General features: G+C 72.2%; 97 protein-coding genes and 1 tRNA gene (2 of these 98 running past the window's edge). 39 read left to right on the forward strand and 59 right to left on the reverse strand.

Going from position 1 to position 115,343, the window contains the following annotated elements:
- The 5 genes from ACRQ4C_RS10020 to ACRQ4C_RS10040 all read right to left on the reverse strand — a co-directional run.
- Positions 1–173, reverse strand: partial view of a purine-cytosine permease family protein gene (locus ACRQ4C_RS10020; RefSeq protein WP_439688555.1) — the beginning only. 1,270 nt of this gene lie to the left of the window's left edge; 173 of the gene's 1,443 nt are visible here — the first part of the coding sequence; the start codon lies at positions 171–173; the stop codon falls past the left edge of the window.
- Positions 174–208: 35 nt separating this feature from the next.
- A complete protein-coding gene (locus ACRQ4C_RS10025; RefSeq protein ID WP_290131591.1) occupies positions 209–1,543 on the reverse strand; it encodes a M50 family metallopeptidase in 1,335 nt (444 codons plus the stop codon).
- Between the two features lie 130 nt (positions 1,544–1,673).
- Positions 1,674–2,807, reverse strand: coding sequence for a 1-deoxy-D-xylulose-5-phosphate reductoisomerase (dxr, locus tag ACRQ4C_RS10030; RefSeq protein ID WP_439688556.1), 1,134 nt, complete (start codon positions 2,805–2,807; stop codon positions 1,674–1,676).
- A 10-nt stretch (positions 2,808–2,817) separates the two neighbouring features.
- Positions 2,818–3,795: an FKBP-type peptidyl-prolyl cis-trans isomerase gene (locus ACRQ4C_RS10035; protein WP_439688557.1), complete on the reverse strand. Its 978-nt coding sequence runs from the start codon at positions 3,793–3,795 to the stop codon at positions 2,818–2,820.
- Between the two features lie 6 nt (positions 3,796–3,801).
- The gene (locus ACRQ4C_RS10040; protein ID WP_439688558.1) at positions 3,802–4,299 is read right to left on the reverse strand and encodes an OsmC family protein; all 498 of its coding nucleotides are present in this window, start codon (positions 4,297–4,299) and stop codon (positions 3,802–3,804) included.
- A 62-nt stretch (positions 4,300–4,361) separates the two neighbouring features.
- On the opposite strand from ACRQ4C_RS10040, the gene ACRQ4C_RS10045 reads away from it, so the two are divergent.
- A complete protein-coding gene (locus tag ACRQ4C_RS10045; RefSeq protein ID WP_439688559.1) occupies positions 4,362–5,333 on the forward strand; it encodes an asparaginase in 972 nt (323 codons plus the stop codon).
- 184 nt (positions 5,334–5,517) lie between these two features.
- On the forward strand, positions 5,518–5,820 hold the full coding sequence (locus ACRQ4C_RS10050) for a hypothetical protein (protein WP_439688560.1): 303 nt from the start codon (positions 5,518–5,520) through the stop codon (positions 5,818–5,820).
- A gap of 336 nt (positions 5,821–6,156) precedes the next feature.
- Here ACRQ4C_RS10050 and ACRQ4C_RS10055 read toward each other — a convergent pair whose 3' ends face one another.
- From ACRQ4C_RS10055 to ACRQ4C_RS10155, 21 genes are all read right to left on the reverse strand, one after another.
- A complete protein-coding gene (locus ACRQ4C_RS10055; protein WP_439688561.1) occupies positions 6,157–8,145 on the reverse strand; it encodes a zinc-ribbon domain-containing protein in 1,989 nt (662 codons plus the stop codon).
- Positions 8,142–10,517: a DUF3488 and transglutaminase-like domain-containing protein gene (locus tag ACRQ4C_RS10060; RefSeq protein WP_439688562.1), complete on the reverse strand. Its 2,376-nt coding sequence runs from the start codon at positions 10,515–10,517 to the stop codon at positions 8,142–8,144. The genes ACRQ4C_RS10055 and ACRQ4C_RS10060 overlap by 4 nt, the downstream gene beginning before the upstream one ends.
- 116 nt (positions 10,518–10,633) lie before the next feature.
- Positions 10,634–12,046, reverse strand: coding sequence for a DUF58 domain-containing protein (locus ACRQ4C_RS10065; RefSeq protein ID WP_439688563.1), 1,413 nt, complete (start codon positions 12,044–12,046; stop codon positions 10,634–10,636).
- On the reverse strand, positions 12,043–13,014 hold the full coding sequence (locus ACRQ4C_RS10070) for an AAA family ATPase (protein ID WP_439688564.1): 972 nt from the start codon (positions 13,012–13,014) through the stop codon (positions 12,043–12,045). Before ACRQ4C_RS10070 ends, ACRQ4C_RS10065 begins: the two co-directional genes overlap by 4 nt.
- 77 nt (positions 13,015–13,091) lie before the next feature.
- Positions 13,092–18,938: an Ig-like domain-containing protein gene (locus tag ACRQ4C_RS10075; RefSeq protein ID WP_439688565.1), complete on the reverse strand. Its 5,847-nt coding sequence runs from the start codon at positions 18,936–18,938 to the stop codon at positions 13,092–13,094.
- Positions 18,935–20,347 carry a serine/threonine-protein kinase gene (locus ACRQ4C_RS10080; protein ID WP_439688566.1) on the reverse strand — a complete coding sequence of 471 codons (1,413 nt, stop codon included), beginning with the start codon at positions 20,345–20,347 and terminating at the stop codon, positions 18,935–18,937. Before ACRQ4C_RS10080 ends, ACRQ4C_RS10075 begins: the two co-directional genes overlap by 4 nt.
- 128 nt (positions 20,348–20,475) lie before the next feature.
- Positions 20,476–21,297 (reverse strand): PP2C family protein-serine/threonine phosphatase, encoded by an 822-nt coding sequence (locus tag ACRQ4C_RS10085; protein WP_439688567.1) that lies wholly within the window; start codon positions 21,295–21,297, stop codon positions 20,476–20,478.
- 52 nt (positions 21,298–21,349) lie between these two features.
- Complete coding sequence (locus ACRQ4C_RS10090) at positions 21,350–22,252, reverse strand: FHA domain-containing protein (RefSeq protein ID WP_439688568.1); 903 nt, start codon at positions 22,250–22,252, stop codon at positions 21,350–21,352.
- A gap of 55 nt (positions 22,253–22,307) precedes the next feature.
- Positions 22,308–22,868: a hypothetical protein gene (locus ACRQ4C_RS10095; RefSeq protein ID WP_439688569.1), complete on the reverse strand. Its 561-nt coding sequence runs from the start codon at positions 22,866–22,868 to the stop codon at positions 22,308–22,310.
- 99 nt (positions 22,869–22,967) lie between these two features.
- On the reverse strand, positions 22,968–23,735 hold the full coding sequence (locus ACRQ4C_RS10100; protein ID WP_439690895.1) for a YaaA family protein: 768 nt from the start codon (positions 23,733–23,735) through the stop codon (positions 22,968–22,970).
- Positions 23,732–23,995, reverse strand: coding sequence for a F0F1 ATP synthase subunit epsilon (locus ACRQ4C_RS10105; RefSeq protein ID WP_022905158.1), 264 nt, complete (start codon positions 23,993–23,995; stop codon positions 23,732–23,734). The genes ACRQ4C_RS10100 and ACRQ4C_RS10105 overlap by 4 nt, the downstream gene beginning before the upstream one ends.
- A gap of 1 nt (position 23,996) precedes the next feature.
- Positions 23,997–25,451 (reverse strand): F0F1 ATP synthase subunit beta, encoded by a 1,455-nt coding sequence (atpD, locus tag ACRQ4C_RS10110; protein WP_290131577.1) that lies wholly within the window; start codon positions 25,449–25,451, stop codon positions 23,997–23,999.
- Positions 25,452–25,498: 47 nt separating this feature from the next.
- Positions 25,499–26,401: a F0F1 ATP synthase subunit gamma gene (locus ACRQ4C_RS10115; protein WP_290131576.1), complete on the reverse strand. Its 903-nt coding sequence runs from the start codon at positions 26,399–26,401 to the stop codon at positions 25,499–25,501.
- Positions 26,402–28,030, reverse strand: a complete 1,629-nt coding sequence (atpA, locus tag ACRQ4C_RS10120) for a F0F1 ATP synthase subunit alpha (protein WP_290131575.1) — start codon at positions 28,028–28,030, stop codon at positions 26,402–26,404.
- Between the two features lie 109 nt (positions 28,031–28,139).
- On the reverse strand, positions 28,140–28,934 hold the full coding sequence (locus ACRQ4C_RS10125) for a F0F1 ATP synthase subunit delta (protein ID WP_439688570.1): 795 nt from the start codon (positions 28,932–28,934) through the stop codon (positions 28,140–28,142).
- A 2-nt stretch (positions 28,935–28,936) separates the two neighbouring features.
- Entirely contained in the window at positions 28,937–29,482 is a 546-nt protein-coding gene (locus tag ACRQ4C_RS10130; protein WP_290131573.1) for a F0F1 ATP synthase subunit B, read from the reverse strand.
- Between the two features lie 9 nt (positions 29,483–29,491).
- Positions 29,492–29,728 (reverse strand): ATP synthase F0 subunit C, encoded by a 237-nt coding sequence (gene atpE / locus ACRQ4C_RS10135; protein ID WP_027465781.1) that lies wholly within the window; start codon positions 29,726–29,728, stop codon positions 29,492–29,494.
- A 59-nt stretch (positions 29,729–29,787) separates the two neighbouring features.
- A complete protein-coding gene (gene atpB / locus ACRQ4C_RS10140) occupies positions 29,788–30,648 on the reverse strand; it encodes a F0F1 ATP synthase subunit A (protein ID WP_439688571.1) in 861 nt (286 codons plus the stop codon).
- A gap of 104 nt (positions 30,649–30,752) precedes the next feature.
- Positions 30,753–31,232 carry a hypothetical protein gene (locus tag ACRQ4C_RS10145; RefSeq protein ID WP_290131572.1) on the reverse strand — a complete coding sequence of 160 codons (480 nt, stop codon included), beginning with the start codon at positions 31,230–31,232 and terminating at the stop codon, positions 30,753–30,755.
- Positions 31,229–32,455 carry an MraY family glycosyltransferase gene (locus ACRQ4C_RS10150; protein WP_290131571.1) on the reverse strand — a complete coding sequence of 409 codons (1,227 nt, stop codon included), beginning with the start codon at positions 32,453–32,455 and terminating at the stop codon, positions 31,229–31,231. Before ACRQ4C_RS10150 ends, ACRQ4C_RS10145 begins: the two co-directional genes overlap by 4 nt.
- A complete protein-coding gene (locus ACRQ4C_RS10155) occupies positions 32,452–33,126 on the reverse strand; it encodes an L-threonylcarbamoyladenylate synthase (RefSeq protein ID WP_290131570.1) in 675 nt (224 codons plus the stop codon). Before ACRQ4C_RS10155 ends, ACRQ4C_RS10150 begins: the two co-directional genes overlap by 4 nt.
- A gap of 38 nt (positions 33,127–33,164) precedes the next feature.
- On the opposite strand from ACRQ4C_RS10155, the gene ACRQ4C_RS10160 reads away from it, so the two are divergent.
- Positions 33,165–33,824: an HAD-IA family hydrolase gene (locus ACRQ4C_RS10160; RefSeq protein ID WP_290131569.1), complete on the forward strand. Its 660-nt coding sequence runs from the start codon at positions 33,165–33,167 to the stop codon at positions 33,822–33,824.
- A 59-nt stretch (positions 33,825–33,883) separates the two neighbouring features.
- Here the strand turns inward: ACRQ4C_RS10160 and prmC are convergent, their stop codons facing one another.
- The 9 genes from prmC to argS all read right to left on the reverse strand — a co-directional run bounded on the left by prmC (position 33,884) and on the right by argS (position 45,810).
- Complete coding sequence (prmC, locus tag ACRQ4C_RS10165; protein ID WP_439690896.1) at positions 33,884–34,759, reverse strand: peptide chain release factor N(5)-glutamine methyltransferase; 876 nt, start codon at positions 34,757–34,759, stop codon at positions 33,884–33,886.
- Positions 34,760–34,782: 23 nt separating this feature from the next.
- A complete protein-coding gene (gene prfA, locus ACRQ4C_RS10170; RefSeq protein WP_290131568.1) occupies positions 34,783–35,865 on the reverse strand; it encodes a peptide chain release factor 1 in 1,083 nt (360 codons plus the stop codon).
- Positions 35,866–35,868: 3 nt separating this feature from the next.
- Positions 35,869–38,067, reverse strand: a complete 2,199-nt coding sequence (rho, locus tag ACRQ4C_RS10175; RefSeq protein ID WP_439688572.1) for a transcription termination factor Rho — start codon at positions 38,065–38,067, stop codon at positions 35,869–35,871.
- 163 nt (positions 38,068–38,230) lie between these two features.
- Positions 38,231–39,142, reverse strand: coding sequence for a homoserine kinase (thrB, locus tag ACRQ4C_RS10180; RefSeq protein WP_290131566.1), 912 nt, complete (start codon positions 39,140–39,142; stop codon positions 38,231–38,233).
- Between the two features lie 80 nt (positions 39,143–39,222).
- Positions 39,223–40,302 (reverse strand): threonine synthase, encoded by a 1,080-nt coding sequence (gene thrC, locus ACRQ4C_RS10185; RefSeq protein WP_439688573.1) that lies wholly within the window; start codon positions 40,300–40,302, stop codon positions 39,223–39,225.
- Between the two features lie 53 nt (positions 40,303–40,355).
- The gene (locus tag ACRQ4C_RS10190) at positions 40,356–41,687 is read right to left on the reverse strand and encodes a homoserine dehydrogenase (RefSeq protein WP_439688574.1); all 1,332 of its coding nucleotides are present in this window, start codon (positions 41,685–41,687) and stop codon (positions 40,356–40,358) included.
- A gap of 29 nt (positions 41,688–41,716) precedes the next feature.
- The gene (lysA, locus tag ACRQ4C_RS10195; protein WP_439688575.1) at positions 41,717–43,141 is read right to left on the reverse strand and encodes a diaminopimelate decarboxylase; all 1,425 of its coding nucleotides are present in this window, start codon (positions 43,139–43,141) and stop codon (positions 41,717–41,719) included.
- Positions 43,142–43,184: 43 nt separating this feature from the next.
- Entirely contained in the window at positions 43,185–43,940 is a 756-nt protein-coding gene (locus ACRQ4C_RS10200; protein WP_290131562.1) for an LmeA family phospholipid-binding protein, read from the reverse strand.
- Positions 43,941–44,139: 199 nt separating this feature from the next.
- Positions 44,140–45,810 carry an arginine--tRNA ligase gene (argS, locus tag ACRQ4C_RS10205; RefSeq protein WP_439688576.1) on the reverse strand — a complete coding sequence of 557 codons (1,671 nt, stop codon included), beginning with the start codon at positions 45,808–45,810 and terminating at the stop codon, positions 44,140–44,142.
- A 58-nt stretch (positions 45,811–45,868) separates the two neighbouring features.
- On the opposite strand from argS, the gene ACRQ4C_RS10210 reads away from it, so the two are divergent.
- Positions 45,869–46,426, forward strand: a complete 558-nt coding sequence (locus ACRQ4C_RS10210; RefSeq protein WP_439688577.1) for a hypothetical protein — start codon at positions 45,869–45,871, stop codon at positions 46,424–46,426.
- A 116-nt stretch (positions 46,427–46,542) separates the two neighbouring features.
- Here the strand turns inward: ACRQ4C_RS10210 and ACRQ4C_RS10215 are convergent.
- Positions 46,543–46,614: transfer RNA gene (locus ACRQ4C_RS10215), tRNA-Arg, on the reverse strand.
- A gap of 149 nt (positions 46,615–46,763) precedes the next feature.
- Here ACRQ4C_RS10215 and ACRQ4C_RS10220 point away from each other — a divergent pair.
- Both ACRQ4C_RS10220 and ACRQ4C_RS10225 read left to right on the forward strand, forming a co-directional pair.
- Positions 46,764–50,798 (forward strand): Pls/PosA family non-ribosomal peptide synthetase, encoded by a 4,035-nt coding sequence (locus ACRQ4C_RS10220; protein ID WP_439688578.1) that lies wholly within the window; start codon positions 46,764–46,766, stop codon positions 50,796–50,798.
- 17 nt (positions 50,799–50,815) lie between these two features.
- The gene (locus ACRQ4C_RS10225; protein ID WP_439688579.1) at positions 50,816–52,126 is read left to right on the forward strand and encodes a M1 family metallopeptidase; all 1,311 of its coding nucleotides are present in this window, start codon (positions 50,816–50,818) and stop codon (positions 52,124–52,126) included.
- A gap of 121 nt (positions 52,127–52,247) precedes the next feature.
- Here ACRQ4C_RS10225 and ACRQ4C_RS10230 read toward each other — a convergent pair whose 3' ends face one another.
- Positions 52,248–52,532 (reverse strand): helix-turn-helix transcriptional regulator, encoded by a 285-nt coding sequence (locus ACRQ4C_RS10230; protein ID WP_439688580.1) that lies wholly within the window; start codon positions 52,530–52,532, stop codon positions 52,248–52,250.
- 31 nt (positions 52,533–52,563) lie between these two features.
- On the opposite strand from ACRQ4C_RS10230, the gene map reads away from it, so the two are divergent.
- Positions 52,564–53,331 (forward strand): type I methionyl aminopeptidase, encoded by a 768-nt coding sequence (gene map / locus ACRQ4C_RS10235; protein WP_439688581.1) that lies wholly within the window; start codon positions 52,564–52,566, stop codon positions 53,329–53,331.
- Here the strand turns inward: map and ACRQ4C_RS10240 are convergent.
- Both ACRQ4C_RS10240 and ACRQ4C_RS10245 read right to left on the reverse strand, forming a co-directional pair.
- Positions 53,315–53,881: a 4'-phosphopantetheinyl transferase family protein gene (locus ACRQ4C_RS10240; RefSeq protein ID WP_439688582.1), complete on the reverse strand. Its 567-nt coding sequence runs from the start codon at positions 53,879–53,881 to the stop codon at positions 53,315–53,317. The two genes, map and ACRQ4C_RS10240, sit on opposite strands and share 17 nt — an antisense overlap.
- Before the next feature lie 74 nt (positions 53,882–53,955).
- A complete protein-coding gene (locus ACRQ4C_RS10245) occupies positions 53,956–54,159 on the reverse strand; it encodes a hypothetical protein (RefSeq protein WP_290131554.1) in 204 nt (67 codons plus the stop codon).
- Positions 54,160–54,466: 307 nt separating this feature from the next.
- Between ACRQ4C_RS10245 and ACRQ4C_RS10250 the strand changes: the two genes are divergently transcribed.
- The 5 genes from ACRQ4C_RS10250 (at position 54,467) to ACRQ4C_RS10270 (ending at position 60,072) form a co-directional block, all read left to right on the forward strand.
- Positions 54,467–56,386, forward strand: coding sequence for a TPM domain-containing protein (locus ACRQ4C_RS10250; protein WP_439688583.1), 1,920 nt, complete (start codon positions 54,467–54,469; stop codon positions 56,384–56,386).
- 85 nt (positions 56,387–56,471) lie between these two features.
- Positions 56,472–57,197, forward strand: a complete 726-nt coding sequence (locus ACRQ4C_RS10255; protein ID WP_290131552.1) for a PspA/IM30 family protein — start codon at positions 56,472–56,474, stop codon at positions 57,195–57,197.
- 80 nt (positions 57,198–57,277) lie between these two features.
- Positions 57,278–58,099, forward strand: coding sequence for an arginase family protein (locus tag ACRQ4C_RS10260; RefSeq protein ID WP_439688584.1), 822 nt, complete (start codon positions 57,278–57,280; stop codon positions 58,097–58,099).
- A gap of 216 nt (positions 58,100–58,315) precedes the next feature.
- Complete coding sequence (locus ACRQ4C_RS10265) at positions 58,316–59,719, forward strand: dihydrolipoyl dehydrogenase family protein (protein WP_290131550.1); 1,404 nt, start codon at positions 58,316–58,318, stop codon at positions 59,717–59,719.
- A complete protein-coding gene (locus tag ACRQ4C_RS10270; RefSeq protein WP_290131549.1) occupies positions 59,716–60,072 on the forward strand; it encodes a Fe-S oxidoreductase in 357 nt (118 codons plus the stop codon). Before ACRQ4C_RS10265 ends, ACRQ4C_RS10270 begins: the two co-directional genes overlap by 4 nt.
- Before the next feature lie 216 nt (positions 60,073–60,288).
- On the opposite strand, the gene ACRQ4C_RS10275 is transcribed toward ACRQ4C_RS10270, so the two are convergent.
- Together ACRQ4C_RS10275 and ACRQ4C_RS10280 are read right to left on the reverse strand one after the other, a co-directional pair.
- Positions 60,289–61,092 (reverse strand): ABC transporter ATP-binding protein, encoded by an 804-nt coding sequence (locus tag ACRQ4C_RS10275; protein WP_439688585.1) that lies wholly within the window; start codon positions 61,090–61,092, stop codon positions 60,289–60,291.
- A gap of 8 nt (positions 61,093–61,100) precedes the next feature.
- Complete coding sequence (locus tag ACRQ4C_RS10280; protein WP_439688586.1) at positions 61,101–62,015, reverse strand: siderophore-interacting protein; 915 nt, start codon at positions 62,013–62,015, stop codon at positions 61,101–61,103.
- Positions 62,016–62,079: 64 nt separating this feature from the next.
- Between ACRQ4C_RS10280 and ACRQ4C_RS10285 the strand changes: the two genes are divergently transcribed.
- The 6 genes from ACRQ4C_RS10285 to ACRQ4C_RS10310 are packed head-to-tail and all read left to right on the forward strand — an operon-like array spanning position 62,080 to position 68,177.
- Positions 62,080–63,033 carry an alpha/beta fold hydrolase gene (locus ACRQ4C_RS10285; protein ID WP_439688587.1) on the forward strand — a complete coding sequence of 318 codons (954 nt, stop codon included), beginning with the start codon at positions 62,080–62,082 and terminating at the stop codon, positions 63,031–63,033.
- 60 nt (positions 63,034–63,093) lie between these two features.
- Positions 63,094–64,623 (forward strand): ABC transporter substrate-binding protein, encoded by a 1,530-nt coding sequence (locus ACRQ4C_RS10290; protein WP_439688588.1) that lies wholly within the window; start codon positions 63,094–63,096, stop codon positions 64,621–64,623.
- 29 nt (positions 64,624–64,652) lie between these two features.
- Positions 64,653–65,606: an ABC transporter permease gene (locus ACRQ4C_RS10295; protein WP_290131544.1), complete on the forward strand. Its 954-nt coding sequence runs from the start codon at positions 64,653–64,655 to the stop codon at positions 65,604–65,606.
- The gene (locus tag ACRQ4C_RS10300) at positions 65,603–66,571 is read left to right on the forward strand and encodes an ABC transporter permease (protein WP_439688589.1); all 969 of its coding nucleotides are present in this window, start codon (positions 65,603–65,605) and stop codon (positions 66,569–66,571) included. The genes ACRQ4C_RS10295 and ACRQ4C_RS10300 overlap by 4 nt, the downstream gene beginning before the upstream one ends.
- Entirely contained in the window at positions 66,568–67,398 is an 831-nt protein-coding gene (locus ACRQ4C_RS10305) for an ABC transporter ATP-binding protein (RefSeq protein ID WP_290131542.1), read from the forward strand. The genes ACRQ4C_RS10300 and ACRQ4C_RS10305 overlap by 4 nt, the downstream gene beginning before the upstream one ends.
- A gap of 23 nt (positions 67,399–67,421) precedes the next feature.
- A complete protein-coding gene (locus ACRQ4C_RS10310; RefSeq protein ID WP_439690897.1) occupies positions 67,422–68,177 on the forward strand; it encodes an ABC transporter ATP-binding protein in 756 nt (251 codons plus the stop codon).
- Positions 68,178–68,595: 418 nt separating this feature from the next.
- Here the strand turns inward: ACRQ4C_RS10310 and ACRQ4C_RS10315 are convergent, their stop codons facing one another.
- Positions 68,596–70,059, reverse strand: coding sequence for an amidase (locus ACRQ4C_RS10315; RefSeq protein WP_439688590.1), 1,464 nt, complete (start codon positions 70,057–70,059; stop codon positions 68,596–68,598).
- 148 nt (positions 70,060–70,207) lie between these two features.
- On the opposite strand from ACRQ4C_RS10315, the gene ACRQ4C_RS10320 reads away from it, so the two are divergent.
- Complete coding sequence (locus ACRQ4C_RS10320) at positions 70,208–70,507, forward strand: putative quinol monooxygenase (RefSeq protein ID WP_439690898.1); 300 nt, start codon at positions 70,208–70,210, stop codon at positions 70,505–70,507.
- A gap of 22 nt (positions 70,508–70,529) precedes the next feature.
- Here the strand turns inward: ACRQ4C_RS10320 and ACRQ4C_RS10325 are convergent, their stop codons facing one another.
- On the reverse strand, positions 70,530–71,153 hold the full coding sequence (locus ACRQ4C_RS10325; RefSeq protein WP_439688591.1) for a dihydrofolate reductase family protein: 624 nt from the start codon (positions 71,151–71,153) through the stop codon (positions 70,530–70,532).
- Between the two features lie 72 nt (positions 71,154–71,225).
- Here ACRQ4C_RS10325 and ACRQ4C_RS10330 point away from each other — a divergent pair, with 72 nt between their 5' ends.
- A complete protein-coding gene (locus ACRQ4C_RS10330) occupies positions 71,226–72,890 on the forward strand; it encodes an ABC-F family ATP-binding cassette domain-containing protein (protein ID WP_439688592.1) in 1,665 nt (554 codons plus the stop codon).
- A 9-nt stretch (positions 72,891–72,899) separates the two neighbouring features.
- Here ACRQ4C_RS10330 and ACRQ4C_RS10335 read toward each other — a convergent pair whose 3' ends face one another.
- On the reverse strand, positions 72,900–73,268 hold the full coding sequence (locus ACRQ4C_RS10335; RefSeq protein WP_439688593.1) for a YciI family protein: 369 nt from the start codon (positions 73,266–73,268) through the stop codon (positions 72,900–72,902).
- Between the two features lie 197 nt (positions 73,269–73,465).
- Between ACRQ4C_RS10335 and ACRQ4C_RS10340 the strand changes: the two genes are divergently transcribed.
- Positions 73,466–75,499 (forward strand): glycoside hydrolase family 43 protein, encoded by a 2,034-nt coding sequence (locus ACRQ4C_RS10340; protein ID WP_439688594.1) that lies wholly within the window; start codon positions 73,466–73,468, stop codon positions 75,497–75,499.
- Positions 75,500–75,577: 78 nt separating this feature from the next.
- On the opposite strand, the gene ACRQ4C_RS10345 is transcribed toward ACRQ4C_RS10340, so the two are convergent.
- Together ACRQ4C_RS10345 and ACRQ4C_RS10350 are read right to left on the reverse strand one after the other, a co-directional pair.
- Positions 75,578–76,060 carry a gluconokinase gene (locus ACRQ4C_RS10345; RefSeq protein ID WP_439690899.1) on the reverse strand — a complete coding sequence of 161 codons (483 nt, stop codon included), beginning with the start codon at positions 76,058–76,060 and terminating at the stop codon, positions 75,578–75,580.
- A 68-nt stretch (positions 76,061–76,128) separates the two neighbouring features.
- Positions 76,129–77,658 (reverse strand): GntP family permease, encoded by a 1,530-nt coding sequence (locus ACRQ4C_RS10350; protein WP_439688595.1) that lies wholly within the window; start codon positions 77,656–77,658, stop codon positions 76,129–76,131.
- Between the two features lie 251 nt (positions 77,659–77,909).
- Here ACRQ4C_RS10350 and ACRQ4C_RS10355 point away from each other — a divergent pair, with 251 nt between their 5' ends.
- Positions 77,910–78,617, forward strand: a complete 708-nt coding sequence (locus ACRQ4C_RS10355) for a FadR/GntR family transcriptional regulator (protein WP_439688596.1) — start codon at positions 77,910–77,912, stop codon at positions 78,615–78,617.
- 339 nt (positions 78,618–78,956) lie between these two features.
- Here the strand turns inward: ACRQ4C_RS10355 and ACRQ4C_RS10360 are convergent, their stop codons facing one another.
- The 5 genes from ACRQ4C_RS10360 to ACRQ4C_RS10380 all read right to left on the reverse strand — a co-directional run bounded on the left by ACRQ4C_RS10360 (position 78,957) and on the right by ACRQ4C_RS10380 (position 82,543).
- On the reverse strand, positions 78,957–79,571 hold the full coding sequence (locus tag ACRQ4C_RS10360; RefSeq protein WP_290131527.1) for a GNAT family N-acetyltransferase: 615 nt from the start codon (positions 79,569–79,571) through the stop codon (positions 78,957–78,959).
- Between the two features lie 152 nt (positions 79,572–79,723).
- Positions 79,724–80,404: a uracil-DNA glycosylase gene (locus ACRQ4C_RS10365; RefSeq protein ID WP_439688597.1), complete on the reverse strand. Its 681-nt coding sequence runs from the start codon at positions 80,402–80,404 to the stop codon at positions 79,724–79,726.
- Between the two features lie 5 nt (positions 80,405–80,409).
- Positions 80,410–81,129, reverse strand: coding sequence for a Type 1 glutamine amidotransferase-like domain-containing protein (locus ACRQ4C_RS10370; protein ID WP_439688598.1), 720 nt, complete (start codon positions 81,127–81,129; stop codon positions 80,410–80,412).
- Entirely contained in the window at positions 81,126–81,659 is a 534-nt protein-coding gene (locus ACRQ4C_RS10375; RefSeq protein WP_193750459.1) for a phosphoribosyltransferase, read from the reverse strand. The genes ACRQ4C_RS10370 and ACRQ4C_RS10375 overlap by 4 nt, the downstream gene beginning before the upstream one ends.
- Positions 81,660–81,766: 107 nt before the next feature.
- Positions 81,767–82,543: an SDR family oxidoreductase gene (locus ACRQ4C_RS10380; RefSeq protein WP_439688599.1), complete on the reverse strand. Its 777-nt coding sequence runs from the start codon at positions 82,541–82,543 to the stop codon at positions 81,767–81,769.
- A gap of 91 nt (positions 82,544–82,634) precedes the next feature.
- On the opposite strand from ACRQ4C_RS10380, the gene ACRQ4C_RS10385 reads away from it, so the two are divergent.
- The 6 genes from ACRQ4C_RS10385 to ACRQ4C_RS10410 all read left to right on the forward strand — a co-directional run bounded on the left by ACRQ4C_RS10385 (position 82,635) and on the right by ACRQ4C_RS10410 (position 90,345).
- The gene (locus tag ACRQ4C_RS10385; protein WP_290131523.1) at positions 82,635–83,717 is read left to right on the forward strand and encodes an acyltransferase family protein; all 1,083 of its coding nucleotides are present in this window, start codon (positions 82,635–82,637) and stop codon (positions 83,715–83,717) included.
- A gap of 190 nt (positions 83,718–83,907) precedes the next feature.
- Positions 83,908–85,236 (forward strand): bifunctional o-acetylhomoserine/o-acetylserine sulfhydrylase, encoded by a 1,329-nt coding sequence (locus ACRQ4C_RS10390; protein WP_290131522.1) that lies wholly within the window; start codon positions 83,908–83,910, stop codon positions 85,234–85,236.
- 306 nt (positions 85,237–85,542) lie between these two features.
- Positions 85,543–86,742 carry a homoserine O-acetyltransferase MetX gene (metX, locus tag ACRQ4C_RS10395; protein ID WP_439688600.1) on the forward strand — a complete coding sequence of 400 codons (1,200 nt, stop codon included), beginning with the start codon at positions 85,543–85,545 and terminating at the stop codon, positions 86,740–86,742.
- Positions 86,743–87,028: 286 nt separating this feature from the next.
- Positions 87,029–88,186 carry a sensor histidine kinase gene (locus ACRQ4C_RS10400; RefSeq protein ID WP_290131520.1) on the forward strand — a complete coding sequence of 386 codons (1,158 nt, stop codon included), beginning with the start codon at positions 87,029–87,031 and terminating at the stop codon, positions 88,184–88,186.
- Positions 88,187–88,235: 49 nt separating this feature from the next.
- Complete coding sequence (locus ACRQ4C_RS10405; protein ID WP_439688601.1) at positions 88,236–89,558, forward strand: hypothetical protein; 1,323 nt, start codon at positions 88,236–88,238, stop codon at positions 89,556–89,558.
- A 115-nt stretch (positions 89,559–89,673) separates the two neighbouring features.
- Positions 89,674–90,345: a response regulator transcription factor gene (locus tag ACRQ4C_RS10410; RefSeq protein WP_290131518.1), complete on the forward strand. Its 672-nt coding sequence runs from the start codon at positions 89,674–89,676 to the stop codon at positions 90,343–90,345.
- A gap of 131 nt (positions 90,346–90,476) precedes the next feature.
- On the opposite strand, the gene ACRQ4C_RS10415 is transcribed toward ACRQ4C_RS10410, so the two are convergent.
- The 4 genes from ACRQ4C_RS10415 to ACRQ4C_RS10430 form a co-directional block, all read right to left on the reverse strand.
- Positions 90,477–91,742 (reverse strand): MFS transporter, encoded by a 1,266-nt coding sequence (locus ACRQ4C_RS10415; RefSeq protein ID WP_439688602.1) that lies wholly within the window; start codon positions 91,740–91,742, stop codon positions 90,477–90,479.
- 629 nt (positions 91,743–92,371) lie between these two features.
- Positions 92,372–92,680 (reverse strand): thiamine-binding protein, encoded by a 309-nt coding sequence (locus ACRQ4C_RS10420; protein WP_400414596.1) that lies wholly within the window; start codon positions 92,678–92,680, stop codon positions 92,372–92,374.
- Complete coding sequence (locus ACRQ4C_RS10425; protein ID WP_439688603.1) at positions 92,677–93,981, reverse strand: glycosyltransferase 87 family protein; 1,305 nt, start codon at positions 93,979–93,981, stop codon at positions 92,677–92,679. Before ACRQ4C_RS10425 ends, ACRQ4C_RS10420 begins: the two co-directional genes overlap by 4 nt.
- 141 nt (positions 93,982–94,122) lie before the next feature.
- On the reverse strand, positions 94,123–94,980 hold the full coding sequence (locus tag ACRQ4C_RS10430) for an ADP-dependent NAD(P)H-hydrate dehydratase (protein WP_439688604.1): 858 nt from the start codon (positions 94,978–94,980) through the stop codon (positions 94,123–94,125).
- Positions 94,981–95,004: 24 nt separating this feature from the next.
- Here ACRQ4C_RS10430 and ACRQ4C_RS10435 point away from each other — a divergent pair, with 24 nt between their 5' ends.
- From ACRQ4C_RS10435 to ACRQ4C_RS10450, 4 genes are all read left to right on the forward strand, one after another.
- Complete coding sequence (locus tag ACRQ4C_RS10435) at positions 95,005–95,643, forward strand: HAD family hydrolase (RefSeq protein WP_439688605.1); 639 nt, start codon at positions 95,005–95,007, stop codon at positions 95,641–95,643.
- Positions 95,640–96,722, forward strand: a complete 1,083-nt coding sequence (locus tag ACRQ4C_RS10440; protein WP_439688606.1) for an NADH:flavin oxidoreductase/NADH oxidase — start codon at positions 95,640–95,642, stop codon at positions 96,720–96,722. The genes ACRQ4C_RS10435 and ACRQ4C_RS10440 overlap by 4 nt, the downstream gene beginning before the upstream one ends.
- A gap of 150 nt (positions 96,723–96,872) precedes the next feature.
- Positions 96,873–98,282, forward strand: coding sequence for a hemolysin family protein (locus ACRQ4C_RS10445; RefSeq protein WP_439688607.1), 1,410 nt, complete (start codon positions 96,873–96,875; stop codon positions 98,280–98,282).
- On the forward strand, positions 98,279–99,361 hold the full coding sequence (locus ACRQ4C_RS10450; protein ID WP_439688608.1) for a hemolysin family protein: 1,083 nt from the start codon (positions 98,279–98,281) through the stop codon (positions 99,359–99,361). The genes ACRQ4C_RS10445 and ACRQ4C_RS10450 overlap by 4 nt, the downstream gene beginning before the upstream one ends.
- A 139-nt stretch (positions 99,362–99,500) precedes the next feature.
- On the opposite strand, the gene ACRQ4C_RS10455 is transcribed toward ACRQ4C_RS10450, so the two are convergent.
- On the reverse strand, positions 99,501–100,940 hold the full coding sequence (locus ACRQ4C_RS10455; RefSeq protein ID WP_290131508.1) for a GuaB1 family IMP dehydrogenase-related protein: 1,440 nt from the start codon (positions 100,938–100,940) through the stop codon (positions 99,501–99,503).
- Between the two features lie 233 nt (positions 100,941–101,173).
- Here ACRQ4C_RS10455 and ACRQ4C_RS10460 point away from each other — a divergent pair, with 233 nt between their 5' ends.
- Positions 101,174–104,929, forward strand: a complete 3,756-nt coding sequence (locus tag ACRQ4C_RS10460; RefSeq protein WP_439688609.1) for a multifunctional oxoglutarate decarboxylase/oxoglutarate dehydrogenase thiamine pyrophosphate-binding subunit/dihydrolipoyllysine-residue succinyltransferase subunit — start codon at positions 101,174–101,176, stop codon at positions 104,927–104,929.
- Positions 104,930–104,995: 66 nt separating this feature from the next.
- On the opposite strand, the gene ACRQ4C_RS10465 is transcribed toward ACRQ4C_RS10460, so the two are convergent.
- From ACRQ4C_RS10465 to ACRQ4C_RS10475, 3 genes are all read right to left on the reverse strand, one after another.
- Positions 104,996–105,436, reverse strand: coding sequence for a GNAT family N-acetyltransferase (locus ACRQ4C_RS10465; protein WP_290131506.1), 441 nt, complete (start codon positions 105,434–105,436; stop codon positions 104,996–104,998).
- A gap of 82 nt (positions 105,437–105,518) precedes the next feature.
- The gene (locus tag ACRQ4C_RS10470; RefSeq protein ID WP_058727081.1) at positions 105,519–105,761 is read right to left on the reverse strand and encodes a zf-HC2 domain-containing protein; all 243 of its coding nucleotides are present in this window, start codon (positions 105,759–105,761) and stop codon (positions 105,519–105,521) included.
- Positions 105,758–106,552, reverse strand: a complete 795-nt coding sequence (locus tag ACRQ4C_RS10475; protein WP_290131505.1) for a sigma-70 family RNA polymerase sigma factor — start codon at positions 106,550–106,552, stop codon at positions 105,758–105,760. Before ACRQ4C_RS10475 ends, ACRQ4C_RS10470 begins: the two co-directional genes overlap by 4 nt.
- Before the next feature lie 114 nt (positions 106,553–106,666).
- Between ACRQ4C_RS10475 and aroA the strand changes: the two genes are divergently transcribed.
- From aroA to glmS, 6 genes are all read left to right on the forward strand, one after another.
- A complete protein-coding gene (gene aroA / locus ACRQ4C_RS10480) occupies positions 106,667–108,079 on the forward strand; it encodes a 3-phosphoshikimate 1-carboxyvinyltransferase (RefSeq protein WP_439688610.1) in 1,413 nt (470 codons plus the stop codon).
- Positions 108,076–109,134, forward strand: coding sequence for a ribosome small subunit-dependent GTPase A (gene rsgA / locus ACRQ4C_RS10485; RefSeq protein ID WP_290131503.1), 1,059 nt, complete (start codon positions 108,076–108,078; stop codon positions 109,132–109,134). Before aroA ends, rsgA begins: the two co-directional genes overlap by 4 nt.
- A gap of 228 nt (positions 109,135–109,362) precedes the next feature.
- A complete protein-coding gene (locus ACRQ4C_RS10490) occupies positions 109,363–110,478 on the forward strand; it encodes a hypothetical protein (RefSeq protein WP_439688611.1) in 1,116 nt (371 codons plus the stop codon).
- A gap of 32 nt (positions 110,479–110,510) precedes the next feature.
- Positions 110,511–111,293, forward strand: coding sequence for an inositol monophosphatase family protein (locus tag ACRQ4C_RS10495; RefSeq protein ID WP_439688612.1), 783 nt, complete (start codon positions 110,511–110,513; stop codon positions 111,291–111,293).
- 608 nt (positions 111,294–111,901) lie between these two features.
- Positions 111,902–114,601 (forward strand): AAA family ATPase, encoded by a 2,700-nt coding sequence (locus ACRQ4C_RS10500; protein WP_439688613.1) that lies wholly within the window; start codon positions 111,902–111,904, stop codon positions 114,599–114,601.
- Positions 114,602–115,031: 430 nt separating this feature from the next.
- On the forward strand, positions 115,032–115,343 hold the 5' end (the start) of the coding sequence (glmS, locus tag ACRQ4C_RS10505) for a glutamine--fructose-6-phosphate transaminase (isomerizing) (protein ID WP_290131499.1). It continues 1,503 nt past the right edge of the window; the window shows 312 of its 1,815 coding nt (coding positions 1–312); its start codon is at positions 115,032–115,034; its stop codon lies off the right edge, out of view.

The raw sequence follows: 115,343 nt of genomic DNA on the forward strand, positions 1-115,343 counted from the left end.
CAGAACGAGATGCCGAACCCGAGCACGAACGAGCCGTAGCTCAGTCCGAGCACCGAGATGTTCGCGGCGAACCACGGCCAGAACAGCCCGCGGGGCGTGCCCTTCCGGTCGGCCTCGGCGATGACGTCGGTCCCCTGGCGCTCGACCGTGCGGACTTCCGGAGCAGTGCTCATGGGTGGAAGCGTAGTGCGCGGCCGCGGCGCCGTCGCTACCCGAAGAGGTTCACGGGGCGCACGATGTCGGCGTAGATGAGCAGGGCGCTCATCCCGGCGAGGAGCACCACGACCACCATCGTGAGCGGCATCGTCTTCGCGAGGTCGATCGGACCCGGGTCCGCCTTGCCGACGAGCTTGAACGACCGGCGCTTCACGGCCTCCCACAGCGCACCCGCGATGTGCCCGCCGTCGAGCGGCAGGAGCGGCACCATGTTGAGGACGAACAGGCCGATGTTCAGCGACGCGAGCAGGCCGAGGATCGTGTACGCCTTGTCGACGACCGGCACGCCGGACATCGACGACACCTCGCCGATCGCACGGCCGACGCCGACGACCGACACCGGGCTGTCCTGCGACCGGGCCTGCGAGCCGAACGCCGCGTTCCACACCGCGACCAAGCGCTGCGGCAGGTCGATGATGAGGTGCGCGGACGCGGAGATCTGCGCGCCCGTCGCCGGGAGGACCGCGGCGGGCGACTGCCGGACGAGCGACTGGCCGATGCTGACGCCGACGACACCGACCTGCTGCGTCTTCGTCGTGCCGTCCTCGTTCTTGGCGACGGTGCCGTCGGACAGGTAGACGTCGCGCGTGGCGCGGACGGGCGTGATCTCGAGGGTCTTCCGCTCGCCGTCCCGCTCGACCACGACCGTGAGCTCCTTGCCGGCGCTCTTCTGGAACGCCGACGACACCTCGGCGATGGTCGGGTCGGACTTCCCGTCGACCGAGAGCACGACGTCACCGGACTCGATGCCCGCCTGCTTCGCCGGGGACACCGCGTCGCCCGAGGTGCACGTCGTCGTCTGGCTGTTCGGCAGCACGCAACCGACGCTCGACGTGAACGTCGTCGTCGGCGCCCCGAAGCCGCAGAGCAGCACGCCGAAGAGCACGATCCCGATGACCAGGTTCATCGCTGGGCCGGCGACCATGACGATGATCCGCTTCCACGGGGTCAGTCGGTAGAACGCCCGCGAGTCGTCCCCGCCGGACTCCGCGATCTGTTCGGCACTGGCCTGCCGGGCGTCCTGCACGAACGCCCCGTACATGCCCGTGTTCGTGATCGCGTTCGGCCTCCCGGACGCCCGCGGCTTGAGCATGCCGACCATCGAGATGTAGCCGCCGAGCAGGATCGGGCGGATGCCGTACTCGGTCTCGCCCCGCTTGAACGACCAGATCGCCTTGCCGAAGCCGAGCGAGTACTGCGTCACCTTCACGTTGAAGAGCTTCGCGAAGGAGAGGTGCCCGAGCTCGTGGAGTCCGATCGAGACCAGCAGGCCGACGATGAAGACGACCACGCCGAGGACGAAGAGCAGGACGGATTCGACGGTCACCGGGAAAGGGTACGGGACGCTTCCCAAGACGGAGCCGAGCGCTCTCTGAGAGGCTCACCGTGCCTCCAGGCAGGGTCGGTCACCTCCGGTGCTGCCCCGCCGACGTCGCAGCCGGGAGGCACGGTGCGGGTCAGCGCGTCAGCGCGCGGTCCGCTGCGGCGCGCGCCCAGCGCTCCGCTGCCAGCACGCCCTCGAGGGAGGACTCCCCCATCGCGTGCTCGTCGACGATCCGCTCGACGGTGTCGACGATGTCGAGGAAGCCGATCGCACCCGCGTGGAAAGCTGCGACGGCCTGCTCGTTCGCGGCGTTGAACACCGCCGGGAAGGTGCCGCCGGCCTCGCCGACGCGCTTCGCGAGCGCCACCGCGCCGAACGCGTCCGCATCGAGGGGCTCGAACGTCCACGTGCTCGCGGTGGTCCAGTCGAGCGGCACGCCGACGCCGGGCACCCGGTCCGGCCAGGCCAGACCGAGCGCGATCGGGAGCCGCATGTCGGGCGGGGAGGCCTGCGCGATCGTCGAGCCATCGACGAACTCGACCATCGAGTGCACGATCGACTGGGCGTGCACGGTGACGTCGATGCGGTCGTAGGGGACGTCGAAGAGCAGGTGGGCCTCGATGACCTCGAGACCCTTGTTCACGAGCGTCGCCGAGTTCGTCGTGACGACGAGCCCCATGTCCCACGTCGGGTGGGCGAGCGCCTGCGCGGGCGTGACGTCACGGAGCTCGGCACGCGAGCGTCCCCGGAACGGGCCGCCGCTCGCGGTGAGGACGAGGCGGCGGACCTCGTCGGCGGAGCCGGAGCGCAGCGCCTGCGCGATCGCGGAGTGCTCGCTGTCCACCGGGACGATCTGCCCGGGGCGCGCGGCCGCCTGCACGAGCGGACCGCCGACGATGAGGCTCTCCTTGTTGGCGAGGGCGAGCGTCGCGCCGGAATCGAGGGCGGCGAGGGTCGGGCCGAGACCGACCGACCCGGTGATCCCGTTGAGGACCACGTCGGCCTCGACGCTGCGGACGAGGCGCTCGGAGTCCTCGGCGCCGAAGGCGGTGTCGCGGACGCCGAAGCGATCCGCCTGCTGCGCCACGATGTCGCGGTTGCTGCCCGCGGTGAGGCCGACGACCTCGAAGCGGTCCGGGTTCCGCTCGACGACGTCGAGGGCCTGGGTGCCGATCGATCCGGTGCTGCCGAGGATGACGATCCGGCGCTTGGCGGGCTGCTCGGTGGCGGGTTGCTCGGTGGCGGGTTGCTCGGTGGCCGGCTGCATGGCGGTCGACTCAGCCGAGGGCGAGGATGTCCACGACGAACACGAGGGGCGCGTTCGCCGGGATGCCCGACCCCTCGGGCGGGTTCGCACCGTAGGCGTCGGCCGCCGTCGTGACGATGAGCACCTGCGAGCCGACCTTCTGGCCGACGAGCCCGGTGACGAAGCCCTTGATGAGCTGGCCCTCGGACACCGTGAACGTGGTCGGCACGCCCTTCGACCACGACGAGTCGAACTCCTTGCCGCCCTGCAGCGTCACGCCCTTGTACTGCACGAGCGCCGTGTCGCCGTCCTTGATGGCCTGGCCGTCGCCCTGCTTGAGGACCTCGACCTCGGTCTTCGACGGAGCCTTCGCACCGGACGGCACCGTGATCTGCGGCTCGCCGTCGGCCTTGTCCTCGACGGTCGGCAGCGCCGGGTCCTGCTGCTGCGGGGTGCCGGTGGCCTTGGTCGGGATCTTCGACACGATGTCCGCGACCACGACGACGTCCCCGCCGGTGTTGAAGCCGATCGCAGAGGACTGCCCGACGGTCACGACGCGATCGCCGACCTTCGAGCAGGCGAGGATCGCGCCGAACCCGCTTCCGCCCACCGAAAGGGCCTGCGGGTTGCCGGTGTCGAAGCCGACGCTGCCGAGCTTGGACGCGTCCTTCGCCTGGTACACGCTGTACGACACCTGTGCGTAGTCGCCCGACTTCAGCGAGGCGCCGTCGCCCTTGACCGCGACCGTCATCTGGGGCTCCGACGCGCTGAGGCCCTTGGCGAACGACACCTTCGGAGCCGTCCCGCCGCCGACCGCACCGGAGACCTTCACCGAGTCGGACGCCTTGCCCGGGTCCGGGCAGGACGTGATCGCGGCGGCGCTCGCACTCGCGCTGGACGTCGCGCTCGGCGACGAGGAGGCGCTCCCCGATCCGGAGCCGGAGCAGGCGGCGAGGCCCAGCACGACGGCGGGGACCAGGGCGATCGGGAGCAGGCGGAGACGCTTCACGGGACCTTAGTCTGCCGCACCCGCCGATGAGTCCCCTGCGAGGACCCGGATCTCGGGCTCGTGGTGGACGGGGAACGCAACGGAGCGCGCGATGAAGCACAGGCGGTTGGCCTCGGCGTGGGCTGCGGCGGCGTCCTCGACCCGGTCTGCCTCGCGGATGGTCACGACCGGGTGCAGCGTCGTCTCCGTGAGCTCCCCGGAGCCGTCGCGGTTGAGGTTGAGGCTCGCGGTCGCGCGGTCCTCGTAGGCCACGACCGTGAAGCCCTGCTGCACGGCGACGTGCAGGTAGCTCAGCATGTGGCACTGCGCGAGGGCGGCGACGACGAGCTCCTCGGGGTTCCAGCGGTCGCGGTCGCCGCGGAAGGTGGGGTCGGCGGAGCCGGCGAGGTCGTGCTTGCCCGTGGCGGAGACGACGTGGTCGCGACCGTAGTCGCGGTAGCCGCTCGTCCCGGAGCCGCGGTCCCCGGTCCAACGGACGGACACGACGTAGGAGTGGTCGGACACGTGTGGCTCCTCGTGGCGGTGGTGGCTCTGGTGACCCTGGCCGCGCGCTCTAGCATTGCGGCATGACTGAGCGCCATCCTCTCACCGCCGACGGATCCGTCGAACTCGCCGTCCTCGACCGCAACGGCTTCGACGAGAGCCGCCACGTCGGCGCGGGGGTGGTCGTCGCGGCCGACGGCACCGTCATCGACTCGGTCGGTGACGTCGCTGCCAGCATCTACCCGCGGTCGACGATGAAGCCGTTCCAGGCACTCGCGGTCCGACGTGCCGGCGCGTCGTTCTCGGACGAGGAACTCGTGCTCTCCACCGCGAGCCACGCCGGCACCGTCGCGCACCAGGCCGTGGCACAGCACATGCTCGAGTCGTTCGACCACGTCGAGGCGGACCTCGGTTGCCCGCCAGACATGCCCTTCGACCGGGCGACCGCCCGCACGATGGACCAGCCACGACGCCTGGCGATGAACTGCTCGGGCAAGCACGCCGCCATGCTCGCTGCCTGCCGCGTCAACGGCTGGGACGAGCAAACCTACCTCGACGTCGACCACCCGATGCAGCGCCTGGTCCGCTCAACCGTCGAGGAGTACACCTCGGAGACCGTCGACCTCGTCGGCACCGACGGGTGCGGCGCCCCGGTCTTCCCGCTCACGCTCACCGGCCTCGCCCGCGGTTTCGCGGCCGTGGTGGCCCGCGCCGACGACGACTCGGCGGCCCTGACCGATGCGGTGCTGGCACACCCGTGGGCGATCGACGGTGTGGGTCGGGCGAACACGGTGACCATCGAGCAGCTGGGGGTCCTCGCGAAGCTCGGCGCCGAGGGGGTCATGGTGATGGGACTGCCCGGCGGGGCGGCCGTCGCGGTGAAGACCCTCGACGGGGCACAGCGTGCGGGGACGCTGGCCGCACTCACGCTGCTCGAGCGCAACGGCCTGGTGAGCACCGAGGGCGTCGCCGGCGTCATGGCGGCGACCGGTGAGCAGGTGCTCGGCGGGGGTGTTCCGGTGGGGGCCGTCCGCGTCGGAGCCGGCCTGCGCTGAGCCGAGCATGCGGGCGCCGTCGGGCGCGCTCGCGCGTGTCCCGGTCCGCTCTGCTCGGCACTGCCGGGGGTTCGACGCTCGGCAGGACCGGGAGGATCCGCACCGCGCGGCCGTCGTCCGTCCGCGCGGTGCAGCCGGTGCACCCCACCGTGACCAGGAGGTCCGCTCGTGAAGGGACGTGACCGTGCTCGGCCACGAGGACGACCGTCCGCCTCGACCCCGTCCGCGCGTCGGTGCAGACGACCACCGCGGTGCCGTCCCCGGGTGCCGTGAGCCCGCCGGGGAGGTCGTCGCTGTCCCGGACCTCGGCCGCGGCGGCGCGGCACTGTACCGCGATGGCGCCGAACACCGCTCGTGCGAGGGCTCCGCGCCCGACGACGACGACGTGCGGCGCATCGGTCCGGACGGCGCGAGCGTCGCCGAGCGCGTGCCCGACGAGCACCGATCGCTCGTGGTCGACGGCGAGTGTTCCGACCGGGTCCGCTGACGCCCGGGGCTCGTCAGGTGTCGGTCCGGCGCTGGTCGACGACACCGCAGCCGACCATCCGGTCACCTCCGGCTTCGGCGCTGCCCGGGCACCGCGGCACAGCGCGCGATCCAACAACGCGAGGACCAGCCCGGCGCCGATCGCCGCCGCGCGAGCGACCCCGGACGTCGCCGCGAGCACGCCGAGGGCGACCAGCCCGAGCGCGCCGACAACGAGCACGGTCCGCGCCACGAGGAGTTCCACTCCCCCATCGCACCAGCGCACCGTCCGTCGTCGAACGCTCCGCGAACGGCTTGTGGAGGCCGGACCGACCGACCGCTCCGGTGCAGGAGGGGCCTACTGGACGAGGAAGAACTGCTCCCCGATGTCGACCCGGGCACCGCGCTCCACCCGGTAGCGGCGTCCGGGCTCACAGCGCCGGATCGACCCGTCGATGTGCCGCACGACGGTGCCGTTGCCGGAGAAACGATCGGACACCCAGAGGTCTCCACCGTCGCGACCGAGCTCGAGGTGCGTCTTGGACACCGACTTGCCCGGGTCGTGGACGGTCAGGAGGTCGTCGAACCGCTCACCCGGCTGCGGGCGGGGCAGGCGGCCGAGGAGTCCGGTGCCGTGGACGCCGAAGCGCTCCCCGGTGCTGAAGTGCAGCACGAAGGGCGCGTGGGTCGGGGTCTTCGACACGATCCGGGTCTCGTCGACGTCCGGCTCCTCGTCGGGTGCACTGGCGTCGTGAGTGGTGTCGTCGGAAGCCGTGCCGTCGGGTAGGCCGTCGTCGGGGGCGTCACCGTCGTCGGGAGCGTCACCGTCGGCGAGTTCGGCACCGGCGCTGGACGGGACCACCGGGCGGCCGAGCGGCGTCGCCGGGAGCTGCGTCGTCGGCGTGGGTTCCGGCAGCCCGGGGATGGGCGGGAGCGGCGCGGCCGTGGGGACGGGCGGCAACGGAGCCGAGGTCGGGGTCTGCCCGTCCGTGGCGACCGGTCCTGCCGTCGCCGACACGTCGGGGGTGTCGCCGTCCGGAGTCGGCGCCGCATGGAGTCCGCGCGGTCGGACGGCGGCGCGGAAGAGCTGGTCGTCGTCGTCCGCAGGTGAACCGCCGAGCGATGGCTCAGCGGCGACGGCCGGGTCGTGAACCACGTCCGCTGAACCGTCCGCTGTGCCGGTCGAGGTGTCCGTTCCGGTCGCGACCTCGTCGTGCTCGGCGACGGTGTCGCCCGCGTCGGCGGGTTCGTCACCGTCTGCGGCCCAGTCCGGGCGAGCGACGGGCAGCGGGACGATCGGGCCGGTGAACGCTGCCGTCACCGCGGGGCGCACGGCGCCGCACTCGCCGCAGAAGATGTCGTCGGGCTCGAGCGTGTGGCCGCACACGTGGCAGGTGGCTCCGGCGCTCCCGGGGCTGACGAGCGGTGTCGGCCGCTGGGTGGCGGGTCGCTGCGGGGCGGGCCGTCGGTCGACCAACGGCTCGACGACGGCAGTGTCCCCGGGCTGCGGCGGGGACGCCACGGGCGCGGGACGCTCAGGTTCTCCCTGCGTACCCCCGCTCCCGTCGTCGGAAAGGGTCGCGCGCTGGCTGTCCGCGGCGGCGTCGGAGTGCTCGGGCGCATCGTCCGTGCCGCCCCCGGGGGCGTGCGCCACGTCGGTCGACGACTCGGTCGGGGTGCTCTGGGCGGCCGAGTTGGACCGTCCGATCCACCACGACGGTGTCGACGGTTGTGCCGGGGCGGCCTCCCGAGCAGCAGGCGGCTGCCACGACGGAGCGTCCTGCTGCACCGGTGACTCCCACACGGGTGCCGTCGGCGGGGCCGTCGGCGCCTGGGGTGCCGTGCCGTCCGCGACCGCGCCGCGCCGCGCGCGCTCAGCGACCCGGGTGACCTCGGGATCGTCGTCGGTGGGGCCGGTCGTCGGCCGGGAGGCGAAGGCGTCCGGGTCGAGCGGGGGCTCGTCGATCGAGGCGCCGCCGGCGGTCGGCGTCCACGGCGTCGGCCCGGAGCCGGCGGCGTACGGATCGGTCGGCACCGAGCGCTGCGCTGGGTCGTCCGGACGGTGGACCGGTGTCGGCGCAGATGCCTGCTCGTCCTCGCGGTGCGAGCCCGTCAGCCACGCCCGGGTCGCCGGGTCGAGGGTCGCCTCGGGCAGCCAGGCGTCCGCAGCAGGGTCCGGGCGACGGCCGTGCACGTCGGGCTGGAGGAGCGGCGGCGGCGGTGCCTGTTCGACCGGTGCGGTGGCTGCCGGGAGTCGGCTCGCCGATGCCGTCACCGCACGTCCGCACTCACCGCAGAAGATCGCTCCGTCCGGGAGCGCCGAGCCGCAGTGTTCGCATCTGATCACGTGGTGCCTCTGTCCTCACTCGGCCGACCACCCTCGCGCTGGCGTCCACGAGGTCCGAACGGCCTCCGGCCATCGTAGTCACGTGACGTTCGACCACCCTTCGAGCCGACGGCTCCGACGATGCCCGTCACCGCGCCCCGACCGGCTGCAGCGACCCGCAGCGACCGGAGGGACACTGCGGACCGGAAGCGCTCTCGCCGGTTCCGTCCCGCGCGGAGGCTCGAGATCGCCTCGTCCGTCGCGGCCCACATCCGGTCGGCGGTCGGCGCGTCGACGTCGCTCGGCCCGAACACCGCGCGGTCCGCGAGTGCGGCGAGTCCGGGTCCGCCCTCCCCCGGCGCTCCCCGGACGCTCTCACGCCTCGTCGCCGACGGTTCGACGTCGTGTCCACGGTCCACCAGGGCATCGCGGTACTCGTCCCACGCGCCGACGACCCTTGCGCGCGGCGACGGGGCACGTCGTCGTCGCCGCCGTCGGAGACGCTTCACCAGGACGATCGCGGCGAAGGGCAGGAGCACGAGCGCGACCAGTCCGAGGACACCGAGTGCCCAGGGCAGCACGGCGAGCAGGATCTGCAACCACAGGGGCTGCACCGACGGTGTGTCGCGGTCGCTCTGCGGGGGCGTTTGCTGGTCCTGGTCTTGCTGGTCCGCGGGAGGCGGCGGCACGACCGTCTCCGGGCGTGTGACCGGCTTCGGCGTCTCCTGCTGCGCGTCCGGGATCTTGCGGACCGTCGGGTTCGGGTTGAGCATCACCCACCCCCACTGCGCCGTGTCGACCTCGATCCGAGCCGTCACGTCCGAACCGCGGAACGTCGTCGTCCCGCTGGTCGAGGACGACCCGGTACCGGAGTCACCGCCCTCGGTGAAGCCGAGCACCACCCGCGCGGGGAACCCGAGCTCCCGCGCCATGAGTGCGGCGGCGACGGCGTACTGCTCCTGGTCGCCGACCATGAGCGGCGACGTGAGGAGCTCGGTGATCCGGTCGGCGCCGTGACCGGATCGGCTCGCGCGGTCGTCGCCCACGCCGTGGCTCACGTAGCCGGTGCGCTTGAGCTCCTGCAGCATCGCGACGAGCTTCGCGCCGTCCGAGCCGGCGGCGTCCGTGTACGCGTCCGCGGTGTCCCGTACCGCGTCGGGCACGCCCTGGAGCGCCGGGACGTCCGCCGAGCCCGGCCGCGCCGACGAGAGCTGCTCTTCCGTCGGTTGATTGGGCAGCACCGCGGTGAGGTCGTAGGTCGTCCCCTCCGTCACCCCGCCCAACACGGCCCCGGTCCCGGTCGAGGCGTTGTAGAAGAACGACGTGCGGTCCCGGTCGGCCTGTCGCCCCGAGAAGTCGACCCGTTCGAGGTCGCCCACTGTCGGCAGCCAGACGCCGCGGTACCCCTCGACCGTCACCCCGACACGGACGGTCGTGCCGCGGACACCGCGCACGTCGACCGAGGTCGGCACGCGTTCGAAGGTCCCGGAGGCCGAGGCTCCGTCCGATCCGCCGACCCTGTACACGACACCGTCGTAGGTGTCGAGCGTCGCGATGCGGACGAAGCCGTCTTCCGGCAGCCCGGTCACCCGTAGCTGCGCAGCATCGGCTTCGTTGGTCTCCTCGTAGGCCCGGAACCCACTGAGCGGGCTCACGTAGTCGCGCGGGTCGAACGGCTTCACCACGTCGGTCCGCGCCACCGTACGACCGACCGAGGGCGGCGCGACGAGGCCCAGACCGGTCGCCACCACGGCGGCCGCCACGATCGTGCCCGTCCCGACGAGCGCCGGACGGAGCACCGACCGAGCGATCGGGACGCGGGCACCGATGGTCGAGGCCACCGCGACGGCCCGACGCGCGTGCCGCGCGGTCAGTGCCCACACCAGCGCGATGCCGGCAAGCGACACCGCCGTCACGACCGAGGTGTCGAGGCGGCTCGGCCCCACCACGATCCCGACGACGAAGAGGACGAGCGGCGCGACCGCGCCGAGTTCCTGCCGGGAGGCACGGGTCGCCACGCTCACGCCGGTCACGGTCACGACGAGTGCCGTGACGAAGTACGGGACGAGCAACGCCTCGTACGAGCCGACCGGCAGGCTGATGGTCACCAGCTGCTTCCAGCCGAGGGCGACGCCGGCGAAGAGGTCGAGCAGCCCCCCACCGGTGGGCAGGACCCCGTTCGCCTCGCCCGGCACCGCGGCGGGGACCCCGGTGAGCGCGAACGCCGCGACCGTCGCGATGCCCATGACCGGGGACGTCAGGCGGTACGCGGCGCCGAGGAGCGCGACCAGCGTGCCGGCCACGATCGCCGTGACCGCGGCGACGACCATGGCACCGTCGCGGTACACGGGCCACCACGACACGCTCGCCACCGCGACGAGCAGCCAGACCACGAGGGTCCCACCGACCAACCGCAGCGCGGAGATCCGGCGAGCACTTCGCCGGGCATCGCGACGCGCTGAGCCTCGAACGCGCACCGCGGGCGGCGCGGGAGCAGGAGCGGTGGCGCTCATGCGGCAGCCGATCGGTGCAGCGCATGGCGCAGGTCGTCCAGGTACCCGATGGTCATGACCGTCAGGCCCGCGACCCGCAGGAAGCGCGGCTGGGCCTCGGGCTCGCAGATGACCGCCACGACCTCGACCCCCACCGGGAACCGCGTCGCCGCGAGTCGGAGCGCTGGCAGCTCGACGGTCGACCCCACCACGAGGAACGCCACCGAGATGCCCGCGGTGTCGGTGCCCACGATGCGGGAGACCTCGGCGATCGGCAGACATGCCTCGGCCAGGCCGACGCGCGCGAAGTCGTCGAGGAGACGGGTGGGGGTCACCGTCGGCAGCGGGTGCACGGCGTACACCGGTCGCTTCGCGAACTCCGGCGTGCGCTCCGACACCACGACCGTGACGTCGCGGCCGTCCCGGATCGCCCGGGTGCCGAGCGACGCCGCGGCGCTCACCGCGAGCTCGAACTCATCGCCGTCCGCGAACTCCGCCCGCGAGACCCCGAGCGCGACGACGAGGTGCGAGCGCCGTGTGTCCTCGAACTGTCGGACCATGAGCGCGCCGGACTTCGCGGTCGACTTCCAGTGGATCGTGCGTGGGTCGTCGCCGGGCAGGTACTCGCGGATGGCGTGGAAGGCGATGTCGGCCGGCGACAGGTCCGTCGTCGCCTGGCCTTCGAGGTCCCTGACCAGACCCGTGCTCGTCGAGGGGATCGCGATCGTCCGGGGGTGCACGATGACCTGCTCCCGCGCCGTCCACACGATCTCCCGACGCACGAGCCCGACCGGGTCGGCGCGCACACCGGTCACGGGCCCCACGTCGAGCACCCCACGGCGGGTGGTCGGTACCGGGACCTCGCGTTCGAACGCCCCCTTCGCCGGAACCGCAGGGATCGCCACGTCGACGAGCCCGGGACCGACCGGGACCTCGACCGTGGTCGGCACGGACGGCAGGCGACCGGGGTTCTCCGCTGTCACGACGACGCCGGCCGGGTCCCCGACCGCGACCCGGTGCTGGGGCAGCCGCATGCGGATGAGGAGCCGCGAACGCCCGATCAGGGCGATCGCCGCGACCACGACGAGCAGCGCTCCGGCGAACCCGACGACGACGACCTCGCGGAGGCCGAGCCGGTACCCCGCGACGAACGCGACGAGCGTGAGCACCGCCACCGTCCAGCCCAAGCCGGTGACCACGGACGAGACCTCGCCCCAGGCGCGCTTGACGAGCCTCCAGGCCGATGCCCAGACCTGGACGAAGCCGACGACCGCGTCCGCTGCCACGCCCTCGCGGTCGCCGACCAGGCGCGTCCGGACGTTGGTCAGGCCGGCGACCGTCCCGGTGCGCTCGTAGGCGCCCGCGCCCCGACGCGACCGCGTCGAGGTTGGGCGACGCGAACGCGTCGAGACGGGCCGGCGTTCGGTCACGAGGAGACCCGGTCCGCGGGTGGCGGCGTCTCGACCAGCAGCTGCGACACGACGGCGTTCGCGCTGACGCCGTCGAACTCGGCCTCGGCGTCGAGCACCAGACGGTGCGCGAGCACCGGCACCGCGAGGGCCTTCACGTCGTCCGGCGTGACGTAGTGCCGACCGTTCAGCGCCGCGAAGACGCGCGAGGCACGCATGAGGCCCATCGCGCCGCGGACGCTGACGCCGAGACGGACCTCGCTGGCCGAGCGCGTCGCGTCGACCAGGCGGGCGACGTAGTCGGCGATCACCGCATCGACGTGGACCGACCGCGCGAGGGCGGCCATCTCCGTGATCGTCGCCGCGGGGACGACGCTCGCGAGCGGCACCGATGCCGAAGGAGCCGACGACGTCTCGAGGATCTTCACCGTGGCGGCGTGGTCGGGGTAGCCGATCGACGCCTTCATGAGGAACCGGTCGAGCTGCGCCTCCGGCAGACGGTACGTGCCGGCCTGCTCGACGGGGTTCTGCGTCGCGATGACCATGAACGGTGCAGCCAGGCGGTGGTTCACCCCGTCGACCGTGACCGCGGACTCCTCCATCGCCTCGAGGAGGGCGGACTGGGTCTTCGGGCTCGCGCGGTTGATCTCGTCAGCGAGCACGATGTTCGAGAACACCGGGCCGCGGTGGAAGTCGAACTCCTGCGTGCGCTGGTCGTAGACGCTGATGCCGGTGATGTCGCCGGGTAACAGGTCCGGCGTGAACTGGATGCGGTTCGTCGACCCCTGGACGCTCTGCGCCATGGCCCGGGCGAGGCTCGTCTTGCCGGTGCCGGGGACGTCCTCGAGCAGGAGGTGGCCCTCACTGAGCATCGCCGTGACCGCGAGGCGGATCACGAAGGTCTTCCCGAGGAGCACCTGCTCGATGTTGGTCACGATGCGGCCGGCGGCGTCGGCGAACCAGGTGGCCTGCTCCGAGGTCATGCTCATGCGGGGTCGTTCCTTCGGTGGTGAGTCGTGGGTCGTGTCGCGCTACTGGGAAGCGTAGGGCGTGATCGGCGCTGGGCTCAGTTGCCGGACTGGTCTTGGTTGTTTGGCGGCGTGACTTGCGCGAGATCGGAGTGGGCGGTCGTGGACAGCGCGTCGTTGCCGATGACCTTTGCCGTCACCTCAATCCGGACAGATTTCGCCCATGCCGGAACGACCGGGCCGGTGGTCCCAGTCCAGGGGTCGCTACGGCCTCCGATCAGCGGGCTGGCCGTCCCGTTGTCGTCGAGGTACCAGATCGCCGTGAACGACACGGCCACAGCACTCCCGTTCGCAGGGCCGTTGACCGTCAGCGCCGTGCCCACTTGTGCGATACCGACGGATGAATCGGTCCTCATTGCGGCTGCTGTCGTGGTCCACGAATTCGCGGCCGTCGCGCAGAAGGAGTCGTCGGGACCACCACATGCACTGAGGGTCACCGTCGAGGCGACTCCGAACTCGCTCCCTGGAGAGCCGACCCACGAAGCACCGGGCTGCAGCGAGACCGTGCCGTCGTCCGTGACGAGGCGATAGTGGTCGGCAGCCTGCGACGGAGCGGTGATCCGCACCAGCCACATGTCCCTCTGCGTCTGTTGGAGCACGACGCTCCCGGGCGGGGTGCTCGAGGGTCGCTGGAAGGTCTGAGCTGTCACGTAGGTTGCGCTGCAGAAGTAGCCGTTCCAGGCGACGACTGCGTACCGAGCACTCGTCCCTTGCACATCGGGATCTGTTGGTGGGTCACCTTGGAGCGGCGTCCGAGTCCGCAACACCGAGCAGTCAGGGTCGTTCGTCGCCGAGTAGGCGGCGAAGGTCGGAGGATTGCCTCCCGCTGCATCAGCGCCAGTCCAGGTGATCTGAACGGAAGCGTTCCCGTCGTTGTTCGCTGTCCTGCTACCGGTCGCGCGCACTCCGGTCGGATTCCCCGGGACACCGACGGCGACGCCCGTGGCGGTTCCCTCGTTCCACTGGACGACCGTGTTGTTCCGGTCCGCCCCGTTCCGCGCCGACACCGTCACGGTGTACTGCGCCCCGCTCTGCGCACCCCCGAACGACGTGCTCGTCGACGTGCCGGTGCTCTTCGTCGTCGAGATGCCCGGACCGCTGATCGTCACGACGTAGTTGTCCACCGCACTCCCGTTGTTGGGAGCGGGCACCGCGTTCCAGTTCACGTCGAGCTGGTTCGGCGTGTCCTGGTTCGGCTTCACGGTGATGCCCGTCGGCGGGGCGGGCACGTAGTCGGCGCTCATCGGCACGGACTGCGTCGACGGCGCACTGTCGCCGACGGCGTTCGTCGCGACCACCGAGAACCGGTAGGAGCCCTTCGGGTCGAGACCCTTGACCTGGCAGACCGTCGCGGTCCCGCAGTCCTTCGAGACGCCGTTCGTCCCGGTGACCCGGTAGCCCGTGATCGGCGAGTTGTTCGCCTGCGGAGTCGACCACGTGAGCGTGACCTGGCCGCCGTCGTAGGACCCCGTCCGGGTCGGGGCACCCGGCGCGTCGGGGACGTCCTGCACGGAGATCGTCACGTCGCCCCACACGTACCGGTCGGGGTCGTTCGTGGCATCGGCGACCTGGTACTGCAGGTGGGCGTCCACCGGCTTCGCAGTGTCCGACACTCGGACCTGGAGCCGCGACTTGTCGGCGCTCGGTGTCACGCTCACTCCGGCGGGCAGACCGCCGCCGAGTCCGCGGATGTCGACGACGCGGAGCCGCTCGCCCGGGAACGGGTTCGTCGGCTGGTCGTTCGCGAGCACGTCGATGGTGGTCGTCGCACCGCGCTTGGCGACGCTCGTGTCCGCGCCGGGTTGCACGAGGGGACGTGTCGACGCGACCACGGCCACGCTGACCGTCCCGGCACGGCCGGCGTTCGCGTCGTCGGCGACCCCGACGCCGATCGACGCGGTGGTGTCCTTCTCCGCGGTGTCGGCGACCTTCACGGTGAGCCGCTGCCCGGAGATCGTCGCTGACACGCCCTCCGCCGGCTGGCTCACGATCGAGTAGCGGAGCTCCGGTAGGTCCTTCGGGTAGGGGTAGTCGGTCAGCTTCGCGAGGTCGATCGTCCGCGACGACCCGGGCTCCATGTCGAGAGCGGACCCGGAGAACGCCGGCGGCTGGTTCGACCGCGGGAGCACCTTGATCGGGAGCACGAGCGTCGCGGTCCGACCCTTGCCCCCGTTGGCGGACGAGCCGTCCGTGACCTCGAACGAGATCGACGCGTTGCCGTAGTAGAGCTTCGCCGAGGTGAACTGCAGCGTCGAGGAGTCGACGACCAGGTCCTGCCCGTTCGCGTGCGTCGCCTTCACGGTGCCGTCGTCGGTGATCGTCGCGGTCCTGCCGTTCGCGGTGACGACGTAGTCCGACAGCGGGATCCGCACGGTCGACTCGCTCTTCACGGTGATGGCCGGTGCCGTGCGGTCGATCTGCGGCAGGGCGTCGTCGAAGCCCGGCACGTTGATGAAGCCGTAGGAGACGATGTCCGGTCGGTCCTTCCGAGCGACCGAGAACGGGATCACCTGGGACTCGTCCGTCAGCCGTACGACGATCCGCTCGTCGTCGGTGAGCCTCGCGGTGTCGCCGTACCCGTCGACGACACCGACGGTGAGGTCGGCTGCGGTGCCCTCGGCGAAGAAGACGTTCTTGAGCACGTCGACCGTGACGCTCTGCCGCCGGATGATGTCCTGCAGGTCGAGCGTCGTGTCGTCGACCTCCGGACGGAGGGGCTGCGCGTCCTTGTCGACCGTGACCGTCAGGAAGGCCGTGCTGGAGCCGCCGCTCTCGTTCGTCGCCGTGTACAGCACCGCGAAGTCGCCGCTCGTCGCGGACTTCGGCGGAGTGACCCGGATCTGCTGCCCGCGGAGGACCTTCGCCCGCACGGTGTCGTCGGTCGGCTCGGCCTTCGTGACCGTGAGCTGACCGCCCTCGGGGTCGGAGTCGTTCTGGAGGACGCGCACGGTCACGGACCCACCGGGCCGGATCGTCACGTGGTCGGCCTCGGCCACCGGGTTCGACGCCTGCTCGGCACGAGGGGCGATGCCGACACGGACGGTCCCCGTGGCACGGGCACCGAGGGCGTCCACCACGGTGTAGGTGAACTCGTCGGTACCCGCCGAGTAGTCGCCGGCCTCGTAGGTCAGCGAATCGGACGACACGTCGCTCACGGAGCCCTTGTCCGGGTTCGAGCCGACCCCGACGAGCTGCACCGAGTCGCCGTCCGGATCGATGCCGTTCAGCGGGATCGAGACCCGCACGGACCCGCCCGCCACCACGCGTGCGGTGACCGTCTGCGGAACCGGCGGGTTGTTCGTCGCCGTGTCCTTGTCACGGACCGAGATCGAGACCGTGGCGTCGGCGTACTGCCCGTCCGGACCGGCGACGCGGTACACCGCCGTGTAGCTGCCGGGGGTCTCCGGTGCGAGGTAGCGCAGGTGGTCGCCGGACACGAACAGCAGGCCGCCGTCGCCCGGGACGTTCTGCACGAGGTCCGGCTGCAGGGTGAGCGGCTCACCCTCGGGCTGCGTGTCGTTGTCGAGCACGGGGATGTTCGCCACGTCGCCGACGCGGACCGTGGCGGTGTCGGGTTGGGCGACCGGCGGCTGGACCCGGTCGGGTTTCGGGATCTCGACGACCGTGATGGTGCCGGTCGCGGAGGCCAGGCCGTTGGTCTCGGTGTACCCGAAGGTCACGGGCCCGCCGAGCGGCGCCGTGAGGGTGATGCGGACCGTGTGCTGGTCGAGGATGCTCGTCTGCACACCCGACGCGCGGTCGGGGGCGTCGAGAGCGGTGACGAGGAGGACGCCGCCCGCCGGGTCGATGTCGGTCGCGGTGACGTCGGTGTCCTTCGTCGAGAGCGTGTTGACGAACACCGTCTTCGGCGTGGTGATCGGCGGCGTCGAGGCGTCCGGCGGCGCCTGGATCGTGACGCGGACCACGCCGCTGGTCGTCTTCGATCCGTCGGTCACGGTGTACTCGAGCTGGTGGTCGCCCGCGCCGGCGCCGACCACGCGGAACGTGCCGGAGTCGTAGCTCGGCGTGATGGTGAGGCCCTTGGACGACGACACGCTCGTGAGCGTCACCGTGCCGTTGCCGCCCCGGACGTGGTCGAGCGGGTCGACGGTGAACGCCTTGCCCGCGTACCCAGCGACGGGGAACGCGTCGGCGTAGAGCGGCACGCTGCCGGCCTTCGCGACCGTGACGGTCAGGGAGCCGCGGCCGTCCGCCTGGCCGTCGCTCACGACGAGCTGCACGGAACGGTCGCCTGTGCGTCCGCTCTTGTTGCGGTAGTCCAGCAGGCCGTCAGGGGTCGTCGAGACGGTGTCGCCGTCGGCTGCGGTCGCGGACTTCAGGTACACCGGGTCGCCGTCGGGGTCGACCCAGTCGCCCAGGACGTTCGAGACGACGTGTCCGTTCTGCACGACGTTCGCGCTGGTGTCCCGGACCTGGCGGGGCGCGTCGTTCTCGGACGGTTGCCGGACCGAGACGGTGACGGTCGCGGTGTCCGATCCGCCATTGCCGTCGGTGATCGTGTAGGGGAACTTCACCGTGCCGCGAGCGCGGGAGGTCAACGTGATCTGGAGGCGCTGACCGTCGGCGACGATCGCGACGCGACCGATCGACTCGTCGATCTTCCCGACCTCCGAGACGATGATCGGGTCGCCGTTCGGGTCGTAGTCGTTGAGCAGGACCGGGAGGCTCGTGGTGCGTCCGGGACGCGCGCCCAGCGCGTCGTCGACCGCCACCGGCGGCTTCTGGTCCTTCTCGACCTCCGGGTCGTCGTCGGAGACCTGCTCCTGCTGCTGGTCGTCGTCCTTCTTGATCAGGTCGGACCAGTTGTCGATGAGCTGACCGCTCCGGTCGATGGCCCAGGACCGCCCGCTGTCGGGGTCGTTCGCGACCACCGTGCTGCCGTTGTGCAGGATCTGCAGGGCACCGCTGCTCGTCGCCTGCTCGAGGCGCTGCACCGCGCGGCCGTCACAGGTGTCGACCGCCTGTCCGCCGGCCCATGCACCGTAGACGCACGCACCGTCGACGTAGGGACGCGCCGCTCGACCCGAGACCGCGAGCGGGGTCGCGTCGACCGCCCCGGACGGCGACACCCGGACGATCCCGGCCGTCCCGGCGACCACCACGCTGTCCCCGTCGGTCGTGGAACGCTGCAACGCGGGCTGGGCACCGACCCGGTCACCCAGCTCGACGCGGTCGCCGTCGATGGCGAGGACCCCGTCGGTCCGGTCGAGCACCGCGACGTTGCGGCCGAACGCCGCGACCTGGAGGTCGTGGTCGGCGTCCATCCGGACGGACCACTTCTGTGCCACCGACACGGTGGTGCCGAGGTCGACGAGGGAGGCGGTCGAGGTCTTCGGGGAGTAGACCGCGACGTGGTCGTCGGAGGCGTCGAACACCGCGTCGGCGCCGAGCGTCAGGTCCGCCTTGCTCGACGCGTCGAAGTCGGCGAGGTCCGCGGCGGGCGTCGTCCAGAGCTCTCCCGTGTCCGCGTTCCCGATGACGGCCGACGACCCCGCGAAGAACACCTGCGGGGACCCGGCCGGCAGCGTCACCGGGTCGCCCACGGTGGCGTCCGTGACGTCCACCTTGGCGACCGTGCCCTTCGTCTGGTCGACGCTGTAGACCGTGGAGCCGCGCTGGAGGACGGCCAACTGGTCGGTGGAGGTCTCGACCGCCGTGTTGAGTTCGAGGACACCGGTGTTGGCTCGTCCGATCGCCCCGTACTGCGACGACGGGACCCACACGGTGCCGTCGCCGAGGTCGACCCGCTGCGTGTGGTACCCGCTCGACGTCACGGCGGCCGTGGCGACCACGGTACCGACCAACACCGACGCTGCGGTGGTGATCGCCGCCGAGCGGTGCTTCGCGAGGAAGCCGCGGATCACCGGCCGCTCCCGATGGTCGCGCAGCGCTGCGCACTCGCGACGCCGGTCTTCCCGTCACGGTTGACCGCGACCGAGATGCACTCCTCGTCGCCACGCTGCCCGGAGACCACGAAGCTCGTCCCGGACTGCTGGCTCGACGCGCCGCTGGACGACACGACGTAGGTGTCCCCGCTGTCGAGACCGGGATCGGACCAGCGGAACGTCACGGACGTGGCGGTCGTGGTGGCGCGGACGTCCGACACGACCGGGATCGCTCCGCTGCCGAGCCGACCCACCACGACGACGGTCGCCACGGCCAGCGCGGCCACGACCACGACGGTCAGGGATCCCGCCCACAGCAGGGTCGAGCGGCTCCGGCGTCGCGCACGGGTCGTCGATCCGGTGCGGTGCACGGTGCCGACGCTCTGCGCGCCGATCGCCGCGACCCCGCCCTGCACCGCGCGGCGCGCTCGACGACGACCGCCCAGGCGGGACGGCGGCTGGAGCCCGCGGATCATCGTGCGGTCGCCCTCGGGCGCCGGAGTGGCGATCGCCCAGGCCTCGACCGCGACGTCGGCCGAGGTCTGCGGGATGCCGAGTTCGGCTTCGACCTGCTGGAACCCGCGGACGAGCTCCAGCACGGTCGCCGGACGCTGCTGGGGCTTGCGGGACATCGCGGCCGCGAGCAGACGCTCGAGCGTCGGTGGGACGTCCGTGCGCCCCGTGGGCTTCACCCCGCCCTTGTCGATCCGGCTCATCAGGTCGCCGGCGCCGTTCTTGCCCCCGCGGACCTCGAAAGGGCTCCGACCGGCCAGGAGCGAGTAGACGGTGGCCGCGAGCGAGTACACCTCGGACTGGATGGTGCCGCGCGACTCGTCGCCCAGGACCTCCGGCGCGGACCACGGGATCGACATGCCGACGGGTTCGTCGGGGTCGGACTCCCCCACCGTCGCGGCGATGCCGAAGTCGGACAGCACCGGGTTGCCGTAGGCGGTGAGGAGGATGTTCGAGGGCTTGATGTCGCGGTGCAGGACACCCTCACGGTGGGCGGTCTCGAGGGCGGCACCGATGCGGATCCCGATCGCGAGCACCTCGGAGACGGGGATCGGCTCGCGCCGGTACCGATCGCTCAGTGACGACGAGCAGAGCTCCATCACGAGGTACGGCCGGCCGTCGGCGGCGACGCTGGCCTGGAACACGGTGAGGATGGACGGGTGGGTGCTCAGCCGGGCCATCAGGTTCGCCTCGGCCTGGAACATCTGGCGGACCCGGTCGTCGACGACCTCGTCCAGCAGCACCTTGACCGCGACCTTGCGACGGGGCATGTCCTGCTCGTAGAGGAAGACGTCCGCGAAGCCACCGGAGCCGAGGACGTGCACGGGGCTGAAGCCCGGGATCACGGGCGGGTCGGACGGCAGTCGTCGCGCCATGCTCCCCTCCTCCCCAGCCGTCGGACGGCCGGCACGCTCGTCACGGCCATGTCATTCTACGGAAGGCCCCCGACGCCCACCCGGGCACCCTGTGGACCCCACCAGCACGGACGACCCCAGTTCGGGGGTCAGTGTCGCGGCAGCGTGTCCTCGACGTCGCCGTCGTCGGGAGCGCCGTCGACCTGCAGCACGACCACGGTCACGTTGTCGCGGCCGCCCGCGACGACCGCGTCGCCGACCAGGCGCTCCGCGAGTTCCTGCGCACCCTCGACACGCGCCGCGATGCGCGCGATGCCGACGTCGCCGAGCTCCTTCGTGAGACCGTCCGAGCACACGATGTAGCGGTCTCCCTGCCGGAGCGGCAGCGTCCACCAGTCCGGCTCCGGCGGCTCACCGAACCCGACGGCTCGGGTGATGACGTTGCTGTCCGGGTGGCGCTCGGCGTCCTCGGCACGGAGGAGCCCGGCGTCGACCATCTCCTGCACGACCGAGTGGTCCACGGTCACGCGACGCATCACCCCGTCGTCGATCCGGTACGTCCGGGAGTCCCCGACGTTGAACACGAGCGCCGCCGGCTGACCCTCCGTCGCCACCAGCGCGATCCCGGTCACGGTCGTCCCCGCGCCGATCGCGTTGCCGCCCGCCGCCCGCTCGATGTCCGCGGTCGCGAGCAGGAGCGCACGCTGGATGCCCTGCCTGGTGGTGAACGGCTGCTCCGACACCTGCGCGAGGCGCCGGACGACGGCATCGCTCGCACGGTCACCGGCGAGGTGGCCACCCATCCCGTCGGCGACGACGAAGAACGGGGCGCCGACGATGTAGCTGTCCTCGTTGTGGTCGCGACGACGTCCGACGTCGGTCGCCGCTCCCCACGACAGGGTGAGGACGGCGCCGTCGGCACCGGGGACGTCGATGGCGTGCGCGTTGGCTGCTCGGCCGAGTTCGGTCACGTGTACTGGATCGCTCTCTGGGGGGTCGGGGGCACGGCGGTCAGGGAACCGGTCACGGCCAGTCCGGCGGGGCGGGGACGGGATCCGCGGGCGGCACCCGGAGGTGTGGCGAGAGGATCTCGACGGCGTTGCCGTCACCGATCTCGACAACCGTACCCGTCAGGACCACCGCTGACCCACCCGACGCCAGTCGGAACGGCTTCCCCGCGACCGGCCGGACGACGGTCCCGTTGGTCGACCGGAGGTCCTCGACCACGGCCGCTTCGCCCGACGCCTGCAGGAGCACGTGCGACGACGAGACCTGTCCCGACGCCGAGTGCACGGTGACGAGCAGGGGCTCGGGTCCGCACACGATCCGCGGCAGTGCGGGCCTCCGGCCCACGACCACCGGGCGATCGAGCCGCAGCACGTGGTCGCCGATCCGGACCGACGGCGTGCGGGTGGTCCGTGGCGCGTCGGCCTGTAGGCCCGGTGCCGGTCCGCCGCTCGGCCCCCGGTCCGCATCGGGTCGCGCTGGTGCGCCCCGGACGGCGTCGTCCGTCGCCGGACCCGGTCCGCCGCGGGGCGAGCGAGCGGGACGGACGACCGTGTCGTCGTCGGGTACCGCACGGGAGGACGTGTCACCGCTGCGGGTGCGAATGACGGTGTCGCCGAACGGGTCGTCCGAGCCGTCCGGCCTGGGGCGGATGACGGTGTCGCCGAACGGGTCGTCCGAGCCGTCCGGCCTGGGGCGGATGACCGTGTCGGCATCCGGCTCAGCCGAGCGGCGCCCGCGTGACCGGATGACCGTGTCGCCGAGGGGGTCGTCGCTGCCGGCGTCGACGTTGCCGGGGTGAACGCGACCGGTGTCGACGCTGCCGCGAGCGTCTCGACGGCGCCGGATGACCGTGACGTCGACGTCGTCGACACCGTCGGCGGTGCCGTGTCCTTCGTCAGCGGTGTCGTCGTCGCGCACCCGGCCCCTCCCTCGCTGCTGGTCCAACCGTAGACGATGCGGTCGGCCATGCGCGTCATCGCCGTTCCCACGTCGGCGCGACGTCGCACCGGACCATCCTCAGCACGAGCGACGCCAAGGGGTCGTCGGCCGCCGTCTCGAGCGCGTACACCGCCCGGGTCCGTGCCCGCTCGGCCGAACCGAGGCCCCAGGCAGACCAGGCGGCGACCGCCAACGCGCCCGCCGCGCCGCGGGCGCACCCGTGCGGATCGTGTCCGGCGCGCCACAGCCGCCAGGCCTCGGCTGCCCGGTCGCCCGCGGTGCGCAACCGTGCCCGGTCGGGCATCGGCCCCGCGCCGGTGAGTGCCGGCGGGAGCCGGTCGACGAACGCGTCGAACGGGACCGCCGTCCGCGGGTCGGGGTCGTTCGGGTCCGCGAGGTGCTCGAGGATGGCGAAGCGCGTCGCCAGCGCCGCGCACGACGTCAGCACCGCGACCGCGGCGAGTGGTGCGAGTGGCCGGTCGGCCGGGCCGTCCGTCAGGGCGGCGCAGGCCGCGCGCAGCGTCACCGCGGCAGCGATCTCACGCGGGTAGCGCACCGCTCGGTCGTGCTCGGATCGTGTCGTGGAGGGGATCATGCACGCCATCGAAGCGCGATCCGTGCCTCCAGGCCGGTCGTCCGCAGCCGCCCGTGGACGGCGATCAGGCACACCCCTCCTGTGCAGGAACGACCAGCGTCAGGTGCGGACGGTCTCGAGGGACTCGGCCACGAGGTCCCACCCCTCCGACGTGCGCTCGACGACCACGCCGTGTTCGTCGGCCCACGCGACCAGCTCGTCCACGGTCGAGACGTCTGCGCGGGTCCGCCCGAGCAGCGAGACGAGGCGACCCTTCGCGGTCTTGTTCCAGTGGTTGAGCGCCTTGCGCCGACCACTGCCGTCCACGCTCACGACGCGAGGTACGAGGGCGGGCACGGGACCGAGCTGGCGGTACCCCTCGGAGCGGAGGTCGAGGACGAACCCGTCGGACCGCGAGGCGAGCGCGCCGGACGACACCGTCGGCCAGTGCGAAGCGAGCCGGAGCGTGCCGAGCCGCGAGTCGTGCGACAGCCGGTACGCCGGGATCGCGTCGCCCGCGCCGATCGGCCCGAACATCGCCGACTGCACGACGACGTGGTCGGACCACCACCGACGGGTCTCGTCGTCCGCCGACTGAGCGTCGAGCGGGTCGTAGAGCACCCCGGTGTAGCGGTCGATCGCCGGCATCGTCGGCGCCGTGTCCAGCACGAGGTTCCGGAACCGCTCGGCGATCGACTTCGGACCGAGCTTCAACGCCGTCCGGGCGGAGTCCTCCTCGGAACTGACGGAGCGGGCCGCGGTGATCACCGCGGCCCGCTCGTCGGACAGTTCCGGGAAGCTGAGCGCACGCAGGTCGAGCGTGCGGCTCGGGTCCCCGCCCTCCCGCTTCGTCTCCGAGGGCGGGAGGAGGACGGTCAGTCCGGTCAGGACGCCAGCGCGGCCTGCCGCGCCACGATCGTGACCGTGTCGTGCTCGACCGACAGGAAGCCGTCGGCGGCGTCCGCGGTCACCGTCGAGCCGTCGGCCCGGGTGATGCGGACCTGGCCCTCGGCGAGGGTCGCGAGCAACGGCTCGTGCCCCGCGAGGACACCGATCTGGCCCTCCGTCGTGCGAGCGACGACCATGGTGGCGTCGCCCGACCAGACCTCGCGGTCGGCCGAGACGACGCTCACGGTGAGTGCCGCCATGTCAGCGGTTCTCCTTCTGGATCTGCGCCCACTTCTCTTCCACGTCGTTGATGCCACCGACGTTGAAGAACGCCTGCGTCGCGACGTGGTCGAATTCGCCGTCGGCGATCGCGCGGAACGACTCGATGGTGTCCTTCAACGGGACGGTCGAACCCTCGACGCCCGTGAACTTCTTCGCCATGTACGTGTTCTGCGAGAGGAACTGCTGGATACGACGAGCGCGCTCGACCGTGATCTTGTCCTCTTCGGAGAGCTCGTCGACACCGAGGATCGCGATGATCTCCTGCAGTTCCTTGTTCTTCTGCAGGATCTGCTTGACACGCGTCGCGGTCTCGTAGTGGTCGGCGCCCAGGTACCGGGGGTCCATGATCCGCGACGTGGAGGTCAGCGGGTCGATGGCCGGGTAGAGACCCTGCGACGCGATCTCACGGGAGAGCTCGGTCGTGGCGTCGAGGTGCGCGAACGTGGTCGCCGGCGCCGGGTCGGTGTAGTCGTCAGCCGGCACGTAGATCGCCTGCAGCGAGGTGATCGAGTGACCGCGCGTCGAGGTGATGCGCTCCTGGAGCACACCCATCTCGTCGGCGAGGTTCGGCTGGTAACCCACGGCGGACGGCATGCGGCCGAGCAGCGTCGAGACCTCGGAACCGGCCTGCGTGAAGCGGAAGATGTTGTCGATGAAGAGGAGCACGTCCTGCTTCTGGACATCGCGGAAGTACTCCGCCATCGTCAGCGCCGACAGGGCCACGCGGAGGCGCGTTCCCGGCGGCTCGTCCATCTGGCCGAACACGAGGGCCGTCTTGTCGAAGACCCCGGCCTCTTCCATCTCGCCGATGAGGTCGTTGCCCTCACGGGTGCGCTCGCCGACACCGGCGAACACCGACACACCACCGTGGTCCTGCGCGACGCGCTGGATCATCTCCTGGATGAGGACCGTCTTGCCGACGCCCGCACCACCGAAGAGGCCGATCTTCCCACCCTGCACGTACGGGGTGAGGAGGTCGATCGACTTGATGCCCGTCTCGAACATCGAGGTCTTGGACTCGAGCTGGTCGAAGGCCGGAGCCTTGCGGTGGATCGGCCAACGCTCGGTGATCTCGAGCTGCTCGTCGGTGTTGAGCACGTTGCCCAGCACGTCGAAGACCTTGCCCTTGGTGACGTCACCGACGGGGACCGAGATCGGAGCGCCGGAGTCACGGACCTCCTGGCCACGGACCAGACCGTCGGTCGGCTTCAGGGAGATGGCGCGGACGAGGTCGTCGCCGAGGTGCTGCGCGACCTCGAGGCCGATCTCCTGCGACGAGTCACCGATGGTGACGGTCGTGTGCAGGAGGTTGTAGATGTCGGGGATGGCGTCGTGGGGGAACTCGATGTCGACGACGGGACCCGTGACACGGGCGATCCGGCCGACACCGGGCGCCGACGACGTCTCGACCGCGGTGGTGGCGGTGTCGGTCATGGCTGGTGCCTTCCTGAGGGTGGGTAACTGTCCGCGAACGACGCGGACTACTTCTTCTTCGACGAGAGGGCGTCGGCGCCGCCGACGATCTCGGAGATCTGCTGCGTGATCTCGGCCTGACGAGCGTTGTTCGCGAGGCGGGTGAAGTCACGGATGAGGGAGTCCGCGTTGTCACTCGCCGACTTCATCGCCTTCTGCCGGGCGGCGTGCTCGGAGGCAGCCGACTGCAGCATGGCGTTGAAGATGCGGCTCTCGATGTAGACCGGGAGCAGGGCGTCGAGCACGGCGTCCGCGTCGGGCTCGAACTCGTACAGCGGGAGCGGCTCGTCGTTCGACGGCGCCTCGACGCCCTCGACGACCTCGAGCGGGAGCAGCCGGACGACCTGCGGCTCCTGCGTCGCGATGCTCACGAAGCGGTTGAAGACGATGTGGATCTCGTCCACGCCGCCCTCGGCCGTGTCCTGGAGGAACTTGCCGACGACCGCGTCGCCGATCTCCTTGGCCGTCGAGAACTCGGGCTGGTCGGTGCCGCCGACCCACTGCTGCTCGGACGGGCGCTCACGGAAGCCGAAGTACCCGACCGCCTTGCGGCCGACGAGGTAGAACACGACGTCCTTGCCCTCGCTGCGGAGAAGAGACGCGAGTTCCTCACCCTGCTTGAGGACGTTCGTGCTGAACGCACCGTTCAGACCGCGGTCCGAGGTGAACAGCACGACGGCGGCACGCGTCGACGACTCCGGCTCGGTGGTCAGCACGTGGTCGACGTTGGAGAACGTCGCCACGGCCGACACCGCCCGCGTCACGGCCCGCGAGTACGGACCGGACGCGGCCATGCGGGCCTGTGCCTTCTGGATCCGCGACGCCGAGATCAGTTCCATCGCGCGCGTGACCTTCTTCGTGGTCTTCGCGGACTTGATCCTCTGTCGGTAGACCCGGACCTGCGCTGCCATCTAGCGACGACCCTTGACGATCTGCTCCTGGTCGACGTCCTCGGCCGACGCAGCCTCGAACTGCTCCGAGCCGAGCGTCTTGCCGTCGCTCGTCTGGAAGCCCTTCTTGAAGGCGTCGATCTCGCGGTCCATCGCGGCGACGGTCTCGTCGCTGAGCTGGTTGGTCTCGCGGAGGGTGGTGAGGACGTCCGAGTTGCGGCGGAGGTGCTCCAGCAGCTCCGATTCGAAGCGCAGGACGTCGGACACGGGGACCTCGTCGAGCTTGCCGTTGGTGCCGGCCCAGATCGAGACGACCTGCTCCTCGACCGGGTACGGCGAGTACTGCGGCTGCTTGAGGAGCTCGGTCAGGCGCGCACCACGGTCGAGCTGACGGCGCGACGCCTGGTCGAGGTCGGACGCGAACATCGCGAACGCCTCGAGCGAGCGGTACTGCGCGAGCTCGAGCTTGAGCGTGCCGGAGACCTTCTTGATCGACTTGACCTGCGCGTCACCGCCGACTCGGGAGACCGAGATGCCCACGTCGACCGCCGGACGCTGGTTGGCGTTGAAGAGGTCGGACTGCAGGAAGATCTGGCCGTCCGTGATCGAGATCACGTTGGTCGGGATGTACGCCGACACGTCGTTCGCCTTGGTCTCGATGATCGGGAGACCCGTCATCGAGCCGGCGCCCAGGTCGTCCGACAGCTTCGCGCAACGCTCCAGCAGACGGGAGTGCAGGTAGAAGACGTCGCCCGGGTAGGCTTCGCGGCCCGGCGGACGGCGGAGGAGGAGGGACACGGCACGGTAGGCCTCGGCCTGCTTCGACAGGTCGTCGAAGATGATCAGGACGTGCTTGCCGCCGTACATCCAGTGCTGGCCGATGGCCGAGCCGGTGTAGGGGGCGAGGTACTTGAAGCCGGCCGGGTCGGAGGCGGGAGCGGCGACGATGGTGGTGTACTCCATCGCGCCGGCGTCCTCGAGCGCGCCCTTGACGGAGGCGATCGTGGAGCCCTTCTGACCGATGGCGACGTAGATGCAGCGGACCTGCTTGTTCTCGTCGCCGGAGTCCCAGTTGGCCTTCTGGTTGATGATCGTGTCGATCGCGATGGCCGTCTTGCCGGTCTGGCGGTCGCCGATGATCAGCTGACGCTGGCCGCGGCCGACGGGGATCATCGCGTCGATGGCCTTGATGCCGGTCTGGAGCGGCTCGTGGACCGACTTGCGGGACATGACGCCCGGAGCCTGGAGCTCGAGGGCACGACGACCCTCGGCTGCGATCTCGCCGAGACCGTCGATCGGGTTGCCGAGCGGGTCGACCACGCGACCGAGGAAGCCGTCGCCGACGGGGGCCGAGAGGACCTCGCCGGTACGGGTGACTTCCTGACCCTCTTCGATGCCGTCGAACTCGCCGAGCACGATGGCGCCGATCTCGTCCTCGTCGAGGTTCTGCGCGAGGCCGAGCGTGCCGTCCGCGAAGCGGATGAGCTCGTTGGCCATGACGCCGGGGAGGCCCTCGACGTGCGCGATGCCGTCACCGGCGTCGGTGACGTGCCCGACCTCGGCCGTGGAGGCCTTCGTCGGCTCGTAGTTCGAGACGAAGTCCTTCAGGGCATCACGGATCTCATCGGGGCTGATGGTGATGTCTGCCATGGGATTTTCCTTGTTGGTTTCCGGGGCCCTTCGGCTCCGAGAGGGTGATGCTGCCGTGACGACGACAGTTCCCGTTGTGGACTTGGGTGGGGCGGCTTCGACCGTACGCTCAGCCGGCCAGCTGGAGCCGGAGCTCCGCCAGGCGCGTGGACACGGTGCCGTCGATGACGTCGCCGCCGATCTGCACCCGGACCCCGCCGACGACCGAGGGGTCGACGACCTGGTTGATGCTGATGTCCTTGCCGTACCGCTCGCCGAGGCCGCGGGCCACGCGGGCCGACTGTCCGGCGTCGAGCGGCGTCGCGGTGATGACCGTCGCGACGAGCTTGTCCGCCTGGTCCGCCACGATCCGGCTCGCCTCACGCACCAGCTCGCCGATCCGACGACCGCGCGGCTGCTGCACGAGCGCCGAGAGGATCGTCACGGTCTGCTGCGACGCCTTGGAGCCGAGCAGCCGCTCGACGAGCGCGCCCTTCTCCGCCGGACTGCCGAGCTTGGTGCCGAGCGCCAGCTCGAGGTCGGCGTCCGAACGGACGGCGGTCTCGAAGGCGAACAGCTCCGACTCGATCGAGGTGCCCGTCCCCGCGGTGGCGGCGACGGCGCGGATGCCCGCGTCCTCGATGCCCGCGAGCAGGTCTTCCTGCGACGACCAGCGCGAGCCGGCCACCGCGGTCAGGACCGCACGCGTGGCGTCCGACTGACCGGCGAAGACGCGGTCGATGAGGACCTTCTTGCCGGCCGGGTCGGCCGTCGGGTCGGACAGCAGACCGAGCAGCTGCGGCGCACCGGCGATCGCACGCCCGGAGGCGAGGATCTCGGCACCCGTGGCCAGGTCGGCGCTGCTTCCGAGGTCGGCGAGCACCGCCCTCGTGGACGCGAGTGCTTCCCTGGTGGCGCTGCGCATGCTCAGCGCTCCCCGGCCTTGGAGGCCTCGAGGTCCGCGAGGAAGCGGTCCACGACGGCGTTCGACTTCGCGTCGTCCTTGAGGGACTCGCCGATCACACCGGACGCGAGGTCCAGCGCGAGCGAGCCGACCTCGGTGCGGAGCGACTGGAGCGCGCTCTGGCGCTCGGCCTCGATCTGCGCCTGGGCGTTGGCGGTGATGCGCGCGGCATCGGCAGCAGCCTGCTCGCGGACCTCGTTGCCGATCGCGGTCGCGTCGGCACGGGCCTGCTCACGGATGCGCGATGCCTCGGCACGCGCCTCCGCCAGCTGCTTGTTGTACTCGTCGAGCGCAGCGGCGGCCTGCTCCTGAGCTGCCTCCGCCTTCTTGATGCCACCTTCGATGGCCTCGGTGCGCTCGTCGAGCATCTTCGTGATCCGCGGGATGATGACCCGCCAGAAGACCAGGAGGATGACGACGAACGCAACCAGCGACCACACGATGTCGTACACCGGCGGGATGAGGGGACTGTGCGTCTCCTCCGCCGCGATGATCAGTGCGTTCTGCATCGACTGGCCTTAGTTGGTGAAGATGAAGTACGTCGCGATACCGATGAAGGCGAGGGCCTCGGTGAAGGCGATACCGATGTACATGAGGGTCGTCAGGCGGCCCTGGAGCTCCGGCTGGCGAGCGACGGACTCGATCGTCTTGCCGACGACGATGCCCACGCCGATGGCCGGGCCGATCGCCGCGAGGCCGTAGCCCACCGTCGCGATGTTGCCGTTGATCTCCGCGAGAACGGTCGTTGCGTCCACGTGTGTTCCTTTCAAGTGCGGCCCGGCGGATGCCGTGCCGTATGGGGGGTCAGTACAGGTCAGTGCTCGTCAGCCAGCGCGAGCTGGATGTACACAGCGGTCAGCAGCATGAAGACGTACGCCTGCAGCAGCGCGACCAGGATCTCGAAGAAACTGAACGCGATGCCGAACGCGAGCGTCCCGACGCCGAAGAGCTTGAAGGCACCCTCGGTGTCGAACAGGAAGAACTGCGTCGCTGCGAAGAACAGGACGAGCAGCAGGTGGCCGACGACCATGTTCATGAGGAGTCGGAGCGTCAGCGTCACCGGACGGAGCACGAAGGTCGAGACGAGCTCGATCGGCGTCACGATGATGTAGAGCGGCCACGGCACCCCGGGCGGGAACAGCGCGTTGCGGAGGAACGCGCCCGGGTGCTTCCGGAGGCCCGCGTAGATGAACGCCACGTAGGCGACGATCGCGAGGATCATCGGGTACGCGATGCGGCTGGTGCCCTGCAGGTTGAACCCGGGGATGAGACCCGTCAGGTTCAGGAACAGCACCGAGAAGAAGATCGTGGCGAGGAGCGGCAGGAAGCGCTTGCCGTCCTTCTCGCCGAGGTTGTCGAACGTGTTGCGACGGACGACGTCGAACGCGTACTCGATGAGCGCCTGACCGCGACCGGGGACGAGCTTCAGCGAGCGGGTCCCGACGATCCCGATGATCAGCAGCACCGCGACGGCGATGAAGCGGATGATGACGAGGCGGTCGATCTCGAACGGCGTCCCGGCGAAGAAGATCGCGTCAGGGAAGAACTCGTTGATCGACGGACCGTGGAACTCGGCGGCCTGGCTGCTCCCCGCCGCGACGGGGTTGACCGCAGCGGTGAGGGACAGGGGAAGAGCGTGGGATAGCAGCGCTGTCTCCTGTGTCGGCGCGCGCACACACGGCACGCGATGGTGGACTTTGTGGAGGCTCGTCCGCTCCGAGCGAGGCTCCGGACGCGGACTTCGAGAAGCCTATCAGGTGCGAGAGGCTTCCCGGGCTCTCAGTCGCGGGTGTCGTCCTTCTCAGGTTCCGAGGAGGAACCGGGCAGCGACACCCCGATCGGGACCCGCGCCTTCGCGACCGCGACGACGTCGATGACGAGCGACCCGACGACCCCGACGATGATCACGACCGCGAGGATCGGGAAGTCCACCCACGCACGGTCGCGCAGCGCCACGAGCACGACGATGAAGAGCACGAACTTCAGCAGCCAGGTCCCCATCACGATACCGAAGAACGCACCGGAGATCATCTGCCCCTTGGAGACCCGGAGCGCGACGAGCACCGACAGTGCAGTGAGTCCGAGGAACACGACGCTCAGCACGGCACCGAGCAGGCCACCCGCCAGCCCGGGCGTGCCGGCGACGAGGAGCCCCACGACTCCCCCGACGACGGCGAGGGCGACCGCGAGCAGGCCCGCCCAGACGAGGATGCGGCGGAACACCGGCCGGACGTGGTCGAGCGCGTTCGGTGCGGTCACGTGATGTCTCCAGGGATCGTGCGGTCGTTGGCGGCCCGGTCGAGCGGGTCGAGGCTGGCGTCCACCACGGCGGCGGAGCGGTTGGCGGTCTGGGCGGCGATCTCGGTGCGCTTGCGGCCGAGCGGGGCGAAGGTGGCGACGGCGCACACCGTGAACCCGACCGCGACGAACGCCACCACCCAGTACCAGTCGACGAAGAGGAAGAGCAGGCAGCCGAACGCGACGGTGGCGGTCCAGGCGTAGAAGATCAGCACCGCGTGGAAGTGCGAGTGCCCCATGTCGAGCAGGCGGTGGTGCAGGTGCTTCCGGTCGGCCGAGAACGGCGACTTCCCGGCACTGAGCCGCCGGGTGACCGCGAGCCCGAAGTCGAGGATCGGCACGATGAGGATCGCGAAGGGCAGCAGGATCGGGATGAACGCCGGCAGCAGGGCCTGGCGTGTCTGCACGGCCGCGGGGTCGATGTTGCCCGTGACGCTCACCGCGCTCGTGGCCATGAGGAAGCCCACGAGCAGCGCACCTGCGTCCCCCATGAAGAGCTTCGCCGGGTGCCAGTTCAGGATGAGGAAGCCGAAGCACGCCCCGACGAGGACCGCGGTCAGGAGCGACGGCAGGTTGAAGAAGAACTCCGTCTGCTGCACGACGCGGTTGATGAAGAACGTGTAGAGGAAGAACACCCCGCCGGCGATGATCGCCACCCCGGCGACGAGCCCGTCGAGCCCGTCGATGAAGTTCACCGCGTTCATCACGAGCACGACCGCCAACACCGTGAAGATGAGGCTCATGTAGGACGAACCGACTCCGAGCGTGTTCCCGATCGGCAGGGAGACGATCGCCACGCCCTGCCACGCCAGGATGCCGGCGGCGATGATCTGGCCCGCCAGCTTCGTCATCCAGTCGAGGTCCCAGATGTCGTCCGCGACGCCGAGGACCACGATGATCGTCGCTCCGCCGAGGACGGCGAGCACGCGCCCCGGTTCGGAGAACACGAGCCGGAAGTAGTCGGTCCCGGCGATCGACGGGAACAGGAACCAGGCGGCGAGCATCGCCACGATGACGCCGAGGTACATCGCGATCCCGCCGAGCCGGGGCGTCGGGGTGCGGTGCACGTCACGCTCGCGGACCTTCGGGTACCACCGGAACCGGACGCCGAGCTTCCACACCAGCCAGCTGATGCAGAAGCTCACGACCGCGGCGATGGCTCCCGCGAGCAGGTAGTACTTCACGCGATCAGGTCGGCTCCGACGACCCGCGCGATCTCGTCGTCGGGGATCACCCCGTGCCGCACGATCGTCAGCTTGTCGCCGGTCGAGAGCCCGGTCGCGTCGACGATGGTCGAGCCGGTCGACGCGGCGAACCCGTCGTGCACCTCGATCGGGCCGCCGTCGAGGTACACCGAGACGCTCTCGCCGAGCATCCGCTCCGCGGCGTCGACGTCCATCGCGGCCGGGTCGCCGGTGCTGTTCGCCGAGGAAACCGCGAGCGGCCCGACCTCCTGCAGCAGCTCGAGCGCGATCCGGGAGTCCGGCATGCGGAGCGCGACGGTCCCCCGGGTCTCGCCGAGGTCCCAGTCGAGCGACGGCTGTGCGCGGAGGATGACCGTGAGGCCACCGGGCCAGAACTCGTCGACGAGGTCGCGCACCTGCTGCGGCACCTCGCTCGCGAGCGCGTCGAGCGTGGGCGGCCCCGGGATGAGCACCGGCGGCGGGGACTGCCGCGTGCGGCCCTTCGCGTCGAGCAGCCGCTGCACGGCGGCCTGGCTGAAGGCGTCCGCGGCGAGGCCGTAGACGGTGTCGGTGGGGACGACGACGAGCTCTCCCCGTCCGAGCGCGGCACGTGCGAGCCGCATCCCGGTGAGGAGACCGTCGTTGTCGGTGCAGTCGTATCGGGAGGCCATGACTCGCACGATGATAGTGCGACACAATGGGTGGCATCGTGAACGAGACCGCCGTGCCCCCGCTCCTCTTCCTGTTCGACATGGACGAGGTCCTCGTCCGCTACGACTGGCGCGTGCGGATGGAGGCCCTCGCCGAGTTCACCGGACACGACTTCGCCGAGCTCCGCCGCCGCTGGTGGGACTGCGGGAACGAGGCCAGGGCCGAGGCCGGCCACTGGCCCGACGGGGACGCCTACCTCGCCGCGTTCGAGGACGCGATGGGCTGCGACGTCCCGGAGTCCGAGTGGGCACGCTTCCGCGGCGCGGCGATGACCGAGCTGCCCGAGCGGGTCGAGGCGGTCAGGATCGCGGCCGAGCACGGGCGCGTCGGGCTGCTGACGAACAACGGTCCGCTCGCCGGGCGCTGGATCGCGCGGTGGGTACCGTCCCTCGCGGCGGTCTTCGGCGACCACCTCGACACGACGAGCAACTTCGGTGCACGCAAGCCCGAACCCGAGGTCTTCCTGCGGGCGCTCGAGCACCACGGCGTCCCGGCCGAGCGCACCTTCTTCGCCGACGACATGCCGGTCAACGTCGAGGGCGCGCGGAGCGTCGGCATCCACGCCGTCCTGGTCGAGGAGCACACCGATCTCCGCGAGGCGGTCCGCGCCTTCGTCGCGGAACAGGAGCAGGAGCGGGTCGCCTCCCCCGTCGCCTGATCGACGCGCCGCGTCACGACCGGCCGGGAGGCACGGCTCGCGTCCGCCCGCGGGTCGCGTCAGCGGGTGGCCGTCGTGGTGCGGTCGCGGCCGGTCAGGTCGACGTGCGTCTCCGGGGAACGGAACCCCCGCGCGGCGAGGACCTCGCGGACGCCCGCACCCTGCTGTTCCGCGTGCTCGACGACGAGCAGGCCGCCGGGCACGAGGAGGCGCCAGGCGGTCTCGGTGAGCGCACGGACGGCGTCGAGGCCGTCCGCTCCCCCGTACAGCGCGAGCGACGGGTCGTGGTCCCGGACCTCGGGGTCGACCGGCACCATGTCGTCGGGGACGTACGGCGGGTTCGACACGACGACGGAGACGGTGCCGTCGAGCTCGGGCAGCGCGTCGGCGAGGTCGCCCTCGACGAGCCGGACGGTGCCGCCGTGGGCGTCCACGTTGCGTCGGGTCCACGGCAGGGCCTCGGGTGAGCGCTCGACCGCGTACACGACCGCGTTCGGCACCTCGGTGTCCATCGCGATGGCGATGGCACCGCTGCCGGAGCCCAGGTCGACGGCCACGGGCGCGGGCAGCGCGGTGGCGCGGAGCGCGTCGATGCCGAACTGCACGACGCCCTCGGTCTCTGGTCGCGGGACGAACACGCCCGGTCCCACCGCGAGCGTGAGGGCACGGAAGTGCGCCTCGCCCGTGATGTGCTGGAGCGGCTCGCGGGTGGTCCGGCGAGCGACCGCGTGACGGAAGCGCTCGACGTGCTCCGGTGCGATCGCTCCCCCGGTCAGCGCCCGGGCCTGGACGGCGCCGCGCGAGGTGTCGGTCGCCCAGGCGAGCAGGAGCTCGGCGTCGACCAGTGGAGTCGGGACACCGGCACCGTCGAGCGCCGCGGTCGCCTGCTCGAGCAGGCGATCCGCAGCGAACGGGACGGGAGTGTCGGCGGTGATCCGAGCCTCCCGGCGGGGTTCGGTCACGCGTCCTGGTCGCCGATGGCGGCCAGGCGGGCCTCTTCGTCCGCCGTGATGGCGGACTGGATGACGGGTTCGAGCGCGCCGTTCATCACCCGGTCGAGGTCGTACGCCTTGTAGCCGGTCCGGTGATCCGCGATGCGGTTCTCCGGGAAGTTGTACGTGCGGATGCGCTCGGAACGGTCCATGCCGCGGATCTGCGACTTGCGCGCGTCCGAGGCGATCGCGTCGAGCTCCTCCTGCTGCTTCGCGAGGATGCGTGCACGGAGGACGCGCATGCCGGCCTCGCGGTTCTGCAGCTGCGACTTCTCGTTCTGCATCGCCACCGTGATGCCCGTGGGCAGGTGGGTGATGCGGACCGCGGAGTCCGTCGTGTTCACCGACTGACCGCCGGGACCGGAGGACCGGTACACGTCGATCTTGAGGTCGTTCTGGTTGATCTGGACCTCTTCGGGCTCGTCGACCTCGGGGAACACCAGCACGCCCGTGGTCGACGTGTGGATGCGCCCCTGCGACTCGGTCGCCGGCACCCGCTGCACGCGGTGCACGCCACCCTCGTACTTCAGGTGCGCCCAGACGCCCTGGGACGGGTCGGTCGCGTTCGACTTGATCGCGACCTGCACGTCCTTGTAGCCGCCGAGGTCGGACTCGGTGCGCTCGAGGAGCTCGACCTTCCAGCCCTTCGTCTCGGCGTAGTGCGAGTACATCCGCAGGAGGTCGGCCGCGAAGAGCGCCGACTCCTCGCCGCCCTCACCGCCCTTGATCTCCATGATGACGTCGCGGCCGTCGTCGGGGTCGCGCGGGATGAGCAGCCGACGGAGACGCTCCTGGCGCTCCTGCAGCTGCTCCTCGAGCGCGGGGACCTCGTCCGCGAACGCCTCATCCTCGCGCGCGAGTTCCCGGGCGGCGGCGAGGTCGTCCCCCGCAGCCTGCCAGGACTCGTACGCGGACTTGATCTGGTTGAGCTCGGCGTACCGCCGGTTCACCTTCTTCGCACGGACCGGATCGGCGTGGAGCGCGGGGTCCGACAGCTGCTGCGTCAGGTCCTCGTGTTCCGCCAGCAGCCCCGCTACCGACTCGAACACCGGTTACTCCTGGTGGCCGTTGTGGTGCCCGCCGGTCGTGGGGACCGACTTCTGCACCTGGACCAGGAACTCGACGTTCGACTGCGTCTCCTTGAGGTTCCGCAGCACGATCTCGAGGGCCTGCTGCGGGTCGAGCCCGGCGAGGGCCCGGCGCAGGCGCCACGTGATCTTGACCTCGTCGGCGGAGAGCAGCTGCTCCTCGCGACGGGTGCCGGAGGCGTTGACGTCGACGGCCGGGAAGATCCGCTTGTCCGCGAGGTGGCGGTTGAGGCGGAGCTCCATGTTGCCGGTGCCCTTGAACTCCTCGAAGATGACCTCGTCCATCTTGGAGCCGGTCTCGACGAGCGCGGTCGCGAGGATGGTCAGCGAGCCGCCGTCCTCGATGTTGCGCGCCGCGCCGAAGAAGCGCTTCGGCGGGTAGAGCGCGGCCGAGTCGACGCCACCGGAGAGCACGCGACCGGAGGCCGGCGTCGCCAGGTTGTAGGCGCGACCGAGGCGCGTGATCGAGTCGAGCAGCACGACGACGTCGTGACCGAGCTCGACCAGGCGCTTCGCACGCTCGATGGCGAGCTCGGCGACCGTGGTGTGGTCCTCCGCCGGACGGTCGAAGGTCGAGGCGATGACCTCGCCCTTCACCGAGCGCTGCATGTCGGTGACCTCTTCGGGCCGCTCGTCCACGAGCACGACCATGAGGTGCGCCTCGGGGTTGTTCTTCGCGATCGCGTTGGCGATGGCCTGGAGCACGACCGTCTTGCCGGCCTTGGGCGGCGAGACGATGAGGCCGCGCTGGCCCTTGCCGATCGGCGACACGAGGTCGATGATCCGCGTCGACAGCTTCTGCGGCTCGGTCTCGAGGCGCAGACGCTCGTTCGGGTACAGGGGCGTGAGGTCGGAGAAGTCCTTGCGGGCCGCCGCCTCCTCCGCGGTCTGCCCGTTGACGGTGTCGACCTTGACGAGCGCGTTGTACTTCTGACGGCTCTGCTGCTCGCCGCCCTGGGGCTGCTTGATCGAGCCGACGATCGCGTCGCCCTTGCGGAGGTGGTACTTCTTCACCTGGCCGAGCGAGACGTAGACGTCGCTCGGGCCGGGCAGGTAACCGGTCGTCCGCACGAAGGCGTAGTTGTCCAGGACGTCGAGGATGCCCGCGATCGGGATGAGGACGTCGTCCTCGGTGACCTCCGGCTCGAGGTCGTCCTGCTGGCCGCCACGGCCGCGCTTGCGGTCACGCTGACGACGGCTGCGGCCCTCGCCCTCCTGCGCGTCCTGCTGCGGGCCGTTCTGGTTGTTCTGCTTCTGCTGGCCGTTCTGCTGGCCCTGCTTCTGCTGACCGTTCTGGTCGTCCTGCTTCTGCTGGCCGTTCTGCTTCTGCTGGCCCTGCTTCTGCTGACCGTTCTGGTCGTCCTGCTTCTGTTGGCCCTGCTGGTCGTTGCCGCCCTGGCCGTTCCCGCCCTGACCGTTGCCGCCCTGGCCGTTCTGCTCGCCGTTCTCGGCGTTCTGGCCACGCCCACGACCACGACCACGGCTGCGGCGTCCGCGACGCGAGCCGCCCTCGCCCTGCTGGTCGCCCTCGCCGGACTCGCCGCCCTGCTCGCCCGCCTGCGTGGCGGAGTCGTCCTGGGCCTCCTGGCCGGCCTGCTGGCCGCCCTGCTGCTGACCGTCCTGCTGCTGGCCGCGCCCGCGGCGCTGGCCGGCAGCCTGCGCGGCCTCTTGCGCGTCCTTCTCGGCGCGGACCTGGTCGAGCCCGGCGAGGAGGTCCTCGGTGCCGGTGTGCCCGTGGTTCTGGTGCTCGGACGCCGACGTCGGCGCCGCGTTGACGGTGCCCGCCGAGGAGGCACGGCGCGAGCGACGCGCACGGCCGCCGGTCGGCTGGTCGGTCGCCTCGGCGCCGGTGGCGGCGCCCGAGGTCGCGTCCTGCGCGGGCTGCTGCTGGGCGGCCGGCTCCGGCGCAGCGGCCGGCTCGGCGGCGGGCTGCTCCGTCGCGGGCTCGGGCAGCGTCGGCTGCTCGGCGACCGGCGTCTCCGCGGCGGGGGCGTCGGCCGTCGCGGGGCGCTTGTCCTCGATCGTGGCGATGAGGTCGCCCTTGCGCATCTTCGACAGGCCCGTGATGCCGAGGGAGGAAGCGATGCGCTGGAGCTCCGGGAGACGGAGGGCGCGCAGGTCGCTGGGGATCTCCACCGGGGTGGAGTCGTTGACGTTCGTCAAGGTCGGTGTTTCCTTTCGAACCGCAGAACGCGGAGAGTTTCCACCGCCCCGGATGCACAGGGGTGCACTGACCGTCGTTCAGACGACGGACCGGGAAACGGTGATCAGAAAGAGATTGCCCCCGCGCACCGGATCCTGCACCGGCGAGGATCGTTCCTGCTGCCTATGCGGGATCGGCTTGGAGCGCCGAGTGCGCTGCCACTGTAGCACCACCCAGGTCCACGGCCAGCATGAGCGGGCGCCAGTCCGACTCCGCGTGTCGCGTCACGAGGTCCGCCGCGGTGAGCCGCTGCGCCGGATCGCTGCCGAGGACGAGGAGGCTCGGGCCGGCCCCGGACACGACCGCCGCGAGCCCGTGCTGCCGCAGGAGCCCGATGAGCGCGTCGGTCTCGGGCATGGCGCTCGCCCGGTACGCCTGGTGCAGACGGTCCTCGGTCGCCGCCAGGAGCAGCTCGGGGCTCTGGATCAGTGCCGCGACGAGGAGTGCCGACCGCGACACGTTGAACGCGGCGTCCTCGTGGGGCACGCTCGCGGGCTGCAGGGACCGTGCGAGCTTGGTCGACAGCGTCGAGGTCGGCACGAAGACCACCGGCGAGACGCCGCGGTGCACGAGCAGCCGCTTGTACGCCGGCCCGTCCGCGGTCATCCATGCGATGGTGAGGCCGCCGAAGAGCGCCGGCGCGACGTTGTCCGGGTGCCCCTCCATCTCCGTGGCGAGCGTCAGGAGCGTCGAGGCGTCGAGGTCGACGACCCCCGCGAGGAGACCCCGCGCCGCCATGAGTCCGGCGACGATCGCCGCCGCGCTCGACCCGAGTCCGCGGCCGTGCGGGATGGCGTTGACCGCGTGCAGCTCGAGACCCGGCTGTTCGGTCACGCCACCGGCCGCGAGCCCTCGGCGGACGGCCTGGACGACGAGGTTGGTGTCGTCCGTGGCGACCTCGCCGGCACCGACGCCCTCGACCGTCACGGTCGCACCGGGCTCCGGCCGGACACGCACGGTCACCTCGTCGTACAGCGACAGCGCGAGCCCGAGCGAGTCGAACCCCGGCCCGAGGTTCGCCGACGTCGCCGGCACCCGGACGCGTACCGCCCGTCCAGCCGGTACAGCGTGCTGGGCGGTCGCGCCCTCCCCCGGTCCGGACGAGCGGTGCGTGCTCACTCGGCGCCGACCAGTCCGAGCACGTCGGCGACGGACTTCGTGTCCACCGGCACGACCGTGGGCTGGACCTCGCCGCCGTCTTCGGTGCGGAGGGCCCACTGCGGGTCCTTCAGGCCGTGGCCGGTCACCGTGATGACGACCTTCGCGCCCTTGCCGAGGACACCGGCATCAGCGCGCTCGAGGAGCCCGGCGACACCGATCGCGGAGGCCGGCTCGACGAAGACGCCGACCTCGGCCGACAGGATGTGGTGCGCGGCGAGGATCGCCTCGTCGGAGATGGCGCCGAAGTAGCCGTCGGTCTCCTCGCGCGCGTCGAGGGCGTACTGCCACGAGGCGGGGTTGCCGATGCGGATGGCGGACGCGATCGTCTCGGGCTTCGGGACGACCTCACCGCGGACGATCGGGGCCGAGCCTGCGGCCTGGAAGCCGAACATGCGCGGGAGCTTCGACGAACGACCGGCGGCGACGTCCTCGCGGTAGCCGCGGGAGTACGCCGTGTAGTTGCCGGCGTTGCCGACGGGCAGGAAGTGGAAGTCCGGCGCGTCACCGAGGACGTCGACGACCTCGAACGCAGCGGTCTTCTGGCCCTCGATGCGGTCGTTGTTCACCGAGTTGACGAGGTGCACCGGGTAGTTCGCCGCGAGGTCGCGCGCGATGTCGAGGCAGTCGTCGAAGTTGCCCTGCACCTGGAGCAGCTGCCCGTCGTGCGCGATCGCCTGGCTGAGCTTGCCCATCGCGATCTTGCCCTCGGGGACGAGCACCGCGGCGGTGATGCCCGCGTGCGTGGCGTACGCGGCGGCCGACGCACTCGTGTTGCCGGTCGAGGCGCAGATGACGGCCTTGGCGCCGTGCTCGACGGCCTTCGAGATCGCCATCGTCATGCCGCGGTCCTTGAACGAACCCGTCGGGTTCATGCCCTCGAACTTGACGTAGACGTCCGCCCCGGTGCGCTCGGAGAGCCGTCGCGCCGGGATGAGCGGGGTGCCGCCCTCGCCGAGGGTGACGACGGGCGTCGCCTCGGTCACGTCGAGACGGTCGGCGTACTCGCGCAGGACTCCCTGCCACTGGTGGGCCATCAGGCTCCCCTTTGTATCGGTGTGCTGTTCGGGTGCGTGGGGGTGCGTGCGGCTCAGCCGCCGACGACCCGCAACACGCTGGTGATCTCGGCGACGACGTCCTCGTTGCGGAGCGCCACCACGGTGTCGGCGAGGTCGGACTCGCGCGCCAGGTGGGTGCCGATGACGAGCGTCGCGGTCGCACCGGTGCGGTCGGCACCGGGAGCGTCCGTCTGCAGCGCGCTGGTCTGTTCGACCGTCTCCACGCTGACGCCGTGCTTGGCCAGGACGCCCGCGACCGTCGACAGGACACCGGGGGCGTCCGCGACGTGGAGCGTGATCTGGTAGCGGGTGCGCACGGTCCCGATCGGGAACACGGGCAGGTCCGCCTGGGTCGACTCGGCGACGCCGGGGCCGCCGATGACGTGTCGGCGCGCGGCGGACACGAGGTCGCCGAGGACGGCGGAGGCCGTCTCGACGCCGCCGGCTCCGGCGCCGTAGAACATGAGGTCACCAGCGGCCTCGGCCTCGACGAACACGGCGTTCTTCGCGCCGTGCACGCTCGCGAGCGGGTGCGACTCCGGCACGAGCGCCGGGTAGACGCGAGCGGAGACGCCCTCGCGGCCGTCCTCGTCGGTCAGGCGCTCGGCCGTCGCGAGGATCTTCACGACGTAGCCGGCCTTCCGGGCCGCGCGGACCTGGTCGATCGTGATCGCGGTGATGCCCTCCCGGTGGACGGCGACGAGCGGCACCGAGGTGTGGAACGCGAGCGAGGCGAGGATCGCGGCCTTCTGCGCGGCGTCGTAGCCCTCGATGTCGGCGGTCGGGTCGGCCTCGGCGTACCCGAGCTCGGTCGCGGTGGCGAGGGCGTCCTCGAACGTCGCGCCCTGGCGGTCCATCAGGTCGAGGATGAAGTTCGTGGTGCCGTTGACGATGCCCATGATGCGGACGATGCGGTCACCGGCGAGGGAGTCGTGCAGCGGGCGGATGATCGGGATCGCCCCGGCGACGGCGGCCTCGTAGTAGAGCTGCGCACCCACCTGCTCGGCGGCGGCGAAGAGCTCCGGTCCGTGGGTCGCGAGGAGCGCCTTGTTGCCCGTGACGACGTCCGCGCCGGACTGCAGCGCCTGGAGGACGAGCGTCCGCGCCGGCTCGATGCCGCCGATGAGCTCGACGACGATGTCGGCGCCCAGGATCAGCGACTCGGCGTCGGTCGTGAAGAGGTCCTTCGGCAGGTCGACGTCCCGCTCCGCCTCGGTGTCGCGGACGGCGATCCCGACGAGCTCGAGGCCGGCGCCGGCACGCGAGGCGAGTTCGTCGCCGTGCTCCAGGAGGAGCCGCGCCACCTGCGACCCGACCGAGCCGGCTCCGAGCAGGGCGACGCGGACGTTGCGGTATTCGATCATCTGGGGGTGGTTCCTGTCGTTCGGGTGTGTCACCGGCCGGGGCCGGGTGCGGGGACGACCCCGGTGTCACGGGCGAGCAGGTCGTCGATCGACTCGCCCCGGACGAGGATACGGGCTGTGCCGTCCGCCACGGCGACGACCGGCGGGCGACCGACGTGGTTGTAGTTGCTCGCGAGGCTCCAGCAGTAGGCACCGGTCGCGGCGACGGCGAGGAGGTCGCCGCGGCGCACGTCGCCCGGCAGGTACTCGTCCTGCACGACGACGTCGCCGCTCTCGCAGTGCTTGCCGACGACCCGGCTGAGCACCGCCGGCGCGTCCGAGCTCCGGGCGAGACGGGCGGTGTAGTCGGCGCCGTACAGCGCGGGGCGGGCGTTGTCGCTCATGCCGCCGTCGACGGACACGTACGTGCGGGTCGCGGTCGCCTCGGACACGGGCGCGTCGAGCTCCAGCGTCACGGGCTTGATCGTGCCGACGGAGTAGAGCGTGATGCCGGCGGGGCCGACGATGTACCGACCGGGTTCCACCGCGATCTCGGGCACCGGGATCCCGCGTTCCGCGCAGGCCTCGGCGACGATCGTGGCGAGGGCCTCGGCGACGTCCTCGGGCGCGAACGCCGAGTCGGCCTCGGTGTAGTCGATGCCCCATCCTCCGCCGAGGTTGAGCTCCGGCACCGGCCCCGTGGCCACGAGCGCTGCGTGCACGTCCATGAGGCGCCGGGCGGCCTCGCGGAAGCCGGACTCGTCGAAGATCTGCGAGCCGATGTGCGAGTGCAGGCCGACGAACGCGAGGGAGGGCTCCGCGCGGACCGCCGCCGCGGCCTGCTCGGCCTCGGTCAGCGGGATGCCGAACTTCTGGTCCTCGCGGGCGGTGGCGAGGTACTCGTGCGTGGAGGCGTGCACGCCGCTGTTGATCCGGATGCGGACGCGCTGCACGACACCGGCGTCGGCGGCGGCCCGGGCGACGCGCTGCACCTCCTCGTGGCTGTCGAGGACGATCGTGCCGACCCCGACCTCGACGGCGCGGGCGATCTCGGCGTCGGACTTGTCGTTGCCGTGGAAGCCGAGCATCCCCGGGTCGACACCGCCGGCCAGGGCGACCGCGAGCTCCCCGCCGGTGCAGACGTCGACGCGGAGGTCCGCCTCGGCCATCCACGCGGCGACCTGGGTCGTCAGGAACGCCTTGCCGGCGTAGTAGACGTGCGCACGGGTGCCGATCCGGCCGAACGCGTCCGAGAAGGCGGTCCGCACGCGCACGGCTCGGGACTGCACGTCGCGCTCGTCGACCACGTAGAGGGGTGTGCCGAACTGCCGGGCGAGGTCCGAGGCGGTGATCCCGCCCACGGCGAGCTCGCCGTCGTCCGTCCGGGTCGCAGACGCGGGCCAGATGCGCGCCGTCAGCGCGGAGGCGTCCGTCGGGAACCGCAGCCGCGGCGGGGCAAGGGGGTTCTCGCTCACGGGACCCGATCCTACCGAGCCGTGAGGAGCCTCCCGTCCGGTGTTACGAGCAGGACCCCACGGACCGCAGCCCCTCCTCGCTGAGTGGCAGGGAGTCCGCGGTGACGCGGACGGTCGCGTCGCGTGCCGTGATGTCGAGGTCGCGCACCGCGAGCTGGGACGGCAGGAAGCGTGCGGTGCACACCTCGACCGGGACGTTCGTGACGCCGGGGATCGAGTCGACCTTGAGGCCGAGCGACGAGTTGGTGATGCGGACGCTCTTCGGGGTGATCGTCACGCCCTTGCCGTCGTCCTGCGTCACGACGTCGCCGCGCGCGGCGTAGGTGATGTCGTAGCCGAGGACGGCCGTCTTGCCGGAGAGCTCGACCCCGCCGTCGACGAGCTTCAGGCGTTCGAACAGCGGGCTGTACTTCGCGAGGTCGGAGACGCTGCTCGAGGCGAGGGTCACGGTGCCGTCGAGGTCACGCACGTCCCCCTTGCCGTCGACGGGGACGTCGTGCACGGTGACGTCGGCGGCGAGCGGGATGCCGTCGACCGTGATCTTCCGCGAGGAGATCTCGACCTGGTCGAGCGTCCCGCCGATGAGCTGCGGGATGACGATGCCGTCCGCGTGCGCGTCGACCTGACCGGTGGTGCCCTCGGGGAGCGACTGCTCGACCTGTTGGGCGATGATCCGGTCGACGACACCGCGGAGGACGAACTCGGCGATCACCACGAGGGCGGCGAGGACGACGAGCACGACGACGAGGACGATCGGCCAGCGGCGGCGCTTCGGGCGGGCGGCGGGGGCGGCGGTCATGCGTCCCACCCTGCCAGCACCCACCGTCAGCCTGCCTGGAGGCGCGGCGTGCGCCCGGTGGGCGTCCGCCGCGGGTGCGCTGGGTGCGGCGGGGTGGTGCTGCGGTCGGGCGGGCGGAACCAGGTTCCGGACACAGCACCACGCTTTTCCGCGATGCTGTGTCCGCAACCTGGTTCCGGCGCGCAGCGCCCCCGCCCCGCTACATGCGCTCGGGCGCGCTCACCCCGAGGAGGCCGAGGCCGTTGCGGATGACCTGCCCGGTGGCGTCGTTCAGCCAGAGGCGCGTGCGGTGGAGGTCCGTCACGGCCTCGTCCCCGAGCGGTGTCACGCGGCAGGAGTCGTACCAGCGGTGGTACAGCCCCGCGAGCTGCTCGATGTAGCGCGCGATGCGGTGCGGCTCGCGGAGCTCGGCGGCCTGCCGGACGACCCGCGGGTACTCGGCGAGGGCCCCGACGAGGGTGCTCTCGGTCTCGTGCGTCAGGAGCGAGGCGTCGAACGCGGACCGGTCGACCCCGGACGCGGCGGCGTTGCGGGCGACCGACTGCGTGCGGGCGTGGGCGTACTGCACGTAGAAGACCGGGTTGTCGTTGGTCCGCTTCGTGAGCAGGTCGAGGTCGATGTCGATCGAGGTGTCGCTCGCGAAGCGCACGAGGGCGTACCGGCCGGCGTCGACACCGACGGCGTCGACGAGGTCCTCCATCGTGACGATCGTGCCGTTGCGCTTCGACATGCGCATCGGCTCGCCGTCCTTGAGCAGGTTGACCATCTGCCCGATGAGGATCTCGAGGTTCGTGCCGGGCTCGTCACCGAACGCCGCGCACATCGCCATCATGCGGCCGACGTAGCCGTGGTGGTCGGCGCCGAGCATGATGAGGTTCCGCTCGAAGCCGCGCTCGCGCTTGTCGAGGTAGTACGCGAGGTCGCCCGCGATGTAGGCCGGCTGCCCGTCCGACTTGATGACGACGCGGTCCCGGTCGTCGCCGAAGTCGGTCGTGCGGAGCCAGAGCGCACCCTCGGCCTCGTACATCTTGCCGAGCGACTGCAGCCGCTCGATGGCGCGCTCGACGGCCTTCGACTCGTGCAGCGAGTTCTCGTGGAAGTACACGTCGAAGTCGACGCCGAAGTCGTGCAGCGACGACTTGATGTCCGCGAACATGAACTCGACGCCCTCGCGCCGGAACAGCTCCTGTGCCTCGTCGCGCGGCAGGTCCCGCAGGTCGGTGCCGGCCGGCAGCGTGGCGATCACGCGCGCCGCGATCTCGCCGATGTACGCGCCGCCGTAGCCGTCCTCGGGCGTGGGCTCGCCGAGCGCCGACGCGACGAGGGACCGGGCGAAGCGGTCGATCTGCGCGCCGTGGTCGTTGAAGTAGTACTCGCGGGTGACGAGTCCGCCCTGCGCCTCGAACACGCGGGCGAGGCTGTCGCCGACCGCGGCCCAGCGGACGCCGCCCATGTGGATCGGACCGGTCGGGTTCGCGGAGACGAACTCGAGGTCGATCTTCACCCCGTCGTACAGGTCGCCCTGCCCGAACGCGGCGCCCTCGTCGACGATGGTCTTGGCGATCGCGCCGGCGGCGGCCGCGTCGAGCGTGATGTTGATGAACCCGGGGCCGGCGACGTCGACCGAGGCCACGCCGTCGAGCTCGGTCAGCTCCCCCGCGATCTCGGTCGCGAGCTCGCGCGGGTTCGTCCCGAGGCGCTTCGCCAGCTGCATCGCGGCGTTCGACGCCCAGTCACCGTGCGCCCGGTTCTTCGGCCGTTCGAGGGCCGCGTGCGACTCCTCGACCGTCACCGTGTCCGAGGCGCCTCGTCGCTCCACGATCCCCGTCAGGATCGACAGGTACGCGGCGGAGAGTTCGGCTGGTGTCATAGCGGTCGATCCTACCGGCGTCCACGGGCCTCCCCGGACGATGCGCCATCATGGCCGGATGACCTCCCGCAGCCGCGTCCGGGCGATCAGCGCCGCCGTCCTCGCGACCACGTCCGTCGCCGTGCTCGCCGCGTGCTCCGGCGGCGGCGGAGCGGGTCCGACGCCGTCCGCGACGCCGATCGGGAAGCCCGTGTCGCAGACGTGCGCGGAGCTGCTCCCCCTCGAGTCGCTCGCGGTGTACGGCCAGGCGTTCGAGCAGGTCGAGTCCTACCGGCCCGCGAAGGGCACACCGGCGGCCCGGATCGTCCAGCAGCGGGGGCGCGCGTGCCAGTTCCGCGAGGTGTCGGACCACTCCGTGACGATCGCGTTCGCCGTCGCCGACCTGCCTGAGAAGTCGCTCACGAACCTCAAGGACGCGCTGTACCAGCGGGGCGGATCGGTGCCGACCTACACGGTCGAGGGGTACTTCGACCTGGCGGACGACGGGGTCGGGCGGGCGGACGCGTTCGCGGACCCGTACTGGATCACCGCGTCGTCGACGCTCTTCACCGAGCCGGGCGGCGCCCAGCCGGTGGTGGACGCCGTGCGCGGCGTCGTGAAGCCGGCCGCGAAGTAGACGCGACCAGATGCCGGCCTGGAGGCCCGTGGCGGCCCCGCCCCGTGCCTCCCGGCCGTCCTGTGGTCACCCCTGAAACCACGAAACCCCCACTCGGTGAGTGGGGGTTTCCCTTGTGCCCCCAGGAGGATTCGAACCTCCGCCCCTGCCTCCGGAGGGCAGTGCTCTATCCCCTGAGCTATGGGGGCCCGGGGTGTCACCAACCGTAGCAGGTCTCCGGCACCCTCCCGGACCAGGCGTGTCGCGCGACGGCTCGCAGCGGTGTTTCCCGACGCGTCACGTCGACCCCCTAGGATCACGGCCCGGTCGCCCAGCACACGACCAGGGAGAGGACTCGATGACCAGCGCCACCGGGAACCCGCAGCTCGAGCTCGCACGCGGCGCACACGCGCCTGCACCCCGGACCCTCCTCGACGTCCTCACCGAGACCGCGACGACGCACCCGGACGCCCTCGCCCTCGAGGACCCCGACGGCACCCTCGACTACCGGGCCCTGCTGGCGGCCGTGCACGCGCAGGCCGACGACCTCGCACGCCGAGGCGTCCGTCGCGGCGACCGGGTCGGCGTCCGCATCCCGTCCGGCGGGCGCGACCTCTACGTGTCGATCCTCGCGGTGCTGGCGGCCGGCGCCGCGTACGTCCCGGTCGACGCCGACGACCCCGAGGAGCGGGCGACGCTCGTCTTCGGCGAGGCCGGCGTCGTGGGGGTCATCGGAGCAGGCGGGGTGCTCGCCGACCGCGAGGGCACGCCCCTGCCGGTGACCGACCCCGCGGCGAGCGCTGACCTCCCCCGGCTGGAGGACGACGCGTGGATCATCTTCACCTCGGGGTCGACCGGGGTGCCGAAGGGCGTGGCGGTGACGCACCGGAGTGCTGCGGCGTTCGTGGACGCCGAGGCGCGGATGTTCCTGCAGGACGCGCCGATCGGCCCGGGTGACCGGGTGCTGGCGGGGTTGAGCGTGGCGTTCGACGCGTCGTGCGAGGAGATGTGGCTGGCGTGGGGGCACGGTGCGTGCCTGGTGCCGGCGCCGCGGTCGCTGGTGCGGACAGGGGTGGACCTCGGGCCGTGGTTGATCGCGCACACGATCACGGTGGTGTCGACGGTGCCGACGCTCGCGGCGCTGTGGCCGGACGACGCGCTGGAGCAGGTGCGGTTGGTGATCTTCGGTGGTGAGGCGTGTCCCCAGGAGCTGGCGGCTCGGATCGCGTCGCGGGGCCGGGAGCTGTGGAACACGTACGGGCCGACCGAGGCGACCGTGGTGGCGTGTGGTGCGCTCATGGACGGGACTGCACCGGTGCGGATCGGGCTGCCGTTGGACGGGTGGGATCTGGCGGTGGTGGACGATGCCGGGCAGCGGGTCGCGCCGGGTGGTGTCGGCGAGCTGGTGATCGGCGGTGTCGGGCTGGGGCGGTACCTGGACCCCGCGAAGGACGCGGAGAAGTACGCGGCGTTCCCGGAGCTCGGGTGGGAGCGGGCGTACCGGAGCGGTGACCTGGTGCGGTACGAGCCCGAGGGGCTGGTGTTCCAGGGTCGGGCGGACGACCAGGTGAAGCTCGGTGGTCGGCGGATCGAGCTGGGTGAGGTGGACGCGGCGCTGCAGGCGTTGGACGGGGTGGCCGGTGGTGCTGCGGTGGTGCAGCGGACGCCGGCGGGCAACCAGGTGCTGGTCGGGTACGTGGCGCCGGTGGCGGGGCGGGCGGTGGACGTGGCGGCGGCGAACGCACGGTTGCGCGAGGAGCTGCCGGCGGCGCTGGTGCCGCTGGTGGCGGTGGTGGACTCGCTGCCGACGCGGACGTCCGGCAAGGTGGACCGTGCGGCGCTGCCGTGGCCGCTGCCGGGGGTCGCGGACGTCGCGGACCTGCCGGAGACGGTCGCGTGGATCGCGGAGCGGTGGTCGGCGATCCTCGGGGTGCCGGTGACGGGTGTGGACGACGACTTCTTCGCGCACGGTGGCGGGTCGTTGACGGCGGCGCAGCTGGTGTCGGCGATCCGCGAGAGGTTCCCGACGACGACCGTGGCGGACGTGTACGACCATCCCCGGATCGGTGCGTTGGCCGCGGCGCTGGACGATTCCGGTGCGGCGGAGGCGTCGGAACGGCCGGTGGCGCTGGTGTCCCCGGCGACGGGGTTCCTGCTGACGGTGCTCGGGCTGCCGGTGCAGGTGCTCCGCGGGTTGCGGGTGCTGACGTGGGCGTCGCTGGTGTCGACCGTCCTGCACGCGACGTCGTTGCCGTTCCTGCCGTCGGTGCCGTGGCCGTGGCTCGTGCTCGCGCTGCTGGTGTTCGTCACCCCGGTGGGGAAGATGGCGGTGACGGTGCTGCTCGCGCGGCTGCTGCTGCTGGGTGTCCGGCCGGGCGACCATCCGCGTGGCGGGTCGGTGCACGTGCGGGTGTGGCTCGCGGAGCGGATCGCGGAGGCGGTGGACGGTCCGTCGACGGCCGGTGCGCCGTGGATCAGCTACTACGCGCGTGCGCTCGGGGCACGGATCGGGCGGGACGTGGACCTGCACGCGCTGCCCCCGGTGACGGGGATGCTGCGGGTGGGGGCCAGGGCGTCGATCGAACCCGAGGTGGACCTCGCGGGGCACTGGGTGGACGGGGACGTGTTCCGGCTCGGGCCGGTGCGGGTGGACGCGGACGCGGTGGTGCGGAGCCGGTCGACGCTGCTGCCGGGCGCGCACGTGGGGGCCGGCGCCGAGGTCGAGCCCGGTTCGTCGGTGACGGGCCGGGTCCCCGACGGCGAGCGGTGGGCGGGTTCGCCGGCGGAGCGCGTGGGGTCGGCTCGGCACGACCGGGAGGCACGACCCGCCTCCCGTCGACGCTGGCTCGTCGCGTACGGGGTCGGCTCGGTGGCGGTGGCCGGGCTGCCCGTCGTCGGGGTCGCGGCGGGACTCGCGGTGACGGCGGCGCTGGTGGGTGCGGCGCCGAGCCTCGGGGCGGCGGTGCTCCGTGCGCTCGCGGTGGTGCCGCTCGCGACGGTCGTCGCCGGGCTCGTCTACGCAGTGCTGGTGGTCGCGTCGGTGCGGCTGCTCGGTCTGGGGCTGCACGAGGGACGGCACCCGGTGCGGAGCCGGATCGGCTGGCAGGTGTGGACGACCGAGCGGGTGCTCGACGCTGCGCGGACGCTGCTCTTCCCGGTGTACGCCTCGCTCGTGACGCCGCTGTGGCTCCGGCTGCTGGGCGCGCGGGTCGGACGGAACACCGAGATCTCGACGGTCCTGCTCATCCCGGCGCTGACGCAGATCGCGTCGGGGGCGTTCCTCGCCGACGACACGATGGTCGCGACGTACGAGCTCGGCGGCGGTCGGGTGACGATCGGTCGGTCGAAGGTGGGTCGTCGCGCGTTCCTCGGGAACTCGGGGATGACGGGTGCCGGGCGGTCGGTCCCCCGCGAAGCCCTGGTGGCCGTGCTCTCCGCGGTGCCGAAGAAGGCCAAGCGCGGTTCGTCGTGGCTCGGGACCCCGCCCGTGCGGCTGCGGCGGGCGACGACGACGTTCGACGAGGAGCGCACGTTCCGGCCGCCGCGGAGGCTCAAGGTCGCGCGCGGCTGCTGGGAGCTGCTGCGGCTCCTGGCGCCGATGGTGTCGGCGGCGATCGCACTCGGCGTCGTCGGGACGCTCCTCGGCCTGTGGTCGACGATCGGGCTCGGCTGGACCGTCCTGCTCGCGGGTCCGGTGCTCATCGTCGCCGGTGCGGTCGCGGCCGCGGTGTCGACCACGGCGAAGTGGGCCTTCGTCGGGCGGATCGACGCGGGCGAGCACCCGCTGTGGTCGTCGTTCGTGTGGCGGAACGAGGTGCAGGACACCTTCGTCGAGACCGTCGCCCGGCCGTGGTTCGCGGAGCAGTGCACGGGGACCCCGGCGCTCGCGGCGTGGCTGCGGACCCTCGGCGCGCGCATCGGCCGCGGCACGTGGATCGAGACCTACTGGCTCCCCGAGGCCGACCTCGTGGCGATCGGCGACGGCGCCACCGTGTCGCGCGGGACCGTCGTGCAGACGCACCTGTTCCACGACCGGGTGATGCAGCTCGACGCTGTCCGGCTCGATGCCGGCGCGACGCTCGGGCCGCACAGCGTCGTCCTGCCGGCGGCGGGGCTCGGCGCGGGGTCGACGGTCGGGCCGGCGTCGCTCGTGATGCGCGGGGAGCAGGTGCCGGCCGGGTCGCTGTGGTCGGGGAACCCCATCGCGCCGTGGGCCGCGCCGTGGCTGTCTGGCGATCCCGCGTCCGGCGATCCTGCGCCCGGCGGCACCGCGCCGTCGGACGGCACCGCGCCGTCCGGAGGCACCGCGCCGTCCGGCGGCACCGCGCCGTCCGACGCTCCGGCCGCGGAGCGCGCTGCCGGGGCGGACGGCTCCGTGGTCGTGCCAGACTGAGCGGCACCGTGAAGCCGATGACCAGCGCCGACCCGTACACCCCGCACAGCGGCGACCGTCGGTGGAGCGCGGTGCACTACGAGCTCCGGCTCGGGTACCGCGTCGCGACGAACCGCCTCGACGGCACCGCGACCGTCACGGCGCAGGCGCACGAGACCCTCGACCGGGTCGTCATCGACCTGCACGGCCTCACGGTCGACCGGGTCGACGTCGACGGGAAGCGCGCGAAGAAGGTCGGCACCGCGACCCACAAGCTGACGGTGACGCCGCAGGAGCCGATCGCGGCAGGCACGGAGTTCACCGTCCACGTCAAGTACCGCGGCACACCACGGCCGATCCGGAGCCCCTGGGGACAGGTCGGCTGGGAGGAGCTCACCGACGGCGTCATCGTCGCCGCGCAGCCGACGGGGGCGCCGTCGTGGTTCCCGTGCAACGACCGACCCGACGACAAGGCCACGTACCGGTTCGAGATCACCGCCGAGGCCGCGTACGACGTCCTCGCGAACGGCGAGCTGCTCGGCACCGACCGTGCGCGGGCCGGCACGACCTGGACGTACGCGACGACCGAGCCCATGGCGACGTACCTCGCGACCGTGCAGATCGGTCGGTACCGCACGACGAAGCTCCGGAGCCCGCACGTCCCGGTGACGCTGCACCACCCGGCGGACCTCCAGGCCGCGGCGAGGACCGACTTCGGCAGGGTGCCGGACATGGTCGCGCTCTACGCCGACCGGTTCGGCCCGTACCCGTTCCCCGCGTACGGCGTGGTCGTGACCGACGACGAGCTCGAGATCCCGCTCGAGGCCCACGGTCTCGCCGTCTTCGGCCGGAACCACGTCGACGGCGAGCACGGCACCGACCGGCTCATCGCGCACGAACTCGCCCACCAGTGGTTCGGCAACTCGGTGACCGTCGCACGCTGGCGCGACATCTGGCTGCACGAGGGCTTCGCATGCTACGCCGAGTGGCTGTGGTCCGAGCACCGGGGCGGGGAGACGGCCGACGTGCTCGCCGCGCGGTACCGGCAGGGACTGCTCGACCAGCCGCAGGACCTCGTGGTCGGCGACCCGGGCGCCCGCGACATGTTCGACGACCGGGTCTACAAGCGCGGCGCCCTGGCCCTCCACGCGGTCCGCCGGACGTTCGGCGACGCCGCGTTCTTCGCCGGCCTCCGGACGATCACCGAGCGGCACCGGCACGCGTCCGTCGCCCCCGAGCACGTGCTCGACGCCTTCGCCGGCAGCGCGGGGGTGTCCGTCGACGCCGTCCGTGCCGTGACGGCACCCTGGATCGAGGAACCGGGCGTCCCCGAGCTGCCCGCTGCCTGACGGACGGCGGCGTCGGAGCAACGCGAGCCGAGCTGCCGGCGGGCAGCGTCAGGCGACGTCCGCGCGCGCGGCGCAGGCGCGGCGCGGGCGCGGCGCGGGCGCGGGCGCGTCGCTGGCGGCGTCAGGCGACGCCCGCGGGCTCGTCGACGGCGACGGTCTCGCCGGCCCGACGCACCTCACGCCAGACCTCGTCGAGCGAGAGCCCCACGACCGCTGCCACCGCCGCGACGGTCCCGAACGACGGCGTCGCGATGCGTCCGGTCTCGATCTTGCGCAGGGTCTCGGGCGACACCCCGGCCGCGAGCGCGACGTCGAGCATCGACCGATCGGCTCGGGCGGCGCGGAGCAGCGCCCCGAGGGCACGACCGCGGGCGAGTTCGACGGGACTGAGCGGCAGACGGACCATGCACCGATAGTAATACCGGTACGATCATCCCGTGATCGAGATCCTGACCCCGGCCGAGGTCGACCGCGCCCGCCGCACCGGAGCGCTCGTCGGCACGATCCTGCAGACCCTCCGCGACCGCACGCGCGTCGGCACGAACCTGCTCGAGATCGACCGGTGGACGAAGCAGCTCATCGAGGACGCCGGCGCCGAGTCCTGCTACGTCGACTACGCCCCGTCGTTCGGCCGCGGCCCGTTCGGCCACCACGTCTGCACAGCCGTGAACGACGCCGTCCTGCACGGGCTCCCCCACGACCGGGCGCTCGCGGACGGTGACCTGCTCACCCTCGACCTCGCCGTGTCGCTCGACGGCATCGCCGCCGACGCGGCGATCAGCTTCGTCGTGGGGACCGTGGACCCCGCCGACGCCGCGCTGATCGACGCGACCGAACGCGCCCTCGCCGCGGGCATCGCCGCCGCACGCCCCGGCGCCCGCACCGGGGACCTGTCGCACGCGATCGGCACCGTGCTGGAGGACGCGGGCTACCCGGTCAACGTCGAGTTCGGCGGCCACGGCATCGGGTCGACCATGCACCAGGACCCGCACGTGTCGAACACCGGACGGCCCGGACGCGGCTACACCCTCCGCCCGGGGCTCCTCCTCGCGCTGGAGCCCTGGGTGATGGCCGACACCGACGTCCTCGTCACCGAGCCGGACGGCTGGACGCTCCGCAGCGCCACCGGGGCCCGGACGGCGCACACCGAGCACACGATCGCGATCACCGAGGACGGCGCCGAGGTGCTCACGCTCCCCAGGTGACCGGTGCTCCCCCTGCGGCGACCGCGACCACGAGGTCGTGCTCGGGCCGCACGAGGACGACCGCCTGTGCCGCTCCGTCGAGGAGGACCGTGCCGCGCTCGACGTCGACGTCGACCGACCGCGGGTCCACCCGGAGGCCCCGACCGTCCCGCTTGAGGACGGCCTCCTTCGCCGCCCAGCAGGCCGCGAGCACCCCGACGTCGCCCGCGGCACGGTCGATCTCCCCACACGTGAAGGCGTCGAGCGGCGCGCGCGCCACCCGGGACACGCGCTCGACGTCGACCCCGACCGCGTCGGGCGCGACCGCGAGGGCGGTCACGCCCGCGGTTCGGGACAGGCTCACGCCGACCTCCCGGCCACCGACGGTGGCCCACGGTCGACCGTGCGCGGTGCTGCCGCAGTGCGGGCAGCCGCGCCCCGTGCGCACCCCGGCCACGTCCGCGCCCGTCACCGACGCGACGGCGGCGACCAGGGCCTCCCGGTCGGCTGCACGGTCCGCGCCCGCCGGACGGAGCGTCACGACGACGGACGGGAGGCACGACTCACCCACGCAGGAAGCCTACGTGGGTGAGGTGGTGCGGTCCGTGACGACGCAGTCGTGCGTGGTCTCAGGCGTGCGTGGTCTCAGGCGTGCGTGAGCGCGATCAGCGCGACGTTCATCGTGCTGTAGAGCCCCTCGGACCGCGTCGCCTGGCGCACGCGTCCACGGAGGACCTCGTACCGGCCGTCCTCCTCGCGCACGAAACCGATCACGCCGCTCGCCGGCGTCGACACCCGGTGGTAGCCGTCCTCGAGCGGGACGACCTCGGTGTTCAGTGTTCGCTCCATAGCTGTCCCCTTCCGCTCGTCGTCGAACAGTGGCGTCAGCATACCCCGATGTGGGGGACAAACGTCCGGCACATGTGCGGATGACGAATGTTCATGCACGGTCCCGAGATGGCCGGTCCGACTCGTGCGCGCTCTGGATAGACTCCGGGCGACGGCACCCCCGGGAGCCGTCCCGGGGCACGAGGACGGGTCCCGCGGCTCGGATGGAGGACGGATGCGCACGGTCCACGGCGGACGCTCGAACGAGGCCGGACCCGGTCCGGGGAGCGGGACGTCACGTCCTGTGCTCCGGTGGACCACCCGCCTGGTGACTGCCCTGCTCGCCGCGTTCCTCGTCCTCGCACCCGCGACCGCGTCCCACGCCACCGCCCCCTTCCAGCTCCAGGGCGGCGCGTACGTCGTCGACCAGGCGGACGCCCTGACCTCCGCGCAGCAGTCGCAGGTGGAACAGGCCGTGCAGGACCTCTACGACAGGACGAAGACCCAGCTCTACGTCGTGTACGTCCCGACCTTCTCGGACCCGTCCGACCACACCGCGTGGGGCGACGCGTTCCGCCAGCAGAACCAGATCGACTCGGACAGCATCGTGCTCGCGGTGGCGGTCGACGACCGCATCGCGGACGTCCACCAGACGAACGAGACCGACCTGACGTCGTCCGACGTCGAGAGCGCCTACCAGGACGACGCCGTGCCGCAGCTCCGGGACGGCAACTGGGCGGCGGCCGCGACCGCGTTCGCCGACGGGCTCGCCCAGACGCAGGACCCGCCGAACCTCACCGCACTGTGGGTCGTGCTGCTCGTCGTCGTGGTCGCGATCGTCGTCGTGGTTCTCGTCGTCCGTGCGCGCAACAAACGCCGCACCGCTGCGGCGACCAAGGCGCAGGAGGAGTCCCTCGCGGGCCTCGAACGCACCGCCGGGGGTGCCCTCGTCACGATCGACGACGAACTGAAGACCGCCGAGCAGGAGGTCGGGTTCGCCACCGCCCAGTTCGGCACCGACGCCGCGAAGCCCTTCGCCGACGCCGTGGCCACCGCGAAGCGCAACGTCCGCCAGGCGTTCACGTTCCAGCAGCAGCTCGACGACGAGATCCCGGACACCCCGCAGCAGCGCGCCGAGTGGGCGAACCAGATCATCGCCATCTGCGAGCAGGCGCACGCCGCGATCGAGGCGCAGACCGAGTCCTTCGACAAGCTCCGCTCGCTCGAGGACGGCGTCGAGGACGCGTGGACCGCCCTCGCAGCGGACGTCGCCTCGGCGCCCGCGTCCGTCGCCGCCGCCTCGGCCGCACTCGAGCGGGTCCGTGCGACGTACTCCGGCCGGACCCTCGCCACGGTGTCGGACAACGTCGACCAGGCGAAGCAGGTGCTCGACTACGCGACGGAACGGTCCGCAGCGGCGACCGCGGCGATCGCGGCCGGCGACAAGGGCGAAGCGGTCGTCGCCGTGCGGGACGCCCAGCACGCCCTCGCGCAGGTGCAGCAGCTGACGGCCTCCGCCACCGCCGCCGAGACGACCTTCGCCGAGGCGTCGGCACGCGCCCAGGCGATGCGCGCCGACGTCGAGGGCGACGTCGCAGCCGCACGGTCGATGCGAACGGACAGTCCCGAGCTCGTGGCGGCCGTGACCCAGGCCGAGACGGTCCTGCGGCAGGGCATCGACCCGAAGGACCCGATCTCCGCCGTCGACGCCCTGACGAAGGCGAACACCGACATCGACGCCGCGCTCGCGACCGCACGAGGTGTCGAGGAGCAGAACCAGCGCGCCGCACGAGCACTCGACGACGCCCTGCGCGATGCCCGCTCCCGGATCAGCCAGGCTCGCGAGTACATCGCCCTGCGTCGTGGAGCGGTCGGACCGACGGCACGGACCCGACTGTCCGAAGCCGAGCGCGCCCTCGACGACGCGGTCGACCTCGCCACGACGAACCCGGGGCAGGCGCTCCAGGCCGCACGCGCGGCCGAGCAGTACGCCGCCGCCGCGATGGACGAGGCCGGCAATGACATGGGCGGCTGGCCCGGTGCCGGGGGCGGCGGCAACGGCGCACAGCTCGGCGGGCTCGTCACCGGGCTCGTCCTCGGTGGTCTCCTCGGCGGACGCGGCGGCTCGTTCGGCGGCGGCTCGTTCGGCGGCGGCGGGTTCGGCGGCGGCGGCTTCGGCGGTGGCGGCGGAGGCTTCGGCGGAGGCAGCGGGGGCGGCGGCGGCTTCTCCGGCGGCGGCCGCTTCTGAGCGGACCGCTCTTCTCCACGGCTCCCAGACGACGACTCCACGACCAGACAGCACGAAGCGGTACTCCTCCAGAAAGGGAACAGCAATGGCCAAGCAGACGATCTTCGGTCGCATCTCCTCGCTCATCCGGGCGAACGTGAACCAGCTCATCGACAACGCCGAGGACCCGCAGCTCATGCTGGACCAGCTCGTGCGTGACTACACGAACAACATCGCGGACGCCAAGACCGCGATCGCGCAGACCATCGGTAACCTCCGCCTGCTCGAGCAGGACCACGAGGAGGACAAGAAGGCCGCCACCGAGTGGGGCCAGAAGGCCGCCAACGCCTCGGCAGCGGCGGACAAGTACCGCGCCGAGGGCAAGACCGCCGACGCCGACAAGTTCGACAACCTCGCGAAGATCGCCATCGGCAAGCAGATCGCCGCCGAACAAGAGGTCAAGGACAACGAGGGGCCGCTCGCGACGCAGAACGAGCAGGTCGAGAAGCTCAAGTCCGGGCTGGCCGGCATGGAGCAGAAGCTCGAGGAGCTCAAGTCCAAGCGCGACTCGCTCGTCGCCCGCCAGAAGACGGCGGAGGCGCAGTCGAAGGTCAACGACGCCATCGGGAACATCGACATCACCGACCCGACGAGCGACCTCACCCGCTTCGAGGAGAAGGTCCGCCGCGAAGAGGCAAAGGTCCTCGGGCAGCAGGAGCTCCAGTCGTCGAGCCTCGACTCCCAGTTCGAGAGCCTCGAGGACGTCGGCAAGGACGCCGAGGTCGAGGCCCGGCTCGCAGCGCTCAAGGGCGGCGGATCGTCCAGCATCTGACCCGTCGCTCGGCGGGCTGACCCAGCACGCACCCAGCGCGCACCCCGGACGACGCCGGACCCGGCTGCCAGACTGGCACGATGCACTTCATCGTGGTCGGTCAGTGGCAGGGTTCGGCGTCGTCCCGTGCGATGCGGCTCGGGGACGGTGCGGCGGCGATCGCGGCGGACCTCCCCCGTGCCTCGACGACGGTGGTCGAGGTGCCGCCGGGCGCCGGCGACCGACTCGAGACCGCGATCGCCCGCTACACGTCGGTCCGCCAGGTGGCCGAGCGGGTCGCCGAGGAGTCCAGCGTGGCGCCCGAGGCCCCGTTCGTCGTCGGCGGCGACGGCTCGTCGTTCCTCGGCGCGACCGTCGGCCTCGACGAGGACACCGCCTTCGTCCGGATCGCGGGGTCGAGCGGCTACCGTCCGCTGAACCGCGCCCAGCCGGTGGCGGCCGAGGCGGCGGCGCTGCGGCTCGTCGTCGACCGACCGGACGACCTGTTCCCCGACCTGCCCGTCCTGTCCGGGTCGAAGGTCGTCCTCGCGGGCGTCCGCGGTGCCGAGGACAGCGAGTCGACCGCGCTCGAGCGTGCCGGTATCCACACCCTCGACGTGGACGCCGCGACCGCCGAGGCCGTCGCCGCCGCCGTCAGCGCCACCGGAGCCGGCTCGGTGTTCGTGCACGTCGACCTCGACGTGCTCGACCCCTCGGAGGTCGACGGGCTCCTCGAACCGGTGCCCTTCGGTCTCGACGGCGCCGGCCTGGTCGAGCTCATCCAGGCGGCGACGCGGGGCCGACGGCTCGTGGGTGCCGCCCTCACCGGGTTCGCACCGGTCGACCCGGACCGCGCCGTGGACGACCTGGGGGTGATCCTGCGGGCAGTCGGGGCACTCGCGAACGCGTCCAGGACGGCCTGACCGGCGCCGCGGCCCGCGTCGCGCCGACCGCCGCGCCGCGCTTCACGGTCGGCTTGCCGCGGCGAGGCAGCCCGCGTCGCGCGGACCGCCGTGCCGCGGTACGCCTCACGACCGGCGTGCCGCCGTGCCGCAGCCCGCGTCGCGCAGACCGCCGCGCCGCGCCGCGGTACGCCTCACGGTCGGCGTGCCGTCACCGGGGCCGCGTAGGTTGGCCACATGACGGACTACGACCTCATCGTGATCGGCGCCGGCGCAGTCGGCGAGAACGTGGCGGACTACGCCCACAAGCGCGGGCTCTCGGTCGCGATCGTGGAGGCGGAGCTCGTCGGCGGCGAGTGCTCGTACTGGGCGTGCATGCCCTCGAAGGCGCTCCTCCGCAGCGGCCACGCCCTCGAGGCGGCCAAGCGCCTCGACGGTGCCGCGCAGGCCGTCACGGGTGACCTCGACGCTGCACACGTGCTCGCCCGCCGCAACTCGTTCACCTCGGACTGGAAGGACGACGGCCAGGTGTCGTGGCTCGAGTCCGCCGACATCGCCCTCCTCCGCGGGCACGCGCGCATCACCGGGGAGAAGACCATCGAGGTCGGCGGGGAGACCCACACCGCGCGTGCCGCCGTCGCCGTGGTCACCGGCTCGCTGCACACGCTCCCCGACGTCCCCGGCCTGGCCGACGCGCAGCCCTGGGGCACCCGCGAGGCCACGAGCGCGCAGGAGGTCCCCGAGAGCCTCCTCGTCATCGGCGGCGGAGTGTCGGGCTCCGAACTCGCGACGGCGTGGGCGTCGCTCGGGTCGAAGGTCACCCTCGTCGCCCGGCACGGCCTGCTCGGCGGCATGGAGCCCTTCGCCGGCGAGCTCGTGGCCGACGCCCTCCGTGCCCGCGGCGTCGACGTCCGCACTGGCGTCAACCCCGTTCGGGTCGACCGCGACGAGCACGGCCTGGTCACCACCACGCTCGACGACGGCTCGACGGTCGTGACGAGCGAGGTCCTCGCCGCCACCGGTCGCCGTGCCCACACCGCCGACCTCGGCCTCGAGACCGTCGGCCTCGAGCCCGGCGCCTGGCTCGACGTCGACGACACGATGCTCGTGCACGGCACCGACTGGCTGTACGCGGTCGGCGACGTGAACCACCGCGTGCTCCTCACCCACCAGGGCAAGTACCAGGCTCGTGCCGCCGGCGAGGCGATCGCCGCCCGGTTCCAGGGCACGCCGCTGCACACGGAGCCGTGGGGTGCGCACGTCGCCACCGCCGACCACGCCGCCGCTCCGCAGGTGACGTTCACGGACCCCGAGGTCGCGAGCGTCGGGCTGACCGAGGCGACGGCACGCCAGCAGGGCATCGACGTCCGCACCGTCGAGTACGAGCTCGGCAACGTCGCGGGCGCCGCGCTGCAGGCCGACGGGTACACCGGCCGGGCGAACCTCGTCGTGGACGAGTCCCGCGGCGTCGTCGTCGGGGCGACCTTCGTCGGTCAGGACGTCGCCGAGATGCTGCACGCCGCGACGATCGCGGTCGTGGGCGAGGTCCCGATCGACCGCCTCTGGCACGCCGTCCCGGCCTATCCCACGATGAACGAGGTGTGGCTGCGACTCCTCGAGACCTACGGCCGTCCGGCGTGAACCCGTTCGTCGACTCGGTCGTGTCGCGGGCCGGCTGGCTCCTCGCGACCGCGGTCGGCCTCGCCGTCGGACTCCCGCTGTCGACGGGGCCGGTCCGGATCGTCGACGGGCTCGTCGTCTGCTCGGGCCTCCCCCGGTGGGCGTTCCGTCGCGGCGGCACCTGCGTCGGCTCGGTGTACCTGACGCGCGACAACGACGGCGACCGCGTGCTCCGGCACGAGCGGGTCCACGTCGCGCAGTGGAAGCGGTACGGCATGGCGATGCCCGTCCTCTACGCGATCGCGGGGCGCGATCCGCTCCGCAACCGGTTCGAGGTCGAGGCCGGTCTCGAGGACGGCGGCTACGTCCGCTGACCTGACCGTGGTCCGGACGGGAGGCCCGTGGCGGCGCCGCCACGGGCCTCCCGTCCGCCTGTTGGTCGCGCAACGCGCCGCGCGCGTGTCCCCATGGTCGCAGAACGTGTCGCCCGCCGAGAACGTGAGCGGCATGTCGTGCGACCAACGCCCGCCAAAGGGACGTCCGACGTCCGACGTCCGACCCCGAGACGGCGACCGCCGGGCCCGGGGCGGTCAGGCGGCGGGACGCCTCGGGACGACGAGCGGCGTGCCGGTCTCCGGGTCGGGGACGACGACGCACGGCAGGCCGAAGACGTCCTCCACGAGGGACGCCGTCAGGACCTCGGCCGGCGAGCCCGCCGCGACGATCGACCCCGCCCGCATCGCGATGAGGTGCGTCGCGTACCGGGCGGCCTGGTTGAGGTCGTGCAGCACGGCGACGACCGTCCGACCCGCACGGTGCAGCCCGGCCGCGAGTTCGAGCACGTCGTACTGGTGCGCGATGTCGAGGAACGTCGTGGGCTCGTCGAGCAGCACGATGTCGGTCTCCTGCGCGAGCACCATCGCGATCCACACGCGCTGCCGCTGCCCGCCCGAGAGCTCGTCGACGCTCCGGTCCGCGAGCGACACCGTGTCGGTCTGCTCCAGTGCCGCCTGCACCGCGGCCCGGTCCGACCCCGACGACGGGTGCAGGAGGTCCTGGTGCGGGAAGCGTCCACGGGACACGAGGTCGCGCACGGTGATGCCGTCCGGGGCGATCGGCGTCTGCGGCAGCATCGCGACCCGGCGCGCGGCGACCTTCGGGCGGAGGGACGAGATCGGCGCCCCGTCGAGGTACACGGTGCCCGCGCTCGGACGCAGCGTGCGCGCGAAGGACTTGAGGAGCGTCGACTTCCCGCAGGCGTTCGGCCCGATGACGACGGTCAGTTCACCGTCCGGGACGTCCACGTCGAGGTCTGACACGACCACGCGGTCGTCGTACGCGAGCGTCAGCCCACGCGCACCGAGTGCGGTCGTCGGCAGGGCGGTGGTCGGCACCGCCGCGGTCAATGCTCGGCCTTGCCGTTCCGCCAGTACCCCATGAACGCGACCTGCTTGCGGTCGAGGCCGACCCCGCGGACGAGGTGTCGGCGCAGCTCCTTCACACAGCCGGCCTCCCCCGCGATCCAGGCGTAGACCGGGCGCTCGTCGACGGGCGCCGGGACCTCCCAGAGGACCTGCTCGTCGACGTCCACCTCGGTGAAGTCGGTGGTGTCCGCGCAGACCGCGGACGTCCCACCGGCCGTCGTCGCCGTCACGGTCGAGGCCCAGGCGTGCACCTGGTCGGTCATCCGCACACCGTGGGTGGCGCCGTTCCGGGCGATCCAGCGGACCTCGACCCCGGACGGCGCGCTGACCGGCAGGCGGTCGGCGTCGGTCGGGACCTCGATGAAGACGTGCCCGACGGTCGCGACGTCGAGCGCCTCGAGGATGGCGCAGATGGCGGGGGCGGCGGTCTCGTCGCCGGCGAGCAGGATGCGCGTGGCGGTCCCGGGGGCGAACTCGGCAGCGCCGGTCGGCAGCTCGTCGGGCGACTCGGGCACGCGGGGTCCGATGATCCGCAGCTCGTCACCGACCCGGCAGCCGGACACCCAGCGCGAGGCGGGTCCGGCGTCGCCGTGCGCCACGAAGTCGATGTCGAGCTCGTGCGCGTCGGGACGGAACGACCGGACCGTGTACGTGCGCAGCGGGTTGCGCACCGCGTCCGGCAGGTCGCGCCAGGCGCCGTACCAGTCGCCGTCCTCGGGCAGCTCGGTGAAGCCGTGGCCCTCGATCGGCAGCATGACCTTGATGCGCTGGTCGAGCCCGACGGCGGAGAACTCCGCGAGGGCGTCGCCCGTCAGCGTCACACGCACGAAGTGCGGGGTGAGTGACGTGACGGCTGCCACGCGGACGGAGAAGATGCGGTACCGGGCTGCCACGTGTCCAAGTATGGCATGCCTTACCTAACGCGGCCAGGGTCCGGCGCGGTGGCAGGATCGTCGCGTGTCCGATGCCGCCCTGCCCGATGCAACCGACGAGTTCGCCGACCTCGCCCGCCTCGCCGCCGCGAGCGACGTGACGGAGCCGCTCCGCGCCTCCAGGCAGGCGGTCCGCACCGCGGACGGGCACGACGTCTCCGCGATCCGGTGGGGCGACCGGGAGGCCCGGATCACCTACCTGCACGGGCTCGGCATCGACGCGCACAGCTTCGACCAGACGGCGATCGCCGTCGGCGCGCCGGCGGTCGCGCTCGACCTGCCCGGGCACGGACGGTCGTCGTGGCGCGACGACGCCGACTACGGCGCGAGCGCGACCGCGCCGACCGTGCTCGCCGCGCTCGACGCGCTGGACGTGCCGCCGGGGGTCCTCGTCGGGCACTCGCTCGGCGCCATCCTCGCGGCGCGGATCGCCGCGACCGCTCCCCCGCGCGTCACGGGCCTCGTGCTGGTCGACATGTCCCCGGACTTCGCCCAGCGCGCCGTCGACCGCATCGCACGGGCCCTCGAGGACGAGGAGCCGTTCGCGTCCCTCGACGAGGTCGTCGACCGCGCCGTCGAGGCACGGGTGGGCGACGACCGGGACGTCCTGCTGCGCGAGGCCCGGCACACCACCCGGCTCGGTGCGGACGGACGACTCGTGCGGCGGCACCACTTCCCGCACCTGCCGACCGGCCGCACGGCGTCGGTCGGGCGGTTCGCGGACGCCTGGCCGGACCTCGAGGCGCTCGAGGTACCGATCCTCCTCGTGCGCGGTGACCGCGGCTACGTCTCGCCGAAGCTGCACGCGGGGTTCGCCGAACGCCTGCCGGACGCCCGCATCGTGACCGTCGAGTCGCGGCACGCGGTGCAGAACCAGGCCCCGCTCGAACTCGCCCGCGCGATCCGGGCATGGACCGAGGATCACGAATTGTTGCACCCGGAACAGAAACCGTCGCAGCACGGCTCCGCACGCCAGTAGTCTCGTGCGAGCGCCACGCGACGACCGTCGCCACGAGCGCCCGGAAGGAACCCACAACCCATGAGTCCGCTCCTCCCCCGCACCGCCGCGTCACGCCTCGCCGTCGTCGCGACCGCGGTGGCCGTGACGTCCGCGCTCGCGCTGACCGGCTGCTCCGGATCGTCGAACGAGCAGGGCGGCGCCGACGCCACCGTGCGCGTCGGCCTGGTGCTCGAGCCCACGAGCCTCGACATCCGCACCCAGTCCGGTGCCGCGCTCGACCAGGTGCTCATCGACAACGTGTACCAGGGGCTCGTCGGCCGCACGGCGGACGGCGACGTCCGCGACGTCCTCGCGTCCTCGCACGAGGTGTCCTCCGACGGCCGCACGTACACGTTCACGCTGCGGAAGGGCACGACGTTCCAGGACGGCAAGCCCGTCACCGCGGCGGACGTGGTGTGGTCGCTCGAGCAGGTCAAGGCGAACGACACCTACGTCGACTCCGCGCAGCTCGCGAACGTCTCGTCGATCACGTCGCCGTCGTCCGACACGGTCGTGCTCCAGCTCGCGAAGCCGGACTCCGACCTGCTCTGGAACCTCACCGGCCGCGCCGGCCTCGTGCTCGAGAAGGCGGCGAAGAACGACCTGTCCGACTCGGCGAACGGCACCGGCCCGTTCGAGGTCGCCTCGGTGAAGCAGGGCGACTCGATCACCTTCGAACGCAACGACGACTACTGGGGCGCGAAGGCGAAGGTCGCCAAGGTCGTGTTCCGCTACATCACCGAGCCGTCGACCGCCGTCAACGCGATGGCGAACGGCGACCTCGACGTGCAGACCGCCGTCGACGGCACGCTCAAGAGCCAGCTCGAGGGCAACCAGGACATCACGCTCCACACCGGGAAGACGACCGACAAGTACACGTTGGCGTTCAACGACGCGAAGGCGCCCTTCACCGACAAGCGCGTGCGCCAGGCCATCCGGCAGGCCATCGACGCGAAGGCGATCATCAAGGCGATCGGCGGCACCGGTGTCGAGCAGGGCGGACCGATCCCGGCGCTCGACCCCGGCTACCAGGACCTCACCGCGATCGACGCGTACGACCCCGCGAACGCGAAGAAGCTCCTCGCCGCGGCCGGGAAGCCGAAGCTCGACCTCACGCTGACGTACGCGAACATCTACCCGACGACCATCGGCGACGTGCTGAAGTCGCAGCTCGCCGACGTCGGCATCACGCTCACGGTGAAGCGGGTCGACTTCGCGACGTGGCTCTCCACCGTGTTCCAGGCGCCGAAGTCGGGCGAGCGCACCTTCGACATGAGCATGGTCGACCACGTCGAGGCGCGCGACTTCGGCAACTGGGCGAACCCGGACTACTACTTCGGGTACGACAACCAGGAGGTCCAGGACCTCTACGCGCAGTCCGTCGCGGCGACGAGCGAGTCCGCCAAGGTCGAGGCACTCCGGAAGGCCGCGAAGATCGTCTCCGAGGACGCGGCCGGCGAGTGGCTGTACACGTCGACGTCGATCACCGCGGTCCGCAAGGGCGTCACGGGCGTCCCGTTCGACGGCACGAACTCGCGGCTCGACCTGTCGGGGATCGCCGTCAAGTGACCCTCCCGACCCGTCAGTAGCATCGACCCGTGACCCGGTTCCTGATCGGGCGGCTCCTGCTGCTCGTCGTCGGCCTGCTCGTGGCGAGCATCATCGTGTTCGCCACGCTGCGGGTGCTGCCGGGCGACGTCGCGCAGATCGTGGCGGGCACCCAGGCCACCCCGGAGCAGGTCGCACAGCTGCGGCAGGAGCTCGGGCTCGACCGTCCGGTCGTCCTGCAGTACCTCGACTGGATCGGCGGGCTGTTCCGCGGCGACCTCGGACGGTCGCTCGTGACCGACGGGCCCGTCGCGCCGGAGCTCGTCCAGAAGCTCAGCGTCACGCTGCCGCTCGCGGGCATGTCGCTCGTGGCGGCCCTCGTCCTCGGGGTCCCCCTCGGCGTACTGGCCGCCGTGCTCCGCAAGCGTGCGGGCGGGGCGGTCATCGGCTTCGTCGCGCAGGCCGTCGCGGCGGTGCCGATCGTCTGGGCGGGCATGCTCCTCGTGGCCCTGTTCGCGGTGACGCTGCACTGGCTGCCGACGCAGGGCTTCCCGCTCGACGGCTGGCAGGAGCCGGGCCGCGCGTTCTCCTCGCTCGTGCTCCCCGCGCTGACGATCGGCGCGGTCGAGGGCGCGGTCATCCTCCGGTTCACCCGTTCGGCGACGCTCAGCGTCCTCGACGCCGACCACGTCCGGACCGCGGCGGCGATCGGGCTCACCCGGACGCAGGCGCTCCTCCGGCACGGGCTGCCCTCGGTCGCGTTGACCGTGCTCGCGGTGCTCGGGGTGCAGATCGCCGGACTCCTCGTCGGCGCCGTCGTGGTCGAGCAGCTGTTCTCGCTGCCCGGGGTCGGCAGGATGCTCGTCACCGACGTGGGTCGCCGGGACGTCACGAAGGTGCAGTCGGAACTCCTCGTGCTCACCGGGCTCGTGCTGCTCGTCGGCTTCGCGGTCGACGTCGTGCACCGGACGCTCGACCCCCGGCAGCGGGAGGCCTCCTCGTGATCCGTCGTCTCCTCGCCCGCCCGACGGGTGTCTTCGCCGTGGTCGTGCTCGGCCTGCTCGTGGCCCTCGCCGCGGTGTCGCTCGTGTGGACGCCGCAGGACCCCTTCCGCGCCGACCCGTTCCACCAGTGGGAGGGCCCCAGCGCCGCACACTGGTTCGGCACCGACGCCTCCGGCCGGGACATCGCCAGCTACCTGCTCGCCGGCACCAGGACCACCGTCCTCGTCGCAGTCGGGTCCGGCGTGATCGCGAGCGTCGTCGGCATCGTCCTCACCGCGATCGGGTCGCTGACCGCGCGGTGGGTCCGGGAGGGCACGGCGGTCCTTCTGGACATCCTCGTGGCGTTCCCGACGCTCCTCACCGCGATGCTCCTCACCGCGGTGTACGGCGGCTCGCTCGGCGTCGTGGTCGTCTCCGTCGGTCTGTCGTTCGGCGTGACGATCGCCCGCGTCGCCCGCGGGGAGATCCGCCGCATCGCCCGGAGCGACTACGTCACCGCGGCCCGCGCATCCGGGGTCGGGGGTGGCGGCGTGCTGCTGCGACACCTCGTCCCGAACGCCACACCGCTCTTCACCGTGCAGCTCTCGCTCGCGATGGCGACAGCGGTGCTCGCCGAGGCGGGACTGTCGTACCTCGGCTACGGCGCCGGGTCGAACACGGCGTCGTGGGGGTCGCTCCTGTCCGACCTGCAGGCGTACATCGGCGTGCACCCGTGGAGTGCGACCTGGCCGGGCGCCTCGATCGCGCTCGTGGTCGCGGCGCTGTCGCTCCTCGGCGATGCCGTCCGTGACGCGACGGACCCGCGGCTGACCACGGCCGACCGGTCCTCCGACCCCGACGCCGGTGCTCCCGTCGGCGCCGCCGACGTGGCCGACGCGGGGACCGCGGCCACCACCGACGCCGGCACGGCCTCCGCCACCGACCGCGACCGCACAGCGGGCGCCGGACCGGGGGTGACCGCATGACCGAGCCGACCGGACAAGCCGGGCACGCCGTCCCGGTCGACGCGACCGGCGGGCTGGAGGTGCGCGACCTCACGGTCCGGATCGCGGGGCGGACGATCCTCGACCGCGTGACGTTCACCGTGCCTCCCGGCCGACGCCTCGGCGTCATCGGCGCGTCCGGCTCCGGCAAGTCGATGACCGCCCTCGCGCTGATGGGCCTGGAGCCCGCCGGGGCCGTCGTCACCGGGAGCATCCGGCTCGACGGCACCGAACTCGTGGGGCTGCCGGACCGGGAGCGCGCCCGCCACCGCGGATCCGGGATCGGGATGGTGTTCCAGGAGCCGGGCACCGCGCTCGACCCACTCCGTCGGGTCGGGGCGCAGATCGCCGAGCCGCTGCGGCTGCACCACGGCCTCGACCGTCGAGGAGCCGCACGCCGTGCGCGCTCGCTCGCCGCGGAGGTCGGCCTGCCGGACCCCGAGTCCCTGCTCCGGCAGTACCCGCACCAGCTCTCCGGCGGCCAGCGGCAGCGCGTCTGCATCGCGATGGCCGTCGCGGGCGAGCCGTCGTACCTCGTCGCCGACGAGCCGACGACCGCGCTCGACGTCACGACCGAGGCGCGCATCCTCGAGCTCTTCGAGCGACGCTCGGCGGGCACGGTCTTCGTCACGCACGACCTCGCCGTCCTCGCCCGGATCGCCGACACCGCGGTCGTGCTCGACGCGGGACGCGTGGTCGAGGAGGGTCCCGTGCAGCAGCTGCTGTCCGCGCCGTCGCACCCCGCGACCGCCGCCCTCGTGTCCGCCGCCCGGGCCACCGCCCGCCGCACGCCCGGAGGAGACCGGTGACCGCACTGCTCGAGGGCACCGGAATGCACCGGCACTACCGGCTCCCCCGCCGGGGCCCGTTCGAACCCGGGCCCGTCCGGACCGCGGTCGACGGCGTCGACCTGACGGTCGCCGCCGGCAGCCGCCTCGGCATCGTGGGCGAGTCCGGCTCCGGCAAGTCCACCCTGGTGCGACTGCTCGCCGGCCTGGAGGCACCCACCACCGGGACCGTGTCGGCCTCCGGACGGCCCGTGGTCGCGTCGGCGTCCGCGCGGGCGTTGCGCTGGTTCCGCCGCGAGACCGGCGTGGTGTTCCAGGACCCGTACGCCTCGCTCGACCCGCGGATGCGCGTGGGCGCGATCGTCGCCGAACCCCTGCGTGCCCTGCGGGTCCCCGGCTCGCACGCGTCGCTCGTGGCGTCCGTGCTCGAGCGGGTGGACCTGCCCGCGGACGCCGTGACGCGGTACCCGCACGAGTTCTCCGGCGGGCAGCGGCAGCGCATCGCGATCGCCCGGGCCGTCGTGCACTCGCCGCGGATCCTGTTCGGCGACGAGCCGATGAGCGCCCTCGACGTGGTGGTCCGCGCCCGCGTGATCGAGCTGTTCCGGTCACTCGCCGACGACCTCGGGCTCACCCTCGTGCTCGTGTCGCACGACATCGGCGTGGTGCAGCGGCTGTGCGACACGGTCGCGGTGATGTCGGCGGGGAGGATCGTCGAGCACGGGCCGGTGTCGCTCCTCGACGCGCCGCAGCACCCGGTGACGCAGGCGCTCGTGGCGGCGGCACCGACGCTGCCGTAGGGCGGAGCGTTCCACGAATCGCGCGCGTCCCGACGTCCCGCGCGTCGATCGACAGGTGCGGAGTCGAAGCGCGCGCGTCTGGTGGGCGTGGGTGACGCGGACCGGTGACGGGTGCGGGGCGCGGGTGCGGGTGCGGCTCGTTGCACGCGCAACGAGCGACGGGGCCGCTGTCGTACGACGACGGCCCGGTCGCAGCCGCGCGCACGCGACAGTTGCACGCGCAACAAGCGACAGGGCCGCTGTCGTACGACGTCGGCGCCGTCGTTCGACAGCGGTTGGTCGTGCGGCCGACGACCACGGCATGCCTACGGCGGGTCGCGCGCCGACGACGACGGCGCGAGAGCGGCCGGCGGGCGGCCGGCCACGCGCACGGACGGGAGGCGCGTGGCGGCGCCGCCACGCGCCTCCCGTCCGACCGTCAGGCGGTCCAAGCGGGCGGGTGCCGCCGCTGCCAGCGGAGCCGGCGCTCGAGCTGGGCGCCGATCGCCAGCAGCACCCGTTCCCCACCCGGTCGCCCGATGAGCTGCACCCCCATCGGGAGCCCGGCGCCGTCGAGGTGGTCGTCGTCCGTCACACCCACCGGCAGCGTGATCGCGGGCAGCCCGGACACGTTCGCCATCGAGGTCCACGGCGAGTACGCGCACTGCCGCCGGAAGTCCTCCTCCGGGTCGTCGCCGTACCAGCCGAGCGGCCGGGGCGTCAGCGCCAGCGTCGGGGTGAGCACGGCGTCGAAGCGGTCGAACGCGCCGATGAGCGACACCGAGAACGCGTCGAGCGCCGTCATCGCGTCGAGCACCTGCGTCCCCGTGAGGTGCTGCCCCCGGTCCACGAGCCACCCGACGAGGGGCGTGGTACCGCGCAGGTCGATGCCCGGCACGAGAGGAAGTCGGGCGGCACTCGACTCCCACGCCACGCGGAACGCCTCGGCGTAGGGCGTGCGGGGCATCGCGACGTCCTCGATGCCGTGTCCGACCTCACCGAGCACCCGGATCGCGGTCGCCACCGCGGCCCGGGCAGCCGGGTCGACCACGACGTCGACGGTGTCGTCCCACGGTGAGCCGTCGAGGACGCCGACCACGAAGCGCCCCTCGCCACGGACGGCCGCCGCGGTGAACGGGCCGTCGCCGACGTCGGGCGTCACGAGCGCGTACGGCTCCGGTTCGTCGAGGCCCGTCGGACGCACGAGGGCGTCCAGCAACATGCCGGCGTCCGCGACCGACCGCGTGAGCGGCCCGGCGACCGAGAGCCCGCCGACACCCGACCGGCCCGGCATCGCGGGGACGCGGCCACGGCTCGGCTTCAGCCCGACGAGCCCCGTGGCCGCCGCCGGGATCCGTACCGATCCGCCGCCGTCGCTGCCGATCGCCGCGGGGAGCAGTCCGGCGGCGACCGCCACCGCGGCGCCGCTCGAGCTCCCGCCCGGCGCACGCGCGGTGTCGTACGGGTTGCGGGTCGTGCCGAAGCGGGTCTCGGAGGACGACGACATCCCGAACTCGGGCGAGGCCGTCTTGCCGAGACTGACGCTGCCCGCGGCGTCCGCCGCGGCGACGAGCGGGTGGTCGGCGCTCGCCGACCGCGCGGGCAGGCTGGTCGTGCCGTTGCGCGTGACGACGCCCGCCCGGTCGTACAGGTCCTTGTCCGCAGCCGGGAGGCCCCACAGCGGCCGCGACGTCGGCACCCGTTCGCCGAGGTGGTCGGCACGGTCGCGCGCGGCCTCGGCCGTCACGGTCACGAACGCGCCCAGGCCCGGTCCGGCCGGTCCGTCCGAGTCCAACAGCTCGATCCGAGCGAGGTAGTGGTCGACCGCCTCGCGCGCGGTCACCTCACCGCGACGGATCCAGTCCCAGAGTTCCTGGGCGGACAGGTGGTGCAGTTCGAACACGGGGCCAGCCTAGGCGGCGCCCGCGCCCGGCCCACCGAGTTCCCCGGCCTGTGGAACGATCCGGAACACCACAGCACGCTCGCGGGTTGTCCCCCGCGTTCCCGACGCGCCCCTGACGCGTCCCCGACGAAAGGTGTCCGACGTGACGATGACCGTCCTGCTCGAGGTGCAGCTCCGCGATGACCCGCCCGCCGACCAGATCGAGACCGCGATCCGCACGACGCTCGACCAGACCCGGGCCTTCGCGGGCAACGAGTCGCTCGAGGTGATCGTCGAGGACGCCGACCCGAACCACGTGGTGGTCGTCGAACGCTGGACGACGGCAGCCGACCACGCGGCCTACGTCGCGTGGCGTGCGACGCCCGAGGGGGCAGCGCGTGAGCTCGGCTCCGTCATCGCCGGGCCGCCGACGACCCGGACGTTCGACCGCTCCATCACGCTCGACTGACCGCCCCTGCGCTGCGCGTCCGTCAGCCGCGGACGCGACGGTAGCGGACGTGCGTCGTCAACGGCGAGTGCAGCACCTCGACCGGTTCGAAGCCGAACGACTGCGATCCGTCGAAGAGGCGCTCCCCGCTCCCCAGCAGTACGGGTGCGATGTCCAGCGTCAACTCGTCGACCACGTCCGCGGCGAGCGCCTGCCGGACGGTCGACGCTCCCCCGGCGATGTCGACGCCCCGCCCGTCAGCGGTCTCGACGGCGCGGGCGTAGGCGGTGTCGAACCCCTCGGTGACGAAGTGGAACGTCGTGCCGCCCGCCATCTCGATCGGCTCGTGCTCGTGGTGGGTGAGGACGAAGACGGGTGCGTGGTAGGGCGGTTCCGGCCCCCACCATCCCTCCCACGGCTCGTCCCAGGTTCCCCGGACGGGTCCGAACATGTTCCGGCCCATGACGTACGCTCCGCGCGGCCGCATGAGCCACGAGGCGGCGGTGCGGTCGGCTTCGCCCACCTCGACACCCGGCATGTGCCAGGTGTGCAGTTCTCCGCCGCGGACGCCGAGCGGGTGGTCGAGACTCTGGTCCGGGCCGGCCACGAAGCCGTCGAGCGAGATCGACATGTGGCAGGTGGTGTCGGTGGTGGTGTCCTCGGTCATCGCGCGCTCCTCGTCGACGGTGGTGCCTCGATCATGGCAGGCGGGACGCGCTGGGGATGGGACGATTGGCGGATGACCGCCACCCTCGTCGCCAAGGACCTCGCCGGCGGGTACGCCGCCCGCACGCTGTTCGAGGGTGTCGACCTCACGGTCGCACCCGGCGACGTGATCGGCGTCGTCGGTGTGAACGGCGCCGGCAAGTCGACGCTGCTCCGTCTCCTCGCCGGGGTCGACGAGCCGCTCGCTGGCACGGTGTCGACGTCGCCGCCGGACGCGTTCGTCGGCTGGCTGCCGCAGGAGCACGACCGGGTCGAGGGTGAGACGGTCGCCGGGTACGTCGCGCGACGGACCGGCAGCACGGCCGCGACGGTGGCCATGGATCAGGCGGCCGAAGCGCTCGGTGCCCCCGGTGCCGACGTTGCAGCCGGTGAGACGTACTCGGTCGCGCTCGAGCGGTGGTTGGCGTCGGGAGCCGCGGACCTCGACGAACGGCTACCGGTCGTGCTCACCGAGCTCGGGCTGGCGAACGACCTGGACGGGCACGGTGTCGGGCCGGACTCGCTCATGACCTCGCTGTCCGGTGGCCAGGCGGCACGGGTGGGTCTCGCCGCGCTGTTGCTGTCCCGCTTCGACGTCGTGCTCCTCGACGAGCCCACGAACGACCTCGACCTGGACGGCCTCGCGCGGTTGGAGCAGTTCGTGCAGGGGCTGCGGGGCGGAGCCGTGCTCGTGAGCCACGACCGCGAGTTCCTCGCCCGCTCGGTCACCGCGGTGCTCGAACTCGACCTGGCGCAGTCGTCGAACCGGCTGTTCGGTGGTGGCTACGACGCCTACCTCGAGGAGCGCGAGATCGCACGCCAGCACAAGCGCGACGCCTACGAGGAGTACGCGGCGACCAAGGCCGACCTGGTCTCCCGTGCCCGCACCCAGCGCGAATGGTCGAGCCAGGGTGTCCGCAACGCCATGCGCAAGAACCCGGACAACGACAAGATCCGACGGCGCGCGGCGAGCGAATCGAGCGAGAAGCAGGCGCAGAAGGTCCGCCAGATGGAGTCGCGCATCGCCCGCCTCGACGAGGTCGAGGAGCCGCGCAAGGAGTGGCGCCTCGAGTTCACCATCGGGCAGGCACCGCGGTCGTCGGCGGTCGTCGCCACGCTCGCCGACGCCACCTTCACGCAGGGGGACTTCACCCTCGGCCCGGTGTCGCTCCAGGTGGACGGTGGGGACCGCATCGGCATCACCGGCCCGAACGGTGCCGGCAAGTCGACGCTCCTGCGCGCCCTGCTCGGTCGGCAGGCGCCCACGACGGGATCGGCATCGCTCGGGTCGAGCGTGGCGATCGGCGAGGTGGACCAGGCGCGAGCGGCGTTCTCCGGGCCCGAGCCCCTGGCCGCCGCGTTCGAGGCACTCGTGCCCGAGTACGCCACCGCCGACGTCCGGACCCTGCTCGCGAAGTTCGGCCTCAAGGCGGACCACGTCGGACGGGCGGCAGCCGACCTGTCACCGGGCGAACGCACCCGGGCAGGCCTCGCGCTGCTGCAGGCCAGGGGTGTGAACGTCCTCGTCCTCGACGAACCGACGAACCACCTCGACCTCGCCGCCATCGAGCAGCTCGAGCAGGCGCTCGAGTCCTACGACGGTACGCTCCTGCTCGTCACGCACGACCGGCGGATGCTCGACACGGTCCGGCTCGACCGGCACTGGCACGTCGAGGACGGGCGCGTGTCCGAGCGCTGAACCCACGGCTCAGGACGCCGACGGCACCCCGTGTGCCGAACCGTCCGAGCCACCACCGCGCACCCACGAGCCGAGGACCGGGCGCACCTCGACGAAGCCGCCCTGGACCGCCGCCGGGTTCGCACGGGCGATCGCGACCGCGGCGTCGAGGTCATCGGCCTCGACCACGCCGACCCCGTCGAGCGCGGTCGCTCCCGCGGCTCCCGGCGCCGGCCCGTCCGCGTCGATGCGGACCACCTCGTCGGTCGGGCCGAACGCGAACGCGGCGACGAGCGCTCCGGAGCCGATGAGGTCCTGCGCGTGGGCGTCGTGGGCGGCGAGGTCGTCCGGCGCCGGGTCGCCCGGGCCTCCGTGGATCAGGATGACGAAGTGCGGCATGGCCAGAGGTCTACTCCCCCACAGCGCAGGAGGGAAGGGCGAGACCCGGACTGCTCCGCGCTGTCCGGGTGCGGCGAGCGGACGAGGCGGTGGCAACAGATGGCAACACGATGCGAGTGCTTGCACGGAACGATCGCCGTCCGCAGGATGTTGACGTTGCCATCGGGGGCAACGACGACCCAGGAGGGGGCGGATCGATGGAGATTCGCACGACCAGGCCCGGTGTGCCGGGCACGACCAGGCCCAGCACACCGGGCACGACCAGACGGTGGCGCGGCATCGTCGCCGTGGCCGTCGCCACAGCACTCGCCGTCACCGGGCTGACCGCCGCACCGGCCGTCGCGGCGAGCGCCGGGACGACCGACTCCTCGTTCCGACCGGGCGAGCCGTGGCTCGACGACCATGGGCAACCGATCCAGGGCCACGGCGGCCAGGTCGTGACGGCGACGGACGGTGACGGGAAGACGACCTACTACTGGTACGGCGAGGACCGGACCAACGGGTACAGCGACACCCGGGGCGCCCACGTCTACGAGTCGCGAGACCTGTACCACTGGAAGGACGACGGTCTCGCGCTCCGCACGATGACGAGCCGCGCGGACTTCGACGACCCGTACTTCGCGGCGCTCTACGGCGGCTACGACCAGACGCAGCGCGACGCCGTGTACCGCGACCTCGGCGTCACCGCTCCGAGCAGCACCCGCCCCGGTGCGATCCTCGAGCGGCCGAAGGTCATCCACAACGCGAAGACCGGCCAGTGGGTCATGTGGGTGCACGCCGACGGGCCGACGGACTCGTCCGACGCGCAGTACGCGAAGGCGCAGGCCGGTGTCGCCGTGTCCGACTCGCCCACGGGGCCGTTCCGGTACATCGACTCGTACCGCCTCGACCGTGTGCCGGCCGACGACCCGACGAACCACCAGCCGGACTCCCCCGGCATGGCCCGTGACATGAACCTGTTCGTCGACGACGACGGTACGGCGTACATCGTGTACGCGAGTGAGGAGAACCTCACGCTCTACATCTCGAAGCTCGACGCGGACTACACGAACCTGTCCGCCGACCCGACGAAGGCGATGGAGGGCGTCGACTTCCGCCGGCCGCAGCCGTGGATCGGCGGGCAGCGCGAGGCTCCGGCCATCACGAAGGTGGGTGGGACCTACTACCTCGTGACCTCGGGAGCGACGGGGTGGGCACCGAACGCAGCGGCGTACGCCACCGCGACGGACATCCTCGGCACGTGGACCGCGCACGGCAACCCCGCGACGGGCACGGGTGCGGACACGACGTGCGACTCGCAGAGCACGTCCTTGCTGAACCTCGGCGACGGTCGCGTGGTGTACCTCGGCGACCGGTGGAACAACGCCGAGGACCTCCGCACCGCCCCGAGCGTGTGGCTGCCCGTGACGTTCGGTGAGGGCGGGTCGATGTCCTTCTCGTGCGACACCGGCGAGTGGTCGCTCGCGGACCTGCACCCGCACGCTCCGTGGACGGTGACCACCACGGTGCCCGGGCAGGTCACGCTCGGCGACACCGGCGCGCTGCCGAAGCGCGTCAGCGTCCGCGAGGGCGGCACGACCCGGACACGTGGACAGGAGACCCACCGCGTCACCTGGGCGGCGACGGCACTGCGGACCGCCGGCGAGCAGACCGTCACCGGGACACTCGACGACGGTCGGACGTTCACCCGCCCGGTGACGGTGCTGCCGAAGCACCTCGCCTACTTCGTCGACGCCGGTGGTCCGAGCACCCCGGACGGTCAGGGCACCGCGGACCACGCTGCCGACCTCGCGTTCCTGCAACGCCGTGGCGACCGGTTGCTGAACAGCGTCGCCGACCAGCGGTTCGGCGCCGACCCGCGGACCGGGGACCACTGGGGGTACTTCGGCACCACGGGTGGCGTCTCGGGCACGAGCGGCGGGACGATCACGTCGACCGTGCGCTGGCAGGCGGACGCCACCGACCTCGAGTACGCGCTCGGCGGACTCGGCAAGGGCCGCTACCGCGTGGACGTCGGCTTCTGGGACCCGTGGACGAAGAGCGCTCCCGGTCGTGCGGCGGCCGTCAGCGTCAACGGGACGACCGTCGCGACGGAGCAGCCGATCGACGGCTCGTTCCGCACGCTGACGTCGACCGCGAAGGTCGGGAAGGACGGCGTCGTCGACCTCCGCATCAGCCCGGCGACGAAGTACGGCATCCAGGTGAGCTGGATCATGGTGTCGAAGGCCTGAGCAAGCCGGGCACCCGGACGCGGACGCGCCCCCTCCCTGATCCGGAGGGGGCGCGTCCGCGCAGTGGTGCACAGTGCTTCAGTGCACCCCGAGCCCGAGGCGCTCGACCACCTCGTCGGCCTCGTCCTCCGGCGTGCGGTCCGCGGCGACGGTGACGTGCGCCTCGTCCGCCCCCGGCACCTCCAGCGTCGCGAGCTGCGAGGCGAGGAGCGAGGTCGGCATGAAGTGCCCCGAGCGCGCCGCCATCCGGTCCGCGATGAGCGCACCGTCCCCCGCGACGTGGACGAAGACGACCCCCGGTGCGCGGAGCACGTCGCGGTACGACCGCTTCAGCGCCGAGCACGTCACGACACCGGGGGTACCGGCGTCGAGGTGGTCCCGGATCCACCCCGCCACGATGTCGAGCCACGGCCACCGGTCCTCGTCGGTGAGCGGCGTCCCGGCCTGCATCTTGTCGACGTTCGACCGCGGGTGCATCGCGTCACCCTCCGCGAAGTCCCATCCGAGGCGCTCGGCGACGGTCGCGGCGACCGTGGACTTCCCGGAGCCGGACACCCCCATGACGACGAGCACGCGAGCGTCCAGCACCTCGGACCGACCGGCGCCCGCGCCCGCGCCCGCGCCCGCGGTCACAGGAACACCCCGGCCAGCAGGACGCCCCCGAGCCCGAAGACCGAGATGAGGCACTCCAGAACCGTCCACGTCTTGAACGTCTGCCCCACCGTGGTGCCGAGGTAGCCCTTCACCAGCCAGAAGCCGGCGTCGTTCACATGTGACAGGAACACCGACCCGGCACCGATCGCGAGCACGAGCAGCGAGGTCATCGGCTGGGACAGGTCGCTCGCGATCGGCGCCATGATGCCCGCGGCGGTCACGGTGGCGACCGTCGCCGAACCCGTCGCGACCCGGACGAGCGCCGACACCACCCAGGCGACGAGCAGCACGGAGATGCCGGAGTCCTCCACGGCGTCGGCGATGACCCCGCCGATCCCGGTGTCGATGAGCACCTGCTTGAACCCACCGCCGGCTCCGACGATGAGCAGCACCCCGGCCACCGGCGGCAGCGCGCTCTCGAGCGACTTCGCGACGGCCGAGCGGTCCATCCCGCCGCCGATCGCGAAGAACACCATCGCGAAGACGGCCGCGATCCCGATCGCGATCATCGGCGTCCCGAGGAAGTCGAGCACGCTCACCCACGATCCGGCGGCGTCGGGCGCGACGGCCTCGCGGATCGCCTGGGCGAGCATGAGGACCACCGGCAGGAGGATGCCGACGAGCGCGGTGGTGAACGACGGGCTGCGCGGCTCGCTGATCACGCGGGTGAAGTCGCTCTTGCCGTTCGGCAGGGAGGCCGTGTCCTGCGTGGCGGGGCCGCGCCGTGCCTCCCGTCCGGCCGAGGCGGGGTCGTCGTGACCGCCGGCCGATCCGCGCGACCCGAACATGTCCGGGGCCGGGATGTCGACCCAGCGCGCGGCGAAGCGCGCGAAGACCGGACCGGCGAGCACGATGACCGGGATCGCCAGGACGATGCCGAAGGCGAGGGTCGTGCCGAGGTTCGCGCCCACCGTGGAGATCGCGACGAGCGGACCAGGGTGCGGCGGCACGAAGGCGTGCATCGTCGACAGGCCGACGAGTGCGGGCACCGCGATCTTCATGATCGGCACGTCACTGCGCTTCGCCACGAGCACGATGATCGGGATGAGGAGGACCAGACCGACCTCGAAGAACATCGGCAGACCGATCAGCGCGCCGATGAGTGCCATGGTCCAGGGCAGTGCGGCCTTCGACGACCGCCGGACGAGTGTGTCCACCACACGGTCGGCCGCACCGGAGTCGACGAGGAGCTTGCCGAACATCGAGCCGAGGCCGACGAGGATGCCGACGCTCGTCATCGTCGCACCGAACCCGTTGCCGAAGCTCGTGACCGCCTTGTCCGGGGCGAGCCCTGCACCGATGCCGACGCCGAGCGCGCCGATCGTCAGGGCGATGAACGGGTGGACCTTGAGCCACGTGATGAGCGCGATGATGACGACGATGCCGATCAGCGCGGCGATGATCAGCTGCGCGACCGGCCCGGACGGGTCGACGGTCGGCGCTGCACCCCCCTCTGCTGCGAGGACGGTCGTGTGGGCGGTGGCCGCCGTGAGCGCGTGAGGCATCTGCGCCCCTTCCTGGAGTCGCATCCGCGGGACTCCGTCGCCTTCGTGTGCTGGTCCGAGCGTTCCGCCGGACCGGCCGGTCTGCGCGTTCCCACGGACCGGTCGGACCGGCGGTGCGCCGCCGACTCGAATAATCTGATTAATCAGACTATACGATGATCCCCAGCGCGGCACGCGCCCTCCGGCGCAGTCTGCCGCTTCGATGGACACGACGTCACGGCGCCGCGTGACACGTACTGCACGGAGGAACGATGCCGACGGCCCGCGGACTGCACGCCCAGGTGCTCGACACCCTCGGGCAGCGGATCGTCGACGGGGTACTCACCCCGGGAACGGTCGTCCGGCCCGAGCTCGTGGCCGCGGAGTTCGCCGTCTCGCGATCGGTCGTCCGCGAAGCGCTGCGCGTCCTCCAGTCACTCGGCCTCGTGGAGCCCCGGCAGCGGGTCGGCACGCAGGTGCTCGGCATCGGCTCGTGGGAGCTGCTCGCGCCCACGGTCATCCGGTGGCGCGGCGCCTCCCCCGCGTACTTCGTTCAGCAACGGGAGCTCCTCGAGCTGCGGCTCGGGGTCGAACCGGTCGCCGCCGCACTCGCGGCAGCCGCCCCGGACGCGTCCGCCGTCGGGGCGGTGTCGGCGGCCGCAGCGGACATGCTGGCGGCGTGTGCCCGGGAGGACAGCCGCGCCTACCTCGAGGCCGACGTCCGCTTCCACCGCGCCCTGCTCGATGCCTCGGGGAACGCCGTGTTCCGCCACTTCGCCGGCACCGTCGAGGCGCTGCTGCGGACGCGGACCTCGGAGTCGCGGGACACGATCACCCGGTGGACTCGGGACGCCGCGGAGCGGCACGAGGCGGTGGCGCGGGCCGTCGCGGACCGTGACGCCGTCCGGGCGTCGGACGCGACGACGGCGCTGGTGCGGGTGACGCGGGACGAGTTCATCGCGGAGGCGCCGACGCGCTGAGTGCGTGGGCGCTGGGCGCGTGCGGCAGGCTCCGGGTCGCGCTGGTCGCACGACATGCCGTCCGCGCGCCGCGCTGGTCGCTCGACACACCGCCGACGGCGGCGCGGGCCGACACCTCCTGCGACCAGGCCGGGTACCGATCTCGCGTGGCGACCCCGGTCCGGACGGGAGGCACGGTGCCGGCCCGCCACGAGCCTCCCGTCCGGTGGTCCCACGTCACGGGCGCACGCGCCGCGCTGGTCGCACGACACGCCGTCCGCGCACCGCGCTGGTCGCACGACCCGTCGCTGACGGCGGCGCCGGACGACGCGTTCTGCGACCAGCGGGACGAGCGCCGACTCAGCGCCCGGCGCGACCCCGGGCGAAGAGGCGCGGACCGCGCAGACGGAGCCGCATCGTCACCGTGCCGAGCCATCGGTCGTACTTGTAGCCGACCTTGCCCATGCGCCCGACCTCCTCGAAGCCGAGTCGCTCGTGCAGACGGATCGACGCCTCGGCCTGACGGTCGGCGATGACGGCGACGACCTCGCGGACACCGGCGGCGCGGCACTCCTCGATCAGTGCCTCCATGAGCGCCCGCCCGAGTCCCTTGCCGCCCGCCGCCGCACCGAGGTAGATCGAGTCCTCGACGACGTGGTTCGAACGGTCGCGAGGGTTCCACGGGTCCACGAGCGCGTATCCGAGCACCTGGCCCGAGGGGTTCTCCGCGACCAGGAACGGCAGCCCCCGCCGGCGGATCTCGTCGTACCGCTGCTTCCAGCGCGCGAACGTGAACGCCGACGGGTCGAAGGTGACCGAGGAGTTCCGGACGTAGTGCGTGTGGATCTCCCGCACGTCGGGGAGGTCGCGCGGCTCGGCGGCGCGGATCGTGTACGTGAACGCGGACTCCTGCGGGACGGGGGCGCGCAGGTGTCGCGGCAGGACCCGCCGTCGCTGGTATTCCTCCTCGAGCACGGGTCGAGCCTACGGGGCGGCGGCGCCGCGGGCCCCGAGACTCGTGGTCAGCGACCGTTCTCGCGCGTCCTGCCGCGGGACACGTCGCTCAGCCCGAGACTCGGCCAGACGGCAGCCGGCATCCGGCAGCCGCCGACAGCCGACCGGACGCGTCAGGCGGGCAGTGACCAGTCCACCGGCTCCGCGCCCTGTGCCACGAGCAGCTCGTTCACCTGCGAGAACGGTCGGCTGCCGAAGAACCCGCGGCGGGCACTCAGGGGCGAGGGGTGCGCCGACGCGACGACCGGCGTGTCCCCGAGCAGCGGTCGCACCGTCGCCGCCTGCGCTCCCCAGAGGACGGCGACGAGGGGCCCTCCCCGGGCGACGAGTGCACGGACGGCCTGGTCCGTGACGGCCTCCCAGCCCTTTGCCCGGTGGCTCCCGGCGTCGCCCGCGCGGACCGTGAGCACCCGGTTGAGCAGCAGCACGCCGCGCGACGACCACGCCCTGAGGTCCCCGTGCGCCGGGGGCTCCACGCCGAGGTCGTCGCGGAGTTCGGCGTAGATGTTCGCGAGGCTGCGCGGCACCGGCCGGACCTCGGGATCGACGGCGAACGACAGGCCGATCGGGTGGCCGGGGGTCGGGTACGGGTCCTGCCCGAGCACGAGCACCCGGACGTCGTCGAAGGGATCGCGGAACGCGCGCAGCACGTCGGCGCCGGCCGGGAGGTACGGCCGCCCGGCCGCGACCTCGGCCCGGAGCCAGGCGCCCATCCGGTGGACGTCGTCCTCGACGGGGGCGAGCGCGGCCGCCCACCCGGGGTCGACGAGCTCGGCGAGCGGCCGCGGCTCCACGCCCGCTACGCGCCCATGGTGGCGACGGACACGGACTCGTCGCCCGCGATCACCCGCCAGACACTGCCGGTCCCCCGGACCTCGAGCGCACCCTCGCCGACCACGAGCGTGGTGTCCTCGTCGATCGCGAGGCCCGCCGTGACGAACTCGGCCTCGGCGGCGGCGATGAGCCGCGCGAGCGTCCCCGCCTGCACGGCGTGCACGTCCACGGTGAGGTCGATCAGCCCGAGGCCCTCACGGAGCTCGACCTCGTCGAGTCCCTCGGAGGCCTCCTCCGGGCAGATCTCGACCCCGCCGATGCGCCAGCCGCCCACGAGGGCGCGGTCGGCGGCGATCATCGCTCCCGCCGAGTAGCCGAGGTACGGCAGCCCGTCGCTGACGAGCAGGCGGAGCTGGTCGACGATCGGCGCGACCGCGGTGAGGTAGTCGGGTGTGACGCCACCGGCGACGACGAGGGCGTCCACGTCGCTCAGCACGGTCGTGTCGAAGGCCGCACCCGCCGCGACCTCGGTCACGATCGTCTCGGCCTGCCGCGCGCCGCCGAGGGTCTCGGCGATGTCCGCGGTGCTCGACGGCGAGGTCCCGTCGGCGCGTGCGACGGAGAGGACCGCGATGCGCGGGACGGTCCGGCCGACGGCGGCCGCGCGTGCGGTGGCCTCGGCGGTGAACGGGGCGGCGACGTCCGCTGCGGCGAGGAGGCCCCCGCCGACGAGGTGGATGCTCACGACTCGGCCGTCACCGGGGCGAGGGCGCTCCACGGGAACGTGATCCAGCCGTCGACCCGACGCCAGACGTGGTCGGGCTCGAGGACGGTGCCGGGCTTCGAGTACAGGCAGGCGCTGCGGACCTCGGCACCGGCGTTCGCGATGATGTCGACCACGAGGCGCAGCGTGCGGCCGGAGTCGGAGACGTCGTCCACGACGAGCACCTTCTTGCCGGCGAGGGCCGGGGCGTCGAGCGCGGGGGCGAGGATGACCGGCTCCTCGAGTCGCTGTTCCACGTCGGTGTAGAACTCGACGTTGATCGAGCCGCACTCCTTGGTGCCGAGCGCGTACGCCACGGCTCCGGCGATGATCAGCCCGCCGCGGGCGACCGCGACGACGACCTCGGGCTCGAACCCGGACGACAGGACGTCCTTGGCGAGCAGGCGCGCGGCGTCGCCGAACTCCAGCCAGCCGAGCACCTCGGGCCCGCTCGTGACGGTCACGGTCGACGGAGCCTGGGCCACCGGCTCGGATTCGCTGCTGATCGGCATCCGACCACGGTACCGGCAGGGACCCCGCGCCCGCGACCCGCATCCCGCGCCCGGGCGCGTGCGCACGCTCGCGCCCACGCCCACGAGGGCCGCGCGGGTCGCGTGGGTCAGTCGCGCGGCGTCAACCGCCCCCGCGCCAGCTTGTGCTGCGCCGACTGCGCCACCGGTCGGACGGTCACGAGGTCGAGGTTCACGTGCGCGGGCAGCTCGACCGCGTGCGCGATCGCCTCTGCGACGTCCTCGGCCACGAGCGGCTCCGGCACGTCGTCGTAGACCGCCGCGGCCTTCGCCTCGTCGCCGCGGAACCGGGTGAGCGCGAACTCGTCCGTCTTCACCAGGCCCGGAGCGATCTCCACGACCCGGATCGGCTCGCCGTTCAGCTCCAGCCGGAGGGCCCCGACGAGGGCGTGCTCGGCGAACTTCGCGGCGTTGTACCCGCCGCCGTTCTCGTACGCCACGTGCCCGGCCGTCGAGGTCACCGTGACGATGTCGGCGTGCCCGTTGCTCCGCGCGGTCCCGCGCAGCGCCGGGAGCAGCGCGGCCGTGACCTGCTTCGTGCCGATGACGTTCACCTCGAACATGGCGCGCCAGTCCTCGACGTCGGACTCCTCGACCGACGCCGACCCGAGCGCACCACCGGCGTTGTTGACGAGCACGTCCACGCCGCCGAGCTCCGCCACCCGGCTCGCGAGCGCCGCGACGTCCGACGGGTCGGTGACGTCCACCACGAGGTACGTCGCACCGGTCTCCTCGGCGAGCGCCTGCAGCTTGGCCTCGCGACGGGCGACGGCGAGCACGTCCCAGCCTCGGGAGCGCAGGAGTCGGACGGTCGCGGCGCCGATGCCCGAGCTGGCTCCGGTGACGACTGCGCGACGAGGTGCCATGGGTGTTCCTCCGAACGCCTGGGTGTGGACACGGGTGTGGGTCACGAGCGTACCGACCACGACGTCGCGCCAGCCGGTAGCGTGGCGGGCCATGACGAGAGAAGCGGCTCCGGTGGCCCCCGCCGGGCTCGAGCCGGGGCGGGCGAAGCTGCGCATCCCGATGTGGGACACCGCACGGTTCCTCGCGGTCACGCTCGTCGTCATCGGGCACGCGATCCAGCGCCAGACGAGCGACAGTGAGCACGCGCTCGCCCTCTACACGTTCATCTACGCCTTCCACATGCCGGCGTTCGGCGTGATCAGCGGCTACTTCTCGTCGGCCGCGACCCCGACCGCGGACCGGATGAAGCGGACGATCACGGACATCGTGGTGCCGTACATCATCATGCAGACGATCTGGACCGTCGTGCAGGCGATCGTCGAGGGCGGCAAGCAGTTCAACCCGACGCAGCCGACCTGGACGCTCTGGTTCCTGCTCGCCCTCGGGATCTTCCGGCTGATCCTGCCGTACCTCGCGCAGCTGCGGTGGCCGCTGTTCTGGGCCGTGGTGTTCAGCATCGGCGTGGGCTACTTCGACAACGTCGACTCGACGCTCTCCCTGAGCCGCGCGATCAGCCTGCTGCCGTTCTTCCTCGTCGGCTGGCAGGTCAAGCAGTGGGGGCTCTTCGACCGCTGGTACGACGCCCCCCGACGGACCGTGGTGCGCGTGCGGGTGATCGCGGCCGCGGTGTTCGCGGCCTGGGCGGTGTCGTGTGCGATCTGGATCCCCCAGTTCAAGGAGTTCGACCTCCACCACTGGTTCTTCTACGACGACTCGTACTCGGGGCTCGGCGAGGACGCGTGGTGGGCGGGAGCGGTCCGCTTCGGCCTGATGCTGCTCGCCGCGGTGCTCACGGCGTCGTTCCTCCTGCTGGTGCCGCGACGGACGGTCTGGATCACCCGGTTCGGTGCGGCGACGATGTACGTCTACCTGCTGCACACGTTCGTCCTCTACCCGATCCGTGAGTCCGGCGTCCTCGCCGGTGAGCACTCGGCCTGGCCGTACGTGCTCCTCATGGTCGTGGTCGCCTGCGCGGTGAGCCTCTTCCTGGCGCAGCCGTTCGTGCGCAGCGCGATGCGCTGGCTCCTCGAGCCGAGGGTCGGTTGGCTGTTCCGGAAGGACGAGGTGCGGTAGGCGCGCTGCGGTCGGTGTGCTGCGCCGGCCGGGAGGCACGGGTCGCCCCCGCGACGTCCGTTACGTCGCGTGGCGGGCACGCTGGTGCGGACCCGACCACCTGCGTACCGTGACGAGCGACGCAGCGCTGCCCCGGGCCTCCCGGCCGGTGCGCCGCCCATCCCGAGAACCGCACCCGACAGGAGCACCGATGAGCACGAACGACGCCGCCGCCTGGCGGTTCGAGACGACCCAGGTCCACGCCGGCGCCCAGCCGGACCCGACGACCGGTGCGCGTGCCACGCCGATCTACAAGACGACCTCGTACGTCTTCGAGAACTCGGACCACGCCCGCGACCTGTTCGCGCTCGCGCAGCCGGGCAACATCTACTCCCGGATCATGAACCCGACGAACGACGTCGTCGAGCAGCGCATCGCCGCGCTCGAGGGCGGCACCGGGGCGCTGCTGGTGTCGTCCGGGCAGGCCGCGGAGACGTACGCGGTGCTCAACATCGCGGGTGCGGGCGACCACATCGTGTCCTCGTCGTCGATCTACGGCGGCACGTACAACCTGTTCAAGTACACGCTCGCGAAGCTCGGCATCGAGACCACCTTCGTGGAGGACCAGGACGACCCCGAGGAGTGGCGTCGCGCCGTCCGACCGAACACGAAGCTGTTCTTCGCGGAGACGGTCGGCAACCCGAAGATCAACGTCCTCGACATCGCCACCGTGTCGGACATCGCGCACGAGGCCGGTGTCCCGCTGATCGTCGACAACACGATCGCGACGCCGTACCTCATCCGTCCGTTCGAGCACGGGGCCGACATCGTCGTCCACTCGGCGACGAAGTTCCTCGGCGGACACGGCACCGTCATCGGCGGCGTGATCGTCGACGGTGGCCGGTTCGTCTGGTCGGACCACGCCGAGAAGTTCCCGGAGTTCAGCACGCCCGACCCGTCGTACCACGGTGCGGTGTTCTCACAGGCGGTCGGCGACCCGCTCGCCTACATCATCAAGGCACGGGTGCAGCTGCTCCGTGACCTCGGCGCGTCGAACTCCCCCGACACGGCGTTCGCGCTCCTGCAGGGCATCGAGACGCTGTCGCTCCGCATCGAGCGGCACGTGTCGAACGCACAGGAGATCGCGGAGTGGCTCGACCGCCACCCCGACGTCGCCTCGGTGTCGTACGCCGGGCTGCCCACGTCCCCCTGGTACGCCGCTGCGAACAAGTACGCACCGAAGGGCGTCGGTGCGGTGCTGTCGTTCGAGCTCAAGGGCGGCGTGGACGCGGGCAAGGCGTTCGTGGACAACCTGCGGCTGTTCTCGCACCTCGCGAACATCGGCGACGTGCGCTCGCTCGTGATCCACCCGGCGTCGACCACGCACTCGCAGCTCACCCCTGAGCAGCAGCTGACGACCGGGGTCACGCCGGGGCTCGTCCGCCTGTCGGTCGGGATCGAGAACGTCGAGGACCTGCGGGCCGACCTCGAGGCCGGGCTCGCCGCGGCCCGAGCCGAGTCGGAGCGCCTCCGCGCCTGACGCGGGTGCGCTCGCAGCGCCGCTGCCCCTCTTCCACGAAACGCGCGCGTCCCGACGTCCCACGTGTCGATCGACACGTGGGACGTCGCTTGTTGCACCCACATCAAACGTGACGTCGTGACCGCGACGAAACACCGGTCGATCGACGCGTGCTTCGTCGCACGCACAACGCGACCACGCGGCGCGCGCGCGACACGACCGCGTGGCGCACGCACTCCGCGACCACGAGCCGCCGGGCCGGCCACACGCCCGGGGTGACGTAACACGGCGGCGGTGACCCGTGCCTCCCGGCAGACTGGTCGGACGATGGACTGGCAGACGACCCCCGAGGACTCCGTGCCGTCCTCCCTCGTGCCCGGGACCGAACTCGGCACCCTCGGCAAGCCGCCGGTGACGGGCGCATGGCGGCCCGGCGACCACCCCGGCAGCCGACACTTCGCGAGCCTCGGCGAGCAGAGGGTCCGTGGCGGGCGCCTGCCGAACGTCCGGGTCGCCTACGAGACCTGGGGCACGCTGTCCCCGGAGCGCGACAACGCCGTGCTGGTGTTCCACGCCCTCACGGGCGACTCGCACGTCACGGGCGAGGCCGGCCCGGGGCACCGCACCGCCGGCTGGTGGGGCGACGTCGTCGGACCGGGCCGCGCCATCGACACCGACCGCTGGTTCGTCGTCGTCCCGAACATGCTCGGCAGCTGCCAGGGGACGACCGGCCCCTCGTCGGTCGCACCGGACGGGGTCGAGTGGGGCGCACGCTTCCCGTTCGTCACGGTGCGCGACCAGGTCGCCGTGCAGGTCCAGCTCGCCGACCGACTCGGGATCGAGCGGTTCGCCGGCGTCGTCGGTGGGTCGATGGGCGGCATGCACGCCCTCGAGTTCGCGATCACCCACCCCGACCGCGTCGCGCGGCTCGCCGTCCTCGCATCGACGGCGCAGACCACCGCCGACCAGATCGCCGCGAACTCGCTGCAGCGTGCCGCCATCCAGATGGACCCCGGGTTCGCGGACGGCGACTACCACGACGCCGCCCCGGGCGAGGGACCGCACCGGGGGCTCGCACTCGCCCGCCGCATGGCGCTCATGACCTACCGGGCGCCCGACGAGCTCAACGGTCGCTTCGACCGGTCGTGGCAGAGCGACGTGTCGCCGCTCGGAGACGACGGCCGGTTCTCGGTGGAGAGCTACCTCGACTTCCACGGCAACAAGTTCACCCGGCGGTTCGACGCGGGCTCGTACGTGACGCTGACGCACGCGATGGACTCGCACGACGTCGGGGCCGGCCGCGGAGGCGTGGCCGCCGCGCTCGGACGGGTGACCGCGCGCACGCTCGTCATCGGGGTGTCGAGCGACCGGTTGTTCCCCGTCGAGGACCAGCACCGGATCGCCGCGGGCATCCCGGACACCCTCGACGGCGACCGCGCCACGGTGGTGACGAGCGAGTTCGGGCACGACGGGTTCCTCATCGAGCAGGAGGCCGTCGGGGCGCACCTCCGGCGGCTGTTCAGCTGACGGGCGTGGTGGGCGCGGGCCGCGTGGGCGGCGGTGGGCCGCAGGACCGCGGACGGGGCCCGCGCGGATGCGGACGCGGACTGCTGGGGCGCGGACGCGGGCTGCGGGGGCGCGGACCCGGGCCGCGTCGGGCGTATTGCATCGCACCTGCGATCACAATTCGGTTCCCATCCGGTACGGCCCCGCGCGCCGAACACCCCCCAACGGGTGCCGTGCGTGGAATGATGGCGTGGTGCTCGGCTGACCGAGTCTCGACTTCGCACCACGACCACCGCACAGGACTTCGATGGAACTGATCGCACAGGAACGCGACCGGCTGCTCCGGTCGATCACCCGTGTCGTCGGCATCGTCTGCACCCTCATCAGCCTCGTCGCCGTGCTCGTCTCGTTCGCGGTCCCCGTCGGGCTCCTCCTCGGAGCCGTCGCGTGCATCGCGGCGATGATCGCCGGCTTCGTCGTGTTCGGGTCGAGCGGCTCGGTGTGGTGGACCGCCGTCATCCTCGCCGGCGGTCTCGGTGCGCTCGCGATCCTGCTCGTCGGAGCGGACGACGCCACGCGCCCGGTGATCGCGAGCGCCGTCATGCCGCTCGCTGCCGGAGGCGTCTCCGCACCGCTCATGGCCCAGCGCGGACACCCCGTCGGACTCGGCCTGACCCTCGCCGCCGGCGCCGCCACCGCCGTGGGCATGACCTGGGCGACGGGATCGTTCCTGTCCGTCGCGACCGCCGGGGCACTCCTCGGCTGGGTGCTCATCGCGGTCGTGACCGTCTGGATCTCCCGGAGCATCCCGCGCGTCGCCCGCCGCATCTACAGCATCGGCACCGCCCACCGAGCGGAGCGCCAGGCGAGCGAGACCGAGGCCCAGCGTCGGCAGGGCGCGCGGCTCCTGCACGACACCGTGCTCGCGACCCTGACGCTCCTCGCCCACTCCGGCGTCGGCGTCTCGGAGCAGGCGATGCGCGAACAGGCCGCCGAGGACGCGCGGCTGCTCCGACACCTCCGTCTCGGTGCGACCCCGCAGCCGCAGCAGTCCGGTGACTACTCGCTCACCCGCGAGGAGGAGTCCCCGCTCGGCCAGACCCTCGAGTCGGTCAAGCAGCGCTTCGGCCGCATGGGGCTCGAGGTCAGCTGGCACGGCACCGGTCAGGTGCTGCTGCCGTCCAACGTCCTCGACGCCTTCCTCCTGGCGCTCGGCGAGTGCCTCGAGAACGTCCGTCGGCACGCCGGCGTCGGCGAGGCGCACGTGACGATCGTGCACGACAACGAGATGGTCCGCGCGATGGTCACGGACTCGGGCGTCGGCTTCGACCTCACCCACGTCAGCGCCGAGCGGCTCGGCTTCAAGGAGAGCGTCGTGAACCGCCTCCGCGAGGTCGGTGGCGACGCGAAGCTGTTCTCCGCGCCGGGCTCCGGCACGACCGTCGTCCTGGAGGCCCCGCGATGAGCCAGCACCGTCCCGCAGGTCCCGCGTTCCGGCGGACGGGGCCGACGCTGTGAGCCGCGTCCCCGAGGACACCATCAGTCGCGGACTGCCCGGTGAGACCGTGCAGTCCGCTCCGCGGACCCGCCGGGAGGCACGGGAGCGGTACCGGGGCAGCGAACGTCGGCAGGCACGCGGCCTGCCGTCGACCTCCACCGGCGCCCGTTCGCTGCGCCAGGCGGCGAAGCCGGGCGCGTCGCTCGGTGCCGGGTACCTCGGCGCCGGAGCAGCCGTGCTCACCGCGATCGAGGCCGTCGCCGGCATCGTGCTGTTCCTCGCCCGCTGGCCCGAGTACAGCGACCCGTGGCTTCCCGCCGCCGCGTGGGGGCTCTACATCGTCGCCGCGCTCGGGGTCGGCTTGAGCCTGCTGACGTACGGCGAGCGACTCACCGGGGTCGCGTTCGCACTCATCTGCGTGGTGCTCGTCTGTGTCGTGACACTCGACTTCATCGGGATCTGGCCCGAGCACGACATCGCGCACTTCGCCACCGCGTCGATCGCCGCCGGGTTCGCCCTGCTCCCGATCGCATCGCTGCGGCCGGCGCGCGAGGTGGCGGCGGCCATCGTCGTCCTCGGCTTCACCTTCATCGTGACGTGCCTCGTCTCGACCCCCGTGACGACCGACACGCTGCCCGGGATGGTGTCGCTCGTCGCCCTGGTCGTCGTGCCGCCCTCGCTCGCCCTGTTCGTCGTGCACCGCTTCCGCCAGCTCGTGCAGAAGGAGCTCGACCGCGTCCTCGTGCAGAGCAACGTCCAGGCGCCGCAGTTCGCCGTGGGCATGCTCGCGTCGGATGAGCTCGCCCGGCTCGACCTCGCAGCCGAGAAGCTCCTCGACGCCGTCGCGAACGGCTCCGACCCGCTGCCGCTCTCCGACGCCTCGGCCTCGGTCGCGGCGTCGCTCGCCACCGAGCTCCGACTGCACCTCATCGAAGGCCGTCGCGAGACGTGGCTGTACCACGCCATCACCGAGTCCGACCACCTCGGCCGCGCGGTGAGCGTCGCCGACCCGGGCTCGCTCGCCGGCCACCTCTCCCCCGCCCAGCGCGACGGACTCCTCCAGGCCCTGTGGCAGATGGCCGGCGACGGACGGACCGCACAGCCGGGTCAGCCAGTCGTGGCCGTGACGCTCGGTCCCGTCGGGTCGGACGGGCACCCCGTCACCGACGAGACGATGGACGTCCCGATCGTCATCGAGTCGCGGAGCGTCACGCGTCGACGACTCGGTCCGGCCACGTGGAGTGCCCTGCACCGCATCGGCCCGTTCACCGAGACCGTCCAGGACGGCACGCTGCGCATCGTGGCGCACTGCGTCGTCAACCGCCACCCGACGATGTAGTCGTCGCGCGGACCGAGCCGGCTGGACCCGAACAACCGGACACCCTGACCAGCCTGCCCGTACCGTGCGTCCGGTCCGCCTAGGATCAACACAGCCCCCGAGAAAGGACGCCAGCATGGCGACTCCAGAGGAACCGATCCGACTCGCACTCGTCGACGACCACAAGATGCTCCTCGGCGCACTCACGGAGTGGATCCGCAGCGCCGCCGACGACATCACCCTCGTGGCCGCCGTCACGACCTGGCCGGAGCTGCTCACCAACCCCGCGTTCCCGGTCGACGTGGTGCTGCTCGACCTTGACCTCAAGGACTCGATCCCGGTCTCGCTCAAGATCTCCACGCTGAAGACCGCCGGCGTCAAGACCGTGGTGATGAGCACGTACTCCGAGCCGAACGTCGTCCGCGAGGCCCTCGCCTCCGGTGCGCTCGGCTACCTCGTGAAGAGCGAGGACGCGGACATGATCGTCGAGGCGATCCGCTCCGCCCAGCGCGGCGAGCAGTACGTCTCCGCCGAGCTCGACCTCGCGATCAACTCCGGCGACGTCGGCGGCGTGCCGAAGCTCAGCGCCCAGGAGCGTCGCGTCATGGCGCTGTACGGCGGTGGCGAGCCGGTGAAGAGCGTGGCGTACCAGCTCGGCATCTCGGAGGAGACCGCGAAGAGCTACCTCAAGCGCATCCGCGAGAAGTACCGCGTGGCCGGGTTCGACGTCGGCACGAAGGTGGCGCTCCGGAAGCGGGCGATCACCGACGGCATCATCGTGCAGGACGGCAGCCCGGTCGGCCTGTAGCGCCGACGGCAGGGCTGCCTGGTCCGCCGCCCCGCGACGCACCGCACAACCGGAGTCACCCCGAACCGCGCCGATGCGTGGTTCGGGGTGACTCCGGTTGTGCCGACGCGATCCGCGCCGCGAGCCTCCGGTCAGACGGTCGGGACGGGTGCCGTGATCGGGCCGGTGGACGGGTGCGACGAGCGCAGCGCTGCACGTGCCGTCGACCGCCGCTCGACCCCGTAGCTGACCGCCGTGACCCCGACGCCGAGGAGCGCGAGCACGATCCCGAGCCAGCCCGGCGCGAGGAACCCGAACCCCGCCGCGATGACCGCACCACCGAGGGCCGCACCGAGCGAGTTGCCGATGTTGAACGCCGAGTGGTTCAGCGCCGCCGCGATCGTCCGGGCATCGCCCGCCACGTCCATCAGCCGCGACTGGACGGCGGGCGGGATCGCCGAGGACGTCGCGCCGATGAGGAACGCGCCCACGAACATCCCGACAGTCCACTGCGCCGTCAGGACCGTGACGAGGAGCGCCCCGACGAGCGCCAGGAGCCCGACGTAGATCGTGCGCTTCACGCTGTGGTCGGCCAGGTGCCCGCCGACGACCCCGCCGACGACCATGCCGAGCCCGACCACCACGAGGACGAGCGGCACCGCGGACTCGCTCAGCCCGGTGACGTTCTGGACGATCGGCGAGATGTACGAGTACACCGCGAAGAAGCCCCCGAAGCCGATCGCGCCGAGGCCCATCACGATCCAGAGCTGCGGCTCACGGAAGGCCCGCAGCTCGCGGCCGATCGTGGCGTGCTCGTCCTTCGCGGACCGCGGCACGAACGCGGCGACGGCGAGGAACGTCAGCGCGAAGAGCGCGGCGACGACGCCGTACGCGATGCGCCAACCGGCGACCTGTCCGACCCAGGTGATCGCGGGCACGCCGACGACGTTCGCGACCGAGAGCCCGAGGAGGACCATCGCGATGCCCTTGCCGCGCTTGCCCGGTCCCATCATGTCGCCGGCGACGATCGAGGCGATGCCGAAGTAGGCGCCGTGGGGCAGGCCGGCGACGAACCGTGCGACGAGCATCAGCCCGAACGACGGCAGCACGGCGCTCGCGACCGTGGCGAGGACGAACCCGACGAGCAGCACGAGGATGAGGCCCTTGCGCGGGAACTTCGCGGACATCGCGGCGATGGTGGGGGCACCGACGACCACCCCGAGCGCGTAGGCACTGACGAGCCACCCGGCGTGGGCGATGCCCGCGTCGGGGTTCGCCGCGTACTGCGACGGCAGCAGGGCCTCGGCGATGTTCGGGAGCAGCCCCATCGCCACGAACTCGGTCGATCCGATCGCGAACCCGCCGAGGGCGAGGGCGATCAGCGCGGCGGCGCGGTGCGCAGGCGTGAGGTGGGTCATGGTGCCTGTCTCTCGGACGGGAGGAGCGGGTCGGCCCGGCACGCCGTCGAGCGGCCCACGGGCGGTGCGGTGGGCCGACCGGGACGGCGGGGCACGCGCTGGTCGCGCGGCGCACCCCTCGGCGGCCCCGTCGCGAACGGCGGGCACCACCCGGATCGGGCGTCCCGGTTCAGCGGCGAACGGGTCACAGGTCGGTCGTGCCGACCTGCTCCCAGCAGTGTAGAACGCTCCAACCAACCGACGGAAGACGACGTGCCGAATCGATTCGACCGGTCACGAAGAGGTCGGCCGGAACGGACGCCCGGCCGAGGAGGTCAGGCCGCTCGACGCTCCGGCACGGTCCGAGCCGGTGCAGCGGTAGCCTCCGGGAGCTCGTCACGGTGGACCCAGCCCGCGCCGCACTCGCTGCAGGTCGCCCAGGCGTGCTGACCGTCGGCGTCCGAGTCGATGACGACCGAACGCAGGTCGCAGTCGGGGCACCAGCCGTCGTGCATCATGAGCAGCTCCTCGTCGTCGTGCGGACGCCCGCTGCGTCCGACACCGACAGGAGACACCCGACCACCGACATCCGTGGGAGGCGCGCGGCGTGTCGCGGCCGCACCGGGCGTGTGCCCAGGGCGGTCGCCCCGTCAGCGGTCGAGGGCTGCCTCGAGCCGTTCGACCTTGCCGTCCAGCTCACCCGTGTGCCCCGGGCGGATGTCGGCCTTGAGCACGAGCGAGACCCGCGTCCCGAACGGCGCGACGGCCTCGGTGGCGCGCTTCACGACGTCCATGACCTCGTCCCACTCCCCCTCGAGCTCGGTGAACATCGACGAGGTGCGGTTCGGCAGCCCGCTCTCGCGGACGACCCGGACGGCGGCGGCCACGGCGTCGTGCACGGAGCCGTCCTCGGTTGCGGCGGGACCACCGGACGGTGCGACGGAGAACGCGACGATCATGGGTCCATCCTGCCTCGCGGACGCACCGAGCGCGCCGCGCCCGACGATGCACCCGCCGACGGAGCACCAGACGAGGGGGCAGCCGACGCGCCCGAACCGAGCCGCACCAGTCCGACGATCCCACACACGAGCAGGACGACCTCGAGCACGTTCCGGAGCGTCAGCACCACGAGGATCCACGGCTGCACGGTGAGCACCTGGTCGTAGTAGCCGGGGTAGATCAGCTGCGTGAGGAACGCCGTCGGCAACGCGAGCACTGCGATCGGCAGGAACCGCCGCGCACTCGCCCGCCCGGCGACGAGCCCCCAGACCACGGGCACCGCGAACCAGCCGATGTACTGCGGCGACCCGATCTTGTTCGTCGCGACGAGTGCGGCGACGAGCACGAGCGCGAGGAGCGGCGCCGCCTGGGCCCGGGGTGCGCCGCGCCGCACGGCGAGCAGCGCGAGGACCACCCCGGCGAGCACGACGAGCGCCATGAGCGGCGTCGACACCGCCGCGGCGGCGTGGGTCCCCGCGCCGGACACCTCGAACGTCAGGATCTCGCGGTCGTAGTACACGGCGGCCCCGGGCACGCGGAGCGCCGCCGCCCACATGAACGGCGTCGCGAGGGGCGACTCGATCTGGAGCGCGCGGCCGCTCTGCTGCCCGACGAAGGAGAAGAGGTACGCCGCACCCCCGTAGAGCACGTCGACGAGGACGATGAGCGCCGTCGTCACGAGGGCACCCACGATCACGCCACGCCGGTGCCCACGACGCAGGAGCACGAGGACGCCGACGAGTGCGGCGGGCCACACCTTCGTCCACGCCGCGAGGGTGAAGAGCACCGACGCGACGGCCGGCCGGGTCACCACGAACGCGACGCCGGCGAGCGCGAGGACGGTCGCCACGGTGTCGATGCGCCCGAGCGCGATCGGCCCGAGCGCGAGCAGGAAGGCGAGCCACCACCAGACCACGCGGATCCGGGCGGTGCCGACGCGGGCCCGGAAGCGCCAGAGCACCACGCAGACGACGGCGTCGAGCAGCACCATGAGGACGAGCCACCCGGTGCCGATCGACGCGACACCCCCGAGCGCGGCCGCGGCCATCGGGACGATCGCGAGGATCGGGTACACCCACGCCTCGTCGACGCCGACCCAGAAGTGCGACTGCTGGCCGGTCTCGATCCAGCGACGGTAGGTGATCGTCACGTCACCGAGCGGCAGGTTGCCGGAGGTCGTCGTCAGCCACCACAGCACGGCGTGGACGGCGACGAACGCCGCGCCGAACAGGACGGGCTCGACCCAGGTTCTGCGCTGCACCGGACGAGCGTACCGACCCAGCGTGCGGGAACCCCGACAGGGGTGCCGGAGGTGACCGCTCGACGGCCGGGAGGCGCGGTGCGGGCCCGACCCGCGCCTCCCGGCCGTCAGGCGGTCGCGTCCCTGGCGGCGGGCCCGACGTCAGTCGGCGTCGCCGTCGACCGCGAGGTCGCGGACGACGCCACTCACCCGCTCGACCAGCCCGGTGATCGGGAACGGACCGCCGCGCGAGGCGCGGCGCGCCGCGAGGCCGTGCACGACGGCAGCCGTCGCCGCGAGGTGCGCCAGGTCGGACGGCGTGAGGGTGCGGCCGGAAGCCTCGGCGAGACCCTGCCGTGCCGCGACGAGCGCGCCGAGCACCCCGCCGAGTGCGTCCCCGGCCCCCGCGGTGGCGAGCCACGGCGTGGCGGAGGACGCGACGAGCGCGACGGTGCCGTCCGGTGTCACGACGTGGGTCCGCTCGCCCTTGAGGAGCACGACGCTCCCGGTCTGCCGGGCGGCGCGCAGTGCGGCGGCTGCGGGGTCCGCCTCGACGTCGTCGCGGGACTCGCCGAGGAGCGACGCGGCCTCGCCGGCGTGCGGCGTGAGCACCGCGAGCGGACCGAGGTCGACGAGCGGGATCGCGCCCGCGTCGACGACCACCGGGACGCCGTCGTCGGAGGCGTGGCGGAAGGCGTCGGCGGTGGCCGGGTCGAGGTCGTCGAGCGACGGCGCGGAGATGCCCGAGCCGACGAGCCACGCCTGCACCCGGCCGACGCCGGACACGACCTCCGGCCGGCGGGTGAGCACGTGCTCGGTCGCACGGTCCGGCCCGACGTAGCGGACCATGCCGACGCCGGTGTGCACGGCCGCGTCGACCCCGAGGACGGCCGCGCCCGGGTACCGGTCGGAGCCGGTCGCGACGCCGAGCACCCCGCGGCGGTACTTCGTGGACTCCCCGTGCGGCACGGTGATCCACGCGGCGGCGTCGGACGGTCGGAAGGGCACGGGATCGCTCATCGTCCCGACAGTACGGTGGGGCGCATGAGTCTGTTCCTCCCCGGTCGTGTGGTGGTCTTCGACTACGGGGAGGTGATCAGCCGGACGCCGCATGCGTCACGGGACGCCCTCGTCGCCGCGACGGGCGTGCCCGCTGCCGAGCTGTTCCCCGTCTACCAAGAGCTCCGGCACGACCTCGACCGGGGCGACCTCTCGGTGCTGGCGTACTGGCGGGCCATCGGTGCCCGGGTCGGTCGGACCTGGAGCGTCACGGACGTGCACCGGTTCTGGGCGATCGACTTCACCGGCTGGTTCGAGGTCGAGCCGGAGACCCTCGCGATCGTCGAGGAGCTGCACGACGCCGGCACCCGGCTGGCCCTGCTGTCGAACGCCGGCTTCGACTTCGGTGACCCGTACCGCCGTTCGCCGATGGGGTCGCTGTTCGAGACCGTCGTCGTCAGCGCCGAGGACCACGTGCTCAAGCCCGAGCCGTCCATCTACCGCGACACGTGCGACCGTCTGGGAATCACGCCCGAGCAGATGGTGTTCGTCGACAACAGGGCCGAGAACGCCGCCGGTGCGGAAGCGATCGGGGCGGTCGGCCACCACTACACGTCCCCCGCCGGCCTGCGGTCCTTCCTGCAGGACCTGGCGGTGACGACCGCCGAAGGAGCACCCGCGTGACGCACGTCCTGTTCGAGCCGATCACCATCCGCGACCTCACCGTCCGCAACCGCATCTGGGTCTCCCCCATGTGCCAGTACTCGGTCGAGGCCCAGGACGGCGTCCCGACCCCGTGGCACCTCGTGCACCTCGGGTCGTTCGCGAAGGGCGGCGCAGGCGCGGTCGTGGTCGAGGCGACCGGCGTCGTCCCCGAGGGGCGGATCAGCCCGCAGGACCTCGGGTTGTGGAACGACGAGCAACGCGACGCCTTCCGTCCCATCGTCGACTTCGTCCACTCGCAGGGCGCGGCCGCCGGCATCCAGCTCGCCCACGCCGGCCGCAAGGCCTCGACGTTCCGCCCGTGGGAGTCCGAGCACGGCTCGGTGCCGGTCGAGCAGGGCGGGTGGCAGACCGTCGCCCCGTCGGCCGAGTCCTTCGACGGCTACGCCGAGCCCCGCGAGCTGGCCGCCGAGGACGTCCGGGTCGTCGCGCTGTCCTTCGCCGCGGCCGCTCGTCGCGCGATCGACGCCGGCTTCGACCTCGTCGAGCTGCACGCCGCGCACGGGTACCTGCTGCACCAGTTCCTCTCACCGCTGTCGAACCACCGCGGGGACCAGTACGGCGGATCGCTCGAGAACCGCGCCCGCGCACTCCTCGAGGTGATCGACGCCGTCCGCGCCGAGGTCGGCGACGGCTTCCCGGTCGTCGTCCGGTTCTCGGCGACCGACTGGGTCGACGGCGGCCTGACGCTCGAGGAGACCGTGCAGGTCGCGCGGTGGGCAGCCGAGCACGGCGCCGACCTCGCCGACGTCTCGACGGGCGGCAACGTGTCGAGCGCGCCCATCCCGGTCGGCCCCGGCTACCAGGTGCCGTTCGCCGCGGCGGTCAAGCGCGAGGCCGGCATCGGGACGATCGCGGTCGGGATGATCTCGGACGCGTTCCAGGCCGAGCAGATCGTCGCGACCGGGCAGGCCGACGTCGTCATGGTCGGACGGGAGTTCCTCCGCGACCCGTCGTTCGCCCTGCGTGCGGCGGTGGAGCTCGGTGTGCACGTGGACTACGAGCCGCAGCAGTACCACCGGGCCCGGGTGACCGCCTAGGCCGTCCCTGTACATCCTCTCGGCTTCCCGACGGCCACCCGGTACGATGATGAGCACTGTGGACGATCCTCCGAATGCCCCTTCGCCCTCCCACTCATCCGCCGCTCACACGGTGAGCAGCTCCTCCCCGCACGGTCCGGGGGGTGAAGAATGAGTCCGATCGACGTCGTCATGCTGATCGGTGGCATCCTGCTGACGCTCGGCACGGGTGTCTTCGTCGCGTCCGAGTTCGCGCTCGTGAACCTCGACCGCGCCGAGGTCGAGGCCCGTCGCGACCGCGGCGAGTCCGGCCTCGCGCCGGTCATCGGTGCGCTCAAGGTCACCTCGACGCACCTCTCCAGCGCGCAGCTCGGCATCACCCTGACGACGCTGCTCACGGGCTACCTGCTCGAGCCGTCGATCGCGACGCTGCTCGAGGCGCCCTTCCTCGCGATGCAGCTGCCCGAAGCCGTGGTCGAGACCGTCGGGTCGATCGTCGCGCTCGTCATCGCGACGCTGCTCTCGATGATCCTCGGTGAACTCGTGCCGAAGAACTTCGCGCTCGCGCTGCCGCTGCAGACGGCGAAGATCGTCGTCCCGCTGCAGATCGCGTTCACGACGGTGTTCAAGCCGGCCGTCGCCGTCCTCAACGGCACCGCGAACGCCGTCCTCCGGGCGATGGGCATCGAGCCGCAGGAAGAGCTCTCCGGTGCCCGCAGCGCCGAGGAGCTCACGTCGCTGCTGCGTCGCTCCGCGTCCGAGGGCTCCCTCGAGCAGGACACCGCGACGCTCCTCGAGCGGACCATCTCGTTCTCCGAGCTCGACGCCGGCGAGGTCATGACGCCGCGGCCGCGCCTGTCCACCATCCGGGTGTCCGAGTCCGCCGAGGCGGTCCTCGCCCTCGCCCGGAAGACCGGGTTCAGCCGGTTCCCCGTCATCGAGGAGGACGCGGACGACGTCGTCGGCATCGTGCACGTCAAGCAGGCCGTCGCCGTTCCGCGCGAGAAGCGTCCGGAGGTCCCCGTCGGGGCCCTCATGACCGACGCCGAGCGGGTCCCCGAGACCATGCCCGGCGACGCCCTGCTCGCCGAGGTCCGCAGCCGCGGCTACCAGATGGTCATCGTCGTCGACGAGTACGGCGGCACCGCCGGGGTCGTCACACTCGAGGACCTCGTCGAGGAGATCGTCGGCGAGGTGTCCGACGAGCACGACCGTGCCCGCATCGACGTGGTCCGCTCCCGTGGCTGGCTGACGTTCCCCGGGCTCCTCCGCCCGGACGAGCTCGAGGACCGCGCCGGCGTGACCGTGCCGGAGGACGGCCCCTACGAGACCGTCGGCGGGTTCGTCATGTCGACGCTCGGACGCCTGCCCGTCGTCGGCGACGAGGTCGCGATCGACGGCGGCGTCTTCCGCGTCGAGCGCCTCGACGGCCGCCGGGTCGACCGGATCCGGTACACCCCCACCGCGCCCGATCCGACCGGGTCCCCCGCCGCGCAGTCCCCCGCGACCGCGATCATCATCCCGTCGACGAAGTCCACGCCGACCGTCGACACCACGACCACGAAGGGCGGCACCCGATGACCACCGTCACCGTCCTCGCCGCCGGCGAGTCCGCCTCGTCCACCTCCGACTGGTGGGGCATCTTCTGGCTCGTCGTGCTGCTGCTCGGCAACGCCTACTTCGTCGCCGCCGAGTTCGCCGTGATCTCCGCCCGCCGCTCCCAGATCGAGCCGCGGGCCGAGGCGGGGTCGAAGGCCGCGCAGATGACGCTCTGGGCGATGGAGCACGCCACCCGCATGCTCGCCACCACCCAGCTCGGCATCACGGTCTGCTCGCTGCTCATCCTCAACGTGTCCGAGCCGGCGATCCACCACCTGCTGGAGGGGCCGCTGCACCTCACCGGGTGGAGCGTCGAGGTCATCGGCACGGTCGCCTTCGTGTTCACGCTGCTCCTCGTGTCGTTCCTGCACGTCGTGTTCGGCGAGATGGTGCCGAAGAACATCTCCTTCTCGATGCCCGACCGTGCCGCGCTCATGCTCGTCCCGACGCTCTGGTACATCGGCCACGGCCTGCACTGGGTCATCGTCGGGCTCAACGAGGCCGCGAACGGCGTGCTCCGGCTGTTCAAGGTCGAGCCGAAGGACGAGGCCGTCAGCGCCTTCACCGTGGAGGAGGTGCAGACGATCGTCGAGCAGTCCCGCCGCGAGGGCACGCTCGTCGACAACGGCGGCACGCTCCGGATGGCGTTCGAGTTCACCGAGAAGAAGGTCAAGGACGTCGCGGTGCCGATGGCCGAGCTCGTCACCTTGCCCGAGGACGCCACCCCGGGTGACGTCGAGCGGGCCGTGGCGCAGCGCGGGTTCTCCCGGTACGTGCTCGTCGGCGAGGACGGCTCCCCCACGGGCTACGTGCACGTGAAGGACGTCATCGACCTGCGCCCGGACGAGTACGACGACCCGGTGCCGCCGAAGCGCATCCGGCAGCTCATCTCGCTCTACACCGAGACCGACCTCGAGGACGCCCTCGCGACCATGCGCGGCGCCGGTCGTCACGTGGCGCGGGCGTTCGACGCCGAGGGGCGCACGCTGGGCGTGCTGTTCCTCGAGGACATCCTCGAGGAGCTCGTCGGTGAGGTCGAGGACGCGACCCGACGCCGCTGACGCGCGCAACGACGGACGGGCGCGCCCCGCTCAGCGGCGACGCGAAGCGTTGCGCGGGGCGCGCCGACCGAGCCTGCGAGGGAGGGGTGCCAGCCGGCACCGCGCCTCCCGTCCGTCTCGTGTCGCGGCCGCGACCGCGCTACCAGCTGACCGGCAGCGGCTTGCCCTCCTCGTAGCCGGCGGCCGACTGGATGCCGACGAGGGCCCGCTCGTGGAACTCGGCGAGCGACGTCGCCCCCGCGTACGTCGCCGAGCTGCGGATGCCCGTCGTGATCATGTCGAGCAGGTCCTCGACGCTCGGCCGCTCCGGGTCGAGGTAGATCGTCGACGACGAGATGCCCTCCGCGAAGAGCGCCTTCCGCGCCCGCTCGTACGGGTCGAGTCGCTCGAAGCGTTCCCGGACGGCCTTCGCCGACGCCATGCCCCAGCTCTCCTTGTACGCCTTGCCCGCGGCGTCGCGACGGAGCACACCCGGTGCCTCCAGCGTCCCGGCGAACCACGAGCCGATCATCACGGCAGACGCCCCGGCTGCCAGCGCGAGCGCGACGTCGCGGGGGTAGCGCACGCCGCCGTCGGCCCAGACGTGGGCGCCGAGGGACTTCGCGGCCGCCGCGGTCTCGAGCACCGCGGAGAACTGCGGACGGCCGACCGCGGTCATCATGCGGGTGGTGCACATCGCGCCGGGTCCGACGCCGACCTTGATGATCGATGCGCCGGCGCCGACGAGGTGCGCGACCGCGTCGGCGGTGACGACGTTGCCCGCGACGAGCGGGATGCCGAGCCCCAGCGAGGCGACCGTGTCGAGGGCGCGGAGCATGCCCTCCTGGTGGCCGTGCGCGGTGTCGAGGACGAGCACGTCGACGCCGGCCGCGGCCAGGGCCTTCGCCTTCGCGGCCACGTCGCCGTTGATGCCGAGCGCCGCGGCGACGCGCAGGCGACCGTCGGCGTCGACCGCGGGCGTGTAGATGTCGGAGCGGATGGCGCTCGTCGGGCTCGTGGTCCCGACGACGCGGCCGTGGCTCGTGACCGGGGCGAAGTCGACCTCCGCCGCGGTGAGGACGTCGTAGACGTGTCGAGGGGTGCCGGCGTCCTCGGCGTCGATGCCGGTGGAGGCGCCGTGCAGGAGGTCGCCGAGGGTCGCGTCCTGACCCGCCGTGCCGAGCCGTGTCGCGGGAACGCAGCCGAGGTACGCACCGCTGCCGTCGCGCACCACGACGCCGCGCCCGGCGACCGGGAGGAGCTGCTCGAGCGCCTCGGCGACCGTGGTGTCGGCGCCGAGGTCGACCGCGGTGTCGAACGCCACCGGCTGGTCCTTCACCCAGCGGATCGCGGCGTCGAGGTCCTGCAGGTGCATGTCCTGCGGCAGGACGCCGAGGCCGCCGCGCCGCGCGAGGGTGGCGGCGAGCCGCGGCCCGGTCACCGAGTTCATGTTCGCGCTGATGATCGGGATCGTCGCCCCGGAGCCGTCGTTCGCCGCGAGGTCCACGTCGAAGCGGCTCGTCACCCCCGACCGGCTGGGGACGAGGAAGACGTCGGAGTAGGTCAGGTCGTGCGTCGGCCGCGTCTCGTAGAACCTCATGGGCCCACTGTACGGCGGCACAGGGGGTGCGGACCGCCCCGTCGGCGCCCGCGGTGTGTGCGGTGACGCGCTCGTCCGGCACGACACGCCAGGCGTCCGCCGGGAGGCACGAATCGCGTCCGGCGGTCACCGAACGGTCATCCGGGAACGGCTAGGCTTCCACGCAGTACGGCAGCAGGGTTGCTGCGTACGACACACACGAGCATCTATCGACGGAGAGTGGGCGATCGGCTGTGTCGAGCCATCTGACCGGAACTGACGAGACCGCGGGCGAATTCGGGGCCAACGAGTGGCTCGTCGACGAGCTCTACGAGCAGTTCGTCGCGGACAAGACCTCGGTCGACGAGTCCTGGTGGCCGGTCCTCGAGAAGTTCCACCGCTCCCAGACCGGGCAGGCATCGCCCGCGCCGTCCGCACCTGCTCCCTCGGGGACCACGCCCGCCGCGCAGTCGAGCACGCAGCAGCCGGCGACCGGTGACGCCCCGGCCGAGGCGAAGTCCGGCCCGATCCAGGCGAAGACCACCTCGCGCCAGCCGACGCCGCAGCCGATCCCCGCCGAGGCGAACGACGCCACGGACGAGCACGAGGAGACCCACGAGGACGTGGCCACCCCGCTCCGGGGCATGGCGAAGACCCTGGCGTCGAACATGGACGCCTCCCTGACGGTCCCGACCGCGACGAGCGTCCGGACGATCCCGGCGAAGCTCATGATCGACAACCGGATCGTCATCAACAACCACCTCCGACGGGCCCGCGGCGGGAAGATCTCGTTCACGCACCTCATCGGGTGGGCGATGGTGCAGGCCCTCAAGGAGTTCCCGAGCCAGAACGTCTTCTACGAGGAGCGCGACGGCAAGCCGTTCGTGGTCGAGCCCGCGCACGTCGGGCTCGGCATCGCGATCGACGTGCCCAAGAAGGACGGCACCCGTTCCCTCCTCGTGCCGAGCATCAAGCGTGCCGAGAGCCTGACGTTCGGGCAGTTCCTCTCCGCCTACGAGGACCTCGTCAAGCGCGCCCGCGACAACAAGCTCACGCCGGCGGACTTCCAGGGCACGACGATCTCGCTGACGAACCCGGGCGGCATCGGTACCGTGCACTCGGTCCCGCGCCTCACCAAGGGTCAGGGCTGCATCATCGGCGCCGGCGCCCTCGAGTACCCGGCGCAGTTCCAGGGCTCGGCGGAGAAGACCCTCGTCGAGCTCGGCATCGGCAAGACGATCACGCTCACGAGCACCTACGACCACCGCGTCATCCAGGGCGCCGGCTCGGGCGAGTACCTCAAGAAGGTGCACGAGCGCCTCATCGGGGGCCACGGCTTCTACGAGGGGATCTTCGCCGCGCTGCGCATCCCCTACAAGCCGATCCAGTGGGCGAACGACATCAACGTCGACCTCGCGCACCGCGTCAACAAGACCGCGCGCGTGCAGGAGCTCATCAACAGCTTCCGCGTCCGCGGGCACCTGATGGCGGACATCGACCCGCTCGAGTACCGCCAGCGCACCCACCCGGACCTCGAGATCGAGAGCCACGGGCTGACCTTCTGGGACCTCGACCGCGAGTTCGTCACGGGCGGCCTGGCCGGCACGACGAACGCTCCGCTCCGTGACGTCCTCGGCATCCTGCGCGATGCGTACTGCCGCACGACCGGTGTCGAGTACATGCACATCCAGGACCCGGAGCAGCGCCGCTGGGTGCAGTCGCACATCGAGGTCCCCTACGCGAAGCCGTCGAAGGACGAGCAGCTCCGCGTCCTCGGCAAGCTCAACGAGGCCGAGGCGTTCGAGACCTTCCTGCAGACGAAGTACGTCGGGCAGAAGCGCTTCTCGCTCGAGGGCGGCGAGTCGACGATCGCGTTCCTCGACACCCTCATCCAGCAGGCCGCCGGCGCCGGACTCGAGGAGGTCGCGATCGGCATGGCCCACCGCGGCCGCCTCAACGTCCTCACGAACATCGCCGGCAAGACGTACGGCCAGATCTTCCGCGAGTTCGAGGGCTCCTCGTTGCCGGGCTCCGTGTCCGGTCAGGGCTCCGGTGACGTGAAGTACCACGTCGGCACCGAGGGCGTGTTCCGTGCGAGCGACGGCACGGCGATCCCGGTGACGATCGCGGCGAACCCGTCGCACCTCGAAGCGGTCGACGGCGTGCTCGAGGGCATCGTCCGCGCGAAGCAGGACAAGCAGGGCCCCGGGTCGACGAACGTGCTGCCGGTGCTCGTCCACGGCGACGCGGCGATGGCCGGTCAGGGCGTCGTGGTCGAGACCCTGCAGATGTCGCAGCTCCGCGGCTACCGCACGGGCGGCACGGTCCACCTCGTCATCAACAACCAGGTCGGGTTCACGACCCCGCCGGAGTCCGCCCGCAGCTCGGTGTACTCCACGGACGTCGCCAAGACGATCCAGGCGCCGATCTTCCACGTGAACGGCGACGACCCCGAGGCCGTGTCCCGCGTCGCGGAGCTCGCCTTCGCCTACCGCGAGGAGTTCCACCGCGACGTCGTCATCGACCTCATCTGCTACCGCCGACGCGGACACAACGAGGGCGACGACCCCTCGATGACGCAGCCGCTCATGTACAACCTCATCGAGGCGAAGCGCTCCGTCCGCACGCTCTACACCGAGGCGCTCGTCGGCCGCGGCGACATCACGCAGGAGGAGTACGACGAGGCGCACCGCGACTTCCAGGACCGCCTGGAGCGCGCGTTCGCCGAGACGCACGAGGCGCAGACCGGCACCATCCCGGTCATCACGGGCGACGACGACGGCGCCGTGAACGGCCTCGAGCGCCCGACCTCGCAGCGGGACGACTCCGAGAACGACGTGCACGAGACCGCCGTCCCCGAGGACCTCGTCCGGGCGGTCGGCGACGCGCACAGCAACCCGCCCGCGGGGTTCTCCATCCACCCGAAGCTCCAGCAGCTGCTCGCGAAGCGCACCGACATGACGCGCAACGGCGGCATCGACTGGGCGATGGCCGAGCTCATCGCGATCGGCTCGGTCCTCGTCGAGGGCAAGCCCGTCCGCCTCGCCGGCCAGGACGCCCGACGCGGCACGTTCGTCCAGCGCCAGGCCGTCTTCCACGACCGGGTGAACGGACAGGAGTGGCTCCCGCTCGCGAACCTCACCGAGGACCAGGCCCGCTTCACCATCTACGACTCGCTGCTGAGCGAGTACGCGGCGATGGCGTTCGAGTACGGCTACTCGGTCGAGCGTCCTGAGGCCCTCGTGCTCTGGGAGGCGCAGTTCGGTGACTTCGCCAACGGTGCCCAGACGGTCATCGACGAGTTCATCTCGTCCGCCGAGCAGAAGTGGGGACAGCGCTCGGGCCTCGTGCTCCTGCTCCCCCACGGCTACGAGGGCCAGGGACCGGACCACTCGTCCGCACGCATCGAGCGCTACCTGCAGCTCTTCGCCGAGGACAACATGGTGATCGCCCGGCCGTCGACCCCGGCGTCGTGGTTCCACCTGCTGCGTCGCCAGGCATGGGAACGGCCGCAGAAGCCGCTCATCGTGTTCACCCCGAAGGCGATGCTGCGCCTGCGCCAGGCGACGAGCCCCGTCGAGGCGTTCACGAACGGCACCTTCGAGGAGGTCGTCGACGACGACCGCCAGCTCGACGCCGGTGCCGTGCGCCGCGTGGTGCTGCACTCCGGCAAGGTCCACCACGACCTCCGCGCCGAGGCCGAGAAGACCGGCCGGGGCGACGTCGCCCTCGTCCGGCTGGAGCAGCTCGCGCCGCTGCCCCTCGAGCGCATCCTCGAGGTCCTCGGCCGCTACCCGGACGCCGAGGTCGTCTGGGCGCAGGAGGAACCCGAGAACCAGGGTGCCTGGCCGTTCGTGTGCATGAACCTCTCGCCGCACCTGCAGGGTCGGCCGCTCTCGGTCGCGTCGCGGCCGGCGAGTGCCGCACCCGCGACGGGGTCGTCGAAGCGCTCCGCCCAGGAGGCCACCGAGGTCATCCGCACCGCGCTGGGTTCGTCGGACCAGCGCTGAGCGGGAACAGGGCGAGGGCGGTCGCGCAGTGCGCGGCCGCCCTCGCCCCGTCCGGTCGGTCCGACCTCACACGATGCGGGTGTACCGGACTCCGGCCTCGTGGTACCCGCGCTTCTGGTAGAAGCGGTGCGCGCTGTCCGTCGCGGCCGCACTGACCGCGCTGAGGCGACGCGCACCCTGCTCGGCGGCCCACGTCTCGAACGTGCCGAGGAGCGCCGAACCGGTGCCGTGCCTCCTGGCCGAGTCGTCGACGACGAGCAGCAGCAGCTGCGCCGTCGGCTCGTCCGAGGCGTACGCCCACGTGACCTGCGCTCCCGCGACGGCCACAGCTCGCCCGTCCTCACCGCGCACCAACCAGGTGCGGTGCCCGGCCGCCGGCGTGAGCCGCTCGAGCCGGGAGCGCATGTCGGCCGGGTCGACCTCGTGGCCGAGGAGGCGGACGAGGGCGCTGACGTCGGCGACGTCGGCGTCGGACCAGGTGGTGACGGACTCGACAGCAAGGGTCATGTCGCGACCCTACCGAGCACGGACGGCGTGTGACGACACGCTGACCGGGCTCGCAGGCCGGCCGCCGCGCCGCCGACCAGCGTCAGTGCGTCGCCTGCTCCACGCGGATGCGGGCGAGGACCTCGGCGCGCAGCTGCTCGGGAGCGGTCTCCTTGCAGGCACGTCGAACGGTCTCGATGAGGACGACGCCGACGCGGTGCTCGCTCGTGCAGTCCTCGCAGTCCTCCATGTGCTCGCGGATGTCCGCCGCGTCCTCGCGGCAGAGCTCGCCGTGCAGGAACTCCTCGAGCTCCGCCTTGGCCTTCGAGCAGTCGCAGCCGCTCATCGTGCTTCCTTCCCTTCGACGCGACCCGAGGTCGCAACTGGCTTCCGGCCGCGTCCGCGCATCGTCGCCGTCGACGCTGCGTCCGGGACGATGCCGGTCTCACGGGCGTGGTCCGCCAGCAGCCCCCGGAGGAGGCGGCGGCCACGGTGGAGACGGCTCATGACCGTCCCCACGGGGGTCTTCATGATGTCGGCGATCTCCTGGTAGGAGAAGCCCTCGACGTCCGCGAAGTACACGGCCATGCGGAAGTCCTCGGGGATCGCTTGCAGGGCGTCCTTCACCGCCGACGAGGGCAGGTGGTCGATGGCGTCCGCCTCGGCCGAGCGCGCCGAGATCGACTGCGTGACGCTCTCCGCGCCGCCGAGCTGCCAGTCCTCGAGCTCGTCGATGGTGCCCTGGTACGGGTTCCGCTGGTTCTTGCGGTACGTGTTGATGAACGTGTTCGTGAGGATCCGGTACAGCCAGGCCTTGAGGTTCGTGCCCTGCCGGAACTGCCGGAAGGCCGCGAACGCCTTGACGAAGGTCTCCTGCACGAGGTCGGACGCGTCGGCGGGGTTGCGGGTCATCCGCATCGCCGCGCCGTACAGCTGGTCCATGAACGGCAGCGCCTGCGTCTCGAAGAGGGCGCGGAGCTCCGACTCGGACACGGTCGTCTCGTCGGCGAGGACCTCGTCCTCGTCCTGGACCGCGTCGAGCTGCGCCTCGGTCTCCTCGACCAGGTCGTGCGGAGCCGCCACGTCGTCCGGTCCCGCGACGTCGTGCGGTGCTGCCTGCGGTTCGTCGGTGGTCATCACGGCCGAGTCTAGGCCGAGCGTGGTGACCGCGACGGGCAGGTGCGTCCGCTCGCGCGTCAGGGTTGCTGTCGCCAATGGTCCTCCCGGTGGATTCAGTACCCTGGTGAACCGATGGCTGCCACGACGCATTCCCACCAGGCCCCCGCCCCCTGGACCGCCCCCCGCGCGCGCGGTCCGCTGCGCGGCGACGTCTCGCTGCCCGGGTCGAAGTCGCTGACCAACCGGGAGCTCGTGCTCGCCGCCCTCGCCGACGGTCCGTCCACCATCCGGCTGCCGCTGCACTCGCGCGACTCTGCCCTGATGGTCGCCGCGCTCCGGCAGCTGGGCGTCGGCATCGAGGAGGTGGGCGTCGAGGAGGTCGCCCCCGGGTCGGACGGCGCACCAGGTGTCCCGAACCCGTACGGCCCGGACCTCCGGATCACCCCGGCGCCGATGCACGGCGACGTCCGCATCGACTGCGGCCTCGCCGGCACCGTGATGCGCTTCCTGCCACCGCTCGCCGCGCTGGCCACCGGACCGGTCACGATCGACGGCGACCCGTACGCGCGGAAGCGGCCGATGGGCGCGATCATCCGTGCGCTCGTCGACCTCGGCGTCGACGTCACCGACGACGGCGACGGCGCGATGCCGTTCTCCTTCACCGGCACGGGCACGGTCCGCGGCGGCTCGCTGACGATCGACGCGTCCGCGTCGTCGCAGTTCGTCTCCGGCCTCCTGCTGTCGGCGCCGCGCTTCACCGAGGGCCTCCACCTCGTACACGCGGGCGAGCGGCTGCCGAGCCTGCCGCACATCGACATGACGGTCGAGGTCCTCCGGGCCCGTGGCGTGCGCGTCGACCAGCCCGCCGTCGGCGAGTGGGTCGTGCACCCCGGCCGGATCGCCGCGCGCGACGTCACCATCGAGCCCGACCTGTCGAACGCCGCGCCGTTCGCGGTCGCCGCCCTCGTCGCGGGCGGCACGGTCCGCATCCGCACCTGGCCGACCGAGACGACCCAGGTCGGTGCCGACCTCGAGACGCTCCTGCCGCTGTGGGGCGCCACCGTCACGCGGGACGGCGACGACCTCGTGTTCGACGGCGGCGTCGGGGTGGCGGGTGGGGCCTCCCTGCCGGGTGTCGAGCTGGACCTCACGCGCGGCGGCGAGCTGGCCCCGGCGCTCGTCGCGCTCGCGGCCCTCGCGGACGCGCCGAGCGAGATCACCGGCATCGGCCACCTCCGTGGACACGAGACGGACCGCCTCGCCGCGCTGGCGGCGGATCTGAACCGGACGGGAGGCGCGGTGCACGAACTCGACGACGGCCTCCGGATCGAGCCCGCTCCCCTCCACGGCGCCGACTGGGCCGCGTACGACGACCACCGGATGGCGACGGCCGGCGCGGTCGTGGGCCTCGTCGTCGACGGCGTCGCCGTCGACGACATCGGCTCGACCGCGAAGACCCTGCCCCAGTTCCCCGAGTTGTGGGCGTCGCTCGTGGCGTCCGGCAGCGACACCCGGTCGGCGTCCTCGGGCGGGGTGATCCCGTGAGCTGGTGGGACGACGTCGACGGTGACGACACGGACGACGACGAGCCGTACGGACAGTACGAGTCGAAGGTCCGCATCCGGCCCAACCCGAAGGGCAACCGGCCGCGCACGAAGGTCCGACCGACGTACGAGGACGCTCCGATCGGCTGGGTGACGAACGTCGACCGCGGGCGGTACGGCGTCCTGGTCGGCTCCGGCGGTGCGGACGAGCGGGTGATCACGGCCACGAAGGCCCGGGAGCTCGGCAAGAAGTCGGTCGTCACGGGCGACCACGTCTCCCTCGTCGGCGACCTGTCCGGCGAACCGGGTTCGCTCGCGCGCATCGTGAAGGTCGCCGACCGCACCACGCTCCTGCGCCGCAGCGCCGACGACACCGACGAGGTCGAGCGCGTCATCGTCGCCAACGCCGACCAGATGCTCGTCGTGGTGGCGGCGGCCGACCCCGAGCCGCGGACCCGACTCATCGACCGCTACCTCGTGGCGGCGTTCGACGCGGGACTCGACCCGATCCTCTGCATCACGAAGACGGATCTGGCCGACCCGGCGCCGTTCCTCGAGCACTTCGCGTGTCTCTCCTTGCGGATCGTCACGAGCCGCTCGGACGACGTGCCGTTCGACGCCCTGCACGAGGTCCTCGACGACCGGGTCACCGTCACCGTGGGGCACTCGGGCGTCGGGAAGTCGACGCTCGTGAACGCCATCACCGGCGCGACCCGGGCGACCGGGCACGTCAACGCCGTGACGGGCCGGGGGCGCCACACGTCGTCCTCGTCGATCGCGCTGCGGGTGCGGGACGGCGGCTGGATCATCGACACCCCCGGCGTCCGGTCGTTCGGCCTCGGGCACGTCGACCCCGCGAACGTCTTCCGGGCGTTCGCGTCCCACGCGGTGCCCGTGCGGGAGCCCGTCGACGGCATCCCCCTGTCGCAGGCGCACGACTGGGAGATCGTCGACCGGGTCGCGGACGGCGAGCTCGGGCCGACCGGGGTCGAGCGGCTCGACTCGTTCCGTGCACTGCTGACCGGGATGGGCGCGGAGGACCCCGGGCAGGAGTAGCCCACCACGACCGGGCTGGCGCGCTGGCACGCTCCCTCCGTCCCGGCGCGGTCACGACCCCCCCGCTCGGGTCCGCCGCGCGGTCACCAACGGTCGCTCCGTCGACGACACATCGACCGGTCGTGACCGCTCGGCACCAGGGTCGCGGGGCGTCGTGGCCGTTCGGCGCCGGGCCCGCGGGGTGCCCTGAACTCCCGACGCGCCGCGCCGGGTGTATCGTTGCCGCCTGTGTCTGAAGTTGCAAAGTACAACTACGCCTCGTCGAGTGCGACCCACGCCGCCCCGAGGGTCCACCACCCCCGACCGGACAGCGTGTGGCGCCCGAAGGGCCTCGGCGCGGTGCTGCGCCACTTCGGTTCGCACATCCTCGTCCCGTTGTTCCTCGCCGCCGGCATGGGTCTGGCGTACCTCGGCGCCTTCCACGCCCCGACGCCGCACGACCTCCCGGTCGGGATCATCGGCGAGGGTGCCGCGACGCAGGTGTTCGCCCAGACCGTGACGGACCGCTCGGACGGCGCCCTCGTCGCGCACGTCGTCGCGGACACCGGCCGTGCCGAACAGCAGGTCCGCGACCGCGAGCTCGCCGCCGTGTACGCCCCGACGAGCACCGGCGCGACCCTCTACGTCTCGAGCGCCGCGTCCGAGACGACCGCCACCGCCGCGCAGAAGGTGTTCCTGCCGATCGCCTACGGGCAGCACCTGCCGTTCCGTGTCGTCGACGTCGTGCCCGCGGGCGCGCAGGACTCCACCGGGCAGGGCCTGTTCTTCCTGCTGGTCGGCCTGAGCGTCGGCGGGTACGCCTCGGCGATCGCCGTCGCGGCCGTCGCGACGAAGCTCCGGGGCGTCTGGACCGCCGTGGTCGGACTCGCCACCGCGGGCGTCGTCGCCGGCATCGGGGTCGTCGTCGCCGGTCCGGTGTACGGCGTCGTCGCGACCCACCGGTGGGAGGTCTTCCTCGTCGCGTGGCTCTACGACGCGGTGATCGTGGCGCTCGGCGTCGGCCTGCACCCGGTGCTCGGCCGGTGGACCACCCCGATCCTCACGATGCTCTTCGTCATGCTCAACTTCACGAGCTCGGGCGGCATCTTCCAGCCGGCGTTCCAGCCGGGCTTCTTCGCCGCGCTCAACACGTTCTGGAGCGGAGCCGCGTGGCTCCAGGTCGCGCAGGCCCTGCAGTACTTCCCCGACGCGACCGTAGGTCGGCCGATGCTCGTACTGGCGCTCTGGCTGGTCGTGGCCGTGCTGCTGTGCGTCGTCGTGCACGGCCTGGTCGCCCGCCGCACCCGCATCGCCCGCGAGCGCGTCGTGACCGCGCAGGAGGAGGACGAGGTCGTCGCCGCCTGAACGGCCTCCCGGGCGGACGCTACGCTCGTCGCGTGGACCTCAGCGCCGACCTCGACTTCGCCCGCTCCCTCGCCGACACCGCCGACGCGATCAGCCTCGAGCGCTTTCGCGCTGCCGACCTGCACGTGTCGAAGAAGGCCGACAGCACGCACGTCACGGACGCCGACCAGGCGGTCGAGCGTGCCCTGCGGGAGCGACTCGCCGCCGAACGGCCGGACGACGCCTTCCTCGGCGAGGAGACCACGGCGGACACCGGCGCCGACGCGGTCAGCGAGGGGCACCGGCAGTGGGTGGTCGACCCGATCGACGGCACCGCGAACTACCTCCGGGGCGTGCCGGTGTGGGCGACGCTCATCGCCCTCGCCGTGGACGGTCGACCGGTCCTCGGCGTCGTGAGCGCGCCGGCGCTCGGCAAGCGCTGGTGGGCCGCCGAGGGGCTCGGCGCGCACTCGTTCGACGGACCGCTCCGCGTCTCCGGCGTCGACGAGCTCGGCGACGCGAGCCTCAGCTACAACAGCATCCAGCAGTGGGACGAGGACGACCGGCTGGACTCGTTGGTCGCACTGTCCCGGACGGTCTGGCGCACCCGGGCCTACGGCGACATGTGGTCGTACATGATGGTCGCCGAGGGTGTCCTCGACGTCGCCGGTGAACCGGACCTCAAGCCGTGGGACATCGCCGCGCTGGTCCCCATCGTCGAGGAGGCCGGCGGCCGGTTCACCTCCCTCGACGGCGATCCCGGGCCCTGGCACGGCAGCGCGCTCGCCACGAACGGCCTCGTGCACGACGCCGTGGTCGAGCTCCTCCGACGCTGACACGCCGCCGGACGATCCGGAGAACGCACACGCCCCTCCGGTCGGAGCGGTCGGACACCCCCCTCGTCCGGGTACGTCACTCGATACCCGCGCGTACCCCACCGGCGCCCGACCTGTCGAACCGTTTCGACGCCGGTGCCGGAACAGCCCGCGAACCCCGCCGATCCGGCCACGCCGGGTGCGGACGACGCTGTACCCCGTTGCCGTACCACACGCCCCGGTGGCCGCTCCCCACCACGGGGGTACCGCCCCCCGGACTGGGGACACGCGGGGGGTGAAATGTCCGCGAACGACCGGTCCACCTCGGCCGGACCTGGGTTACTGTCAACGGGACGCCAGGTCAGGTGACGTCTCGGATTCCCTAGATCCGGCACGGAGCGCGACCCGGTGCCAGTTCGTCGAAGACCCTAACCCGAGGGGTGATACAGACGATGACATCATCGTTCCCGAGCGGAACCGAGTGCACCCTCACTCGTCGTCCGCATTCCAACCACGAAGCTCTCCCACGACCGGTCCGTCGCGCGGTTTCCCTCCGCGTCCTCGACCGCTCCGCCTCTGCGCGCCCGTCCTTCGCTGCATCCGTCCCCGTACCCGGGAGCCGGTGAGTCATGGCACTCACCGGTCGCCGTCTCGAGGTCGACCGGATCGCGACCCTCGCCATGCTCCCTCGGGAGTCGGCGATGGTCGTGGTCGGCGACCCTGGTTCCGGGCGCAGCAGCGTCCTCGACGCGGTCGCACACCGCGTCTCCCTCCCCGTCGTCCACGTCGGTGTGAACGGCAGTGAGTCCCACTGGCCCCTGGCCGGCGTGACTGCGCTCTTCACCGCCCTGGACGACCCCCGCGCCACCGCGCACATCGCCCACCTCCTGCAGGCGGGCAGCACCGGTGGCCAGGCCCCCGCCCGCGCCGGGCTCGCCGCTGCGCACGACTTCCTCGAAGCCGTGCACACGCTGACCCTGCCGCCGACGGTCGTCCTCATCGACGACCTCGACCGGATGGACTCGGAGAGCCAGGAGCTCATCGCGTTCCTCGCCGGTCGACTGGCCGGCACCGCGCTCCGCGTGGTCGCGTCCGTCCGCACCGTCCCCGCCGACGGCCCCCTCGCTGCGCTCCCCGCGCTGCGCCTGGAGCCGCTCAGCGAGGACGACTCGCTCACCCTCGCACGGACCACCGCCGCCGAGGACGCGAACGACGGCGTCCTGGCGGTCCTCGCCCAGGAGACCGGCGGCAACCCCGGCGTCCTGCGCGAGCAGCTCGCGGGCCTCAGCCGCGGCCAGCTCAACGGCACCGAGCCGCTCGTGCTGCCGCTCCGCCCCTCGAAGACGACGGAAGCGATCGCCTCCGCCGTGCTCGACGCCGCTGCGGGACGCGATCTGGACGTCCTCGCTCGGCTCGCCCTCGTGCCGACCGCGACCACCACCGGGTGGGACCGCGACGCCATCGACGACCTCGCCGACGCGGGGCTCGTCACGGTGCGCGGCCAGCAGGTGTCGGTCACGAACCCGCTCGTGCGCTCGTCGCTGTACTGGGGCACCGCCTCCCGGGACCGCCGTGCAGCACACACCGCCCTCGCGGCGATCGCCGCAGACACCGACCAGCGCGCCCAGGCCTGGCACCGGAGCTTCGTCGACGACGTCCCCGACGCCGTCGCCCTGCTCCGGGCAGCCCGGTCGTACGTGGTGGACGGCAACACCACCGCGGCGACCGCGCTCACCGAACGAGCCCTGCTCGTCGGCGGCGGCACCGAGGACGAGCACGAGGCGCTGCTCGGCGTGGCCGAGGTCATGCTGGCGAACCGGCTCCTCAGCGGCGCGGCGCGGTACCTCGCGGCGATCCGTCCGTTCCGCGCCACCGTCACCGAGGTCCGACGACTGCGCCTGCAGTACTCCGTCGAGTTCCTCAGCGGTGACGCCGTGCACGCCGACGAGCTGCTCGTCCCGGCGGACACGACGGACCCCGCCGAGACGGACGCCGTCGCGGGGCTGCTCGCCACGGTGGCCTGCTTCCGCGCCGAGGTGTGGGAGCTGGACCAGGCGCGGGACCTCCTGCACCGAGCCGAGCCGTACCTCGACACGGCCTCGCCGCACACGCTCGAGATCGCGTCGACGGCCCGTGACGTGATCGCGGCCGTCGACGGGACGCTGCCGGCCGACGCGGAGCTGCACGACGGGCTCTCGGCGACCGTGCTGCTCGGCATGTCCGACCCGGCGCTGCTCCTCCTCGCCCACGCCCTGAGCCTCGGCGAGCGCTACCGCAGCGCACGTCGGGTGTTCGCCCTGGTGCTCGCCCGTGGGCCGCAGACGCCCCTGGTGTGGACCGAGGCGGCGCGGTACCTGTCCGCCGACAACGAGGTGCGTTCCGGGAACTTCCGGCAGGCGCTCCGCGCGATCGACGTGTGGGAGGCCGGCTCGGCGGCGGCGGAGCGGCTGCGCGAGCCGTCGCGGGTGATCGCCATCGCGTGGCGGCACTTCGCCGAGGGTCGTTCCGCGGAGGCGCTCGACGTCCTCGACGCCTGCCTGGCGCAGCGGTCGACGAACCGGCTCTGGGGCGCCACGGCGAAGCTGCACGCCCTGCGTGGCCAGGTGCTGCTGCTCGACGGCCGGCTCGAGGAGGCGGCGGTGGCCCTCGAGGCCGCCGACGCCATCGGCCGCCCGCTGCGGAACCCGGTCCTGCTCCGGCACCTCGGCGACCTGGTGGAGGCGTACGTGCGCCTCGGTCGGGTCGACGACGCCCGGGCGATCACGGCCCGCCTCGCGGCGGACCACCACGCCCGACCGTCGCGGTGGGGTGCGCTCGTCCTCGCGAGGAGCCTGGCGCTCGTCGCGGACGACACGACGCGGGAGACCGCACGTCGCCGCGCGCTCGAACTGTTCCAGCCGCACGACTCGCAGTACGAGCGGGCTCGGACGTTCGCAGCACTGGCCGCGGTCGGGACACCGACCGAGCGTCCGCGCCTCGGTGCGGCGGCTGCGGCCGCCTACGAGGCGGCGGGCCTGCGCCGACCGCTCGTCACGCCGGCTCCGTCGGTCGCGATGCCGTCCTTCGGCGCGTCGCTGGTCCGGTCGGGTCCGACGGCCTCGGGGCCCGTCCCCGGGACGCCGCGGAGCGCCCCGGACGCGTCGGCGGCCTTCACGTCGCTCACCGCCGAGGAACGCGCCGTCGTGCAGAAGGTGACCGAGGGGTACCGCAACCGCGAGATCGCCTCGTCGCTGTTCATGTCGCAGCGGACGGTGGAGCTGCGGCTCACGCAGATCTACCGCAAGGTGGGTGCGCGGTCGCGCTCGCACCTGGTCGCGCTCCTCACCTGATCGAGGTGACCGCGCGGTCGTGACGCGACCACAGGACGGACGGGAGGCCCGGTACCAGCTGGTACCGGGCCTCCCGTCCGTCGTCTGCGTGCGCCGCGCCGGGGGCGAGTGGCCCCCGGATGCGGGGTTCCGCACGGCCGCACGCGCGGTGCGGTCGCCGCGCGGGGAACCGCAAGAGCGGCCGGACGTGGTTGCCCTGGCCACCATGCGCGGGTGACGCTTCTCCTGCACCGACCGCCGTGCTCCTCCGGGAGCCCGACCGCGGTACCCCGTTCGGTACCCGAACCGTCGGCTCACCAGACCGCCGTCGTCCGTCCTCGCCTGATCCGGGGACGGACGACGGCCCTCGAGCCGGCGGACCGAGCGCGCGGCAGACCCGGCGGCGGTCGGTGCCGATCCCCCAGCAGTGCCCGACCCGAAGGGACGCCCGATGTGCGGCATCATCGCGGCCCGCGTCAGTGACGACGCGAGCCCCTACCTGCTCGACGGTCTCGAACGCCTCGAGTACCGCGGCTACGACTCGGCCGGCATCGCGGTCCGGACAGCTTCCGGTGGTACCGAGACGATCCGGTCGGTGTCCCGCGTCGGCGACCTCCGGACGCTCGTCGCCGCGCGCTCGGGCGACGCGCTCACCGGGGTCGGCATCGGCCACACCCGCTGGGCCACCCACGGTGCCGTCCGCGAGGCGAACGCGCACCCGCACGCCGACTGCGGCGGCCGGGTGAGCGTCGTGCACAACGGC

It is taken from the genome of Curtobacterium sp. SP.BCp (genome assembly GCF_051903255.1).
Taxonomy (GTDB): domain Bacteria; phylum Actinomycetota; class Actinomycetes; order Actinomycetales; family Microbacteriaceae; genus Curtobacterium.

Bases quoted from the DNA above. Each gene is read 5' to 3' on its own strand.
- ACRQ4C_RS10155 (WP_290131570.1), bottom strand. From the start codon at position 33,126: ATGGCCTCCCGATACGACTGCACCGACAACGACGGTCTCCTCACCGGG.
- ACRQ4C_RS10465 (WP_290131506.1), bottom strand. From the start codon at position 105,436: ATGACCCTTGCTGTCGAGTCCGTCACCACCTGGTCCGACGCCGACGTC.
- ACRQ4C_RS10455 (WP_290131508.1), bottom strand. From the start codon at position 100,940: ATGAGGTTCTACGAGACGCGGCCGACGCACGACCTGACCTACTCCGAC.
- ACRQ4C_RS10225 (WP_439688579.1), top strand. From the start codon at position 50,816: ATGACCAGCGCCGACCCGTACACCCCGCACAGCGGCGACCGTCGGTGG.
- ACRQ4C_RS10400 (WP_290131520.1), top strand. From the start codon at position 87,029: ATGGAACTGATCGCACAGGAACGCGACCGGCTGCTCCGGTCGATCACC.
- ACRQ4C_RS10350 (WP_439688595.1), bottom strand. From the start codon at position 77,658: ATGCCTCACGCGCTCACGGCGGCCACCGCCCACACGACCGTCCTCGCA.
- ACRQ4C_RS10445 (WP_439688607.1), top strand. From the start codon at position 96,873: ATGAGTCCGATCGACGTCGTCATGCTGATCGGTGGCATCCTGCTGACG.
- metX (WP_439688600.1), top strand. From the start codon at position 85,543: ATGGACTGGCAGACGACCCCCGAGGACTCCGTGCCGTCCTCCCTCGTG.
- ACRQ4C_RS10430 (WP_439688604.1), bottom strand. From the start codon at position 94,980: ATGAGCGATCCCGTGCCCTTCCGACCGTCCGACGCCGCCGCGTGGATC.
- ACRQ4C_RS10130 (WP_290131573.1), bottom strand. From the start codon at position 29,482: ATGCAGAACGCACTGATCATCGCGGCGGAGGAGACGCACAGTCCCCTC.
- ACRQ4C_RS10305 (WP_290131542.1), top strand. From the start codon at position 66,568: ATGACCGAGCCGACCGGACAAGCCGGGCACGCCGTCCCGGTCGACGCG.
- ACRQ4C_RS10080 (WP_439688566.1), bottom strand. From the start codon at position 20,347: ATGGCGCGACGACTGCCGTCCGACCCGCCCGTGATCCCGGGCTTCAGC.
- ACRQ4C_RS10375 (WP_193750459.1), bottom strand. From the start codon at position 81,659: ATGCCGATCAGCAGCGAATCCGAGCCGGTGGCCCAGGCTCCGTCGACC.
- argS (WP_439688576.1), bottom strand. From the start codon at position 45,810: ATGACACCAGCCGAACTCTCCGCCGCGTACCTGTCGATCCTGACGGGG.
- ACRQ4C_RS10310 (WP_439690897.1), top strand. From the start codon at position 67,422: ATGCACCGGCACTACCGGCTCCCCCGCCGGGGCCCGTTCGAACCCGGG.
- ACRQ4C_RS10220 (WP_439688578.1), top strand. From the start codon at position 46,764: ATGACCAGCGCCACCGGGAACCCGCAGCTCGAGCTCGCACGCGGCGCA.
- ACRQ4C_RS10045 (WP_439688559.1), top strand. From the start codon at position 4,362: ATGACTGAGCGCCATCCTCTCACCGCCGACGGATCCGTCGAACTCGCC.
- ACRQ4C_RS10415 (WP_439688602.1), bottom strand. From the start codon at position 91,742: ATGACCCACCTCACGCCTGCGCACCGCGCCGCCGCGCTGATCGCCCTC.
- ACRQ4C_RS10255 (WP_290131552.1), top strand. From the start codon at position 56,472: ATGGCCAAGCAGACGATCTTCGGTCGCATCTCCTCGCTCATCCGGGCG.
- aroA (WP_439688610.1), top strand. From the start codon at position 106,667: ATGGCTGCCACGACGCATTCCCACCAGGCCCCCGCCCCCTGGACCGCC.
- ACRQ4C_RS10320 (WP_439690898.1), top strand. From the start codon at position 70,208: ATGACCGTCCTGCTCGAGGTGCAGCTCCGCGATGACCCGCCCGCCGAC.
- atpD (WP_290131577.1), bottom strand. From the start codon at position 25,451: ATGACCGACACCGCCACCACCGCGGTCGAGACGTCGTCGGCGCCCGGT.
- ACRQ4C_RS10380 (WP_439688599.1), bottom strand. From the start codon at position 82,543: ATGGCACCTCGTCGCGCAGTCGTCACCGGAGCCAGCTCGGGCATCGGC.
- ACRQ4C_RS10125 (WP_439688570.1), bottom strand. From the start codon at position 28,934: ATGCGCAGCGCCACCAGGGAAGCACTCGCGTCCACGAGGGCGGTGCTC.
- ACRQ4C_RS10500 (WP_439688613.1), top strand. From the start codon at position 111,902: ATGGCACTCACCGGTCGCCGTCTCGAGGTCGACCGGATCGCGACCCTC.
- dxr (WP_439688556.1), bottom strand. From the start codon at position 2,807: ATGCAGCCGGCCACCGAGCAACCCGCCACCGAGCAACCCGCCACCGAG.
- ACRQ4C_RS10105 (WP_022905158.1), bottom strand. From the start codon at position 23,995: ATGGCGGCACTCACCGTGAGCGTCGTCTCGGCCGACCGCGAGGTCTGG.
- ACRQ4C_RS10290 (WP_439688588.1), top strand. From the start codon at position 63,094: ATGAGTCCGCTCCTCCCCCGCACCGCCGCGTCACGCCTCGCCGTCGTC.
- ACRQ4C_RS10245 (WP_290131554.1), bottom strand. From the start codon at position 54,159: ATGGAGCGAACACTGAACACCGAGGTCGTCCCGCTCGAGGACGGCTAC.
- ACRQ4C_RS10260 (WP_439688584.1), top strand. From the start codon at position 57,278: ATGCACTTCATCGTGGTCGGTCAGTGGCAGGGTTCGGCGTCGTCCCGT.
- ACRQ4C_RS10410 (WP_290131518.1), top strand. From the start codon at position 89,674: ATGGCGACTCCAGAGGAACCGATCCGACTCGCACTCGTCGACGACCAC.
- ACRQ4C_RS10265 (WP_290131550.1), top strand. From the start codon at position 58,316: ATGACGGACTACGACCTCATCGTGATCGGCGCCGGCGCAGTCGGCGAG.
- ACRQ4C_RS10330 (WP_439688592.1), top strand. From the start codon at position 71,226: ATGACCGCCACCCTCGTCGCCAAGGACCTCGCCGGCGGGTACGCCGCC.
- atpA (WP_290131575.1), bottom strand. From the start codon at position 28,030: ATGGCAGACATCACCATCAGCCCCGATGAGATCCGTGATGCCCTGAAG.
- ACRQ4C_RS10095 (WP_439688569.1), bottom strand. From the start codon at position 22,868: ATGATCCCCTCCACGACACGATCCGAGCACGACCGAGCGGTGCGCTAC.
- ACRQ4C_RS10335 (WP_439688593.1), bottom strand. From the start codon at position 73,268: ATGCCGCACTTCGTCATCCTGATCCACGGAGGCCCGGGCGACCCGGCG.
- ACRQ4C_RS10340 (WP_439688594.1), top strand. From the start codon at position 73,466: ATGGAGATTCGCACGACCAGGCCCGGTGTGCCGGGCACGACCAGGCCC.
- ACRQ4C_RS10115 (WP_290131576.1), bottom strand. From the start codon at position 26,401: ATGGCAGCGCAGGTCCGGGTCTACCGACAGAGGATCAAGTCCGCGAAG.
- ACRQ4C_RS10450 (WP_439688608.1), top strand. From the start codon at position 98,279: ATGACCACCGTCACCGTCCTCGCCGCCGGCGAGTCCGCCTCGTCCACC.
- ACRQ4C_RS10385 (WP_290131523.1), top strand. From the start codon at position 82,635: ATGACGAGAGAAGCGGCTCCGGTGGCCCCCGCCGGGCTCGAGCCGGGG.
- ACRQ4C_RS10420 (WP_400414596.1), bottom strand. From the start codon at position 92,680: ATGATCGTCGCGTTCTCCGTCGCACCGTCCGGTGGTCCCGCCGCAACC.
- ACRQ4C_RS10345 (WP_439690899.1), bottom strand. From the start codon at position 76,060: ATGGGGGTGTCCGGCTCCGGGAAGTCCACGGTCGCCGCGACCGTCGCC.
- ACRQ4C_RS10210 (WP_439688577.1), top strand. From the start codon at position 45,869: ATGACCTCCCGCAGCCGCGTCCGGGCGATCAGCGCCGCCGTCCTCGCG.
- ACRQ4C_RS10470 (WP_058727081.1), bottom strand. From the start codon at position 105,761: ATGAGCGGCTGCGACTGCTCGAAGGCCAAGGCGGAGCTCGAGGAGTTC.
- ACRQ4C_RS10230 (WP_439688580.1), bottom strand. From the start codon at position 52,532: ATGGTCCGTCTGCCGCTCAGTCCCGTCGAACTCGCCCGCGGTCGTGCC.
- ACRQ4C_RS10435 (WP_439688605.1), top strand. From the start codon at position 95,005: ATGAGTCTGTTCCTCCCCGGTCGTGTGGTGGTCTTCGACTACGGGGAG.
- ACRQ4C_RS10475 (WP_290131505.1), bottom strand. From the start codon at position 106,552: ATGACCACCGACGAACCGCAGGCAGCACCGCACGACGTCGCGGGACCG.
- ACRQ4C_RS10070 (WP_439688564.1), bottom strand. From the start codon at position 13,014: ATGAGCATGACCTCGGAGCAGGCCACCTGGTTCGCCGACGCCGCCGGC.
- ACRQ4C_RS10325 (WP_439688591.1), bottom strand. From the start codon at position 71,153: ATGACCGAGGACACCACCACCGACACCACCTGCCACATGTCGATCTCG.
- ACRQ4C_RS10200 (WP_290131562.1), bottom strand. From the start codon at position 43,940: ATGACCGCCGCCCCCGCCGCCCGCCCGAAGCGCCGCCGCTGGCCGATC.
- ACRQ4C_RS10355 (WP_439688596.1), top strand. From the start codon at position 77,910: ATGCCGACGGCCCGCGGACTGCACGCCCAGGTGCTCGACACCCTCGGG.
- ACRQ4C_RS10390 (WP_290131522.1), top strand. From the start codon at position 83,908: ATGAGCACGAACGACGCCGCCGCCTGGCGGTTCGAGACGACCCAGGTC.
- ACRQ4C_RS10190 (WP_439688574.1), bottom strand. From the start codon at position 41,687: ATGATCGAATACCGCAACGTCCGCGTCGCCCTGCTCGGAGCCGGCTCG.
- thrC (WP_439688573.1), bottom strand. From the start codon at position 40,302: ATGGCCCACCAGTGGCAGGGAGTCCTGCGCGAGTACGCCGACCGTCTC.